The organism is Ensifer adhaerens (genome assembly GCF_001270265.1).
Classification (GTDB): domain Bacteria; phylum Pseudomonadota; class Alphaproteobacteria; order Rhizobiales; family Rhizobiaceae; genus Ensifer; species Ensifer adhaerens_B.
Map to the genome: position 1 here is coordinate 56,876 of NZ_LGAP01000016.1, position 81,010 is coordinate 137,885.

Here is an 81,010-nt window from a genome sequence, read left to right on the forward strand (position 1 = left end):
TGCTCGGAGGCACGGTCGGCCGAAATCCGCGACACGAAGGCGCGGTCGATCTTGACCTTGTCGAAGGAGAAGTCGCGAAGACGTCCAAGACTCGATTGGCCCGTGCCGAAATCGTCGAGCGAGACACGAACGCCCGCTGCCCGAAGCTCGGTCACGATCTTCTGGGCGGTCTCCGCGTCTGCCATCACGGCCGTCTCGGTGATCTCCAGTTCCAGCCGCCGCGGGTCCAGGCCGATCTGGTTGATAATCGTCAACAGCCGCTGGCTGGTGGCCGGATCCATCAACTGCGCCGACGACAGGTTGAACGACAGGAAGAGTTCCTTCGGCCAGGAAAGTGCCGCGTGCGCCGCCTTGCGCAACAGCGTCTCGGCCAAAGATTCGATGAAACCGCGCTCTTCCGCCAAAGGCACGAAGACGGCTGGCGAGACATAACCGAGGTCAGCGTCGCACCATCTGGCCAACGCCTCGAAGCCGACAACCGCGTCGTTGCGCAGGTCGACGATCGGCTGGAAATGCACATCCACCTCGTTGGCGATGATCGCATTGCGCAGCGCCTGCTCGAGCTGCGTCGCGCGCTTCATCTCCTGCGCAATTTCCTGGGAATAGACGGTGATCTGGCCGCGACCGCGGCGCTTGGAACGATAGAGCGCCGTGTCGGCGCTTTTCAGCAGGTCTTCGAACACTTCGCCGGCAAAGGGATAGACGGCAAAACCGAAAGAAGCCGAAAGACGGACGTTGCGGTCGCCGAGATCGAAGGGCGCCGACAGCACCTCTTTCAGCATCAGGCCGACCTTCTCTGCACCTTTGCGCTCGAAGACGAGCGGCAGGACGAAGGCGAATTCGTCGTTCTCGGAGCGGATGATCGTTGCGCCTTCAGGCGCGCAGGCCTGCAGCCGATGGGCAACCTGGCAGAGGATCTCGTCGCCGGCGCGTGGGCCGAAAAGGTCGTTGATCGGCTTGAAGCCATCGATATTGGCAAGGCCAATGGTAAAGGGAGCGGGATCGCTGGCGCGCTCTTCAGCCAGATCGCAAACGGTCTTGCGGAGCTGGCGCGCATTGCCGAGCCCGGTCAACGGATCGATCGAGCCGTCCACGACCAGAGGCTCCCTGCCGATGCGGTGATAGGGAGTTTCCCCCGACATCATCGGCCAAGTCCCCGGATCTGAAGTGAGCCCGCCCGTCCGCGCCGCGCTACCGACAAAGCAAGCCGACCCGCGGAGCGGCGGCGCGCTTCCGGCAAGGTTCCGACGTTGACGGCTGAGGGGTTGCGATGCATTCCTGCGGGACTCTACACTTTTTGGCAATACGCTGCAGAAGATCGCAATCGGGGGTTAACAATCCGATATCGCCCCGCTCCAAGATCTGCCATCGACATCCCCAATTCTAGCGAGTTGACACGGCTTTCGCTCAACCAGTCGTTCGCATGGCCTTTACCGGCATGAATTTTCGTAAGACGGCCTCGATCATGTCGGGGCTGACCGGCTTCATGATGTGATCATCCATACCCGATGCCTTGCACTGTTGCAGGTCGATGTCGAGGGCCTGAGCGGTCACGGCGATGATCGGTGTTCTCTCGCCTCTCACTTTTTCCGCGGTTCGAATGGCAATTGCCGCCTCGAAGCCGTTCATGACAGGCATGGACACGTCCATCAGCACCAGCGCCGGCTGAAGCTCATGCCAAAGTTCGACGGCTTCGCGGCCATTGGCGGCAATGCGGTGCGAGACACCGAGCCCTTCGAGGATCTGCGTAAAGACGAACTGGTTGATCTGGTTGTCCTCGGCAACGAGGACATCGACCTGCGAAACCGGAACGGCTGAAGCAGCTTCGTCCTCGAAGGAGAGCGACCAGTCCGATTGCAGGAGTGGCGAGGCTTGCGGGCGCTCGGCGCAAACACGGAAAACCTCCGCAAGCACAGCCGCAGCGTCCTGATCGGCTTTGACCGTAACGACGGGGCAGTTGCGCCAGGCCGTCCGGATATGCTCACAGTCCGGAAAGGCGCCGTCGAGGAGCAGAACGTCGAGCTTCAGGCCGGCGCTGTCGGACGCCATACCGAAGGCGGTCAATTCGTCGAGGTTGCGCACTGCGCAGGCCTCGAGACCCGAGCCGCGCAGGCGCGCCACCAGCCGTTCTTCCGTCAGCCGATCGGCAGTCGCAAGCAGAACGCGCAAGCCACGCGCCGGAAGCGTCTCGATCATCGATCCCGCTCCGACCAGTTGCTGCACGTTCAACGCGCGAAACGGATCGTAGAAATTCTGGGCCGGCGCAAAAATGCTGTAGTCGTTGATCTGGAGACCGCCGGAGGGGGCAGAGCCAAGCTCGGAGCCATTGTACCAGCCGGCGATATCAGTCACGTCGTTCATGCAACTGACGACGAAATGGCGGCCGGGCATGCCGACGCGATATTTGCGGGTGAGAACCCAGAGATCGCTGCCATCGGCACGCACGATATGTTCCGCTTCCGAATGCGGCTTGCCGGTTTCAAGCACGCGCCGATCGGACTGCTCGAAACGTTCGGCAAGATCGCTTTCGACCAAATCCCAGGCCGAACGCCCGAGGATCGCCTCCTGGGAAAGGTCGTGGATGAGGCAGAACGCCTTGTTGACGGCGATATAGTTGAGGTTGCGATCCTTGACGCAGATCGGATTGGGCTGAGCGTCGAGGATTTCCTCGGTCAACTCGACCCGTTCGAGATCCGTCTGCAGCTGCTCGTCGCGCTTCTTCTGGTCGGAAACGTCAGTGATCGACAGGATGCCGATACCGCTGGAGAGACGGCGCTTGCGCATCGACACCCATCGGGTTCGGCCGGAGCGCTCGACATTCTCGTAGCGCTCGCGCCAGTGCAGCGCCATATGCTCGGCAATCCAGTCTTCGCGGTTCGTCCGACGGCGGCTGTTTTCGGGAACGGTGCCCGGGCGAACGCCGGTGTCGTAGACGGCGCCGAGAAACTCGCGCAGGCGTGTGCCCGGCAGCAGCATCTCGGCAGGTACGGGGAAATATTGCAGCACCGTGCGGCTGGCAAAGAGAATGGTATCGTCCCGGCCGCAGACAAGCATCGCAAAGCCGAGCGCATCGCAGCTCGACTCGAGAATGATCCTGTTGATGTCCGCGCCGTTCGGCGCCCCATCGTTCATTGCGCTGTCCTCACTCGCCCCCTGCGGCGGTTTCATTTCGGGACATGCTGGGATGGCCTTGAAAGGCGTCTCTTCGAGCGGGGTGACGCGGCGTCCAGCAACGCCGCAGTGCTCCAAAGACAAAACCCGTGATCATTCAGGTTGTTGTGGAAAATCGCAGCAGAGTGTTAAGGGGCAATTAAATCCTCGTCTCATTTTTGGGCGCACCAATGGGTTGCACAACCAGAATCCGGCGATCGAAGATGCCAGACGGGGACAGACCCGTATTTCCGCTTCCGTTCCGTCGCCGAATCCGGGAAAATAGAGCATGGCCATCAAGCAGCTCTCCGAGACCCTCATCAATCAGATCGCCGCCGGCGAAGTCATCGAACGTCCCGCCAGTGCCGCCAAGGAACTGATCGAGAACGCGCTCGACGCCGGCGCGACCAGGATCGAAATCGCCACCGCCGGCGGTGGCAAGACGCTGCTGCGCGTAACCGACAACGGCGCCGGCATGCAGCCGGCCGACCTGGAACTGGCCGTGAAGCGGCACTGCACGTCAAAACTCGACGACAACCTGTTCGACATCCGCACGCTCGGTTTTCGCGGCGAGGCCCTGCCCTCGATCGGATCGGTTTCCCGGCTTTCGATCACCACCCGAACGGCTGGTGCGACCGAAGGCGCCGTCATCACCATTGCCGGCGGCAGGACGGACCCCATTCGCCCTTCGCCCGCCAATACCGGCACGGTCGTCGAAGTCCGCGACCTGTTTTTTGCGACCCCTGCCCGGCTCAAGTTCATGAAGTCGGAAAAGGCCGAGGCATCGGCGATATCGGATGTGGTGCGGCGCATGGCCATTGCCTTTCCGAAGGTGCGTTTCGTCCTGTCCGGGTCAGATCGCACGACGCTGGAGTTTCCGGCGACGGGCGACGACCGGCTCGCCCGCATGGCGCAGGTTCTCGGCAAGGAGTTTCGCGACAACGCCATCGAGATCGATGCCGAGCGCGAGGACATCCAGCTCACCGGCTTTGCCGGCGTGCCGACCTACAACCGCGGCAACTCGCTGCAGCAATATGTCTTCGTCAACGGTCGTCCGGTCCAGGACAAGCAGCTGTTGTCCGCCATTCGGGCAGCCTATTCCGAAACGATCCCGCATGGCCGCTATCCCGTGGCGGTGCTGTCGATCACGCTCGACCCGGCACTCGTCGACGTCAACGTGCATCCGGCGAAATCGGACGTTCGCTTCCGCGATCCGGGCCTCATTCGCGGGCTGATCATCGGCGCCATCCGCCAAGCTCTGGCACGGGAGGGTGACCGGGCGTCGACGACGGGCGCGAGCGGCATGATGCAGGCGTTCCGCTCCGGGCAATATCGGCCGCACCAGCCCTGGAGCGCGGAAAGCTCACCCTCCCGGCCGACGCATTTCGAGACGATGGGTCGCGGCCTGTCCGAAACGCCGCAGGCAAGCTTCGCGGCCTTCACCGCGCCGTCGGCCCGCACCGCCCCGCCGTCACCCGAACCTGACCGGACGATCGCAGACGCGCCGGCACCGCAATCCTTTCCGCTCGGTGCCGTGCGTGCGCAGCTTCACGAAAACTACATCGTCGCGCAGACGCAGGACGGCCTTGTCATCGTCGACCAGCATGCCGCCCATGAACGCCTCGTCTTCGAAACCATGCGAACGGCGCTGCATTCAAAGCCCGTCGCTGCCCAGGCGTTGCTGATCCCGGAAATCGTTGATCTCTCAGAAGACGATTGCGACCGGCTGATGACGCATGCAGACGAACTGGGTCGCCTCGGCCTGGGCATCGAGCGCTTCGGGCCCGGTGCCATCGCGGTGCGGGAAACGCCGGCCATGCTGGGCGAGATGGACGCCGCAGGGCTGGTGCGCCAGCTCGCCGACGAGATTGCCGAATGGGACACGGCCAACGGGCTTGCCAGCCGGCTTGAATATCTCGCCGCAACGATGGCCTGCCATGGATCGGTTCGCTCCGGCCGTCGGATGCGCACCGAGGAAATGAACGCGCTGTTGCGCCAGATGGAAGCAACGCCGGGCTCCGGCCAGTGCAATCACGGCCGGCCGACCTATATCGAGCTGAAGCTCTCCGACATCGAGCGACTGTTCGGCAGGAGCTGATCCCGTGAAGGCATGACACGGCGAAATGCGCTGGCATTTTACCGGGCGCCGGGCTAGATCAGAAAACAGACTAGGAAGACGGAACGGGCCAGACGATGATGAACCGGTTTGAAGGAAGCGCCTCGCGCGAAGCGAAGATCCGTTATCTCGACGGTGACTTTCAGATCGTTCTTGCCGGCTCGCACGTCATCTGCGCGATGACGGGCAAGACCATCCCGGTCGACGAACTGCGCTACTGGAGCGTGGCCCGCCAGGAGCCCTATGTCGACGCGGAAGCGTCGCTCGAAGCGGAAAAACGCGCGGGCGCCCTGCCCAACCAGCGCCGCTAAAGCTTTTCCAGGGAAAGCGCGAAGCGGTTTTCCGCCAGGAAATGCGTAAAACAAAGAGATAGTGCGTTTCCACGACGCCGTTTAAGACGGAAACGCTCTGCTGCATAATTCCTTAAATCGGGTTCGATTTAAGGAATTATGCAGCAAGTCTAAAGTGTTACAGCGTCCTTAGCGCGTCGTATTTAACGCGCGGCGCTGTAACGCGCCGATCGAACGTTATTTCTGCCCCGCTTCCCGCAGCTTGCGGGCGCGTGCCGCCGACAGGGCGGCGGTCACGATCTTCGCCGGCGCCGACGGATCGTCGAAGTGCACGTCGATTTCAATCACCCGGCTTGCCCCAGCCAACTCCGCTGCCCTCCCATGACCGGGCTCCAGGCGAACCATGTCCTTGGCCGTGGTCACGAGGACGCAGCCGAGCGCTGAGGCGCGGTCGAGAAGGTCCGATATCTCGTCCTCTGAAAAATGATGATGGTCGGGGAAGCTGCGGGTCTCCTCGATAAGCGCACCCGTCTCGCGCACGGTGCGATAGAATTTTTCCGGATCGGCGATACCGGCCCAGGCCAGCACCTTGACTCCGTTCAGCGAGCCGTCGTCGAGGCGCACGACTTCCGCCTCGTAGATCTGCTTGCCCGCCCGTGCGGCACGGCGGATCAGGGCGTCGGCCTCTAGTCCGTCACCGATCTTCAACAGCGCCGTTGCGTGGCGCAACTGATTTGAAAGCGGCGCACGCACGGGACCTGACGGCACAAGGTAACCGTTGCCGATACCACGGCGGGAATCGATGACGAGCAGCGCGAAGTCGAAGGCAAGTCGCGCGCTCTGGAAACCATCGTCCATGATGATGATATCCGCACCTTCGGCCACCAATCGGCGGGCTCCGTCGACGCGACGCCGACACACCACCGTCAGCGCCTCGCGCGCCAGCAACAGCGGCTCGTCGCCGACGTCGCGCGCCCTGTGGTGCTCCAGATCGACGATCGTCGTCACGTCGAGCGAACCACCATAGCCGCGGCTGAGGAACCCCGGCTTCAGACCTTTGGCCCTGACGGCACGCGCAAGCGCGATCGCCGTCGGCGTCTTGCCGGCACCGCCGACCGTGAAATTGCCGATGCAGATGATCGGGACCGCCACCGACGCCCGGCGGGCGCGATCCATGCGCAGGCCGGCAATACGCCCATAGATCCAGGAAAACGGCCACAAAACACGGGCACGCCAATCCGGCTTGGTCCACCAGAACGGCGGCGCTTCCGATACCATCTTTGTTTCCGCAGCCCCCGGCCGTCTTTGTCCTTCTCGGAAGGACGATGCACATCTTGCCTGCCGCTGCCCAAAAAACCGGCGGCGGCATGCCTGCCGACAAAAAACGTCAGAACGCGGAAAAAGGCAAGCGGCACAAGACAATGCGGGGTTCTGCACACTTCCCTGGAAGCTTAAGCGGCGCTTTCGACCGCAAGGCCGGCCGCCTTCCAATCCGGAAATCCGCTATCGAGCCGCCGGACGGAGAAGCCTTTGCCTTGCAGGACCGTGACCGCATCGAAAGACAAGGCGCAGTAAGGCCCGCGGCAATAGGCGACGATTTCCGTTTGCGCCGGCAGTTCGGCGAAGCGCCGTTCAAGCTCCTCGATCGGAATATTGATCGCGCCGGGCAGATGACCCGAGGTAAACTCGTCCTGCGGTCGCACGTCCAGCAGCGTGACGCCTCCTTCCCGCATCCGCAGCAGCAACTCCTCACGCGAAATGGCCTCAAGCCGGTCGGGTTGATCCCGACGGTCGGCGACGAGGTCGCGGATCTGGGCGCGATTGTACTCGGCATGTTGCCGCAGGGCGGAAAGCAGGCCGAGCACCGGGCCGGTGCCCAGCCGATAAAGCACGCGCTTGCCCTCCCGCCTTGTCTCGACAAAGCCAGCGCGCCTCAATTGCTGCAGGTGCTGTGACGCGTTGGCGACGCTGAGGCCGGAAAGCTCGGCGAGGCGCTCCACCGAACGCTCGCCCTGGGCGATGTGCTCGAGCAGCAGCAGCCGCTGGGCGCTGGCGAGTGTGCGGGCGAGCTCGGCAAACTCCTCGAAGATATGAAGTTGAAGGTCGCTCATTGACAGAAGCCTAGCATTTCTTCATCAGTCATTCAATTATTCAATTGAATATTATTTCGACTCGTCACATGTGACGGAATGAACGCCCGTATGGACGCAACCTGTCGACGCGGCGGCCAGGAAGATGATGTGAAAGGATACGAACATGGAAACGGATCTGGTGTTGCGGGCCATCGCGATCGGGATCGGTGCGACTGCGGTCATGGATCTCTGGGCGGTGGCACTGAAACGGTTACTCGCGATACCGTCCCTGGACTATGGCATGGTCGGCCGCTGGATCGGACATTTTCCGCACGGTCGTTTCCGGCACCAGCGTATCGCAGCAGCGGCACCTGTTGGTGACGAACGCCTGATCGGCTGGACCGCCCATTATGCCATCGGCATTGTCTTCGCCGGGCTTCTATTGCTGATCTGGGGGCATGACTGGGCGACGCGGCCGACGCTTGTCCCGGCGCTGACCGTCGGCCTCGTGACCGTTATCGCGCCGTTCTTTCTGATGCAGCCGTGCATGGGCGCCGGCATCGCGGCCTCGAAAACGCCGAGCCCCAACACCGCTCGCCTGCGCAGCCTGATTGCGCATGCGGTATTCGGCTTCGGGCTCTACCTGTCGGCGCTAGTTTTATCGATCCTCTGGTGATCATAGGACCACCTTCGCAACCCCTAGTGCGGCAACGACAGCGAAAAACCTAGAGGACGGCTTCGAGTTCGGTGATATCGGCCAGGCAATGGTCGGAGGCATCGGCCAGCGACTGGCGCGAGCCGGTGCCCGTGAGCACTGCGACGGTCATGCCGACGCCGGCGTTGCGGCCCATATGCATGTCGTGATTGTTGTCGCCGACGACCACGACCTGTTGCGGATCGAGCCCCGTGGCCGCACAGAAGCCGAGCACCATGCCAGGCTGCGGCTTGACACCGTAGCCGCTGTCGTAGCCGGCGATATAATGCAGATAGCCGTCGAAGCCGAAGCGCCTGGCGGTTTCGCGGATCGAGCGCTCGTTGTCGCTGGATGCCACACCGAGGCGATAACCCTTGGCATGCAGTCCGGCAAAGAACGAACCGAGGTCGGTGACCGGCACCGCATATTCGGCCGAACGGGCAAATAACCCGTCAAACAGCGTCGTCAACGCTTCCACGGTAAACGGCGCGCCGGCAGCGACGAAGCCGGTTGCGATCTCGACGGTGTTTCCGGCGGCAAGCAGGCTGTCGGGCAGCACATGGCCGGTGTCCGCATCCATGCCGCCGGCCTTGAGCAGCGTCCGAGCCAGGACTTCGTCGCCCTTGGCCGCAATCTTCGCCAGCTCGTAGTTCACCGGCACCCAGCTCTTGGCATAGTCGAGCAGCGTTCCGTCCTTGTCGAACAGGATACCGGCGATGGCTGTCGGTGCGCTCATGGTGATCTTACATCTCCCGGTGCGGTCAGACGTCGTTGCGCGGCTCGAGCCGCGCCTTGACGACGAGCGGATTGATATAGGGCTCGAGCCCCTTCATCGTTGCAGACAACGCTCCGCGCATCTCTTGCACGGTTTCAAGGCCGGCATCGATCATCGAACGACGCATGTCGTCGTTGGCGAGCAGATAGTTGACGCCCTTGGCCAGCATCTCGACGTCGCGGACGATCTTGGCGCTGCCGTTCTTGGCAAGCATCTGATAGGTCTCGCGAAAATTCTGGACGTTGCCGCCCGAAAGAACGGCGCAGCCAAGCATTGCCGGCTCCAGCGGGTTCTGGCCGCCTTCGGCAAACAGCGAGCGGCCGACAAAGGCGACTTCGGTCAGACGCAGATAGAGCCCCATCTCGCCGATCGTGTCGCCAAGGAAGACATCGACGTCTGATGTCAGCGGATCGCGACGGGTGCGGCGCGCCACCTTCAGGCCCTTGGCCGTCAGCGCCGCCTCGATCGCATCGCTGCGCTCGGGGTGGCGCGGGACGATGATGGTCAACAGGCCGGTGCGCTCCTTGAGGGCACGATGTACGACCCCGGCAGCACTTTCTTCGCCGTCGAAGGTCGAGATCGCCGCCCAGGTTTTGCGCGTGCCGATCTGCTGATGGTATTCCTTCAAGGCCTGCGGGTCGTGCGGCGGCGCGTCGGTATCGACCTTCAGGTTACCCGAGACCATCACCGGCAGAGCTCCGAGCGTGCGAAAGCGCTCGGCGTCGACATCCGATTGGGCGATGACGAGCGCGAGGTTCTCAAACAGCGCATCGGCGAGCGCCGGCCGCTTCTTCCAGCGCGCAAATGTGCGGTCGGAAAGGCGACCGTTGACCAGAACCTGCGGGATGTGGCGTCGCCCAAGTTCCAGGATGGTCATCGGCCAGATCTCGGATTCGGCGATGATGGCCAGATCCGGCTGCCAGTATTCGAGAAAACGATTGACCGCCGGCTTGAAATCGAGCGGCACATACTGGTGAATGACCGCCGAGCCCAAACGCCCGGCCGCGACCCGCGCCGAGGTCGTCGTGCCGGTGGTCAAGACGACATTGATGCCGCGACGATGGATTTCCTTGATCAGCGGGATGACCGCATTGGTCTCGCCGACGCTTGCGGCGTGGAACCAGACTAGCGGACCTTGCGGGCGCGGCACGCTGGCATAGCCGTAGCGCTCGCGGCGACGCGCCGGGTCCTCCTTGCCCTTCGCAGCGCGCAGGGCAAGATAGGACCACACGAAGGGATAGATCGCCGAACCGATCCAGCGGTAGCTGGAGAGCGCCAGCCGGGCACGAAAGCTGCTCATCGCTTCAGTCCCCCGCCCGATGGAACGATCGGGCGACGGTCAGATGCAGCGAGCGCGCAGGAACGCGCCACGCATGCCGACGGCATCGGCATCAATCGTTTTCCGGATCGAGCAGGCGATGCATATGAACGATGAAATAACGCATATGCGCATTGTCGACGGTCATCTGTGCCTTCGACTTCCAGGCGATGTGCGCGCTTTCGTAGTCAGGATAAATGCCGACGATATCGAGTTTGTCCAGGTCACGGAAATGAACATCGGTGAGTGTGGTCAGTTCACCACCAAAGACCAAATGCAGACGTTGTTTCTTCTCGGAGTCGTGAGCCATTGGAGTTCCATTTTCTTATAGGGTATGGGCGTTGGTTTGCGGCATTCAGCCCGAAAGGTCAATGGCCCTCAAGGGTCCTCGACGCAGCAAGCAATCCCGGCAACGCCGCCTTCGACGCCGCGCAAAGAAGGCCATGAACGACATTGGGGCGATTGTAGGACAGGGCTTGAGATTCAAGCGTCTTGAGCCCCCCGCCCGCCCTTTCGAGAATGAGATCGGCGGCGGCAAGATCCCAATCGTGAGAGTTCTTCTTGACCACCGTGCCATCGATCCGCCCGTCCGCAACCATTGCCAGCCGGTAGGCGAGCGAAGGCACATGCGGGACCCGCACGATGCCGTTGTGGTAGGACGGCGCCAAGCTCGCGACGACGTCTTCGGCAGCCGCCACATGCAGCGCCTCGTCGGCCCTAATGTCGCGCACGCGAATGCTCGCGCCGTTTTTCAGCGCCGGTCCGTCTGCCGTTGCCTGGAAGATCTCGTCGAGCGCCGGCGCGTAAAGCACGCCGGCGACAGGCAGACCGCGGTGAACGACGGCAACGCTCACGCACCAGAGATCCTTGCCCGCAATGAAGGCGCGGGTGCCGTCGATCGGATCGACGACGAAGACCGTTTCACAGGACAGGCGGCTCCGATCGTCGTCGGTCTCTTCCGAGAGCCAGCCGTAGTTCGGACGGGCGAGAAGCAGACGTTCCTTGAGAATGTCGTTGGCCGCGATATCGGCCGCACTCACCGGCGAACGCCCCTCGTTCTTCCAGCGCACGTCGGGCGCGTTGCGGAAATAGCCGAGCGCCGTTTCGCCGGCGGCGATCGCAGCGGCGAGGATCAGATCCAGATCCTCCTCCCACGTCGCGATCGATGTTGCTTTGTCTGACATTCAAATCCTTATGCGCCGGCGCATGGCCGAACGCTTTTGTCTTGGCGATTGACGTCCGCCGCTCAAAGGCCGGCGAGCGTCATGCCTTCGATCGCGAGCGTCGGTGCGGCAACGCCAAACTTTCGGTCAATGTCGTCGGCGGGCGTGATCGCCATGAACATCTGCTTGAGGTTCGACGCGATGGTGACTTCTGACACGGCGAAGGACAACTCGCCGTTTTCGATCCAGAAGCCGGAAGCGCCGCGGCTATATTCGCCAGTCACCATGTTGACGCCCTGGCCGATAAGCTCGGTCACGTAAAAGCCGGTTCCGACACTGCGGATCAGATCCTCGCGTGAAATCGAACCCGGTTCGAGCGCGAGATTGGTCGAGGCCGGATTGACCGTCGGGCCGCCGCGCACGCCGCGGCCGTTGGTCTCAAGGCCAAGTTCGCGCGCTGCCGAGGTCGACAGGAACCAGTGGTTCAGTACGCCATCCTCGACCATCGTCAGCTTGGACCCGCTGACGCCTTCGCCGTCAAACGGACGCGAAGACGAGCCCCGGACGATCAACGGGTCGTCGGTTACCGACAGCCCCGCCTTCATGATCTGCTTGCCCATCATATCGCGCAGAAAACTGGTCTTGCGGGCGACGGATGCGCCGTTGATGGCGCCGGCGAGATGTCCGACAAAACCACGCGCCATGCGCGGATCGAAAACGACCGTGACGTTCCTGGCAGTCGGCACCTGGCGGGGGTTGATCCGCGCCACGGCACGCTCGCCGGCCACCCGGCCGATGTCATCGGCGGCGCGCAGATCGTCGAAATAGATGCGGCTGTCGTAATCGTAGTCGCGCTCCATCTTCGTGCCTTCGCCGGCAATCGCGCTCACCGAGCGGCCGAAGCGGGTCGCCATGTAGGAGCCGGAGAAGCCATGCGAGGTCACGAGCACGAGCCCGCCCATGCCGGCGGAAGCACCGGCTCCGCTGGAATTGGTGACGCCAGATACCGCAAGCGCCGCTTCCTCGGCGGCGAGCGCCGCCTCAGTCAAGGCGTCGGTCGAAACTTCTCGATCGTCGAACAGTTCGAGATCCGGGTAGGATTTCGCCAGGCGATCCGGATCGGCTAGCGAAGCGAAAGGGTCCTCCGGCGAGGCCTTGGCCATCGCCACCGCCCGCTCGGCGAGCACCTTCAGGTCGAAGCCGGGATTGGCCGAAACACTGGCGACGCGGTTGCCGACGAAGACACGCAGCGAGAAATCGTCGCTTTCGGACGCCTCGGTGGCTTCAACCTTGCCGAGGCGAACCGAGACGGAACGGGAACGCCCGCGAACGACAACGGCGTCAGCCGCATCGGCGCCTGCCTTGCGGGCAAGGTCCACCAGTTCGGCGGCGCGCTTTTCGAGGGAGGCGGAATCGATCGTTTCTGACATGATGTGGCCTTTCATTCCTGCCCCATTTATTGTGCACTGAAGCATGCATCAAGGGCATTGGCATGATTCCCGCCCATACACCGCAATGATACTCCCGCCGAAACCTCCATCTGCCTGGGCAGGACGAGGCAATATCGAAAGCCGCACGCATGACGACGACCCCGATCATCTACTCCCAGGCACTGATGCTGCTCGGCGGCGCCGTGCTTGCGGCACCGTTGTTCAAGCGTCTCGGGCTCGGCACGATCCTCGGCTATCTCGCGGCTGGCATCCTGATCGGCCCGGTTGCCCAGAGGATCACCGAAGGCGAAGAGATCCTGCACGTTTCCGAACTCGGCGTCGTCTTCCTGCTCTTCATCATCGGGCTGGAACTGAAGCCTTCGCGGCTCTGGCAGATGCGGCGCGACATCTTTGGCCTCGGCACGGCGCAGGTCATGCTCACCGGGGTGATCCTCTCCTATGTGATTGCCTTCACCGGCCTGCTTGACCACGCCGGCAGCATCGTTGCCGGCTTCGGCCTGGCGCTGTCTTCCACGGCGTTTGCCATGCAGATCCTCGACGAAGGCAACGACCGCAACACGCGCTTCGGTCAGCGCGCCTTCTCGATCCTGTTGCTGCAGGATCTGGCGATCGTACCCCTGCTTGCCCTGATCCCGCTCTTGGCTGCGCAGATGCCGGAGGATACGACGACACCGCTCGAAGACTTCGCAATCGCGATCACGGCGGTCGCCATTCTTGTCGCCGCCGGCCGCTATCTGCTCAACCCGCTGTTCCAGATCATCGCCCGTACCGGCGCGCGCGACGTGATGATTGCAGCCGCTCTTCTGGTGGTCATGGGCGCGGCAACGCTGATGCAACTGGCTGGCCTTTCCATGGCCATGGGCGCCTTTCTCGCCGGCGTGCTTCTGGCCGAATCCTCCTACCGCCATGAACTCGAGGCCGATATCGAGCCGTTTCGCGGTATTCTTCAGGCGCTGTTCTTCATGGCGGTTGGCCTGTCGCTGCAGCTCGACGTCATCATCGACAAGTACCTGGTGATCCTCATTGCCGTGCCGCTGCTGATGCTGGTGAAAAGCTTCGTGCTCTACTGGCTCTGCCGGTTGGCGCGCTCGCATCACAACGACGCGGTGCGCATCAGCCTGCTCCTGCCGCAGGGCGGCGAATTCGGCTTCGTGCTGTTTACCGCCGCGGCGGCAGCCAGCGTTTTCTCGCAGGGCAGCGCCTCGCTGCTCGTTGCCATCGTTACGCTCTCGATGGCGCTGACCCCGATCGCCTCCATGCTCGCGCCGCGGCTGATGCGCGAACAGGACGAGATGGCCGACGAGATGGAGGAGGATTTCGAAGGTGCGGACGCCGACGTGCTGATGATCGGTTTTTCGCGCTTCGGCCAGATCGCCGCGCAGATCCTGCTTGCCGGCGGTCGCGACGTGACGATCATCGACCACTCGGCCGCCCGCGTTCGCCAGGCAGCGACCTTCGGCTTCCGGATCTACTTCGGCGACGGCAATCGGCTCGACGTGCTGCGCGCCGCCGGCATCGAGCGGGCAAAGCTCATCGCCATCTGCACACAGAAGAAGGAAACCACCGACCGGATCGTCGATCTGGTCCAGGCCGAGTATCCGGACGCCCGTATCTTCGCCCGCTCCTACGACCGGCTGCATACGCTCGAGCTGAGAGCAAAGGGCGTCGATTACGAACTGCGCGAAACCTTCGAGTCCGGCCTGCTGTTCGGCCGAAAGACGCTGGAGGCACTTGGGGTCGGCGACGACGAGGCGATTGCCATCATGGACGATATCCGCAAGCGCGACGAGGCGCGCCTGGTGCTGCAGGAGGCGGAGGGCATCACCGCCGGCCGCGACATGCTGCATTCGCAGCCCGTGCGTCCCGAGCCGCTGGTCAAGCCCAAGCGCGACGTCGACCATTCCTCGGAAACGGGCGAAAGCATCCTGCCGGGGTTGCCGGCCGATGTGCGGGAAAGTGCCTAAGGATCTCCGCGCCGGCCAATGACCTCATCTTGAGATGCTGGCCGCCCTCATTCGCTCTTCCAGCGTCCGCTTGAATTGATCCTTGATGACGGCGGTCGCCGCCAGGACTTCCTTTGCACGCAGGAAATCCATGACCCGGTAACGGCCGACGTCGGGCCGCAGCAGGATATCCGGCGCACCTTCCTTCAGTTTCATGGCGATGATCGACTGCATCATCAACTGGCTGGCGCCGAACAGGCTGTCGATGCGGCTGGGGATCGTCTTGCCGTCGCCGTCCGGGCCGCCGACAACGTCGACGGCGACAACGATCTCGGCAAGTCCGCGCAGATGATCGAAGGGAATGGGATTGTAGATGCCGCCATCGATCATCACCCGTCCTGCGATCTTCACCGGCACGAAGACCGCAGGCAGAGCCGCCGATGCGGCCAGCGCCTTTTGCAGATCGCCTGTCTCGCAGACATGTTCCGTCTGGCCGTAATAGTCGGTGACGACAACCTTGAGCGGGATATCCAGTTCTGAAAACGTCGCGGGGATGGCTTCGGGCAAAAACGCCTTCAACACGCGTTCGACATTGAACTGCCCGAAACGAAAGCCGTTGGTCACAGCCTCCGACCAGCTTGCCGGCCGCAACTGCCATAAGCGATTGACGACTTCGCGGCGATGACCGACCGTCGCAAGCGTGTGCTCTCGAATTTCCGCACCGCTGAGGCCCGCCGCCATGCCGGCACCCATGATGGCGCCGATCGACGAACCGGCGATCACGACCGGGCGAATGCCCAACTCGTCAAAGGCCTCGATGACATGGATATGGGCAAGCCCACGGGCGCCGCCGCCGCCGAGCGCCAGCGCGATAGACGGCCCGCTCGCACTTGGCGGCGACATATCCGCGGTGGAAACGCCCTGCTTCATCGACCTGCACCCCAGTTCAATCGGCAGTCTAGCTTTGCAAGCGAATCAAAAGTGTGACGTCAGACGCCGCGGAACCGGTAGAAATGCATGCGCGTGTCGCCGAATACCCGGACGTCCAGCCGCTCGAAAACGGCGGTCGGCGCCGGCTGAACGTCTGCACGCTCCTCCAGCACGACAAGCGCATTCGGAACCAGCCAATTGCCGAGAGCCGCCGATTCCAGCGCCTTCTCCCCCAATCCCTTTGCATAGGGTGGGTCGGCGAAGACCAGGTGGAACGGCTCCATCGTGCCGACGGAACCGAGGCTGGTGGCGTCCCGGCGGAAGACCTTGGCACGGCCCTGAAGACCGAATGCCTCGATATTGTTCTGCAGGAGGCCCCGCCCCTCGACGCCCTGCTCGACGAAGAGTGCCTGGCGGCACCCCCGCGACAGTGCCTCGAGGCCCACGGCCCCGGTGCCGGCAAAGAGATCCAGCACGCGGGTGCCATCGAGAGCCTCCGGATAGGAATGGCTCAGGATGTTGAACAGGCTTTCGCGCGTCCGATCGGTGGTCGGGCGGATATCATTCGACTTGGGCGTGGCCAGACTGCGGCCACGGAACTCTCCGCCGACGATGCGCACGGCCGCTTAGTTTCCTCTGCCGCGCGGCTTGCCGCCGGCCGGACGTCCGCCGCCACCAGGACGGCCGCCACCTCCGGGCTTTCCACCGCCGCCAGCTGGTTTTCCACCACCGGGCCTGCCGCCACGCGGAGCGCCTGAACGTTCACCAAACGATTTGCCGCCGGACGGCTTGCCGCCGAAGGACTTGCCGCGGGGCTTGTCGCCAAACGGGCGGTCACCGCCTTCGCGGCGTGGCGGACGATCGCCCTCGGCGCGTGGGGCTCTCGGCTTGTCGGAATAGCTGCGTGGACCGCCTTCGGCGCGGGCGGGCCGATCACCACGCGGGCGGTCGCCATCTTCGCGACGCGCAGGCCTATCGCCTTCGGCGCGCGGGAACCGCGGCTTGTCGGAATAACTGCGCGGGCCGCCCTCTGAGCGCGCCGACCGATCGCCACCTTCGCGGCGCGGGGGACGATCACCGTGGTCACGCGACCTGCGGTCGCCGGCATCGCCCGACTTGCGCCGGCCGAAGCCGCCATCACGGCCTTCATCCTTGCCGCGACGCGCGGGTTCGCTGGCGCTGATCCATTCGCCCTCTTCATCCCGACGCTTGACCGGTGCGGCTGAAGCCGGACGGTCGAAGTCCCTGGGTGCGCCGCCCTTGCGGTCCGGATCGAACTTGCCCGATGACTTCGTCGCAAAACCATCCTTGGTGCGGCCGTAACGCTTGGTCTTCGGAGCGCCTTCGGGGCGCTCGCGGCGCGCTGGCTTCGCCGTGGCATCGCCTTCAGCGGATTTCGACTTCTTCTCGGCCAGCGGACGGGCGCCCGGCGCCATCCAGACATTGGCCGTACGGGCGCGCTGCGCCGGCGTACGCTTCGGCCGGTCCTCGAACTTGGCGTCGCCGCGGTCTTCGCGCGGGCCGCCCTTGCCACGGGGACCTTCCTTGCCGCGGCCACTGTCGCGGCGATCGTCACGACGGGTGTCGAGGCGGGAAAGCGCACGCTCGCGCTTGTCTTCCGGCTTTTCCCAGCGGCTGGCGCGTTCGGGCTTGCGCGTGTCGGAGGCTTCGCCTTCCGGCGCTTCGTTTGCGACGGTTGCCGACTGATCGTTGTAGAGCGGCGCGTCGAAGTTCGCCTTGGCGTCTTCGATCAGACGCGGTCCAAGCTGGTCGCGCAGCGTCCGGCCGCGGATTTCCTGCACGTGGCCTTCCGGCAATTCGCCGAGCTGGAACGGGCCGTAGGAGATGCGGATGAGGCGGTTGACGTCGAGGCCGAGCGCGCCGAGCACGTTCTTGATCTCGCGGTTCTTGCCTTCGCGCAGACCCATCGTGATCCAGACGTTCGACCCCTGCACACGGTCGAGCGTCGCTTCGATGCCGCCGTAGAGCACGCCGTCAACGGCGATGCCTTCCTTCAGCTTGTCCAATTCGTCCTGGTCGATTTCGCCATGGGCACGCACGCGGTAACGGCGCAGCCAGCCCGTTGACGGGAGTTCGAGCACGCGGGCAAGGCCGCCGTCATTGGTCAGCAGCAGCAGGCCTTCGGTGTTGATGTCGAGGCGGCCGATCGAAAGAACGCGTGGCAGCTCGCCCGGCAAGTTGTCAAAAACCGTCGGGCGGCCTTCCGGGTCGGCATTGGTTGTCACCAGTCCGGCCGGCTTGTGATAGAGCCACAGGCGTGTGCGCTCGATGCCACGGATCGGGTTTCCGTCGACTTCGATGTCGTCGGCGAGCGTCGCGTTGACAACAGGCGTATCGAGGATGACACCGTTGAGCTTGACCCGGCCTTCCATGATCATGCGCTCGATATCGCGGCGTGAAGCAACGCCGGCGCGCGCCAGGATCTTGGAGATGCGCTGCGGTTCGTCGGCGCTTGCGGCGGCGGGCTTCGGGCCTGCCTTGGGCGGCCGCGAGGCACCGGCCTGAGGCGCTGTCGCCTTCTTGCCAGCGAAATGAGGTTTCTTGTCCCGGCCGGCGGGCTTGCCGCCAGGCCGCATGGGCTTGTCTTTGGATGTCATTTGTGTTGCCTGCCTTTTGCGGCTGTCCTATCAGGTCGGAGCCCGTGGGTTAAGAGAAATTATTGTTTGAGCGATGACTGATACGACACGCTTCATGGATGCGGCCCTCGAAGAGGCCAAAAAAGCGGGCCAACGCGGCGAAGTGCCGATCGGCGCCGTCATCGTTTTCGATGGCGAAATCATCGCGCGCGCCGGAAACCGTACCCGCGAACTCAACGATATCACCGCTCATGCCGAGGTCGTTGCAATCCGCGAAGCTTCCATGGTGCTCAACGACGAAAGGCTGACGGGCGCCGATCTCTATGTCACCCTGGAGCCATGCACCATGTGCGCGGCGGCAATCTCCTTTGCCCGCATCCGTCGCCTCTATTACGGCGCCGAAGACCCCAAGGGCGGCGCGGTCGACAGCGGCGTGCGCTTTTACGGTTCGCCGACATGCCACCACGTGCCCGATGTCTATTCCGGGCTTGCCGAGCGTGAAGCCGCGGACATTCTCAGGGATTTCTTTGCCGATAAGCGGTGAGACGCCGATTATGCCGTGGCTTCAGCCGGCGGCAAAGGTCTCCAGTGCCGCGCCCGCAAGCCGGTAGCGCGTCCACTCCGACATCGGCTCGGCGCCGACTGCCTCGTAAACGCGGATTGCCGGCTCGTTCCAATCGAGAACGCTCCACTCGAAACGGCCACAACCTTCCTCGACGGCGATCTTGGCGAGATGCTTCAGCAGCATCTTGCCGGCGCCGGAGCCGCGGCAATCCGGAGTGACATAGAGGTCTTCGAGATAAAGCCCCTTGCGCGCCTGCCAGGTGGAGTAGTTGTAGAACCACATGGCGAAACCGGCCGGCTTTCCGTCCTTCTCGCAGATCACCGCGCGGGTGAGCGCGCCCGGGCCAAAAAGCGAAGCCTGCAACTGCTCGACGGTCGCCTCGACTTCGTCGGGGGCCTTCTCGTAGATGGCAAGTTCAGTGATGAAGCGCAGGATGGTTTCCGCGTCTTCCGGTCGCGCGTCGCGAATGCTGATCGTCATGATTTAGAAGGGCCAGTACCACTTGCTGCCGGAATTCTTGACCTGCGCTTCCTTCTTGCGGCGGCGCTCCTTGACCTTCTCCGGTTCCCCCAGGTCAGCCTCGGAACCTTCCGGCAGGCGGCGGTATTCGAGCGGCGGGTCGCTCAGGAAGCGGCGCTTATCGGCGTAGGCGCCCATCTCGATCTTGCGCGCTTCGCGATAGGCTTGCTGCTGCTCCTTGGCCGAAAGCCGGCGACCATTGGCGCTGGCCTTTGCAAGCGGCGAGACGTAGTTCGGGTTGTTCTTGTTGGCGTCGGCTTCTTCGCGCAGGCGATTGCGTGCTTCTTCCGGGGACTCGACCCACTCCGGATTCGCTTCGCGGCTGGCGAGCGACTTCTGCGGCTCCACGAGGGCGGTCTGCTGGCCGGACGGCGGCAGCACCAGGCCGGGGCGCGGCTGGTACTTGACCGGATCACGCTTCTGCGGAGCAATGCTCACAGCGCTTCCGAGGTCGTCCATCAACTGTTCGCCGGCCGTTTTGTCGGTGCCGTAGGTCGGGCCGCCGATGCAGCCGGAAAGCACCAGGCCGCTCGTCAAAATGGCGGCAACGCTAGCAAACAGTCGCAACTCTCGCGTCATTTCCATGAGATTCCTTCTAGCCGGCCACCGTCACGTGCGCGGCCACTCAGCGCCCATGGCGGAGAAATCCGCCAAATTTCGGGCAGGTTTTACCGGATGAATGCGGTAAGCGCAATTCATCCGGTAAATGATCCCTTAAGCCTTGAAGCCAAGTTCCCGCAGTGCGGCGGCATCACGGGCAGACACCTCAGGGTAGAGAGCGTCCGAACCGACGTCGGTCGTGATCCGCCAGGAGCGGGCGCACTTGCGGCCAACAGCGCCCTTCGGCAAGACGCTGACCTTGGCGACCTCAGGCAGACGGAAGGCGTCGGCCGGGCCTTCGCCCGCCTCGACAGTGATCGACGAGGTGATGCAGATCTCGGCGAAGTCTTCGCCTTCGAGCGCCTTCAACAGCTCCGGATCGGCGATGTAGACAACAGGAGCCGCCTCCAGCGACGAACCGATACGCTTCTCGCGACGCTCGATTTCGAGCGCGCCGGTCACGACCGTGCGCACCGCGCGGATCTTTTCCCACTTCGCCTCAAGCGCGTCGTTCTTCCATTCCGCCGGGATTGCCGGGAACTGCTCGAGATGGACCGAGACCGCATCGGGCTTGCGCGACAGCCAGGCCTCTTCGCAGGTGAAGGGCAGCATCGGCGCAAGCCACAGCACCAGGCAATCGAACAGCTTGCGGATCACGGCAAGCGCCGACCGGCGACGAAGGCTCGACGGTGCGTCGCAATAGAGCGCATCCTTGCGCACGTCGAAATAGAAGGCGGAGAGTTCGACGTTCGAGAAATCGATCAGCGCGCGCGCGATCCTCTTGAAGTCGAACGCGTCATAGCCTTCGCGAACGACCTGATCGAGCTCGGCCAGGCGATGCAGCATCAGCTTTTCCAGCTCGGGCAGTTCGGCGTAGGCGACCTCCTCGCCCTTGTCGTGCGCCAGCGTGCCCAGCATCCAGCGGATGGTGTTGCGCAGCTTGCGATAGGCGTCGATGTTGGTCTGGATGATCGTCTTGCCGAGACGCTGATCTTCCCAATAGTCCGTGGTCATCACCCAGAGGCGCAGGATGTCGGCGCCGGCATCCTTCATCACTTCCTGCGGCGTGACGGTGTTGCCCTTGGACTTCGACATCTTCTCGCCCTTCTCATCCATGGTGAAGCCATGGGTGACAACGGCGTTGTAGGGCGCACGGCCGCGCGTCGCGCAGGATTCAAGCAGCGACGAGTGGAACCAGCCGCGATGCTGGTCGGAGCCTTCGAGGTAGACGTCGGCCGGCCACTTCAGGTCCGGACGGTCTTCGAGCGTGAAGGTATGGGTCGAGCCCGAATCGAACCAGACGTCGAGAATGTCCATGACCTGGTGCCACTTCTCGTGGTCGTGGTCGTTGCCGAGGAAGCGGTCCTTGGCACCGTCGGCAAACCAGGCATCGGCGCCTTCCTGCTCGAAGGCTTCGAGAATGCGGGCATTGACGGCTTCGTCGACGAGGATCTCGCCCTGGTCGTCGGCAAAGATCGCGATCGGCACGCCCCAGGCGCGCTGGCGCGAGAGCACCCAGTCCGGGCGTCCCTCGATCATCGCACGCAGGCGGTTCTGGCCGGCACCCGGCACGAAGCGGGTGTCGTCGATCGCCGACAGGGCGCGCGAGCGCAGCGTCGTGCCGTCGCCGAAGCCCTTGTCCATGTAGACGAACCATTGCGGCGTGTTGCGGAAGATCACCGGCTTCTTGGAACGCCAGGAATGCGGATAGGAGTGCTTCAGGCGGCCGCGCGCAAACAGCGCGTGGCGGCCGATGAGCGCCTTGATGACGCGATCGTTGGCGTCACCCTTCTTGCCCTTGTCGTCGAGCACGCGTCCTGCACCACCCTCGGCGTCCGGGCCGAAGCCATGGGCGTCGGCGGTGAAATAGCCGGCGTCGTCGACGGTGAATGGGATCGCCGACGAGATGCCACGAGCTTCAAGCGCGCGGGCATTGTCCATCCAGGCGTCAAAGTCCTCGCGGCCGTGGCTGGGCGCCGTGTGCACGAAGCCGGTGCCGGCGTCGTCGGTCACATGGTCGCCGTCGAGCAGCGGCACCTTGAAGGCGTAACCGCCACCAAGGCCGTGCAACGGATGGGCGCAGGTAAGGGCCGCCAGTTCAGCGCCTTCGATATCGCGGACGAAATTGAAGGTGAGCTTGGCCTTGGCGGCGGACTCGTCTGCAAGACGCTTGGCGAAGATCAGCTTTTCGCCCGGCTGCGGGCCGAAGTCGTTCTCAGCGGTTGCAACCTCATAGAGGCCATAGGCATAACGCGAGGAGAAGGCGATCGCGCGGTTGCCGGGGATGGTCCAGGGCGTCGTCGTCCAGATCACCACGAAGGTCCCGGCAAGGCTGTCCGGACCTTCGGTGACCGGGAACTTCACCCAGATCATGTCGCTTTCGACGTCGGCATATTCGACTTCGGCTTCGGCCAGCGCCGTGCGCTCGACGACCGACCACATCACCGGCTTGGAGCCGCGATAGAGCTGGCCCATCTTGGCGATCTTCATCAGCTCGCCGGCGATGCGGGCTTCGGCGTGGAAGTTCATCGTAGTGTAGGGATTGTCGAAGTCGCCCTCGATGCCGAGGCGCTTGAACTCTTCCGCCTGGATCTGGATCCAGTCGGAGGCGAAGTCACGGCATTCCTTGCGGAATTCGTTGACCGGAACCTCGTCCTTGTTCTGGCCCTTCTCGCGGTACTTCTCCTCGATCTTCCACTCGATCGGCAGACCGTGGCAATCCCAGCCCGGCACATAGTTAGCGTCGAAACCACGCATCTGGAACGAGCGGTTGATGACGTCCTTGAGGATCTTGTTCAGCGCATGACCGATATGGATGTTGCCGTTGGCATAGGGAGGGCCGTCATGCAGCACGAATTTTTCGCGGCCGGCGGCCGAGGCGCGCAGCTTCTTGTAGAGGCCCATCTTCTGCCAGCGGGCAACCGTTTCCGGCTCCTTCTGCGGCAGGCCGGCGCGCATCGGAAACTCCGTCTGCGGCAGGTAGAGGGTGGAGGAATAGTCGATCTTCTCAGCGGTATCTGTCATGGTCTTTGCAATCATCTTTTCCGCGCGGATCAACGCGCATGCGAAAGGGTGGTATCTGGCGCATAGCCCCGAAATCCGGATCGATTTTCGGAAAGGAATATGCGCAGCTTCAAAGTTTCAGAGCGACCTTGGCGCGTCCGGGACGCGCGGCGCTCTAGAGATGACTGGGGCGTTGGAAACGCCGAAATCCCGGACCTTCCGGCGGCCTAGTGCGCGCGGAAAGCCGGGCCGATAATTCGCTGATCGATGGTCAATCGACGGTGCCGGGTCATGGTGGCCGGTTGTTTAAGGCGTTTTCGGCCTTTTGAAAAGGTCCGCCGCTTCGACGCGACGGATTTCTTTAGGCAAAGTTGATCCGGCGATCGATGTCGCCCAAGGGCGTGACACCGGAAAGAAGCGCCCTCGCCTCATCTTCGTCCTGGCGGATTTGCGCGACCAGCGGGTCGAGCCCGTCGAACTTCAGCTCGTCGCGCAGATGACCGAAGAACGAAACCGAACAGACCTCGCCGTAAAGATCGCCGGAAAAATCGAAGACGAAAGTTTCGAGCAGCGCCTCGCCGTCACTGTCGACTGTCGGACGCCGCCCGAAGCTGGCAACGCCATCGTAGAGCGAGCCGTCCGCCCGGCGGAAGCGCACGGCATAAATGCCGGTTCTAAGCTCGACCTCGGCAGGCAGGCGCATATTCGCCGTGGGATAGCCGAGACTACGTCCGAGCTTCTTGCCGTCGATCACTTCGGCCTCGACCGTGTAGCGATAGCCGAGAAGACCGGCTGCATGGGAAACGTCACCCTGGGCAAGCAGCGAGCGGATGAAGCTTGAGGAGATCACCGAGGCGTTCTCGTCACGGAAGGCGTCGACCAGAGTAACGCCGAAACCGTTTTCACCACCCGCCGCCATCAGGAAGGCCGGACCGCCTTCGCGCCCCTTGCCGAAATGGAAATCGAAGCCGGTGACGACATGCGAGGCGTGCAGCCATTCCAACAGGACCCGATGGATGAAATCGGATGCGGAAAGTTCGGAGAAGGTGCGATCGAACGGATATTCGATAACGGCGCCAAACCCCATGCCTTCGAGGATGCGGGCTTTCAGCGGCGCGGGCGTCAGCCGGAACACCGGTGTATCAGGCCGAAAAACGGTGCGAGGGTGAGGCTCGAAAGTCAGCACCAGAGCGGGTACGCCCCGCGCCTTGGCTTCTTCCAGCGCTCGTTCGAGCACCGATTGGTGGCCGCGGTGCACACCGTCGAAATTGCCGATGGCGACTACGCCACCGCGCAGGCGCTCGGGCAGCGGGTCGCGGGTCTCGTTGCGATGAAAAACCGTCATCTCAGTCTTCCCGTCACGCGAGCCTGGGCATCCACCACTTCGGCGAGGCGCCCTCCTTTTTCAGGAAGGCTGTAAGCTTCGCTTCGTCGGTCCGGCTTTCGTTCATGTATTCCTGCGCGTGAATACCGGCGCTTATGTAGAGCAGATCGAAACCGGCATCCTGGGCACCCTTGACGTCGGTCGGCATGCCGTCGCCGACAGCGATGACACGCGACAGATCGAGTGGACCGCGAACAGCCTTGGCTTCCGTCAGCGCGGCGCGGTAGATCGAGATATAGGGTTTTCCGGCGATGCGGGCTTCGCCGCCGAGCTCCTCGTAGAGCTTGGCGATGGCGCCGGCGCAGGGGATCAGCCGGTGGCCGCGCTCGACCACCAGATCCGGATTGGCGCAGATAAACGGAATCTTGCGCTTGGCAAGACCGGTCAGTGTCGCGCGGTAATGCTCCGGCGTTTCGGTTTCATCGTCATAGAAGCCGGCGCAGACGACGGTCTCGGCATCCTCCGACGAAACGATCTCGGTGCCGAGCCCTTCGAGCAACGGCAGATCGCGTTCGGCGCCGATGAAGAAGATCTTCTTGTCGGCTGCAGCGATCAAAGTGCGGGTCACATCGCCCGACGTGACGATGCGATCATAGGCTTCATCGGGAACGCCAAGCCCGCGGATCTGTACCTTGACGCTCGGGCTCGGCCGGGGCGAGTTGGTGATGAGAACAACCGTCAGGCCTGCGGCACGCGCTTCCGCCAGGGCCTCGCAGGCCGACGCAAACGCCTGAACGCCGTTGTGGAGAACACCCCAGACGTCACAGAGCACGACGTCATAGCGCCCTGCGATTTCCCGAAAACTGTTGATCCTTGCGGCCATGCGGGCTTCCTGCAAACTCGGTTTCCGGCTTGCATCGCAAGGAAGGGGCAAGAATACAAGCCTCGGCCCCAGAAAAACGCCGCCGTTCCCAAGGATTCGACGACCGGCTGCCCCTTCCGCCCCGAGGGGACCGACGGACAACCGGACCTCGACAAGGTACCGCTTGCGCGGCGGAAACCTCGTCGGGCAACAGGACGAAACAAACATTCAAGACCAAGCTTCGCCCAAATTCCGACTGCTTCGTGCCACAAGGATGCGCGCGTGCCCACCCCGGCCCGGCAGCCGTTGGTCTCCAGTCATGCCCCGCCGATAACCATGTCGCCTGAAATTTTTTGATCGGCCAATCCTTGACTCGTCCAGGAGCCAGCCTTATCTCGGCCTCGCTAGCACTCGACAACAGGGAGTGCTAACACCCATCCATCGGGTCGATGAACGATCCGTAATGTCATTTGATCGAGGGATTAGACTAATGGCAAGCACCAATTTCCGCCCGCTGCACGACCGCGTTGTCGTCCGCCGCGTCGAGTCTGAGGAAAAGACCAAGGGCGGCATCATCATTCCGGACACCGCTAAGGAAAAGCCGCAGGAAGGCGAAATCGTCGCTGTTGGCTCGGGCGCCCGTGACGAAAGCGGCAAGGTTGTTGCTCTCGATGTCAAGGCTGGCGACCGCGTTCTGTTCGGCAAGTGGTCGGGCACCGAAGTCAAGATCAACGGCGAAGACCTTCTCATCATGAAGGAAGCCGACATCATGGGCATCATCGGCTGATCCGCCGTCGTCCACACCTTTCCATGACAACCAATGGGCAATGAGCCCGGGAGTTTTCTCAAATGGCTGCAAAAGAAATCAAGTTCGGCCGCACCGCGCGCGAAAAGATGCTGCGTGGCGTCGACATCCTCGCTGACGCGGTAAAGGTCACGCTCGGCCCGAAGGGTCGTAACGTTATCATCGACAAGTCCTTCGGCGCTCCGCGCATCACCAAGGACGGCGTATCGGTCGCCAAGGAAATCGAACTCGAAGACAAGTTCGAAAACATGGGCGCCCAGATGGTCCGCGAAGTTGCTTCGAAGACCAACGACATCGCTGGCGACGGCACCACGACTGCAACGGTTCTCGCCCAGGCGATCGTTCGCGAAGGCGCCAAGGCCGTTGCTGCCGGCATGAACCCGATGGACCTGAAGCGCGGTATCGACCTCGCTGTCACCGAAGTCGTCAAGGATCTCCAGGCCAAGGCCAAGAAGATCAACACCTCGGAAGAAGTCGCACAGGTCGGCACGATCTCGGCCAACGGCGAGCGTCAGATCGGCCTCGACATCGCAGAAGCGATGCAGAAGGTCGGCAACGAAGGCGTCATCACCGTTGAAGAAGCCAAGACCGCCGAAACCGAACTCGAAGTCGTCGAAGGCATGCAGTTCGACCGTGGCTACCTCAGCCCCTACTTCGTCACCAACCCGGAAAAGATGGTCGCTGACCTCGACGACGTCTTCGTTCTCCTCCACGAGAAGAAGCTCTCGAACCTCCAGGCCATGCTCCCGGTTCTCGAAGCCGTCGTTCAGACCGGCAAGCCGCTCCTCATCATCGCTGAAGACGTCGAAGGCGAAGCTCTTGCGACCCTCGTCGTCAACAAGCTGCGTGGCGGCCTGAAGATCGCTGCCGTCAAGGCTCCTGGCTTCGGCGATCGCCGCAAGGCCATGCTCGAAGACATCGCCATCCTGACCGGTGGTACCGTGATCTCCGAAGACCTCGGCATCAAGCTCGAAAACGTCACGCTCGACATGCTCGGCCGTGCGAAGAAGGTTTCGATCTCCAAGGAAAACACCACGATCGTCGACGGTGCCGGCCAGAAGAGCGACATCGAAGGCCGCGTTTCCCAGATCAAGGCCCAGATCGAAGAAACCACTTCCGACTACGACCGCGAAAAGCTGCAGGAACGTCTTGCCAAGCTCGCTGGCGGCGTTGCCGTGATCCGCGTTGGCGGTTCGACGGAAGTTGAAGTGAAGGAAAAGAAGGACCGCATCGACGACGCTCTCAACGCGACGCGCGCTGCTGTTCAGGAAGGCATCGTACCGGGCGGCGGCGTTGCCCTGCTGCGTTCTTCCGTCAAGATCACCGTCAAGGGTGTCAACGACGACCAGGAAGCCGGCATCAACATCGTTCGTCGCGCTCTGCAGGCTCCGGCCCGCCAGATCGCTGAGAACGCTGGTGACGAAGCTTCGATCGTTGTCGGCAAGATCCTCGACAAGGACCAGGACAACTTCGGCTACAACGCTCAGACCGGCGAATACGGCGACATGATTGCCATGGGCATCATCGACCCGGTCAAGGTCGTTCGCACCGCCCTTCAGGACGCAGCTTCGGTTGCTGGCCTCCTCGTCACGACGGAAGCCATGATCGCCGAACTGCCGAAGAAGGACGCTCCGGCAATGCCGGGCGGCATGGGCGGCATGGGCGGCATGGACATGATGTGATAGGGCGCTAGCCCAATCGCAGCATCGTCCATAAAGCTTCGCCCATGCACTTATAGTGGTTCAGCGCGCCAAGCGCGCTGAACGGGCGGCATGGACATGATGTGATAGGCGCTAGCCCAATCGCAGCATCGTCCAAAAAGCTTCGCCCATGCACTTATAGCGGTTCAGCGCGCCAAGCGCGCTGAACGGGCGGCATGGACATGATGTGATAGGGCGACAGCCTTATCGCGGACCTGTTCAAGCAGATCCACGGTGATCCATCCGGATCGGAAAGGGCGACCCTCGGGTCGCCCTTTCTTGTTTTTGCGGCAATCCGCCGGCTGCATCTCACGTGCACGTCAAAGCTGTCCGCAGGAAAAATTACCCGGCAGCTGCAGCAGCACTAAAAAGACGTTGAAGTCGAAAAAAAACGAACTATAACACCGCCCCAAGTGGACAGAGATTCACGAGAGACTGGATCACGGGCCCAAAGCGAGCGAAAAATCGCTCAAACTTTTCGTATTAACTGTGTGTCCAAGCTCTCTTTGAGAACATCACGCAAAGCATATAAGTATTTAATCGCAAAGTAAGCCAACTTTTCCTGCGAAATCATTTCGCTTGGCGGGCTGCATCACAGTTTCGCGACCTTTCAGTACAGAAAAATGCACACGACCTATCGTGCGCGTTCTTCTTTCTATCGGTCGATGGCAGGCGAAGGTTGTATATTGGGATGTGCTTGCCTGGTCGGACAACGACGTTCGCCAGGGGCCGCGCTGGGGTAGACCGTGTTTAAGATCACGAGAACAAATTCAGTTCCCCTTGGCGTCCCCGGGCAGATGCATGCCGGCCTTCCGCATCAGGAATTCCTGGAGCAGTTCTGCGTCTCCGAGGGATGGTCGGGCGATCTGTCGACGGGCCTGTTCCGGCTTGGCGAGAAGGCTTCGGCTATCCACGGCCTCAACGAGAGCGAATGCGGTCTGCTCAACTTCGTGCGCTGCTACGACCCTGCCGACCGCAACCACGTGCTCGAACTTTTCGAGCAGGCGGCAACCAGTTGCTCGTCCTTCTGCTTCTCGACGACGATCAGCCTCGAATCCGGCCACAAGCAGCCGGTGTTCTGCATCGGTGAATCCTCGGGCCTCGAGGAGCGCTATTCAGGCACGATTCACGGTATCTTCTTCTTCCCGCGCTTCCTTGTCGAAGGCGCCGGAAAGATGCTGCTGCGTCAGTAGGCGCATCCTCGACTTTGACTGATGTCTCCGGCCCCACCGGAGACATGGAGCAGGGGCGTAAAGGCGCGGCGCCCTCAGGCTGCCGCCACCTTCACCTTACCGGTAGCGAGAGTTGAGATCGGTGCCGGCCTGCCGAGCAGGTAACCCTGTGCCTCGTCACATCCTTCCGCCTGCAGGATCTCGAGCTGCTTCTGCGTCTCGACGCCTTCGGCCAGGACGGGAACGGAGAGGCTCTGCCCGAGGGCCAGGATGGCGCGGACGATCGCCTTGGCCTGCGGGCTTGCTTCCACCTCCCACATGAAGCTCTTGTCGAGCTTGATCTTGTCGAACGGGAAGGACCGCAGCGTCTCGAGCGACGAATAGCCGGTGCCGAAGTCGTCGATCGCGATGGTGACCCCAAGCTCCTTGATCTGGCGGAGGGTCAGAAGCGCGCGCTCCTTGTCGTCGATGATCGTCGATTCCGTGATTTCAAGTTCCAGCCGCTTCGGGTCGAGCCCGGTTTCGGAAAGCACCTCCTCGACCAGGCTGACGATGTCGCCATTGGCAAGCTGCACGGGCGAAAGATTGACGGCGATCTTGTGGGTGCTTTGCCAACCCGCGGCCTCGCGGCAGGCCTCGCGCAGAACCCATTCGCCGATCGGCAGGATCGCGCCGCATTCTTCTGCAAGCGGAATGAACTCGTTCGGGGGCACCATGCCGCGTTCGGGATGGTGCCAGCGCAGAAGCACTTCATAACCGATGACGTCGCCGGTCATCACCGACTTCTGAACCTGATAATGCAGCGCCAGCTGTTTCTTCTCGATCGCATCCCACAGGTCGTTGGCAAGGCTACGCCTTTGGCGCGCGGCCTCATCCATTGAAACTTCGTAGAAGCAGACGGTCTGGTTCAGCGCAGCCTTGGCGCGGTACATCGCAAGGTCGGCATTGTTGATCAGCGTGTCGGCCGTCTCGGCGTCCTGCGGATAGATGGCGACACCCATGCTGCCGCCGGACTTCAACTCGAAGTCGCCGAACCGCATTTCCTCATGCAGGCTCTTCTCGATGCGGCGGAGGAAGTCGTTAAGTTCGGACAGTTCCTCGAAGCACTTGACGGCTGCGAACTCATCGCCGCCGAAGCGTGCCACGAATTCGCCTTCCAGCAGCAGCGATTTCATCCGCTGGGCAATCGTCACCAGCACGAAATCGCCGGCGGCATGGCCATGCAGATCGTTGACTTCCTTGAACTTGTTGAGGTCGAGACCGATCACGGCAACCTTGCGCGAGAACCAGGCGGCCGCATCGAGCTCTTCTTCCAGATAGCTGCTGAACTGCAGCCGGTTCGGAAGGCCCGTCAGGCTGTCGTGGCGCGCGAGGAACGAAATCTGCTCCTCGCTGTCCAGGCGTTCGGTGATGTCCTCGTAGGTGCTGACCCAGCCACCATCGGCAAGGGTGCGATGCTTGGTCAGGATCGAGCGTCCATTCGGCAGCTTTTCGACGATGTCGCCACCGCCCTTGCCGACCATGTCGACGCGATGCTTCTGGTAGAGCTCGTCTGATTTCGCCCGGGCGATTGCCGGGTCGGAATAGGTGCGGGCAAAAACCTCGTCGAGGATCTGGCGGAACGTCAGGCCTTTTCCGGCCAGCGTCTCGGAGAAACCGAAGATCTCGCGGCAGCGCCGGTTCGAAAGCAGCAGACGGTCGCCGCTGTCGAAGAGGCAAATGCCCTGCGACATGTTCTCAAGCGCAATGTCGAGATTCTTGCTCACTTCGGCGATGCGATCCGCATCGACCTTTTCCTTGGTGATGTCCTTGACGATCTTGATGAAGCCCGCATGCGTGCCATCCTCGTGCAGGAAGGGATCGATCACCACATGCGCCCAGAAGCGCGTGCCATCCCTGCGGTAGCGCCAGCCTTCACACTCGAACTTGCCGTTGGTATAGGCTTCGTCGAGCGCCTGTTGCGGTACCCCTGCCCGCTGATCCTCGGGCGAATAGAAGCATGCGAAACTCTTGCCGACGATTTCGTCGGCTGTATACCCCTTGTTGGCTTCGGCGCCGGCATTCCAGCTCGCGACGTGGCCTTTCACGTCGAGCATGTAGATGGCGTAGTCCTTGACGCTTCGCACGAAGCGGGCGAATTCGCGCTCGGACGCGGCAGCGGAAAGCTCAGCATGGTGCGCAAAACCCGCGGCAAGCAAGACCATGGTCAACAGGAAGAAAGCGGTTCCGGCGATGACGAAGACCAGAAAATGCGGCTGCATCATTCCCTCGGGCGACGCCGACAGCAAATCGGCCTCGATCGTCACGGCGCCCATCGCAGTGAAGTGCAAGGCGACGATGCCAAGCGTCATGAAGAGCGTCGCGAGAATTTTCGCCTTCAGAGGTCGATCGATGTGCGTGACGGCCCGCAAGGCACCGATATCGAACAGGGAACCGGAGACGACGGAGACGACGACAAGCGTCCAGTCCCAGCGGATGCTGCCTGGAACATCGAGCGCCGCCATGCCGAGGAAATGCATGCAGGCGACACCGGAGCCGAGAACGATGCCGCCAGCAATCCAGGCGACAGCTCCCTGCGCATAGGTGGCAATCAGCAGGGCCATCGTCGTCAGAACGACCGCGGCGCCAAGCGACAGGGCCGTCAGATCGATCTGGTAGCCGAGTACGACGCCTGGATCGTAGGCAAGCATGGCGATGAAGTGGGTCGCCCAGATGCCGAAGCCGCTGGCGATGCCGGCAGCCACTGCCCATATCGCCTTCGCCTTGCCCGTGGAGGAGCGTCCTCGCTGAAGCAAGGTCACCGCGCCGTAGCTCGAAAGGAAGCAGATGAGGGCGGCGAGCACGACCAGCTTGGGATCATGCTCGACCACGAGGCATGTAAGAACCTTGAACATCGCCAAACGCCTAAATGAAACTTCTGGTCCGGAAAGGGATCTCCCACTTCCGGTTTATCGCTTCTGTTGGCGTCGTGCGGTTTAAGGAATGGTGAAAGTCAGCGCGCAACTGACGTTTCGAAACAGGACAATGCTTTCGTCCTTAACGAAGGCTGAAATGCCACCGCCTTGTAGTTGAACATTTCGAACCGGCGCAATGACACCGTGACGGTCGCGCCACTAAGCTTGAGCCAGAAGCGCTTTCAGGTCCGATTGCGGATCGGCAATTACCGCCCTGTCCGGGTGGATGCCCGTCTCCAGAAGCTTCTTGCCGGTGACATAGGCCTTGGCGTCGTTAATCGCGTCGACGGCCAAGAGCTTGCCCTCTCGGAAGTACCAGACGGAAACGCTGCCCTCGCGCGGGCCGGGGCGAACGATGGTTTCGTCGTGACCGAGGCCAAAGCCGGCAATCTGCAGTTTGACGTCGTACTGGTCCGACCAGAACCACGGCTTGGGAGCATAGGGCTCGACCCCGCCGCCAATGACGGCCGCCACCGCCTCGGCCTGATCCACGGCATTCTGAACGGATTCAAGGCGGATGCGCATGTTGTCCCACGGTTGGACGGCGCAATCGCCCATCGCGAAAATTGCCGGATCGGTGGTGCGGCCGTGGCTGTCGACAACGATGCCGCCGGCGGTTTCGAGGCCGGCGGCATGCGCCAGGTGATCGTTGGCCGTCACGCCGATGCCGACGATGACGAGGTCGACCGCAAGCACCGACCCGTCGGACAGCTCGACACCGGTCACGCGGCCATTCTCGCCGACCAGCCGGTTGAGCCCTGTTCCCTCGCGGATATCGACACCGCGCGACCGATGGATCTCGCGCACGATGCCCGACGTTGCCGAGGAGGCGACGCGCTGCAGGATGCGGTCGGCCATCTCGATCACTGTGACCTCAAGCCCAAGCGTGCGCGCAACCGCCGCGGCCTCGAGGCCGATATAGCCGCCGCCGACGACAAGCGCCCGCTTGCCCGGCTTCATCTCTTCGGCCAGCAGGTCGGCATCCCTGAAATCGCGGACGGTGAAAACGCCGTCGAGGTCGCCGCCGACCGAGGCCGGCAAACGACGTGGGGTGGCGCCGGTTGCAAATGCCAGGGTCTCGTAGTCGAGCGAAGTGCCGTCGCTCAACGTCACGCGCCTGGCGGCGCGGTCGAGCTCCGTCACCGTGGTCGAGAGCTGGATATCGACGTTGTGCTCGCCGTACCAGGCCTCCGGGCGATAGAGCAGCCGATCGAGGCTCATCTCGCGAAGCAGATACTTCTTGGAAAGCGGCGGGCGCTGATAGGGCAGGCTTGCCTCGGACGCGACCATGGTGATCGGCCTTTCGTCCTTCAGCGCCCGCAGTTTGGCGACCAACGCAAAGGCGGCCTGACCGCCACCGATAACAACAAGCCTTCCGGACACGCTCTCACCCGTCGTTTATTCGTTTGTACAACAAGGCGTAGCCTTTCCACCCGAGCCACGTCAACTCGCACGAATGGCCACACCGCCGGCGGCTCAGACCTTGGCCGGGATTTCCATCCCTTTTTGGGCTGCCGGGCGCGCCAGCCCGCGCTCGACCCAAGCCATCACATTCGGGAAACTCCTGTAGTCGTCCTCGAAACGAATGGCGGGAACGGCGTCCGCCGCTTGCGCGGCGTAGATAAGGTCATTCGCGGGCGTTTGTCAGCGGGTGAGGCAAAATTTACCGCGTTACGGTAATCGCAGCGCCCGGCGCCGAAGGACCAGGGCGTGCCCGCCGGCGAGACGGGCGGCTGGTGCACGTCTCGAAAAGCCAAGGGTCAGAGCGCGCCGCGCACGGCCGCGATGATCCGGTCGACGACCGGGTCGCCATCGTGCGCCGGCTTGCGTGCGCGCACCAGGCAGGCTTCCGACCGCAGGATGACGCCGTCGGCAAGGATCTTCAGGTGGTTGGCGTGCAGGGTCGAGCCGGTCGAGGTGATATCGACAATGATATCGGCGGAGCCGGAGGCCGGCGCGCCCTCGGTCGCCCCGAGGCTCTCGACGATCCGGTAGAGCTGGATACCGTGACTGCCCGAGAAATGGTTCTGCGTCAGCCGCCAGTATTTCGTGGCGATCGCCAGCCGCCGGCCGTGGCGGGCGCGAAAGTCGGCAGCAACGTCACCGAGGTCTGCCATGGTGTCGACGTCGTACCAGATCTCCGGAACCGCGACGACGACATCGGCATGACCGAAGCCGAGGCGAGCGCAGAACTCGACGCGGGCATCGGCATTGGCAAGGCCCTCGCGCACGAGATCCTCCCCCGTGACGCCGAAATCGATCGTGCCGTTGCCGAGTTCGCGCGAAATCTCCGAGGCCGACAGGAAGGCGATCTCGACATCGTCCCAGCCTTCGACCCGGCCGCGATAGGAGCGGTCATTGCCGACGGCAACGATCTTCATGCCGGCGCGCTCGAAGATCGCGGAGGCGTCGTCCTTCATCCGCCCCTTGGACGGCAGTGCGATGGTGATGGTCATGCGGCACCTCCGCTGGCGGCGATCGCCGCTTCGATCCGGTCGAGCCAGAGCGAGAAGCCGACGGCGGGAATATGTTCCCGCGCGCCAAGCAAGGTCAGGAGCCGATCGAAGCGTCCGCCACCGGCAAGCACGGCCGGTGTCCCCTCGACTTCGACTTCGAAAACGAGGCCGGTATAATAATCGAGCGGGCGGCCGAAGGCGGCGCGGTAGCGAATGACGCCGACATCGGCGCCGATATCGGCAAGCGCCGCCACACGCGCATCAAAGCGCGCCAGCGCTCCATCGAGCGTCAGGCCGGTCTTCTCGGCAAAGCGGAAGAGCGCTGCCGGCGCTTCGCCAAGCGGCATGTCGAGCGCCAGGAATTCACGCACGAGGTCCAGCGTGTCCGGATCAAGCCGGGTATTCGCCAGTTCCATCTTTTCCTTCAGGCGGCGGGCGATGTCCTGCGGAGAGCGGCTGGCATTGGTCGAGTAGCCCGTCGCCTCCATGGTTTCGCCGATATGGGCGACAAGCCGCGCCTCGTCATCGAGCATACCGCTGATCGCCAGCCGCTCGACCTCCGGGCCGAACACGCCGGCGGCCCTTGGATCGGCAAGCTCGGCAAGCAGCTTCTGCAGGTGCTTCTGGTCGCCGAAGGCATGGATCAGCCGCTTCTGCCACCCGCCCGGCAGGCCGCAGGCACCGACGACCGCCTCGAACACCGACTGGTCGCCGAGCGTTACCGCCAGACGCCGGCCAGGAAGGCGATTGGCGACAACCCGCATGGCATTGCCGACCGCGCGTGCGTCCGAGGCGGCGATATCGGTATCACCGAGATCCTCAATGCCGGCCTGATAGAATTCGTTGCCGCCTTCGCGGCGCTGGCGGAACACCTCGCCGAGATAGGCATAGCGCTTGGGGGTGCCGGTCGCGGTTTCGATGTGGCGAAGGCAGACGGGAATGGTGAACTCCGGCCGCAGGCAGAGGCTCTCGCCAGTCTCGCTCTCGGTCATGAAAATGCGGCGGCGAAGGTCCTCGCCGGCCATGGCGAGAAACGGCTCCGCCGGCTGGATCACCGGCGTGTCGACCCTGAGCGTTCCGAGGCTTTCGAACTCGGCAAGCAGATCTGCGGAAAAGGCGGGAAGGTTGATCAGAGGCATCGCCGTCAGCCAGCCCTCGCCCGATCCTCGGCCTGTGCCGCGAGCATTTCACGCACCTTTTCGACAAGGTTACCGGCAGGCACGGAGACCTGCGCGACCCGCGCCTCGCGCCATGCCGCGTTGTCCTCGATTTCGCCCGACAGTCGCTTGCCCTCAATCAGGTCCTTGATCTGCACCAGACCGGCCGCGCGCTCGTCACCGCCCTGGATGATCGCCAGCGGCGCCCCGCGACGGTCGGCATATTTCAGCTGGTCGCCGAAATTCTTCTTGTTGCCCTGGTACATCTCGGCGCGAACGCCGGCATGGCGAAGCTGCTGCACGAAGCGCTGATAGTGGCCCATGCTGTCGATGTCACGGTCCATGACGCAGACGACGACCGGCGCGATAACCTCTGACGAGCCGAGTTTGCCGAGGTTCTTCAGCGCGGTCATCAGGCGCGAGACACCAATCGAGAAACCGGTGGCCGGCACCGGCTGGCCCATGAAGCGCGAGACGAGGCCGTCATAACGACCGCCGCCGCCGACCGAACCGAAGACGACCTTTTCGCCCTTCTCGTTGGTTACGGCAAACTGCAACTCAGCCTCGAAAACCGGGCCTGTATAGTATTCGAGACCGCGAACGACCGAGGGGTCGATCTTGATGCGGTCGGCCTCATAGCCGGCGCTCAGTACCAGGCTGCGGATGGTGTTGAGCTCGTCGACACCCTCGCCGCCCTTGGTCGTGCCGGCAACGAGTGCTGCGAGTTCGGCAGCGCTTTCGGCGTAGTCCTGGATCCCGACGAAGAACAGAACCTTGTCGATCTGCTCGCCGCTCAAGCCGGCGCCCTTGGTGAAATCGCCGCTCTCGTCCTTGCGGCCTTCGCCGAGCAGCAGACGCACGCCTTCGGTGCCGAACTTGTCGAGCTTGTCGATGGCGCGCAGCACCGTCAGGCGCGCATTCGCCTTGTCGTCACCGCCCAGCCCGATCGCCTCCATGACACCGTCGAGAACCTTGCGGTTGTTGACCCGGATCACATAATCGCCGCGCTTGATGCCGAGCGCTTCCATCGTGTCGGCCATCATCATGCACATTTCCGCATCGGCCTGGACGCCGGCAGCACCAACCGTATCGGCATCGAACTGCATGAACTGGCGGAAGCGGCCCGGGCCCGGCTTTTCGTTGCGGAAGACGTAGCCGGCGCGATAGGTGCGGAAGGGAAGCTGGATCTCGTTGAAGTTCTCGGCGACGTGACGGGCAAGCGGCGCCGTCAGATCGTAACGCAGCGACATCCACTGGTCGTCGTCATCCGTCAGCGAAAACACGCCCTCGTTCGGGCGATCGCTGTCGGGCAGGAACTTTCCAAGCGCGTCGGTGTATTCGAACAGCGGCGTTTCGACCGGATCGAAACCATAGCGCTCGTAAACTTCGCGGATCTTGACCATCATCTCGTCGGTTGCGCGAATATCGGCAGCCGCGCGATCGACAAAGCCGCGCGGCAGGCGCGCCTTGAGCTTCTGCGGTTTCTTTTGTTTCTCGGTCATGGGAAGCATTCCGGGCTATCAGCGGGTTTGGAGCTTTCCCTATCGGATCGAGGCATGGGCGGCAAGGGTTTGCGCAGCGCAAAGCATGCTCTTGCGGCCAGCACCGGCTTTGGCAGCCTCTCCCCAGGGGTCGCGTTGGCGGAGGCCGAACTCGAACACGGGAAGGAGATGACGCGATCCGCAAAGTTGCGCAGGAACGACGGGTGACCCGCCGCCGTCCTCCCGGCGCCTCCGCGGCTGGCGCCGCCAAGCAGCCGATTTCAGGATCTCAGGCCACTTGAGGCATGGGTCGCGAGAGGCTCTGCCTCAACCCCTCGACCGCGCTCCTGCAATGGCACCCCTCGATATGATCGTTGACGAGGCCCATGGCCTGCATGAAGGCGTAGATCGTCGTCGGGCCGACGAAGGTCCAGCCGCGCTTCTTCAGGTCCTTGGAGATCCGCGTCGAGGTCGGCGTCGTCGGATTGGCGGCGATCACCTCGTAGCTGACAAATGTCGGCCGCTCGTCCGGGCCGGGTTCGTGCGACCAGAAATAGGCGGCAAGCGAACCGAACTCGGCTTTAAGCTCCTGGGCCCGCTTGGCGTTGTTGATGGTCGAGACGATCTTGCCGCGGTGGCGCACGATGCCTGTATCGGCAAGGCAGCGCTCGATGTCGGCATCGCCGAACGTCGCGACCTTGTCGAAATCGAAGCCGGCGAAAGCGGCGCGAAAGGCCTCGCGCTTTCTCAAGATCGTCAGCCAGGAGAGGCCGGATTGAAACCCTTCCAGACAGATCTTCTCGAAGAGGCGCCGGTCATCGGTGACCGGCCGTCCCCACTCCTCGTCGTGATAGCGCCTGTAGTCGTCGAGATTGCTCTGCCAGGCGCAGCGCCCAAGGCCGTCATCACCGATCATTATGCCTTTGGTCGTCATCGTCCGCCCCGTTTCATCCTGTTCTTGCCCATTTACCATTCACAAACCAGATTCCTAAAGCGACGGATAACCCTACCCAAAGCTTTATCGACGCTTCGGGCCTTTCACGGGCTGTCGTTTACCATTCCGTGGCGCCACGATGACACGATCGCGCCGTTGCCAAGGCGCATGCCGACCGTCCGAGCGTCCCGTTCTCCGGCTGGCCGCGCCCCTTTTTGATACGTTTCGGCGAAAGGTAGCGAGTCCGTCCGATGTTGAAAAAATCCCTTCTTGTAGCCGCATCCATTCTCACCCTCGTCGCAGGCCAGGTGGAGGCCCAGGACCGGTATCAGAACCGACCGCCGGTGATCGTCAGCCCCGACCTGACCGCCCCATGGGTGATGCAGCTCGGCGGCGAGCCGCAGCAGGCGCGCCGGGTCATCTACCGTCAGCAGATTCCGACCACCACCCGAAAACAGTATTATCAGGGCCAGACCGTACGCCCACAGGCAAAACGCCGTATCGGCGCGCCGCTGGTGCAACCGGTCAATGCCACGCGCGCCCAGCGCCCGGTCAAGTCGAAATTCGACCCGCAGTACCTGCCGCAGACCGTCGTCTACGACGGCAAGGAAAAGCCGGGCACGATCGTCATCGATACCAACAACCGCTTCCTCTATCTCGTCACCGGCAACGGCCAGGCACGGCGTTACGGCGTCGGCGTCGGCAAGCCGGGGTTCGAGTGGGCAGGCGCGCACAAGGTCACACGCAAGGCGGAGTGGCCGAGCTGGACACCGCCGAAGGAAATGATTTCGCGCGAAGCCGCCAAGGGGCACTACCTGCCGGCACGCATGGACGGCGGTCCTGAAAATCCGCTTGGCGCGCGCGCCATGTATCTCGGCTCGACGCTTTATCGCATCCACGGCACCAATGCGCCCTGGACGATCGGCTACGCGGTCTCCTCAGGCTGCATCCGCATGCGCAACGAGGACGTCGTCGATCTCTACGAACGGGTGAATGTCGGCACCAAGGTTATCGTCATATAATTGGCGCTTTGCATAGAATATTCCCCTCCGCCCATACGTCTTGCTGTTGCCTGTTCGTGATCTTCAGGCAACAGGCGGGTCTCAAGATACAAAATCCGTCTCACGTTTGATCAATCGGATGTATCCCGGACTTGAACTTCGGGCCGTTTTGCATAGCCTTGATGTAACGAGGGCTGAGAGGGAATCGTATATGAAACGTCATGCCAGCAATTTGGTCGCGATCGCCATCGCGACCAGCACTATTCTTGCCGCCGCCAGTGCCCAGGCTTTCACGCCCGCGCCGACATCCGGAACCACTGCCAAGAACAGCGATGTCGTTCTTGTCGCAACACAGAAAAAGCCGCCGAAACAATTCTGGCGTACCAAGGTTCGCTTCAGCACCGACGAAGCCCCCGGCACGATCATTGTCGATACCAACAACAAGTTTCTTTATTACATCGACGGCCCGAACCGCGCGACCCGATACGGTATCGGCGTCGGCCGCGAAGGCTTCGGCTGGTCCGGCGTGGTGAAGGTGGGACGCAAGGCGGAATGGCCGACCTGGACGCCGCCGGCAGAAATGCGCCGCCGCGAAGCCGCCAAGGGCCGCATCCTGCCGGTCACGCAGGAAGGCGGCATCGACAACCCGCTCGGCGCGCGCGCCATGTATCTCTACAAGGGCGGCCGCGACACGATCTTCCGCATCCATGGCACCAACCAGCCGTGGACGATCGGCCAGAACATGTCATCCGGCTGCATCCGCATGATGAACAACGATGTCGAGCATCTCTACGACCGGGCCGACGTCGGCACCAAGGTGATCGTCATCGGCCCCGGCAGCAAGACCGGCGACACCTACTTCAACGATCGCGGCGTCGATATCTTCCGCCAGATCTTCGGCGGCTGATATTCCAGCCAGAGACAAGAAGGCCGGCGCCATGGCGCCGGCACTTTTCGTTTCACAGTCCGGCGGGCTTTGCTCCGCCATAGGCCCAGTCAAGCAATTCGACGGTATGGACAATCGGGATCGCCGTGCCGGTGGCGATCTGGGTAATGCAGCCGATATTGCCGGTGGCGATCACATCGGGCTTCGTCGCCGCGAGGTTCTTGACCTTGCGGGCTTTAAGCGTTTGCGAGATCTCCGGCTGCAGGATGTTGTAGGTGCCGGCCGACCCGCAACAGAGGTGGCCTTCGGCCGGTTCGCGCACGACGAAACCCGCCTGCTTCAACAATTGCTTCGGCGCCATGGTGATCTTCTGGCCATGCTGCATCGAACAGGCGGAGTGGTATGTCACCGTCATGCCGCGCGGATCCTGCACCGGAAGATCGAGCGTGGACAGATACTCGGTGATGTCCTTCGCCATGGCCGAGACCCGTGCTGCCTTTTCCGCATAGGCGGGGTCGAGGCGCAGCATGTGGCCATAATCCTTGATCGTCGTACCGCAACCGGATGCGGTGATGATGATCGCATCGAGAGCCCCCTCATCCGCCACGCTCAACCAGGCATCGACACTGCGCCGGGCAGCCTCGAGCGCCTGGTCCTCCCGCCCCATGTGATGCACCAGCGCGCCGCAGCAGCCCTCCCCGGCTGAGACGACCACCTCTATGCCGAGACGGGTGAGAAGGCGGATCGTCGCCTCGTTGATTTCCGGCTTCAGCACCGGCTGCGCGCAGCCGTTCAAAAGCGCGACGCGGCCGACGCGCTTGCCGCTGGCGGCATGGGTGCCCGGTACCGCTGTCGCCGAGGGCTCCGGCACCGCCTTCGGCGCCAGGTCGAGCATCACGCCGAGGGTCTTGAGGGCCGCCACCCGTTTCAGGACCTTGGCAAAGGGCCGCCCGAGAGCGGCCGCTTTCAGGGCAAGGCGAAAACGCGAGGGATAGGGCAACACTTGCGCGAGCACCGCGCGGGTCAGCCTGTCTTTCAACGGCCGTTTGTAGGTCTTCTCGATATGGACACGGGCGTGATCGACCAGATGCATATAATCGACGCCCGAGGGACACGTCGTCACGCAGGCGAGACAGGACAGACAGCGATCGATATGCGTCACAGTTTCCGTGTCGGCTGCCCGGCCGTTCTCCAGCATGTCCTTGATGAGATAGATGCGGCCACGCGGGCTGTCGAGCTCGTCGCCGAGCGTCACATAGGTGGGACAGGTGGCGGTGCAAAAACCGCAATGCACGCATTTGCGCAGGATGGCTTCGGATTCGGCCACATGCGGATCGGCAAGCTGCGCGGGCGTAAAATTGGTCTGCAAACGCTTACTCCAATATCGGGGCTCTGCCCCTGAAGCGCGCCGCGATCTTCAGGGATCGCATGTTGCACTTCAAGCTCTTGTTTTTGCATGTCGTCATCGCAAAGCCGCTCTACACTTTTGCGCGACGTGCTCTAGATCATCCAGCTTTCCGGATTGCTGATCGGCTCCTCGCGGGCGGCGCGCTGCAGGCCGACGACACAGCGTACGACGATCCAGACGGCGGTGGCGATAAAGCCCAGAAACCCGATCAGTAGCACCATCAGCAGCGCCGAGATGGCGCTGAACAACAGCGCGATCCAGAACGTGCGGATCGCCCAGGTATAGTGCGTCTGGAGCCAAGGCGCACCCTTACCGCGGTTGAGATAGGCGAGCACGACGCCAACGATAGCCGTGATCCCGACGGCGAAAGCGACGAGATAGAGCACATAGATGACCTGGACGTTGACCTTGCCAGGTTCCAGCCAGCGATCAGTCTCTCTGGGAAATGGAGCCCGCGGGCCATTGTCACTCATCGATACCTCCCTCTCTCGTCATTTCCCCGCACCTCAGGAAACGGCCTGCATCCGGCCAGGATTGAAGATCCGCTGCGGATCGAACTTTTCCCGGACGCGTTCGCTCAATAGCGCCACCGGCGCCGGCTGCGGTTCGAACGATGGAATGGTCGCACGGAAGCCGTCGCTTGCTCGAACGAGCGTCGCATGGCCACTGCCAAGCGCCTTGATGTAGCGGCGCACCAGCGCTGCCTCGGGATCGGCTTCCATTCTCAGCCACACAAGCCCGCCCTGCCAATCATAGAAGGCATCGACACCCGTTTGCAGCCGCAACGCGGCAACCAGTTGATGACCGGCCGAAGGCGCAACCGAAACCCGCCAGAGCGGTCGATCCGAGCCGTCGGCATAGGGCTTCACATCGCGGATTTCGGACCAGAGCGTCGCCGTCTGTTCCGCATCGAGCCGCGATACAGCACCGAACCTTTCGAGCGCCTTCGACAGTTTTTCCGCACGGATCGACACCGAAGCCTGCAGGCCTTCGAGCCGCAGCACCGTTGCCGCGCCATCCGGCAAACCACCGCCGATGAACCGGCCGCGCACGCTCTCGGCCAGATGCGCTGCGCCGGAAACCTCGACCGTTTGCGCCATGGCTTCCGCCATCACCGCCGCCGCTTCGGCATCGTTCAACCCGGATACCACGACCGTCTCGCTGGCCGGCGGCTTCGGCAGCACGCGGAATGTCACCTCGGTCAGAATTCCGAGCGTTCCGTGGGAGCCCGCCAGCAACTTTACCAGATCGAGACCGGTGACGTTCTTCATCACCCGGCCGCCGGCCTTGATCGCGTCGCCCCTGCCATTGACGAAACGCACGCCAAGCAGGCTGTCGCGCGCGGCACCGGCGACGATGCGCCTGGGTCCCGAGACATTCGCTGCGAAGACGCCGCCGATCGTCGGCTCGCCGGTCGTTGCAAAGATCGGGCGGTGGTCCATCGGCTCGAAGGAAAGCATCTGCCGGTTTTCGGCAAGTGCCGCCTCGACCTCGGCAAGCGGCGTGCCGGCGAGCGCGCTGACGGTCATTTCCGCCGGATTGTAGCTGACGATACCGGAGAGGCGACGGGTGGACAGCACCCGGTCGGCGCGCACGGGATTGCCGAGGCCGGATCGCGTGCCGCCGCCGATGACGGCAAGCGACGCCCGCTCAGTGGCCATCGCCCGGACGACGGTCGCGATCCCCTCTTCACTCGCGGGCTCGAAATGAACGATCATGCTGCGGGACGTCCTTCGAGCGGAAAGACCTTGGACGGGTTCAGGATCCATTGCGGATCGAAGGCGGCGCGCGCCGCCATCTGCTGGTCCAGGTCGGTCTGGGTGAATTGATGCAGCATGAGATCGCGCTTCTCGATACCGACGCCATGTTCGCCGGTCAGGCACCCGCCGGCATCGACGCAGAGCTTGAGAATGTCGTTGCCGGCGCTTTCGGCGCGCGCCGCGTCGTCCGGGTCGTTGATGTTGTAGAGGATCAGCGGATGCATGTTGCCGTCGCCGGCATGAAACACATTGGCGACGCGAAGGCCGTAGGCAGCGACGATCTCGCCGGTTCGGCGCAAAACGTGGGAAAGCTGGCTGAGCGGCACGGTGCCGTCCATGCAGATATAGTCGGCGATGCGGCCGGTCGCGCCGAATGCCGACTTGCGCCCCTTCCAGATCAGTGCCGCCTCGAGCGCCGATTGGCTTTCCTTGATGGTGGTGACGCCGTGGCGACGGGCAACGTCGATGATGCTCGCAAGCATCGCGTCCATCTCGGCTTCCGAGCCCTCCACCTCGACGATCAACAGGGCCTCCACATCCAGGGGGTAGCCGGCATGGGCGAAGGCTTCGCAGATCTCGATTGCCGGCTTGTCCATGAATTCGATGGCGACCGGAATGATGCCCGAACCGATGACGTCGGCAACGCAGGCGCCAGCGGCCTCGGACGAAGCGAAGCCGAACAGCACCGGGCGCGCGCCTTCCGGCTTGGCGATCAGCCGCACGGTCGCCTCGGTGACGATGCCGAGCTGCCCCTCGGAACCGCAGACGAGGCCGAGAAGATCATAACCGGCGGCATCGAGCGCCTTGCCGCCGAGATCGATGATCGTGCCGTCGAACAGCACCATCTTCACCCCCAGCAGATTGTTGGTGGTGACGCCGTATTTCAGGCAATGGGCGCCGCCGGAATTCATGCCGATGTTGCCGCCGATGGTGCAGGCAAGCTGCGAACTCGGATCCGGCGCATAGAAGAAGCCATCGGCGGAGACGGCCTCGGAAATATTGAGATTGGTCACACCCGCCTGGACCGTCGCGGTGCGGTTGAATAAATCGATGTCGAGGATGCGCGACATCTTCGAAAGGCCGATTACAACAGCATCTTCCTGCGGGATGGCGCCGCCGGAAAGAGAAGTGCCAGCACCACGCGGCACGACGGGAATGCCGTAGCGGCTGCAATATTTGAGCACTGCTGCCACCTGTTCGGTCGTCTCGGGCAGGGCGACGGCGAGCGGCATGCGGCGATAGGCGATGAAGGCATCGGTCTCGAACGGCTTCAATCCGCGCTCGTCGCTGATGAGACACTCGGCCGGCAACAGATCTGCCAGATCCGCGGCGATCTCGCGGCGGCGGGCCATGACGGCTGGCCTTGGTTGCAGAAAGCCGATCGTTTCCGCCATCAAATCCTCCGCCCACATGTCAATTGGTTCATTTTCTTTACCACTAGGATAGCCCCCTCGCAAATGCTATTGAGCTTTTCCATTTCGGAAACAATGGCAACGATTGATGACGAATTTAGGCGATCTTGAGATTTTTGCACGCGTCGTTTCCTCCGGCAGCATGTCGGCCGCCGGGCGGGCGCTCGGATTTTCGCCGGCGGTCATCTCCAAGCGCATCAAGCGGCTGGAGGATCGGCTCGGCACCCGCCTCTTGCAGCGCACCACCCGGCAGATCTCGCTGACCGAGGCCGGCCAGGGCTTCTACGACCGTGTGCTCGGCATTCTGACGGGCATCGAGGAGGCAGAGGCCTATGCTTCGGGACGGTCGTCGCAGGCGCAGGGCGTGCTTCGCATTTCGGCGCCGACCTCCTTCGGTCGCATGCACATCGCGCCGCATCTGACCGGCTTCATGAAGGACCATTTGGACCTCAAGCTGCACATCGTGCTCACCGACGACTTTACCGATATCGTCGCCGAGGGCTTCGACATGGCGGTGCGCATCGGCGAGCTGACCGATTCGAGCCTGGTGGCGCGCAAGCTCGCGCCCGTTCGTCGGCTGCTCTGCGCCTCGCCAGACTACATTGCCCGCAACGGCGCGCCGAACGAGATCGGCGACCTCGCCCGGCATTTCTGCCTGCCCGCCCACAACAACGACAATTGGAAGCTCGAAGGGCCGGAGGGATCGCTCGTCTGGCACCCCGAAGGACCGCTTGTGACCAACTCCTCGGAAATCGTCCGGGCGGCGGTGATCGCCGGCGCCGGCATCGCGCTCCGCTCCACCTGGGATATCGGTCCGGAACTGCGCAGCGGCCAGTTGGTGCAGGTGCTGCCGCAATGGGAAGGCTCGAAGAACCTGACGCTTTCGGCCGTCTATCCGAGCCGCCAGTTTCTGCCGGCCAAGGTGCGCCTGTTCATCGATTATCTCGCCGCACTTTACGGGCCCGTCCCCTATTGGGAGCAATAGGCGCTATTTATGCTCGCCGTCGCCGTGATGGTGGCGGATGCGGCGCACGATCAGCCAGACGCCGACGACGGCGAAGGGCACCGCAAGTCCGGTCAAAAGGCCGGGATCGATCGGCAGCTCATGGCTGACCGCCTTGGCGAGATAGCCGAACAGCCCGACGACATAATAGGAGATCGCGGCGACCGACAGGCCCTCGACGGTCTGCTGCAGGCGCAGCTGCAACTTTGCGCGCCGATCCATCGAGTTCAAGAGCGCGCTGTTCTGTCGTTCCAGCTCGACATCGACCCAGCTGCGCAAAAGCGCGGTGGCGCGGGCCAGCTTGCGCGACAGGTTCGCCTGCCGCTCTTCCACCGACTGGCAGGTGCGCATGGCCGGTGCCAGCCGGCGCTCGAGAAAGGTACCGATGGTCTCGTAGCCGGGGGCCGCCGTTTCGGCCAAGGTCCGGATGCGTTCCTGGACGATGCCGTAATAGGCGCGGCTGGCGCCGAAGCGATAGAGGCTGAGTGCAGCACCTGCCTCCAGGTCGGCCGCGAGCCGGGTGATCTCCGCCAGCATGTCGTCCGCCTCTTCGCGAACGTTCTCCTTCATGCGCTGGGTGATCGCCGTCAATCCGTCTTCGGTGCGACGGATCTCCGGCGACAGCGACTGCGCCAGCGGCAGGCCGATCATAGCCAGCGTGCGATAGGTTTCGATATCGAGCAGGCGCTGGATCAGCGCGCCGGTGCCGGCCTCGGTCATGCCGCGGTCGATCACCAGGATCTGCGTCAGGCCGTCGCCGTTCTGGCGGAAATCGGTGACAAGGATCGCCTGGCCGTTTTTCGTCTCGCTGTAACAAAGGCTGGTCGGGTCGAAGGCCTTGATCGCTTCGCGGGTCTCCGGCGAATCGGCGCGGATCTCGAGGCGAATGCCCGAGATGAGCGAGCCGGGCGGCGAAAAGCCGTCGCCGAAGGGATGGATGGCCACCTCGCCACCGAAATGCTCCGGCGCCGGGCCATCCCAGAAATAGGTGGAGAACTCGGTATGCCGCTCCCAGCGCAGCGTGCCCTGCCCCCAGGCCATGGCGTGGTGGTTGGCGTCGCGCCCGGGCGGCGCGATGCCGCGCGAACGGGACAATTCCGACAGAACCGCATGGTCGACGATCGAGCCGCCCTCGGTCATGAAGGCGAGCTGAAAGATCACGCGCGGCGTCGCCACCAGGGCGTAAGGCCGCGAATGGACCTCGCCCAGTGCCTGCGCTCGCATCGGCGCGACCGGAAATGCAAAACTTCCCTTTGCCATGAAGCGCTTTGTCCCCCTCACGCGTTCATCATGACTTTCTTATCAACCGAACGAGCAAAAGCAAAAGGACGCATTGCCGCAGTTTGACTTTTGTCAGGACGGCAGAAGTGGACAAGGAAATTGACCAGTTGGTCGCACATGCCTAGATTGCCCCGCATGGGAGACCCAAGCGTGACCGAAGACCAGATCGACCTCTATGCCCGCATCAGCCACAGCCGCACCGCGGACGAGGTGGTCCAGCAGATCGAGCTTCTCGTCCTCGAAGGCATCCTGCGCGACGGCGACCGGCTGCCGGGCGAAAGGGAGCTGTCGAAGCGCTTCGACGTGTCGCGACCGATCCTGCGCGAAGCGTTGAAGGAACTGGAGACGCGCGGTCTCGTCGAGAGCCGCCATGGCGGCGGCACCTTCGTTGCCGATGTCGTCGGCGAAGTCTTTTCCAAGCCGTTGATCGAGCTGATCGGCCGCCACCACAAGGCGACGCAGGATTATCTCGAATATCGCCGTGAACTCGAAGGGTTGACCGCGGAACTGGCAGCGACCCGCGCCACGGATTTCGACCGCGATATCCTCACGCGCATCATCGAGCGCATGCGAACCGCCCACCGCAGCGGCGATTTCAACGACGAGCTCGCCTCCGACGTCGAACTGCATCAGGCGATCGGCGAAAGCGCCCACAACATCATCCTGATGCACACGCTGCGTGCCTGCTACCGGCTGCTGACGCAGGGGATCTTCTTTCACCGCAATTCGGTGTTCGATGCGCCGGGCGCACGCGACCGGCTGCTGGCGCAGCACGAGGCGATCTACGACGCGATCATGGCCGGCGACCCGAAAGCGGCCAAGGCGGCCGCCCAAAGCCATATCGATTTTGTCGCCGCCTCCACCCGCGAGGCGGAGCGCACCGGCGAGTGGGCGCGCATCGCCCGGCTGCGGCTGCAGCAACGCGACCAGGCGGGCTGAAGCCGGGCCAACGCCCGGTTAGCACCTCGCTGGCAAAGCCGACGCGAAGACACCATATTCTGTCGCATAGGGACCACAGTTTGCAGCGAAGCTGACCGCATATCCGGCAGCCGATGAGGCGCGACATTTACACGCAACGCGACGCTGGCATACTGGCTGGAACGTCAAACGAATACTGATTCGCTAAGAGGAGAGCAAACGACCTTGAACTTCCTGAACCGGCTCGCATCCGATGTGCAGCTTATGCTGCGGCGACCGGCGCGCATGCAATATGCTGCGCTGTGTTTCCGGGTTCGCAAGAAGTCCAAGGCGCTTGAGATTCTCCTGATCACCAGCCGCGATACCGGCCGCTGGGTCATTCCCAAGGGATGGCCGATGCAAGGCAAACGCGCCCACGAGGTGGCCGAACGCGAAGCCTATGAAGAGGCGGGCGTCAAGGGCCGGGTGCAGAAGGCTCCCGCCGGGTTCTATCTCTACAAGAAACGCATGGATCACGACCTGAAGATTTCGGTCAAGGTCCAGGTCCACGCCCTGGAGGTCGACGATCTCTGCAAGCACTTCCCGGAGGAAGGCACGCGCAAGCTCGAATGGGTCAGTTACCAGGAAGCGGCGAGCCGCGTCGCCGAGCCGACACTGAAGGAGCTTATCCTCGCCTTCGGCAGCCGCATGTCGGCACCGCCTTCGCCAGTGCCCAAAACCGTGAACGGCTAGCCACCACGGGCGATATCTGTCGTTGCCGCTTGCACAGGTTTGCAGACATCATCAATTCCGCTTGAAAGCGTTTCGCGGTGGCAGTAGTGGCCATGGTGAAAAGGGAGATCGCCATTGGTAAAGCCGCGCATGCGCCTTGAAAAGCAGACGCTCGACAAGGACCTCGACAAGTTCAGCCTTGCCGAGGCGGCATCGCAACAGGTGATGCGTAGTCTGGCAGCGCCTGGCCTGGCCCTGCTCTTCCTGCTGCTCAGCATGGCATTTGCCGCAAGCTTCGTCACGAACTCTGCAGCGGCACCAATCATCATCGCCGCTGCCGCGATCGCCGGCTACATGGCGATGAACATCGGCGCCAACGACGTGACCAACAACGTCGGCGCGGCCGTCGGCGCCAAGGCGATGTCGATGGTGACGGCATTGACGATCGCCGCCATCTTCGAAATCGCCGGCGCGATGCTGGCCGGCCGTGAGGTGACACTGACCGTCGAGGCCGGCATCATCTATGGCGAGCATATTCTCGGCCCTGAGACGATCGTCTGGGTGATGATGGCGGCTCTCGCCTCATCGGCCGTCTGGATCAACATCGCCACCTATTCCGGCGCACCGGTTTCGACCACGCATTCGATCATCGGCGGCATCGTCGGCGCAGGCATCGCCGCGGCCGGCATTTCCAGCGTGCAATGGTGGTCGCTTGCCGGCATCACCGCCAGTTGGTCTGTTTCTCCGGTTCTCGGCGGTACAATCGCTGCCGCCTTCCTGGCGTTCCTCAAGGAATTCATCATCTACCGCGAGGACAAGATCGCATCGGCAAGACGCTGGATGCCGATCATCCTGGGCGTGACGGCGGGCAGCTTCACGGCCTATCTGGCCGTCATCGCGCTTGTCCAGGTTGCGGCGATCTCGCTGTCAACCGGGCTGGGCCTCGGTCTCGTTGCCGGAATTGCCACCTATTTTCTCACCAAGCCGTGGATCCATCGCCAGTCCATCGGGCTCGACAATCGCAACCAGTCGCTGCGCAAGCTGTTTCGCGCGCCGCTGATCCTTTCTGCCGCGCTGCTCTCCTTCGCCCACGGCGCCAACGACGTTTCCAACGCCATCGGCCCGCTCGCGGCGATCGTCTCTGCCCTCGACGGTGTCATCACCACAGAGACGTCGCCAACGCCGCTTTGGGAACTTGCGATCGGCGCGCTCGGCATTTCGATCGGCCTGCTGCTCTATGGTCCGCGCCTGATCCGCGTCGTCGGCCAGGAAATTACACGGCTGAACCCGATGCGCGCCTTCTGCGTCGCGCTCGCAACGGCAGTAACGGTGTTGCTCGCTTCCGCCTTCGGGCTGCCGATCAGCTCGACCCATACGGCTGTCGGCGCCGTCTTCGGCGTCGGCTTCTTCCGCGAATGGTATACCCGTCACTCGAAACGGCGGCTTGAATATGTCCGTCAGAAAACCGGCCACGCAGACTTCATGGAGCCGACCGAAACCAACTTTTCTGAGGTTCGACGCCGGCGCCTGGTGCGCCGCTCGCATTTCCTGACGATCGTCGCCGCCTGGGTCATCACCGTTCCGGTTTCGGCGCTGCTTTCCGCCGTCGTCTATCTCGTTCTTTCCGCCATTTTCATGTGAAGGTATTCCCCATGCGCGCCAATTTTCGCATGCAGCGACTGTTCGTCGAGCACGCACTCCATGCCGGAGCGGCCCAAGAAGCGACCAAGGAACAGTTCAACTACCTGATCAATGTGCTTCGCTACGAGGACGGCGGCTCCATCCTCGTCTTCAACGGCCGCGACGGCGAATGGCGCGCCGAGCTTTCGCTTGCGAGCAAGAAGCGCCTGATCATGACCGCGGTCGAGCAGACCCGCCCGCAACCGGCTCCTTGCGATCTCGTCTACCTCTTCGCGCCGCTGAAAGTCGGCCGCCTCGATTATCTCGTGCAGAAGGCGGTCGAGATGGGTGCCGGCGTGCTGCAACCGGTGATGACCCAGCACGTGCAGGGCAAGATCGGCAGCCTCGATCGCGTGCGCGCCAATGTCATCGAGGCCGCTGAACAGTGCGGCGTGCTCGGCATTCCTGGCGTGGCGGAGCCCCGCCGGCTTGAAGATCTGCTTCAAGACTGGCCCGTGGACCGTCGCATCATCTTCTGCGACGAAGGCAGCGACAGCCAGAACCCGCTGCCGATTCTGAACGGCATTGGGGAGAAGAAGCTGGCGCTGCTGATCGGGCCTGAAGGCGGCTTTTCCGACAGCGAACGGGCCCTGTTGCGCAGCCTCGATTTCATCACTGCCATTCCGCTTGGCCCCCGCATTCTCAGGGCCGATACCGCAGCGGTTGCTGCGATGGCGGTGATACAGGCAGCGGTCGGTGATTGGCACTAACCGGTCGCTTGCGCGCAAGCACGGCTCATACTTTTTTTGAACAGATCTTGAAAGAAATTGACTTGCACCGCACCTGATTACGGTTCAAGCAGCCACCATCCACTTCCGCTGACCGGCGGGAACCGCTCAAGCAAAAGAAGACGCTCATGGCCCGAGATACCACCGATCAGACGCCGGTAACCTCTGTCGCTGACCTGACCGATTATCTCGCGGCGGGCTCGAAACCGGAGGAGCGGTTCCGGATCGGAACGGAGCACGAAAAGTTTGCCTTCTTTAAGGCCGACAACAGCCCTGTCCCCTATTTCGGAGACGCCAGCATCCAGGCGCTGCTCAACGGCATGGCCGCAAAGAGCGGCTGGGACCCGATCGTCGATGAGGGCAATATCATCGGTCTTGCCGAGCATTCCGGCAACGGGGCAATCTCGCTGGAGCCGGGCGGCCAGTTCGAGCTTTCCGGAGCGCCGCTCGAAAACCTGCACCAGACCTGCAAGGAATCGAACCAGCACCTCGCCGTTCTGCGCGAAGTGGCCGAGCCGCTCGGCATTCGCTTCCTCGGCATCGGCGGCAGCCCGAAATGGACGTTTGACGAAACGCCGCGCATGCCGAAATCACGCTACGGCATCATGAGCCGCTACATGCCCAAGGTCGGCACCAAGGGCCTCGACATGATGTATCGCACCTGCACGATCCAGGTGAACCTCGATTTCTCCTCGGAAGAGGACATGCGCCGCAAGATGCAGGTGTCCTTGAAGCTGCAGCCGCTGGCGACCGCGCTGTTTGCAAGCTCGCCCTTTACCGACGGCAAGCCGAACGAACTCCTGTCCTGGCGCGGCGATATCTGGCGCGACACCGACAACCAGCGTTCCGGCCTGCTGCCCACCGCCTTCAGGCCCGACTTCGGCTTTGCCGACTATGTCCAATGGGCCCTCGACGTGCCGATGTATTTCGTCGTGCGCGACGGTCACTACCACGACTGTACCCACGTTACCTTCCGCCAGTTCATGAACGGAGCGCTCAAGGGCGAGATCGCCGAATGGCAGCCGAATATGGGCGACTGGACCAATCACCTTTCGACCCTGTTCCCCGACGTGCGCCTCAAGCGCTTCCTGGAAATGCGCGGCGCCGATGGCGGCCCTTGGCGCCGGATCTGTGCCTTGCCTGCCTTCTGGGTCGGCCTGCTTTACGACGGCGAGGCGCTCGACGCTGCCGAAGCGCTTACCCGCGACTGGACGTTCGAGGAGGTCGGGACCTTACGTGACGCGGTGCCCGCCCAGGCGCTCAACGCAAAATTCCGCGCCGGCAGCCTCTACGACATCGCCCGCGAAGTCGTTTCGATCTCACGCGGCGGCCTGAAGCGACGCAACCGGCTGAACGGTGACGGCATCGACGAAAGCCAGTTCCTGGCACCGCTCGACGAAGTGCTGGCCAAGAAGGCGACGCTCGCCGAGGATCTGCTGTCGCTCTATAACGGGCGCTGGAGCGGTTCGGTCGAACCGGTCTTTGCAGAATACCAATACTGAGCCGGTAAGCCTGCGATTACAGCGCCGCGCGTCAGACATGACGCGCTAAGGACGCTGTAACAGCTGAAACTTGCTGCTTAATTTTCTCCCTAAATCGATTCCGATTTAAGGAACTATGCAGTAAAAAGCGGTTTCCAGCCCCCGATTTCCCGTTATAGTGCAACGACATACGTTGCTTGCAGCGCCGCACGTCAGCCTGACGCGCAAACGGCGCTGCCGCGCTTTACACTTGCTGCATAATTTTCCCCTTAAATCGTTCCGATCTAAGGAATTAGGCAGTAGCCGAAGGGAACCGGGGATGGCACCGCTTTTTGACATGTTCATGCAGGCGCAGAACGGACAGGCCACCGAGTTGATGGCCAAACAATTCGGGCTTGCCCAGGAGCAGATGGCAAAGGCCACGGCAGCGCTGCTTCCGGCCTTCTCCGCGGCCTTCAAGCGCAACACGACAAACCCTTACGATTTCGGCGCGCTGCTGACGGCCATGTCCAGCGGCAACTACGCCAAATACTTCGAGGACGTGAGCCAGGCGTTCACGCCGCAAGGCATGGCCGACGGCAACGGTATCCTCGGCCAGCTCTTCGGCTCCAAGGAAATGTCGCGCGCGATCGCAGCCCAGGCAGCCCAGGTCACCGGCATCAGCCAGGAGATCTACAAGCAGATGCTGCCGGCGATGGCCGATACGCTGATGGGTGGACTGTTCAAGCAGGCGACAGGCCAGTTCTCAGGGGCGAACAGTGCCTTTGCCAACAATCCGATGGCGACGATGATGCAGCAGTGGATGGAGGCAACCGGCCTTTCCAAGAAGCCGGAGCCGCAGGCCAATCCCTTCGACAATCCCTTTACGCAGGCGATGCAGGGCTTCTTCGGCGCCGGCAAGAAGGAAGAAAAGGCCAAGGCGCCCGACTTCTTTGCCGACAATCCCTTCATGAAGGCGTTCCAGGACATGATGCAGACAGGCGCGGGCACGACGGCCAAACCGGCTGCGGACAACCCTGCCGTCGCCCAGTTCTCGCAGTTGATGAACAGCATGTTCGACAGCGGGCTGGAGATGCAGAAGGAATATCAGAAGAACATCGAGGCGCTGTTCGACAGCTATAAGACCGGTACCGGCGACAAGACCTGAGCTGGTCTGCGGCCGCCCCCGCCAAGCCGACGCCTGCTGAAAAGAAAAAGGCCCGGTACATGTCTTGGTTCATGTACCGGGCCAAGCGGCAGGGTCTATTGGCTCTACCCTGCGGGGAACGTTTGGGCGCGCGATATAGGCGGCAGCACCGAAACTTCGAAATTCGTAGCATGACCCGCGTTGGCGGCAGCTTGCGCGGATCATGCTCGACTGGCGCATCTCGAGCGGCGGGATGCGCCATGGGGACGTTAGAGCGTTTCCGTTTTTAAGCGGAGCTACAGAAATGCTCTATCTGTTTGTTTTTACACATTTCCTGACGGAAAGCGGCTGTGCACTTTTCCTGGAAATGCTCTAGTCGTGACGGATCCCCTTGTAGAAGAGGCTCGCGCGGTTTCGCGACGCACGCGTCAGATAGCTGCCGGGATTGTCGAAGAAGGGCGAGGTGATCGCCTCGCGAACATCTTCGCGCCGTAGCCCCATATCGAGGAGATGGCGGTCGTCCATCTCATTCAGACGCGCGATTTCGCGTCGGTTTCTGAACAGGCGCCATGCGGCCGTCATCACGCCGACAACGCCAGCGGCGCGGGAGGCATAGGCCTGCTTTCCTGCAACGAGGTCGAGATCGAGGACGTGGTCGGTCGTGCGCATGACGGTACTCCTTTTTTTCAGGCACGAAGAGGCCCATCCCCTGCGCGAGGTCATACGCAGGGGCGGGCCAGGGAAGTTGGGATTCGCCGACACCAGTGCCGGCCGGGGATCAATGAAATTTGCCCCTGATAGATCGCAAATCCTTATTGATCAGTCCAACGAATGTTTTTAATGATATTCATCAAACAATTTTATGGGTGTATCTCGGCCATGTCCGCACCGCTTGACATTGATCAGCTGCAAACCTTTGTCGCGATCGCCGACACGGGCAGCTTCACCAAGGCCGCCGACCGGGTTTTCAAGACGCAGTCGGCCGTATCCATGCAGATGCGGCGCCTGGAAGAGCGCATCGGCAAACCGTTGTTCATGAAGGATGGCCGCGGCAACCGCCTGACCGTCGAGGGCGACCGGCTGCTCAATTTCGCCCGCCGGATGATCCGTCTCAACAACGAGGCGATGGCCTCCTTCGACGACAATCGGCTGGAAGGCACACTGCGCATCGGCACGCCCGACGACTACGCCGACCGCTACATGCCGGAGATCATCGTGCGGTTTGCCAAGACGCATCCGAACGTCGAACTCTACATCATCTGCGAACCTTCAGTGGACCTTGCCGAGAAGATGGCCAAAGGCGATCTCGACATCGCGCTGGTCACGCACAATCCGCGCGCCCGCGCCTCGGACGTGGTGCGCACCGAGCCGCTCTGTTGGGTAAGCTCGATCAACCATCCGCTGCCGGAAAACGCTCCGATCCCGCTTGCTGTCGGCCGCCGCGATTGCCAGTGGCGGCAGGCGGCCTGTGCGGCGCTCGATGCGACCGGCAAGGAATACCAGATCCTGTTCACCAGCTGGTCGTCGACCGTGGTCGCCGCGGCCGTGCTTGCCGGCATGGCGGTTTCGGTCCTGCCGGAATCGGCACTGCGCCCAGGCATGAAGGTGCTGACGCTGGCCGACGGCTTCCCGGCGCTGGCTCCGGTGCAGATCGGCATCATGAAGCGCCCGGGTCTTTCGCCGTCGCTGTCGAATGCGATCACCAACCACATCACGGCCTGCCTGGACAACATCACCCCAATCACCGTCAACGACGACATCGATGGCGATATCAAGGGCTTCCCGCGCTATCCGCGCCTGCGGCAAAGCCACATGCTTCCGGGCTGGTGAACATATCCAACGCTCAACAACAAGGCCGCGCATCCAAAGGGAGGCGCGGCCTTTTTTCATACGGCACGGGACGAGGAAGAAGCGGACCCCATGAGCCCGCCCTTCTTGCGGCTTACTCGGCAGCCGTGCTGATCGTGTCGGCTTCGCAGCCCCAAATCGGCCCCATCTGGCGGCGAAGCAACCCGCGCCCGCATGACATGGAGGCGCTTGCCGGCGCGATCACCGGCTGCGCCCAGGCGATATGCGGAACGGCCGAAGCCGCCTGATACGGCTCCGGTCAAGCGTGGCTCCGCTCAGGCGAGCTTGGCCTTCAGAAACTCCACGGTGCGGCTCCAGGCGAGGTCGGCTGCGGCCTTGTCGTAACGAGCGGCCGACGTATCGTTGTTGAAGGCGTGGTTGACGCCGTCATAAACATAGATCGTCGCGTCCTTGCCATTGTCCGTGAGCGCCTTGCGATAGGCTTCGATGCCCGCATTGATGCGTTCGTCGAGGCCGGCGTAGTGAAGCAGAAGCGCTGCCTTGATCTTCGGCACGTCCTCGGCCTTGGCCTGCGCGCCATAGTAGGCGACACCCGCCTTGAGGTCGGGCGCATTGACCGCGAGCCGATTGACCAGTCCGCCGCCCCAGCAGAAACCGATGGCGCCGACCTTGCCGGTCGACTGTGCATGCTGCTCGAGAAACGCCACCGTCGCCACAGCATCGGCATTGGTTTCGCCGGCATCGAGCGCGCCGATCATTTCCCGTGCCTTGTCCTCGTCGGTCGGCGTGCCGCCCGATGGCGACAGGAAGTCCGGCGCAAGCGCGATAAAACCTTCGAGCGCCATGCGGCGGGCAACATCGCGAATATGCGGATTGAGCCCGCGATTCTCGTGAATAACGATAACGGCCGGCAGCTTTCCGGTCATATCTGCCGGGCGAACGAGATAGCCCTTCATGTCGCCATCGGCACCGGGATAGGAAATGTCCTCGCCGGCGATGCGATTGTCAGTCTCTGCGACCGTTTCCGCCCTGGCGGTGCTGGCGGCAAGCAGGGGAACGATAGTGGCTGCGGCAGCCGCCGAACCGGCAAGTGCTGTCAGCGTTTCCATGAAACGACGGCGATCGAGACTAAGATGGGTATACTCGTCGTAGGCATTGATCATCGCCTGCGTGATGACGGGTTTGTTCATGTCGGCCTCCTTCGGGCTTTCCTCTCCGCTGGCGGCAGACAGAAACCGCCCGCGACAGAATAGGTCAGCGGGCGGCATCGGGCATACAAACTTGCGTTACCGCGCGTGAGCGGTACCAGCCACGACGCGAGCGACATCAACTGTTGAGATCGAGGACGATGCGACCATCGATCTTGCCCTCTTCCATGCGCTGGAAAATGGCGTTGATGTTCTCGATCTTGTCCCAGGTGAAGTGCGAGGCGACCTTGCCCTCACCGGCAAACTCCAGCGACTCCTCGAGATCCTGGCGGGTGCCGACGATCGAGCCGCGGATGGTGATGCGCTTCAGGACCGTATCGAAGATCGGCACGCACATCTGGCCCGGCGGCAGGCCGACCAGCGCCATTGTCCCCTTCGAGCGCAGCATGTTGAAGGCCTGTTCCATCGCCTTGGGTGCTACGGCCGTCACCAGGGCGCCATGCACGCCGCCGGTCGCCTTCTGCATCTGCTCGACCGCATCCTTGTCACGCGCATCGACGACGAGGTCGGCGCCAAGCTTTCTGGCCAGTGCCAGTTTGTCGGGGAAGATATCGACCGCGGCCACATGCATGCCCATGGCCTTGGCATATTGAACCGCCATATGGCCGAGGCCACCGATACCGGAGATCAGCGCCCATTCACCGGGGCGGACTTCCGTTTCCTTCAGACCCTTGTAGACCGTGACGCCGGCGCAAAGAATGGGCGCCGCGGAGCCGAACTCGAGCTTATCCGGCAGGCGGCCGACGAAGTCCGGATCGGCGAGGCCGTATTCGGCAAAGGTGCCATTGACGGAGTAGCCGGTGTTCTGCTGGCTACCGCACAGGGTTTCCCAGCCGGTCCGGCACGGCGTGCAACCGCCGCAGGCGGTGTGCAGCCACGGCACGCCGACGCGGTCGCCTTCCTTCAGCCGCTTCACGCCCGCGCCGAGCTTGGCGACATAACCGACGCCCTCGTGGCCCGGGATGAACGGCGGATTGGGTTTTACCGGCCAGTCGCCGTTCACCGCATGCAGGTCGGTATGGCAGACGCCGGTGGCTTGAAACTTGATCAGCACCTGGCCGGGACCGGGCTCCGGTATCGGCATTTCCTCGATCACGAGCGGCTTGCGGAATTCGCGCACCACGGCGGCTTTCATCGTTGCGGTCATATCGATCTCCGATGCTGTCTGTTCGACGTCGACGCAAAGGCCCATTGCCGGACGCGCAAGACGCCAGCGACAAGGGCTACGCTAACAACAGCCAGACTATCCGCAAAGTAGTGATGAGTACTTGATACGCATCAAGGCGCGAAGTTCATATCGGAAAGTGTCGCAAATTTGCGCCAATTGTGCCGGAGCGGCGCGAGACCTACAGCGACCTTTGAATTGCTGCATGTTTTGTCCTGAAATCGGCTAGGATTAAAGGACGCATGCAGTCGTCAGCTCATCGCCATCCAGACGGAAAGCCAGATCCACATCCCGCCAAGCGTCGCCACGCCAGCCATGAACAACGGCCGGCGGTAGCGGATGCGGTTGCTGGTGACATGGACGAAGGCATGCAGATGGCGCGAGGCGACGAACAGCCAGGCGAGCGCCAGCGAGACGATGTTATCCGCCTCGGTGATATAGAGAAGCACGCAGCAGACGTGGAAAAGCACCGGCAGTTCGAACTGGTTGGCGATGCTGTTGCGAACGACCAGGCTTTCGCCCGGCTCGTCGCGGTTCTCGCGAAACTGCGAGACCTGCACCTTGCCGGCGCGCACCAGGCCGACGCGGCGGATCGAAAGCAGAGCATAGAGGACGAAAACGAGCAGCACATGCGCCACCATCGGCCAGAAGATCTCGAAGCCCGTCATCGCCTTTACTCCACGCGAACATCACATCGGAAAATCGGGGGCGCCGGACGGCCCCCCCCGATAGAAAGCCTCAGTGCGAGCCCGGATAGTTCGGGCTTTCGCGGGTGATGGTGACATCATGCGCATGGCTTTCGCGAAGGCCGGCGCCGGAGATGCGCACGAAGGTGGCGCGCTCCTGATAGTCCTTGATCGTCGCGCCACCGACATAACCCATCGACGCCTTGAGACCGCCGGCGAGCTGATGCAGGACGCCGGAGACGGGACCCTTGTAAGGCACCTGGCCTTCGATACCTTCCGGAACGAGCTTCAGCGTGTCGCGGACTTCGGCCTGGAAGTAACGGTCGGCCGAGCCCCGCGCCATCGCGCCGACGGAACCCATGCCGCGATAGGCCTTGAACGAGCGGCCCTGGTAGAGGAACACTTCGCCCGGGCTTTCGTCGGTACCGGCAAGCAGCGAACCGACCATGACGGCGGAAGCGCCGGCGGCGATCGCCTTGGCAAGGTCGCCGGAGAACTTGATGCCGCCGTCGGCGATAACGGGAATGCCCGACGCCTGAGCTGCATCGACAGCGGCCATGATCGCGGCCAGTTGCGGAACGCCGACGCCGGCCACGATGCGCGTCGTGCAGATCGAGCCTGGGCCGATGCCGACCTTGACCGCATCGGCGCCGGCGTCGATCAACGCCCTGGTGCCGTCAGCGGTAGCGACGTTGCCGGCCATGATGCGTACCGAGTTCGACAGCGTCTTGACGCGGGTGACCGCGTCGAGAACACGCTGCGAATGGCCGTGCGCGGTATCGACGACGATGAGGTCGACGCCGGCGTCGATCAGCCGTTCGGCGCGCTCGAAGCCGTCATCGCCGACGGAGATCGCGGCGGCGGCGCGAAGCCGGCCCTGCGCATCCTTGGAAGCGTTGGGGTTCAACTGCGACTTCTCGATGTCCTTGACGGTGATGAGGCCGACGCAACGACCGTCGCCGTCGACAACCAGCAGCTTTTCGATGCGGTGCATGTGCAGCAGGCGCTTTGCTTCCTGCTGGTCGACGCTTTCCTTGACCGTGATGAGGTTTTCACGCGTCATCAGCTCGTAGATCTTCTGGGTCGGATCCGAGGCGAAGCGCACGTCGCGGTTCGTCAGGATACCAACGAGACGACCCTGCTTCTGGCCGCCACTGCCGCCGTTTTCGACAACAGGAATGCCTGAGATGCCGTGGGTCTTCATGAGGCCGAGGGCGTCTGCCAGTGTGGCATCGGGGCCGATGGTCACCGGATTGACGACCATGCCGCTTTCGAACTTCTTGACCTGACGGACCTCTTCGGCCTGTTCGACCGGCGTCAGATTGCGGTGGATGACGCCGATGCCGCCGGCCTGCGCCATGGCGATCGCCAGGCGTCCTTCGGTCACGGTATCCATGGCCGAGGAAAGGATCGGTAGGTTGAGGTCGATATCCTGCGCGATGCGGGTCGAGATGTTGGTCTGTCCCGGCATGACTTCGGAATGCCCGGGCTGGAGCAGAACGTCGTCGAAGGTCAGAGCCTCCAGACCGGTTGCCGTTTCGATGATACGCGCCATGGCCAATTCCCTTCAATAAACGAAAATCCCCGGGAAACGGGCTGCGATTTGCCCACCGGGTGACTTCAAAGCTTGTCTTGGAAGTTGGCGAGGGCTCGTAACACGGATATGTCAGGATGAAAATAGCAAAGCCCGGGAAATGTCCCGGGCTCGGCCAATTGTTGTTGCAGAGCAACATTTTCCCTGCCGCAAAGCTCAGATATCGAGCTGATAGCTTGCCGGAACGAAGCGATAGCCCTGATCCTGTGCTTCGACGAAACCGACGGCGGGGAACGGCATGTGATAACCGATGAAAGGCAATCTTTCGCTCGCAATCATGCCGAAAACCTTGCGGCGCGACGCGGCGGCAGCAGCCTTGTCCATGTCGAAACGAACCTCCCAGTCCGGCCGCTGCAGCGACAGGACATAATGATTGGCAGTGTCGGCCGTCAGCATCATCGCCTTGCCGTCCGATTCGAGACGGAACACCATGTGGCCGGGGGAGTGGCCGAAGGCGGCCATCGCCGAGATGCCCGGCGCAACGTCGGCGCCGTCACCGATGAACGTGGCTTTCTCGGCAAGTGGCACCACCTTTTCCAGCACGCCCTTGTGGCCACCTTCCGCCGGCGTTCCGACCCGGGCCGGATCCTTCCAGAAGGCATATTCGGTCTCGCCAATGACGTAGCGAGCATTGGCGAACGCTGGCTTGCCGCCTTCCATCAGGCCGCCGATATGGTCGCCGTGCATATGCGTAAGCACCACCATGGAAACCCGCTCAGGTGCATAGCCGGCCGCACGGATACCGTCGATGAGACGGCCAGACCCCGATTCGCGTCCGGCCTCGCCCAAGCCGGTGTCGAACAGGATCACCTCGGTGCCGGTATCGACCAGAACCGGCGAATAACTGTTGACCAGCGCATCCGTAGGCAGAAAATTCTGGGCCAGCAGCTCGGACACGGCCTGTTCCGACTGGTTCGTGCCGTAAGTCTCGTGCGGCTTTGCCATGACACGCGTGCCGTCGCTGATCACCACGACCTTGAACGCGCCGAGTTTGAGAGCCCGGATGGGCGGCTGTGCTGATTGCATGTCCTGACTGTCCGTCTTTTCCTGGGCTGCGGCAAACCCGGTCATGATTGAGGGTGCCGCCAATACACTCATTGTCCCCGCCGTCATCAAGGTCCGGCGCTTCATCGACATTTCACTCGCCATTATTTTCTCCCGCTATCACTACCTCTTGTCATCACCCGGCCAGAACTAGCGTCTTGACAGCAATGGACAGGCGGGATCACAGGCTTTTGATCCACAATCGTTGGTTTGGTCCCGACAAAGCCATCGGAAGCGCTAGCTTGGAGCCAAGCTGACGCCGACCGCGCCCAAGGCAAATTCGCATGAACCGTATCGTCCCGATGATCCTTGCCGTCGCGCTCTTCATGGAGCAGATGGATTCAACCGTCATTTCCACTTCGCTGCCGGCCATCGCCCGCGACATCGGCGTTGGGCCGATCACGCTCAAGCTGGCACTTACCTCCTACATGGTGGCGCTGGCGATCTTCATTCCCCTGAGCGGCTGGATGGCCGATCGTTTCGGCGCCAAGAAGATTTTTCGCGCGGCGATCCTCGTTTTCATCGCCGGTTCGATCCTCTGCGCCATCTCCAACAGCCTGCTCGCCTTCGTGCTGTCGCGGTTCCTGCAGGGCATGGGCGGCGCGATGATGACACCTGTCGCCCGCCTCGTGCTGGTGCGCAGCGCGCCGCGCAGCGAGCTCGTCTCAGCCATGGCGCTCCTGACGATCCCGGCACTGGTCGGGCCGCTCGCCGGTCCGCCGCTTGGCGGCTTCATCACCACCTATTTCTCCTGGCACTGGATCTTCCTGATCAACGTGCCCGTCGGCATCGCCGGCTATATCCTGTCCGGCATCTACCTGCCGGAAATGGAACGGCGCAATCCGCCGCCGGTCGACATTCTCGGCTTCCTGCTCGGCGGCATTGCTGCATCCGGCGTCGTCTTCGGCCTGTCGGTCATCAGCCTGCCGGCGCTGCCGCCGATCATCGGCATCGGTTCGGTCATAACGGGTTTGATCGCCGCCGTGCTCTACATCGTCCATGCCCGGCGCCATCCCCACCCGGTGCTTGATCTCAAACTGTTTCAGGACAGCGCGTTTCGCGCCGCCTCGATCGGCGGCACGGTTTTCCGCATTTCGGTCGGCGCTGTGCCCTTCCTGATGCCGCTGATGCTGCAGGTTGGCTTCGGCCTCAACCCGTTCCAATCCGGCATGATCACCTTCATCGGCGCGGTCGGCGCGATCACCACGAAGTTCTATGCGCGCCGCGTGCTCGCCTTTGCCGGCTTCCGCACGACGCTGATCATCGCCGCCATCATTGCTGCGGTCACCACCTTCGCCAACGGCTCCTTCACGCCGGCAACGCCCTATCTCGTCATGATCACCATTCTGCTGATCGCCGGTTTCGCCCGCTCGTTCTTCTTCACCAGCGTCAATGCACTGTCCTTCGCCGATATCGACGATGCCGATGCCAGCAAGGCGACGTCGATGAGCGCCGTCCTGCAGCAGATCAGCCTGGCGCTCGGCGTTGCCGTTGCCGGCGCGATCCTCGAAATCGAGACGTCACTCAGTGGCGGGCCGCTGCAGCTCGACAACTTCCACACCGCCTTCATGATCATCGCGATCGCCAACCTGTTGGCGGCAATCCCGTTCCTGACGATGGCGAAGAATGCCGGCGCGTCGGTCTCCGGGCACAGGCTGCCCGTGCGCGAGATCGAAACGACGGCAGGAAAGTAAGGATTACTCCGGTCGCTCGCAGACGGCCGACAGCTTGTTGCCGTCCCGGTCACGCACGAAGGCCGCATAGAAATGCGCGTGAAACGGCCTGAGGCCGGGCGCGCCCTCGTCGGTGCCGCCATTGGCAAGCGCCGCCGCGTGGAAGGCATCGACCGCCGCGCGCGTTTCGGCTTCAAGCGCCATGGTCACGCCGTTGCCAAAGGTTGCGGGCTTCCCGTTGAACGGCGTCACCACCCAGAACCGGCACCGCACGTCGCCATCGGCGCTGTAGCCGATTTCGGTATCGTCCTGCCGCTGACGGCGATACCCCAGAGTGGCCAGAACCGGGTCGTAGAATGCACCCGCACCGTCGAGGTCGTTGGTGCCGACCGTTACATAAAGCAGCATGGTTTAATCCGCCGCCTCGTCTTCAGCCGGTTCGTCCGTGTCGGCGGCGCGGCGTCCCTTGAAGCCCTTGGCGAGCAGGAACATTTCCACCGATTCGGCGCGCGAGGAGGCCGGCTTGATGTGAATGACCTGGCGGAAATTCTGCTTGAGCATGTTGAGCAGATCGCGCTCGGTGCCGCCCTGGAAGGTTTTTGCCAGGAAATGCCCGCCCTCGGCCAGAACGTCGACGGCGAAATGCGCCGCGACTTCGCAGAGATGCATGGTGCGGAAATGGTCCGTCTGGCGGTGCCCCGTCGTCGGCGCCGCCATGTCGGAGATGACCAGATCCGGCGTGCCGCCGATCGCCTCCATCAGCTTTTCGGGTGCCTGCGGGTCGAGGAAATCCATCTGCAGGATGCGCACGCCGGGCAGCGGATCCATCTCCAGGAAGTCGATCGCCGCAACGCGCGGATCGGCATCCGTCGAATTGGTCACCTTGGCGGCGATCTGCGACCAGCTGCCGGGAGCTGCACCCAGGTCGATGATGCGACGGGCGCCGTTGAGGATCTTGTGCTTCTCGTCGATCTCGAGCAGCTTGAAGGCGGCACGCGCCCGATACCCTTCGAGCTGCGCTCGCTGGACATAGGGGTCGTTGATATGGCGCTCGATCCAGCGGCGGGAGGAAGCCTTGAGCTTGCCCTTCTTGACCTTCTGGCCGAGCTTTCGGCCGCTGCGGTTGCTGCCAACAGGAGGTTTCGTCATGTCTTGTTTCCTTCGTGGCGGCGACTGCCGCGCATCCCTTCGGACGCGCTGGGCCTGCCGTATCTGCAGATGTTATCGCACAATTGCCTAAATCGATTTCCGAGAGAAGGAATTATGTGGTCGAGCTGCGCTGGTGCCTGCGCGGCCGCGAGCGCCGCCAGGCGCCATCGTCGGCCATCATGTCGGTGAGCAAGCCTTCCCGCAGCCCGCGATCGGCAACACGCATGCGCGTCGAGGGCCAGCGGCGACGGATCGCTTCGAGGATTGCGCAGCCTGCCAAAACCAGATCGGCGCGATCGGGGCCGATGCAGGGGTTTGCCGCCCGCGCATCGAAATCCCATGAAAGCAGCCGCGCCTGCATGGCGGACACCTCGTCATCGGAAAGCCAGAGCCCGTCGACGCGGCGGCGGTCATAGCGCGGCAGATCCAGGTGGACGCCGGCAAGCGTGGTCACCGTGCCAGAGGTGCCGATCAGGTGGAAGCCGCTGCCGGCAATACCCGTTGCAAGCGCCTCGACCGGCGGGCTGTCGAAACGCGCCAGCATGCCCTCGACTTCCTGAACCATGGCCTCGAAGCTTGCCGGGGTGACATGCTGGCCGCCGTGGCGTTCGGAAAGGGTCACGACGCCGACCGGCAGCGAGGTCCAGTGGGTGATGTGATTGGCGAGGCGGTTGGACCTGTTGTCGCCGATGCGGATGACGGCGATCTCCGAGGATCCCCCGCCGATATCGAACAGCACGACCGACCTCGTCTCGCGATCGACCAGCGACGAGCAGCCCGATACGGCCAGCCGCGCCTCGGTCTCGCGGTTGATGATCTCAAGCTCAAGCCCGGTTTCCTTGGCCACGCGCTCAAGGAAGCTCTCGCCGTTCTCCGCCGCACGGGCGGCTTCCGTGGCGATCAGCCGGCTGCGGCGAATCATACGCCCACCCAACTTGGTGGCGCAGACCTTCAGCGCCTCGACGGCACGGTCCATCGCATCGTCGGACAAGCGGCCGCTGGCACCCAGCCCCTCGCCGAGCCTGACGATGCGCGAAAAGGCGTCGACCACCCGGAACTGGCCGGGACGGGTCGGCTGCGCGATCAGCAGACGGCAATTGTTGGTGCCGAGATCCAATGCCGCATAAAGCGGTGCCGGCGGCTCGCTGGCGGCAACGAAGGGCGCGCGAGGCTGGTCAGCACGCGGGGCAGATTGCCCACCGGACTGAGGCGCTCCGGGCCGGGACGCGGTTGCGCCGTCGTTCGGGCGCGATTGCGTCTGCTGCCGCTCGCCCGAGGTGAGTGGCCGTCCCTGAATGCCACGGCGATGCCGCGCCTTCTTGTTGCGCTTGTGCCCCTTCCTGTCGCCCATTGCCGGGTCGACAAGCTGCACGTCGCGACCACCCGCGGATGCGGGTGCGGCCTGAGCCTGCTGTTTTGCGGATTTCGAACGACGACGCCGTTTGCGCTTGCGCGCCGGTTCCGCATCGTCTGGTCCTGCGGGACGCCCTGCCGTGCCGGCACCGCCGGGTTGGCTGGCAATTGCAGACGACAAAGCGGACGACTTGCGCCGTTTCCGCTTGCCCTTGCCGTTGCGCGGACCCACTTTGTGTCCGTCACTACGGCCTGCTGCCGACGCCCCGGATTCGGACGGCATTTCGCCGTGATCGGGGTCTTTCACTTGTCTCAACCATCGCGCCGCGCAAAGCCTTATCAGCCGCTCAAGGCGCTTTCTCGATTTTTCGTTGGGGCGACTGTACCAGCGCAACCCCCATTCGCCAAACTTTTTTTGAGAACCGGATTGTGCACAGCAAAGTGGCAAGGCGACTTCCCCCTGCCCGGCGCCCGCAGACAGAACGGGTTTCGAGTTCGCCGGCCGGTTGACATCGCCGCCGGGGACACCCTCGTCACCGCATATGTAATTTTTTTTGCAAAAGGTATTTGCATCGTCCGTCGTTTTGTTTATAAGCCCGCCAACCAACCCGACGGGCTTCGCCCCGACGGCGGCTTTGGGGAATAGGTTAACGGTAGACCCACGGACTCTGACTCCGTTAGTCCTGGTTCGAATCCAGGTTCCCCAGCCAAACTCGTGTTTCTCATAAAAATCAAATGCTTAGAAGGCGAGCGGAATACGCAACCGGAACAGTGTTCCGTCTCAAGCGTCCGGAACACGCGACCGTGGCCCGGCGTCAATCTTAGTCGGCGAGGAAGTGATCACTCGAAGGTCAGGAGAGATACAGGCGCACCGTTCCAACGATCCGAGTGAATCGCCAACGCTGACGATATCCTTGTGCCTGGGAAACTTGCGCACACCCGAAGCCCCCCGCCAGCCGTTGAGCTATTCGAAGGTTCGAAAAGCCCGATGGGGTGGGCGTGATTACTGCTCTATTATCCGGCCTTTGATATCTAACTTTGGAACAAGCTTTAATAACTCTTCACTCTCTTTCTTTTTTATTTCTGCCTGAACGGCCTTGTTTTTGGCCTTAATGATGGATTTGGCTTTCCTCTCCGCCTTTAACTGAGCTTTGGTTTTTAAACGACCTGGACCTTTTGCTGATTTATACTGGCCAAATGGAGACCTCGGCGGGGAAGCCACAGGCGATACTTTTTCATCGGGTGTCGTATTCCTGTCAGGTCCATATGGTGCATGAATAGTCTTACCTTGTGCCATACATTGCCCCCGTTTTGACATTGCCGGTTATCCTATGTGCGAAGCATTGATTTGAGCAAGCCTTCGGCACGCCCCAGGAGGGCGCCCCTTTGATCCACAGCCAGCGTCGAACCAGCAGGAACACGGTAATGGCGCTATTCGATCGCGGCCCGATTCAGACATGCTATCTGCGCGCAGGTCGGCTCACTGATCGAAGGGTCCGAGAACAGCATTTCGCCCGCAGTTGTTGCCTGCGGTAAGGCAATGTCTGCGTTCCGCATTCGGTTGCATCAATGCCGCGCGAAAACCAGCTCGGGAAGAACAACCTCCCATACCTCGTGTCGAAGGGTGCCGTGGAACTCCTCTGCGTTGTCGCTCTTGCGCCAACGGATGATTGCACTTGCTTCGCCCCTGAAGCACCGCAATCCAGCGGGCGGCCGATAGCTCTGTGCCATCCGCCCGATGGTCACCCCGGCACAGTTACGAACTAGCCAGCGTCCATTGATCTCGGCGATTTCGACGGGATCACCGATTTGCATTTCCGCAAGCGCTTGGTGGGCTGGATGGCTCGCCGCCTGCCTCCCCAGCCAGGACAGATCCACCATGTGCGGTTCTACGGTCTGATAGCGCAGACCGAATTCCTGGGTCGTCTCAGTTGGAGTGATCCGCCTCTCCAGCAAGGTCGACGCGACGTCCCGCAAGATCGGGTGCTGGCTCTGCATTGAGACGATCGCGAGGCTGCGCCTTGCCCGCGTCATGGCAACGTAAAACAGTCGCCGCGGGGCATCCCGGTCCTCCCCGTTCGAGGACCGGTCCCAGCCACCATCAAGGATGACGACATCATCGAATTCCAGCCCCTTGGCACGATGAGCAGTCAAAAGGAGCAAGCCAAGCTGCTCCTGACGGCTGTCGTGCATCCATTCTGCCAGCCATTCGATAATATCTGGGACCGGAGCGGGTTTCTCGTCGAGTTCGACGCCGAGTACCGCGATGCCGTCTGAGATCAGAGCCCACCAACGGTTCGTAGGCTGCTCGGAGATGAAGGCCTGCATGGTTTCGACGGTCAGCATCTTCGTGGGCTCCGCCTTGAGGAAGGTGAGGAACGTCTGGACTTCCCGCAAACGCCAGAACGGAGGCATGGCCTCGCTTGCAAGTTGCACCGGGATGCCGCGAGCCTCACAATAGCTGCGCACTGGTTCCAGGAGGCGCCATTCCCGCGCGATAATCGCGGCCTTTGACCAGGACCAGCCCGGCACCAGTTGCGACAGCCGAACCAGTTCATCAACGGCAGCGTTGGCTTGCGCCGCGGGGCTTGGCGCGGTGCGCAAGAGTTGAACCCGACCCCGCGCGACCGGATCGTGCGACGCAGGTGTGCCACCTTCGGGGGCTTTGGCGCGGGCCCGATTGATGGTGATGTCATGGCCCGTCTTCATCCGGTCCACGGCCGGTGCAATCACGCGGTTTGCCGCATCGATAATCGCCGCTGTCGAACGATAGTTCTCGATCAGATAGGTGGGCTTGGCCGAGTAATCCTCCTCGAAACGCCGGATGAACTCGATCGAGGCACCTGCGAACGCATAGATGTTCTGGTCGTCGTCGCCCACGGCAAAAAGGCTGAGCCGCTGGTCCGCGTCGCCGAGCGAACGGCCTGCCACGGCGGCGATCAGGGCATATTCCTCAGGGCCAATGTCCTGATATTCGTCGACGAGGATCCAGCGATAACCCTGAATCAGGGTTTCGCGGAGGGCCTCGGCTTCGACCTTCGACAGGCCTCCACCTTTTAGCAGGGTGACCGCCTCCATCACTATTTTGTCGAAGTCATAGGGGGTATCGCCTTCGATCTGACCTGCAAAGCTTGCCCCCACCAGTCGCATCGCCAACGCGTGACAGGTCGAGACCGTTACGCTACTGGCATCTTCGCCGACCAGCCCCTTCAGCCGCTTGCGAATCTCGACCGCGGCATGGCGATTGTAGGTCAGCACGAGAATACCACGCGGATCTTCGCGCCTCACCCGGATCAGGTAAGCGACGCGATGCACCAGCACCCGCGTCTTGCCTGAGCCGGGTCCTGCCAGGACCAGCACATTCGTGTGTTCGCGATCATCGGCGACGATCTTCGACTGCACCGGATTGCCGAGGCTCTCGACGATCTGTCGCCAGCTTTCCGGTGTGGTTTGCCGGCGCAACTCACCCGCTCGATCTGGCAACCAACGCTTCAGGAAGGCTTCTTTGTCGAGCTGGAAATAGTCCTGCGAGAGCCGCTCGGCCTCCTTAATGGAGGCCAGACCGCGCTCGGCATAAGCCGCCATGATATGGGTCTGGACGGTCTGTTCGCTGTAATGATCCTCGAGAGGCAGGAAATCCTTCTGGGTGAACTGTCCGCCGCCGGGGCGCAGGTGAACGGTGATTGCAGGGCGGAAGATCGTCAGGCCTCGGCCAAGGGTGATCACGCCCTGTTCATGCAGCCACATAAGCGCCCGACCGAGCAGCTTGGTCACATCCCGGACGGAGTCCTTCAGGAAGACATCCCCCGTGATGGCCGCCTGCATCTTGCCCATCGTGGTCTCGACCCGGACATCTTTGCCGCGCGTGCCTTTTGCCACGATCCCTTCGAGATGCTGGAGCAAAAGCTCCGCCCCGCGACGCCGGACCTCCGCCGTCCTGCTCACCATGTCCCAGGACCGCTGCAATCGCACGAGGCACGTATTCCGGTTCACCTTACGCAGATGGATGTTGCCGCGCCCGCCATCCTCGTCGCGCCCATCCTGCGCGAAGCTGCGCAGATGCGCTTCAATCAGATCCGGGCGCACCCCGAGATGGCCCTGATCGCGCAGGGCCTGACAGGTTGCGGCGAGATGCAGAGGCTGCGCTTCGCCGCCCTCGGCATCGGGCGAGGCCTCGCGCATAGCTGCGATCAGCGCGGTCTCCAGTGCCGTAGCGACCTGGAACCGCTGTTTCGACGCCCCCTCGACCCCGACATGAACGAAGATCGTGATAGCTGTGTCGTTGGTCGCGATGCCAAGGGCCTCGAGATCGGACAACGCCTTTCGAAGTGCCCCGCCGGTCAAGCCGCTGGCGCCGGAGAGTTCGTCGGTCGACACCCCTGCATCGGGGGAGGCCGTCATCAGATGCCGCACCAGATCCAAAAGCTGCTTGCGCCGGGTTCCGGTGATCTCAGTCTTGGACAGGATCGCCGCGGCCTCCTCCATGGTGCGGATACGCAGGGAGGAAGGGAAGACCTGCACCCGGTTCTCTTCCCGGGTCAGCAGAGTGGATTCTTCCAACCAGGCGACGGCGGTCTTAACCCGCGTGTCGTCGGTGGCGTTATCGCGCTCGAATTCCTGCGCCGTCTCTTCCCGCACTATCTCGCCCGGGGTTGCGACGACCTCGCCGCTTTGCTTCCCGCGAGTATCCAGACGGCGGAGCGCTTTCAGGATCGCGCTGATCTCATGGCGCGCCAGACGCGAGCGGGCGCTGAGAGTGAATTGCCGCTCGACATCCTCGACATTGAACAGAAGCACGCAGACCGCCGGATCGCGATCGCGTCCAGCCCGGCCCGCCTCCTGCAGGTAGTTTTCAAGCGAGCCCGGAATGTCGCCATGCACCACCAACCTGATATCGGGTTTGTCGATCCCCATGCCGAAGGCGTTGGTGGCGGCAATGACCCGCAGCTCACCGACACGGAAACGCTCCTGCACCTCGTGCTTGCGTTCGGGCGTCAGCCCGGCATGGAAAAAGTCCGCTGCTAACCCCTGTTGTTGCAGGAAGCCCGCGACACGTTCAGTCGCAGCACGCGTGGCGCAATAGACCACCGCGCCTGACGCATCATCGCACGGCAGGGCGCGTTCGATCGTATCGAGAATGTCGGCGAGCTTGCGGTTGCGGTGGGTCTCATGCACCTCGAAGGCGAGGTTCTGGCGGGTCGCACCGCCATCGAGCAGTATCAGTTCCACCCCTAGGCGGGACTGGAAGTGATCGCGGATATCGCGCACCACCTCCGGCTTTGCCGTAGCGGTCAAGCAGACCACCGGCGCGGGCTCTTGATCCCCGGAATGCTCACGGATGAAGCGCGAGACGTAGCGATAATCGGGCCGGAAATCGTGCCCCCATTTTGAGATGCAATGGGCCTCATCCAGGATCCAGTAGCCGATCTCGCGTTGCGCGAGGACTGAGCGCACTGACGGGCTGCGAAGCTGCTCGGGTGAGATCAGCAAGATGGCCGCGTCGCCCAACCGCAACTGGTCCAGCGCGGCATGGCGTTCTGGCATCGAGAGAAGCCCGTTGATCGTGACGCAGCCGCTGATGCCATGTCGCGCGAGGCCCTGCACCTGATCGGCCATCAGTGCGACCAGCGGTGAGATGACGACAGAAAGCGCGCCGATCTTGTCGAACCGCGCCAGCGCCGGGATCTGGTAGCAGACAGATTTCCCGGTGCCGGTGGGTAGGATACCGAGGACGGATTTTCCCTCCATTGCTTCGGCGACGATGCGTTCCTGCAGCGGGCGGCCGGCATTGTCCTTTGGCTCGGGCCGGAAGCTGTCGAAGCCGAACCAGCGCGAGAGTGCCTTTTTCGGGTCGTTCTTCTCGCGGCACCAATGGCAACCTGGATCGTCGCACGCGCGGTCGCGCAAATGCCGAACGATCAGCGAGGCCTCGCGGAACTGCGCTCGCACCCAGGGCGGCATAACGGAATCCCCGCCTGCGACCGAGATCCACGAAAGTGCGTAGGCCATAGGCCAGCCAAGTTGTGGTGAGGACAGGCGGTTCAGTGTTTGCCGGATACGCCGAGCGCAGGCCTGTCCGTTGAGCAGCTCCATCATCGCCTTCTCGGCCTGCGCCGCGCTGGGTCGAGGCGCTCTGCGTAGGTCGGTGAACAGCGCATCAAACCCGTCGCTCCCCGGCATGCAGGTGGTCAGGTGGTGGTGGGCGACAAGAGCGGCAGGAGTCTCGTTAGCAAGTTTTGCAAAGGCCGCGATCTGGTTGGCCAGCACCTCGAGCACCAAACGTGCGTCGAGCTCTGGGTCGTTGACGTGTCCGACTTGCAGACGCCCGTCGTGATGGTGTTTGACCAGATGGTGGTAGGGATTGCGCGGAAAAGCGAGCGGGTTGAGCCAGAGTGTATCTATTGGCTTTGTCGCCAGCCCCGCAAGGCGCGGCCTCACTGCTATGAGGTGCGGAAGATCGAACCGGATGATGTTGTGACCAAGCAGGAAATCGGCCTCGGAGGCAAGGGCCTCGAGCTGGTCAAGGGCGACTTCTCGGTTCCCATTTCGAAAGACCACCTTCTTCTGATCCCCGCGGCGAACGGCGGCAAAACTAAAGATCCGCGCCTTCCCTGGATCAACCTCAAGGTCGATCGATAGGCAGCGGTCGACGAGAGAATCATCAGTGCGATGGGTCGCGGCTCCATCCATATTGTCGGTTTTCTGCTCGCAAGATCAGGTCTCTGGCTTTTGCAAGATAAGCACGGCCTATGAGCGCACGCCAGAGATGAGAACGTTGCTCCGGCGGTTAACGTAGGGAGATCGGTGTGAAACTGTATGACCAAGAATCACACTAGGGACACTTTGGGCAATCTCGACCGAGCTCGCTCTAGGCACCTTAGCGCCGCATCAAAATGCAAACCCAAATGACAGCCTACTAGCTTCGCGCCGGACATGCGGATGGCAGAGTGGTTGAATGCAGCGCACTCGAAATGCGGCGTACTCGCGAGGTGTTGGAGGCTCGAGCCCCCTTCTCCAGAAAAAGCCGTGTAGGGTTCTCGCCCTTTGGCCACGGCTTTTTCATGTTCACTTGGCAGCGGGCACGGGAAAAGCGTCTCTCTTGATTTACTTGAATTACTATTTTATATATTCTGTTCAGTAGGCAGGGAGTGAAGAGATGTCCGAGGTACAAACGATCGATATTGATTTCGACGTCCACAAGCGAATTGAAGCTGAACGCCAGAGCTTTGCAGAGACGCCGAACGCAGTCCTTCGGCGGCTCCTCGGAATAGACGGCAGAACGACAATGGTTGACACCGCTCCCTCAAGCGGTCGCCCGTGGGCAGGCAAAGGAGTGACGCTGCCGCATGGCACCAAGCTGCGCATGGAATACAACGGGCGAGTTCATTCCGGCGTCATTCAGAACGGAGCTTGGAACATCGAAGGAGGCATGTATCAAAGCCCTTCAGCCGCCGCTGGTGGAGTTGCCCGCACCAAGGATGGGAAGAAGACCAACCTTGATGGATGGATTTACTGGCAGGTGAAACGACCGGAAGATGCGCACTGGATCGCTCTCGGCTCCCTTCGAAAACCTCGCGAACCCGAGATACCGTTGGCGGAGATGTTTTGATGCTGAGGCGGGCCAACCTGATTACGGCTTTCTACGCTCGATGCAGAACGACACATGCGTCAAGCGCCGATAGGTGCCATGCTATCCGAAACACGAATCGGCAGGTGCCTCCGGATGAGCGACACGGCTGTAACTCTGATGTCAAAGGCCTCGGCTCGAAGACCTCGCGCTTGACCGCATCTTCCTAACCGAGTCCATCGCGGCATCCAGAGGCGCGGCATGGCGACGAGAACATAACGCCGACTATCGTCAAGTCTCGAAGGAATGGGCGGAACGCGTTCGCCAAAGCGGAATTAGGTTGGATGCCTTCATGGAAGCGGTGGCGAGAGTTACACTGGACACCTGTAGCATCCTCAAGGCACCGTAATTCGCCTCACTTTTCCGGATCACTGGTGAGTGTGCGACGAAGTGCATCGACTGCGTTTCCGCTGACGGCATCCGTTGATTATTTCCTTGCTTGGAATGCACCAGAAGCACACGCGCAGGGATCGCAAAAGATACCTTAGCCTTGCACATTGCCTAGCGACTCAATCATTCCGAGACTACTAGTTCTTTTCTCGCTACAGCGTTGAGCGAGTGCTAAAGCCAGCTCGGCTGGAATGTTGGCTAGTCAGCAAGGTCTCGGGGGCGACGCTTGACGGTAAATATTGCAGACCTGACACTGGACGAGGTTGTCCAGCATTTGTCCTTCGGCAATGCACTTCACGTAACCGGCGGCAATGAATTCTCATTGCCGCTGCAAGACAGCCGTACCTTGCTGGCGTTCTACGATCAAAATCGGCAGGCCTATTGGAACCCCGACAAGGACACCAACATCTTAGATGGCGAGATTGATCGCCTGCTGGACGCGCTGGACAAACCCTCCAAGATGACGACTCCGGCGACACGGCCGGCAACCCAGCAACAACGTTGGCAACTGGTTGGGATCACGGCGCACCGTTTCCGCGGACTTCATCGCCATTGCGACGAAAAAGGGGCCGATCCGAAGCCCTTCATGCTTGATCTTTCCCGGCATGCCACACTCTTTCGTGGCTTCAACGGCGCAGGAAAGACTTCCCTGATCAGCGCGGTTTGCTGGTGCTTAACGGGCTATGGCCATCGATCTCAAGGCCTTCCTTCCCCCTTGCACATACCCATCACGGTTCAGATTGCCGGTGACGAGAACGTCCCCAATGCCACTTTCGAGCTGCCATCGATTGTGCCGATCCCGACGGAAAAGGAGCTTCTGGCTGTGGACGGACAGCCGCAGGTCGATACCTGGGTGCGCCTGAAATTCCGCTCGTTGGTCGATGGAACCGAAGTCGAGGTAGAACGCCGTCTTGAGCGAGACGGCAAAATGGCCTTCAAGGCGACCGCTATTGGACTCGACAAACTTGGATTGTCGGATCTGGCATTACAGGTTGGCACTTTGATGCCTGGGATAGCCGCGGCGACCCGCTTCGATGACAAGACGACTCTGTCACAGGCGGTATCGGCGCTGACCGGCTTGCGGCCATTGGCTCACTTTGGCACCCGAAGCGGCCGCCTCTACGAGCGCCTGACCGGGAAATATCCGAAGCAAGCCACCGAGGACAGAGAACGGTGTGAGGGGGACGCCGCCAAACAAGTGACTACGCTTAAGGATCTTCTCAAGGACGGCGAAGGACTACCGGACCTGAGCTGCGTCGCCGTGCCCAGAGAGACCGCCCCGGATGACTGGAAGGACGGCCTCAAGCGGGCCGAGGAAATTCTGAAGGCGGCCGAGGATCAAGCTGCGGCAGATGCCCGATTGGTTCTCGGGAACCTGCCGCAGCTCACGAACGACAACGAGATCAAACGCTTCGACGGAGCGATTAAGGTAGCCGAGAATTGTTTCAGCAACGCCGCACTCAAGGGCCTGCCGTCCATGCAGATCGCGCAGAGGCTGGGCGAGCTGGGCGAGGAGGACCTGACGAATGCCGAGACAGTACTAGGGGACGTCGAACGCGAGGCGGCGGCTCTCGTGTCGCAGCTTTCATATGCCGAGCGCGCCGATCGGGTTCGCCTTTATGGTCTGGTGGCGAAATGGCACGACGCGGCTCACCCGGACCATCCGTTCACCGCCTGCCCGGTTTGCGCGCGCGACCTCTTGCAACCCGGTGCGATTCCTACCGACGCCCTGCTAGACAAGTCAGTGGCGCAGGCCCTTGAGGATGCTCGCAAGGCCGACGCGGCAATATTGAAGACGGCGGCAGAGTGGGAGCGTGACACCAAGAAGGGGCTACGCGATAGACTACCTGAAAAGTTGCGTCGGTTTATCGATGACGACGTACCTGACGATCTGGCATCCGTATACGGCGCAGCTCTGTCGAAAGAAGTTTTCCAGCTCACCGACTTTCCGCAATCTCTCAAGCCAATGGCCAAAGGTATCGCCTCCCTTTGCGCTGCGGCCTGGAAGGATGCCCCTGCTCGCGAGCCGCTGCCCAGCGTCAATCTGCCGGCTGAGATTCCCGACAATGAGAGGCTGCGCGCAATAATGCGCGGCGTGCGTCGAGCAATGGCGCTGTCTCGCTATCGTGCCGCTCATGCCGAGCTCGCCCGAGAAGCAGTCCTCAAAGTCATACGAACCGAGGCGGATGAAACGGCGCTTGCTGCCAACGAGCGGACCATCGAAGGGCAAATGAACGTCCTTAGGGCTTACCTCGATGCGGCTACTATTTTTTCCGGCATTCGCCGCCAGTTAGGCCAGATTAAGGATACCTGCGAGAGGTGGGCCAAGGCTCGCGCGCGAACCGAGAGGCTTGCGCGAGCGGCCAAAGCCGTCGAGCCGTTCAAGAGTTTCCCGGAACTCGTACATAATCAAGTAGCCGGGCTGATCACGGATTTGCAGGAGCAGGCGACGTCCTGGTCCCAGCGTATGTACAAAGCCCACTTCGTCCAGGCACCGGAATATGCGGGACTGGACCCCGCGAAGAGCGACGGTTTCACGTTCCTCGCAGCCCATGGCAAGCACCTGGTCGAGGCTCATCATGTGATGAATGCCTCTGCGCTGCGGGCCTTCCTCTCCGCCTTCGTCCTAGCGCTCTGGCAGCAGGTCTGGACGCGGTCGGGCGGCATATCGACTTTCCTTATGGACGACCCGCAAGACTTGCTCGATCCCGGCAATGTGGCCAACCTTGCCGCAACAGTGCCATTGTTAATCGCCGAGGGCATCAATCCGATCATTGTCAGCAACGACTTCGGGTTCATTCCGACAGTTGAGGCATTTGTCGCGTCCGACAAGCGCACAACCGGGCAGGTGCGGACTGAAACGTGGGAGTTTTCCGCCATCTCGACCTCGAAATGCACGGTGAGCCTTGCCCCAGTCGCCGACGAGGTCCGCGTTCGTTGCCAGCACTGGCAAAAAAAAGACCCGAATGACGCCGGACTGTCCCGCGAATTCGTCCATCCAGTCCGAGTACGTATCGAGATCAAGCTATGGGATCTGCTCGCATCGGATCCAGCAGTCCTGCATGACCCGACAATGGGCGACCTGCTCGGCAAGATCGCCAACGCCCGCAACCGCGGCGAACAACCGTTCACCGAACAACCATTTCAACGATTGCTTGAGCTGCCAGCACTAAAGACCGGTGCCGCTTTTCGGGAAATTATCAACAAGGCGCACCACGGGCGGGCGGATCAAATCACACCGGTCGAGGCCGAAGTCGTCAGGCAGGGCTACGAGGATGTTTTCTCGGCGATCGACGCGTGCTGGCTTGCCTACGCAAGGTTCATGGGGAGGTTGCCACCAGAGGAGGCTGTGGCAGAAGCAAAAAAGTCCACTTCGGATCTAAAGCTCGTTGAGCTTCGTAGCACGCCTATTTCCATCGTGGGCAGATTGGCCGCACGCGCCGCCGGAGCCCCGCTCACGACCGTCGACCAAGCAACGGATCGACTAGACCTTTCGTCACTCGGAGACGTGTCGCTCTTCACTCTGCGGGCGCCGACACTGGGCCTGGTCGCATTCCCCGGCCAGACCCTCATCGTATCTGCGACGGCAGAGGTAGAGAATGGTGATCTCGCCATCGTTCGGACATCTAGCAAGACTTATGCTAGAAAGATCGGGCTCGATAGATCAGATCACTCGCGGATCGCATTGGAGACGATGCCGTCGACAAACCCGCGCGCCCCGCGGACCTACTTCGTTCAACGCAGCAGTGTGCAATTGAGCAAGGTGATCGGGGTGCTGTTCGACGAAACAACGCCCTCGAAGTCGCAGGACGAAGCTGTCGAGACCGATCGCTCGCTGGTTCTCGAGCAGGTTGTCGCCGCGGCAGAGGTCGTGGGCGACAGCGCCTTCCCCGTTGCGCTGGACGCAGGGCATGTGCTCCTAGGAGCCGCTCCGGACCTGGCGCTACTCGACCGGCGCATCCTGGCAGTAGTTGCGAGAGCCGACGAGTTTTCGACCGAGCACTTCGCCTATCTCAAGCGGTTAGGAAAGGCGATGCCGGGCTCACAAACCGTCTATTATCTCGAGAATGTTGGCCAGACTGGCGAAGGTGAATTTGTGCAGTTTGCTGTGAATGGCGTTGCGCCGACCGCAGGCATTCCGATCGTCGAACAAACATGGAAGGTTCTCGGAACGTTATTCTAACTAGCAAGCATCCTAACTCTACGCTTGGATGAGGGCCAACCAAGAAGCATCCTGCGTTCCCAGCCCATCGAGGGGCCTGCCTGGATCGGGGATGGGGAACGGCAGCAATCCTAGGGATCGACCGCCGAAGGTGTGCTTATCCCGACATCGGATAGAGCACTCAACTGGTTTGTTTCAATGGCCGAAGCACTGCAGCCTATGCCATGACCTGATTAATGGTCATGGCGAGCGCGCTGTGTTCTTTACCGCTGCGCCAATCTGTGATTGATTTTCGGACGTTATCCCAGCATCTGGAGGTTTACGTGGGAAAAGGCGGCTACCTGGGTGGGAGCACTGTAATCTACCCAGGAGGACGATGGTCGTCCGATCCGCTGAATTTCCCAGATCGAGCCAATAGCCACAAAGCCGCTCCCTCCCGTCCTAAGAAGGCCGGGCCAAGAAAAAATGGATTGACTGACGAGGCAAAAGCTCTCGCCGTAGTCTTCGAGGCACAACGTCTCTCCTACCTCCATAGTATAGTCGATGCTTTTATCAGGAGGGCCTCGTCATTTCCGGCAGCCCCCAAAAAAGCGCGGAACGTGTTGGCGGCGCAGGTTGCGAAGGCTGGCGGCGAAATGAGTTGGGCGCGCATGCAACCGGAGTTTCTCAAGCTCGCTGAAAAAAAACGTAAGCGGCACGAGAAGAAGACCCTCATGGCCGTGGCTAACGGAACGCCCGGCGCCGCCGCAAAGAACGCCGTACTGAGTGGCGCGGGCGCCCATATGCGCGCCGAATATCACGCACTGCTGGCCAAGAAGGCAAAGCTTGAACAGGATCTCAAGGAGACCAATCGGAAACTCCTTGAGATCAAAGGCCATTTTGACAGGATTGGCGCGAAGGTATGACGGTTGGTTCTGCATAGATCGTCGCCGGAGAAACGGCAGCGTTCCTAGGGATTGGCCGCCCATTCCCGCAAAGGCCTCTCAGAGACTATTCCGAGCCGTTTGGCTTAGCCAATGCCCGGACGAGACGCTTAGCCATCCCGCTCGGCGCGGAAACAGGACCGTCGACTGCCGACCGAATTTCATGAAGCCATTTCTGCTCCTCGTCCGTCACGGGCGATCCAAGCATCCGCTCAAAGAGAGAAATCGCCTTGTCATCGTAGAACTGGCGCATCGCCATGCGAAAAAGCTGGTGCTTGTCGCATCCCATGAGTTCAGCGACCTCTTCCACGAGATCCAGCGGAAGCTTTGCATCCCCCGACAGGACCATCTGAAAAAGCCGACTTTCCAGAAAGGACTCCTTGCTCGCCGTCGGCGTAACCTCAAGACGCCGTTCGTTGAGAAATTCCCAGATTGAAAGGTTGGTCATGTCTTCGTTCCTGCGTGCGTTTCGATACGTAATTTATAGCGTTCGCAGCTTGGGGTCGTTGAAATCCCAAGAGATTCAGACTCCCTCAGATGACGGTGCGGGGGTACGACGCCGTCGTGGTCCGATGTGACGCCGAAACACGTCCATGCACCAATCGTTATGGTCCTGCTCAAGGCACATCAGCAGTAGTCGCCGTTCATCCAGTTGCAGTGCTTTTGCGACAAGCGGAACCTGCCAGAGATGCAGCTTAGAAAAGCCGGCTAGGTATGAACCGAATGAGGACTCTGTCGTGAAACCAGTCAGCTTCATCAGGTCGGCGCGGGCAATGCCCAACTCCCTCATCCGATCAGCCACCAACGTGGCAAGAGCAATGCGCGCCACCGGGTTAGACATTGTTTGCCTCCCTCGACTTCTTCCGCGTCGCTGACCTGGGTTTCCTTCTCCAGCTTTTGAGCATCGCATTGACCCGTGGCTGCACACGCCGCATTGCCTCAACACGGTCGATACCGTGGAGAAGGAGGGTATCGTAGTCGGTCATCTCGTGACGCAGAAACGTCTGCATGGTGATGCCGACAGCCTTGCCGACCCGAGCGTGTTTCCAGTCTCTGCTGGCTATTTCCTTGGCGAAAAAGACGACAGCAAAATCGGGGCAGCCCGGATGATGATGTCGGATGTGCTGCTCGATGGCAGCCAAAGGTAATTTCGCCATGTTGCCCTCCAGTAAAGAGGACATCTATATATTATGATGCGCGGGCGATTGATACGAAAGTAAGTACTTACTTAAGTAGTTTATCCACAGATTTCGCCACAACAGCGCCATTACTTGGGAAGATAGCTTTCGGGCTTTAGACCAGCGCCAACATACCGAGCACGAAGTCCTAGATAAAGTCCCTTTGCGCGACGGGGATGCCTTCCGTATCGGCGAGCTTCGGGCGCCCTATCCTCCTCAGCCGGCGAGCGAGCCTCTCCTTTTGATTGCATAGATACCTTTACATACAACCTAATTGACCTTTACATAGGTAAAGGTATGGCGCGCGATTTCCGTAAAAATAGCTATTCATGGGCTGCAAATGTAAAGGTGCGCATAGTGAGGAACCCTGCTTTTCCAGGCGCAACCTTGACAGAACTTTCCGCAAACTTGACGAAAATGACGTTTTTCGCAGTTTTCGGAAAAACGTAAAGGTCACTGTGCTTCAACGCCTTGATGACCGGCATGCATTCGTCGTCAAAACGGGACTGCTTCAACCGATAGCTTTGAGGGATGGAACGCTGACCCGTCCAGAGCGGGCTACACGCTCATGGAAGGCCTTACCAGGCCAAGCCGAAAACATATCCGCGAGCAGAAACGATCCGGCTTCGGCAGTGAGTCAAAAGAGCGAAAAAGCACTGGTCGCTAGCATTGACGCAGCGACCGTGGCCTTGGTGTTGAGATCGGCCACGATATGTCCGCCGGTATTCAGAGGAGCATCGCTGGAGAAAACCGTCTCTGTCTTGGCACGATGTGCCACGCAGGCCCTCCTGCCGTTGCTGGCCGGTTCGGAAACCGGCCAGCCGAGGGTCAGTTAGAGTGAAATTTCAGCAAGTGCACGCCGGACCCGGGTAACGTCGTCAATGGTGTCGTAATGGTAGTCAGCGTTCTCCAGTTCATACCGGATGCGATCTACAGCATCCATTGCTGCGTTCACGTTGCCGCGGTGGATCTTCTGACTATCGGTGAGCTCATCCCAGTCATCAAAGTCGGCAACAATGTTCCCACTGCTATCCCGGTTGATGATCTCTCCCCTATCCACGTCAGGATAATAGCTGGCGATTTCCCGCAAGGCAGCGGCCTCCTTCGGATCGTTGTCGTCTGCCTGGCGGGCAAGGAGCAGATAGAGCTCCCGAATGGAGAAGACCATTCCTGATGAACCCGTCTTTTTCGCGATTTCTTCCGGATAAGGAAGGACGAAGTTGGCGCAGTTCATGTTGGGAACGAGAGGCTCAGACATGTTTAAAATCCTTGTTGAACACTAAGGTCCGGCACCATGCCGGAAACCTCGTCTGTTCAACCCATTCTGCGGCAACTCGCGGAAGCAGTTTCCTTCAGGGCTTATTGCGGTCTGCGGCTTCATGATTGTCCAGTCTCCGTTCTGTGTTTGAAGTTATAGCGGCTTGCTTCACCGAGCGCATCGATTTCTGTGTCTTTTTGGCAACACCGGTGACTTCCGACGAACGGCGCCGAATGAGCCTAGCAGCCTGTCGGACTTAACATCTACAGCTTTTCGTCAGGGATGTAGGGGATAAGGCCGTTATCGAATGCGAGCTGCTGGACTTGTCTGGGAGCATTGCGGACGTCGATGATGAACCCGTTGAT

At 62.0% G+C, this 81,010-nt stretch carries 66 protein-coding genes, 1 tRNA gene and 1 pseudogene (1 of these 68 only partly in view); 23 read left to right on the plus strand and 45 right to left on the minus strand.

Annotated elements, in window-relative coordinates; translation table 11 throughout:
• Positions 1-1,142: the 5' portion of a putative bifunctional diguanylate cyclase/phosphodiesterase gene (locus AC244_RS21380; protein WP_234716998.1), read on the minus strand. It extends 205 nt beyond the left edge of the window; only the first 1,142 of its 1,347 coding nucleotides appear in the window; it begins with the start codon at positions 1,140-1,142; the stop codon falls past the left edge of the window.
• Positions 1,143-1,407: 265 nt separating this feature from the next.
• Positions 1,408-3,132, minus strand: a complete 1,725-nt coding sequence (locus tag AC244_RS21385; RefSeq protein WP_053250843.1) for a response regulator — start codon at positions 3,130-3,132, stop codon at positions 1,408-1,410.
• 307 nt (positions 3,133-3,439) lie between these two features.
• On the opposite strand from AC244_RS21385, the gene mutL reads away from it, so the two are divergent.
• Positions 3,440-5,248, plus strand: coding sequence for a DNA mismatch repair endonuclease MutL (gene mutL / locus AC244_RS21390; RefSeq protein ID WP_053250844.1), 1,809 nt, complete (start codon positions 3,440-3,442; stop codon positions 5,246-5,248).
• Positions 5,249-5,343: 95 nt separating this feature from the next.
• Positions 5,344-5,577: a DUF2093 domain-containing protein gene (locus AC244_RS21395; protein WP_053250845.1), complete on the plus strand. Its 234-nt coding sequence runs from the start codon at positions 5,344-5,346 to the stop codon at positions 5,575-5,577.
• 216 nt (positions 5,578-5,793) lie between these two features.
• On the opposite strand, the gene lpxK is transcribed toward AC244_RS21395, so the two are convergent.
• Both lpxK and AC244_RS21405 read right to left on the minus strand, forming a co-directional pair.
• A complete protein-coding gene (lpxK, locus tag AC244_RS21400) occupies positions 5,794-6,834 on the minus strand; it encodes a tetraacyldisaccharide 4'-kinase (protein ID WP_053250846.1) in 1,041 nt (346 codons plus the stop codon).
• A 173-nt stretch (positions 6,835-7,007) separates the two neighbouring features.
• Positions 7,008-7,667 carry an ArsR/SmtB family transcription factor gene (locus tag AC244_RS21405; RefSeq protein ID WP_053250847.1) on the minus strand — a complete coding sequence of 220 codons (660 nt, stop codon included), beginning with the start codon at positions 7,665-7,667 and terminating at the stop codon, positions 7,008-7,010.
• A 145-nt stretch (positions 7,668-7,812) separates the two neighbouring features.
• On the opposite strand from AC244_RS21405, the gene AC244_RS21410 reads away from it, so the two are divergent.
• On the plus strand, positions 7,813-8,304 hold the full coding sequence (locus AC244_RS21410; protein ID WP_053250848.1) for a DUF2938 domain-containing protein: 492 nt from the start codon (positions 7,813-7,815) through the stop codon (positions 8,302-8,304).
• Positions 8,305-8,353: 49 nt separating this feature from the next.
• On the opposite strand, the gene AC244_RS21415 is transcribed toward AC244_RS21410, so the two are convergent.
• The 5 genes from AC244_RS21415 to AC244_RS21435 form a co-directional block, all read right to left on the minus strand.
• Positions 8,354-9,058 (minus strand): HAD family hydrolase, encoded by a 705-nt coding sequence (locus AC244_RS21415; RefSeq protein ID WP_053250849.1) that lies wholly within the window; start codon positions 9,056-9,058, stop codon positions 8,354-8,356.
• Positions 9,059-9,083: 25 nt separating this feature from the next.
• Positions 9,084-10,397, minus strand: coding sequence for a lipid IV(A) 3-deoxy-D-manno-octulosonic acid transferase (gene waaA / locus AC244_RS21420; protein WP_053250850.1), 1,314 nt, complete (start codon positions 10,395-10,397; stop codon positions 9,084-9,086).
• Positions 10,398-10,488: 91 nt separating this feature from the next.
• Positions 10,489-10,725, minus strand: coding sequence for a DUF4170 domain-containing protein (locus AC244_RS21425; protein WP_053250851.1), 237 nt, complete (start codon positions 10,723-10,725; stop codon positions 10,489-10,491).
• A gap of 58 nt (positions 10,726-10,783) precedes the next feature.
• Positions 10,784-11,599 carry a 3'(2'),5'-bisphosphate nucleotidase CysQ gene (locus tag AC244_RS21430; RefSeq protein WP_053250852.1) on the minus strand — a complete coding sequence of 272 codons (816 nt, stop codon included), beginning with the start codon at positions 11,597-11,599 and terminating at the stop codon, positions 10,784-10,786.
• Between the two features lie 62 nt (positions 11,600-11,661).
• On the minus strand, positions 11,662-13,008 hold the full coding sequence (locus AC244_RS21435; RefSeq protein WP_053250853.1) for a TldD/PmbA family protein: 1,347 nt from the start codon (positions 13,006-13,008) through the stop codon (positions 11,662-11,664).
• A gap of 149 nt (positions 13,009-13,157) precedes the next feature.
• Between AC244_RS21435 and AC244_RS21440 the strand changes: the two genes are divergently transcribed.
• The gene (locus AC244_RS21440) at positions 13,158-14,993 is read left to right on the plus strand and encodes a monovalent cation:proton antiporter-2 (CPA2) family protein (RefSeq protein ID WP_053250854.1); all 1,836 of its coding nucleotides are present in this window, start codon (positions 13,158-13,160) and stop codon (positions 14,991-14,993) included.
• Between the two features lie 24 nt (positions 14,994-15,017).
• On the opposite strand, the gene AC244_RS21445 is transcribed toward AC244_RS21440, so the two are convergent.
• From AC244_RS21445 to AC244_RS21455, 3 genes are read right to left on the minus strand one after another with little or no spacing between them, the layout of a single operon-like run.
• The gene (locus AC244_RS21445) at positions 15,018-15,902 is read right to left on the minus strand and encodes a patatin-like phospholipase family protein (protein WP_053250855.1); all 885 of its coding nucleotides are present in this window, start codon (positions 15,900-15,902) and stop codon (positions 15,018-15,020) included.
• A 59-nt stretch (positions 15,903-15,961) separates the two neighbouring features.
• Positions 15,962-16,522, minus strand: a complete 561-nt coding sequence (gene rsmD, locus AC244_RS21450) for a 16S rRNA (guanine(966)-N(2))-methyltransferase RsmD (RefSeq protein ID WP_053250856.1) — start codon at positions 16,520-16,522, stop codon at positions 15,962-15,964.
• A gap of 6 nt (positions 16,523-16,528) precedes the next feature.
• Entirely contained in the window at positions 16,529-18,520 is a 1,992-nt protein-coding gene (locus tag AC244_RS21455) for a pseudouridine synthase (protein WP_053250857.1), read from the minus strand.
• A gap of 73 nt (positions 18,521-18,593) precedes the next feature.
• Between AC244_RS21455 and AC244_RS21460 the strand changes: the two genes are divergently transcribed.
• Entirely contained in the window at positions 18,594-19,043 is a 450-nt protein-coding gene (locus AC244_RS21460) for a nucleoside deaminase (protein ID WP_053250858.1), read from the plus strand.
• Between the two features lie 21 nt (positions 19,044-19,064).
• Here AC244_RS21460 and AC244_RS21465 read toward each other — a convergent pair whose 3' ends face one another.
• The 5 genes from AC244_RS21465 to AC244_RS21485 all read right to left on the minus strand — a co-directional run bounded on the left by AC244_RS21465 (position 19,065) and on the right by AC244_RS21485 (position 25,393).
• Positions 19,065-19,544: a GNAT family N-acetyltransferase gene (locus AC244_RS21465; protein ID WP_053250859.1), complete on the minus strand. Its 480-nt coding sequence runs from the start codon at positions 19,542-19,544 to the stop codon at positions 19,065-19,067.
• A 3-nt stretch (positions 19,545-19,547) separates the two neighbouring features.
• Positions 19,548-20,168, minus strand: coding sequence for a hypothetical protein (locus AC244_RS21470; RefSeq protein ID WP_053250860.1), 621 nt, complete (start codon positions 20,166-20,168; stop codon positions 19,548-19,550).
• Positions 20,169-20,297: 129 nt separating this feature from the next.
• The gene (ileS, locus tag AC244_RS21475) at positions 20,298-23,207 is read right to left on the minus strand and encodes an isoleucine--tRNA ligase (RefSeq protein WP_053250905.1); all 2,910 of its coding nucleotides are present in this window, start codon (positions 23,205-23,207) and stop codon (positions 20,298-20,300) included.
• A 340-nt stretch (positions 23,208-23,547) separates the two neighbouring features.
• Entirely contained in the window at positions 23,548-24,531 is a 984-nt protein-coding gene (locus tag AC244_RS21480; protein WP_053250861.1) for a bifunctional riboflavin kinase/FAD synthetase, read from the minus strand.
• 13 nt (positions 24,532-24,544) lie between these two features.
• The gene (locus tag AC244_RS21485) at positions 24,545-25,393 is read right to left on the minus strand and encodes a TIGR01459 family HAD-type hydrolase (protein ID WP_053250906.1); all 849 of its coding nucleotides are present in this window, start codon (positions 25,391-25,393) and stop codon (positions 24,545-24,547) included.
• A 469-nt stretch (positions 25,394-25,862) separates the two neighbouring features.
• Between AC244_RS21485 and groES the strand changes: the two genes are divergently transcribed.
• The 3 genes from groES (at position 25,863) to AC244_RS21500 (ending at position 29,070) form a co-directional block, all read left to right on the plus strand.
• A complete protein-coding gene (gene groES, locus AC244_RS21490) occupies positions 25,863-26,159 on the plus strand; it encodes a co-chaperone GroES (protein WP_004675403.1) in 297 nt (98 codons plus the stop codon).
• 62 nt (positions 26,160-26,221) lie between these two features.
• Positions 26,222-27,859, plus strand: a complete 1,638-nt coding sequence (groL, locus tag AC244_RS21495) for a chaperonin GroEL (RefSeq protein ID WP_053250862.1) — start codon at positions 26,222-26,224, stop codon at positions 27,857-27,859.
• 764 nt (positions 27,860-28,623) lie between these two features.
• A complete protein-coding gene (locus tag AC244_RS21500; RefSeq protein ID WP_053250863.1) occupies positions 28,624-29,070 on the plus strand; it encodes a hypothetical protein in 447 nt (148 codons plus the stop codon).
• A gap of 74 nt (positions 29,071-29,144) precedes the next feature.
• Here the strand turns inward: AC244_RS21500 and AC244_RS21505 are convergent, their stop codons facing one another.
• From AC244_RS21505 to AC244_RS21530, 7 genes and pseudogenes are all read right to left on the minus strand, one after another.
• Positions 29,145-31,943: an EAL domain-containing protein gene (locus AC244_RS21505; protein ID WP_053250907.1), complete on the minus strand. Its 2,799-nt coding sequence runs from the start codon at positions 31,941-31,943 to the stop codon at positions 29,145-29,147.
• 219 nt (positions 31,944-32,162) lie between these two features.
• On the minus strand, positions 32,163-33,386 hold the full coding sequence (locus AC244_RS21510) for an NAD(P)/FAD-dependent oxidoreductase (protein ID WP_053250864.1): 1,224 nt from the start codon (positions 33,384-33,386) through the stop codon (positions 32,163-32,165).
• A 93-nt stretch (positions 33,387-33,479) separates the two neighbouring features.
• A pseudogene (locus tag AC244_RS36615) lies at positions 33,480-33,575 on the minus strand (glutathione S-transferase); the annotation flags it as partial.
• Between the two features lie 188 nt (positions 33,576-33,763).
• Positions 33,764-34,459: an ATP phosphoribosyltransferase gene (hisG, locus tag AC244_RS21515; protein WP_053250865.1), complete on the minus strand. Its 696-nt coding sequence runs from the start codon at positions 34,457-34,459 to the stop codon at positions 33,764-33,766.
• Positions 34,456-35,598, minus strand: a complete 1,143-nt coding sequence (locus AC244_RS21520; RefSeq protein WP_053250866.1) for an ATP phosphoribosyltransferase regulatory subunit — start codon at positions 35,596-35,598, stop codon at positions 34,456-34,458. The genes hisG and AC244_RS21520 overlap by 4 nt, the downstream gene beginning before the upstream one ends.
• Positions 35,599-35,603: 5 nt before the next feature.
• A complete protein-coding gene (hisS, locus tag AC244_RS21525) occupies positions 35,604-37,118 on the minus strand; it encodes a histidine--tRNA ligase (protein ID WP_063934134.1) in 1,515 nt (504 codons plus the stop codon).
• A 268-nt stretch (positions 37,119-37,386) separates the two neighbouring features.
• The gene (locus AC244_RS21530) at positions 37,387-38,031 is read right to left on the minus strand and encodes a DNA-3-methyladenine glycosylase I (RefSeq protein WP_053250868.1); all 645 of its coding nucleotides are present in this window, start codon (positions 38,029-38,031) and stop codon (positions 37,387-37,389) included.
• Between the two features lie 251 nt (positions 38,032-38,282).
• On the opposite strand from AC244_RS21530, the gene AC244_RS21535 reads away from it, so the two are divergent.
• Together AC244_RS21535 and AC244_RS21540 are read left to right on the plus strand one after the other, a co-directional pair.
• Positions 38,283-39,053: a L,D-transpeptidase gene (locus AC244_RS21535; protein ID WP_053250869.1), complete on the plus strand. Its 771-nt coding sequence runs from the start codon at positions 38,283-38,285 to the stop codon at positions 39,051-39,053.
• A 190-nt stretch (positions 39,054-39,243) separates the two neighbouring features.
• The gene (locus tag AC244_RS21540) at positions 39,244-39,939 is read left to right on the plus strand and encodes a L,D-transpeptidase (protein WP_053250870.1); all 696 of its coding nucleotides are present in this window, start codon (positions 39,244-39,246) and stop codon (positions 39,937-39,939) included.
• A 52-nt stretch (positions 39,940-39,991) separates the two neighbouring features.
• Here AC244_RS21540 and glcF read toward each other — a convergent pair whose 3' ends face one another.
• From glcF to AC244_RS21560, 4 genes are all read right to left on the minus strand, one after another.
• Entirely contained in the window at positions 39,992-41,287 is a 1,296-nt protein-coding gene (gene glcF, locus AC244_RS21545; protein WP_053250871.1) for a glycolate oxidase subunit GlcF, read from the minus strand.
• Between the two features lie 131 nt (positions 41,288-41,418).
• Positions 41,419-41,799, minus strand: a complete 381-nt coding sequence (locus AC244_RS21550) for a DUF4870 family protein (protein ID WP_053250872.1) — start codon at positions 41,797-41,799, stop codon at positions 41,419-41,421.
• Positions 41,800-41,832: 33 nt separating this feature from the next.
• Complete coding sequence (gene glcE / locus AC244_RS21555) at positions 41,833-43,044, minus strand: glycolate oxidase subunit GlcE (protein ID WP_053250873.1); 1,212 nt, start codon at positions 43,042-43,044, stop codon at positions 41,833-41,835.
• Complete coding sequence (locus AC244_RS21560) at positions 43,041-44,480, minus strand: FAD-linked oxidase C-terminal domain-containing protein (RefSeq protein WP_053250874.1); 1,440 nt, start codon at positions 44,478-44,480, stop codon at positions 43,041-43,043. The genes glcE and AC244_RS21560 overlap by 4 nt, the downstream gene beginning before the upstream one ends.
• Before the next feature lie 106 nt (positions 44,481-44,586).
• Between AC244_RS21560 and AC244_RS21565 the strand changes: the two genes are divergently transcribed.
• On the plus strand, positions 44,587-45,483 hold the full coding sequence (locus AC244_RS21565; RefSeq protein WP_053250875.1) for a LysR family transcriptional regulator: 897 nt from the start codon (positions 44,587-44,589) through the stop codon (positions 45,481-45,483).
• A 3-nt stretch (positions 45,484-45,486) separates the two neighbouring features.
• Here AC244_RS21565 and AC244_RS21570 read toward each other — a convergent pair whose 3' ends face one another.
• Positions 45,487-46,761 carry a DUF3422 family protein gene (locus AC244_RS21570; protein ID WP_053250876.1) on the minus strand — a complete coding sequence of 425 codons (1,275 nt, stop codon included), beginning with the start codon at positions 46,759-46,761 and terminating at the stop codon, positions 45,487-45,489.
• Between the two features lie 171 nt (positions 46,762-46,932).
• Here AC244_RS21570 and AC244_RS21575 point away from each other — a divergent pair, with 171 nt between their 5' ends.
• From AC244_RS21575 to AC244_RS21600, 6 genes are all read left to right on the plus strand, one after another.
• Positions 46,933-47,721 (plus strand): FadR/GntR family transcriptional regulator, encoded by a 789-nt coding sequence (locus tag AC244_RS21575; protein ID WP_234716997.1) that lies wholly within the window; start codon positions 46,933-46,935, stop codon positions 47,719-47,721.
• Between the two features lie 204 nt (positions 47,722-47,925).
• Positions 47,926-48,432, plus strand: coding sequence for an NUDIX hydrolase (locus AC244_RS21580; protein WP_053250878.1), 507 nt, complete (start codon positions 47,926-47,928; stop codon positions 48,430-48,432).
• Between the two features lie 114 nt (positions 48,433-48,546).
• Positions 48,547-50,052 (plus strand): inorganic phosphate transporter, encoded by a 1,506-nt coding sequence (locus AC244_RS21585; protein ID WP_053250879.1) that lies wholly within the window; start codon positions 48,547-48,549, stop codon positions 50,050-50,052.
• An 11-nt stretch (positions 50,053-50,063) separates the two neighbouring features.
• Positions 50,064-50,801, plus strand: coding sequence for a 16S rRNA (uracil(1498)-N(3))-methyltransferase (locus AC244_RS21590; protein WP_053250880.1), 738 nt, complete (start codon positions 50,064-50,066; stop codon positions 50,799-50,801).
• Positions 50,802-50,947: 146 nt separating this feature from the next.
• Positions 50,948-52,321 carry a glutamate--cysteine ligase gene (locus tag AC244_RS21595; RefSeq protein WP_053250881.1) on the plus strand — a complete coding sequence of 458 codons (1,374 nt, stop codon included), beginning with the start codon at positions 50,948-50,950 and terminating at the stop codon, positions 52,319-52,321.
• A 298-nt stretch (positions 52,322-52,619) separates the two neighbouring features.
• Positions 52,620-53,447, plus strand: a complete 828-nt coding sequence (locus tag AC244_RS21600; protein WP_053250882.1) for a DUF937 domain-containing protein — start codon at positions 52,620-52,622, stop codon at positions 53,445-53,447.
• 351 nt (positions 53,448-53,798) lie between these two features.
• On the opposite strand, the gene AC244_RS21605 is transcribed toward AC244_RS21600, so the two are convergent.
• Positions 53,799-54,095: a DUF1127 domain-containing protein gene (locus tag AC244_RS21605; protein WP_053250883.1), complete on the minus strand. Its 297-nt coding sequence runs from the start codon at positions 54,093-54,095 to the stop codon at positions 53,799-53,801.
• Between the two features lie 210 nt (positions 54,096-54,305).
• On the opposite strand from AC244_RS21605, the gene AC244_RS21610 reads away from it, so the two are divergent.
• Entirely contained in the window at positions 54,306-55,256 is a 951-nt protein-coding gene (locus AC244_RS21610; protein WP_025426032.1) for a LysR substrate-binding domain-containing protein, read from the plus strand.
• A 293-nt stretch (positions 55,257-55,549) separates the two neighbouring features.
• On the opposite strand, the gene AC244_RS21615 is transcribed toward AC244_RS21610, so the two are convergent.
• The 5 genes from AC244_RS21615 to AC244_RS21635 form a co-directional block, all read right to left on the minus strand.
• On the minus strand, positions 55,550-56,425 hold the full coding sequence (locus AC244_RS21615; RefSeq protein ID WP_053250884.1) for a dienelactone hydrolase family protein: 876 nt from the start codon (positions 56,423-56,425) through the stop codon (positions 55,550-55,552).
• Between the two features lie 136 nt (positions 56,426-56,561).
• On the minus strand, positions 56,562-57,590 hold the full coding sequence (adhP, locus tag AC244_RS21620) for an alcohol dehydrogenase AdhP (protein ID WP_053250908.1): 1,029 nt from the start codon (positions 57,588-57,590) through the stop codon (positions 56,562-56,564).
• Between the two features lie 269 nt (positions 57,591-57,859).
• The gene (locus tag AC244_RS21625; protein WP_053250885.1) at positions 57,860-58,276 is read right to left on the minus strand and encodes an MAPEG family protein; all 417 of its coding nucleotides are present in this window, start codon (positions 58,274-58,276) and stop codon (positions 57,860-57,862) included.
• A 70-nt stretch (positions 58,277-58,346) separates the two neighbouring features.
• Positions 58,347-59,849 (minus strand): IMP dehydrogenase, encoded by a 1,503-nt coding sequence (gene guaB / locus AC244_RS21630; protein WP_053250886.1) that lies wholly within the window; start codon positions 59,847-59,849, stop codon positions 58,347-58,349.
• A gap of 195 nt (positions 59,850-60,044) precedes the next feature.
• Positions 60,045-61,037, minus strand: coding sequence for an MBL fold metallo-hydrolase (locus tag AC244_RS21635; RefSeq protein WP_053250887.1), 993 nt, complete (start codon positions 61,035-61,037; stop codon positions 60,045-60,047).
• Between the two features lie 179 nt (positions 61,038-61,216).
• Between AC244_RS21635 and AC244_RS21640 the strand changes: the two genes are divergently transcribed.
• Positions 61,217-62,626, plus strand: a complete 1,410-nt coding sequence (locus tag AC244_RS21640) for a DHA2 family efflux MFS transporter permease subunit (RefSeq protein ID WP_053250888.1) — start codon at positions 61,217-61,219, stop codon at positions 62,624-62,626.
• Positions 62,627-62,629: 3 nt separating this feature from the next.
• On the opposite strand, the gene AC244_RS21645 is transcribed toward AC244_RS21640, so the two are convergent.
• From AC244_RS21645 to AC244_RS21655, 3 genes are all read right to left on the minus strand, one after another.
• Positions 62,630-63,013, minus strand: a complete 384-nt coding sequence (locus AC244_RS21645; RefSeq protein WP_053250889.1) for a VOC family protein — start codon at positions 63,011-63,013, stop codon at positions 62,630-62,632.
• 3 nt (positions 63,014-63,016) lie between these two features.
• On the minus strand, positions 63,017-63,754 hold the full coding sequence (locus AC244_RS21650; RefSeq protein WP_053250890.1) for an RlmE family RNA methyltransferase: 738 nt from the start codon (positions 63,752-63,754) through the stop codon (positions 63,017-63,019).
• 112 nt (positions 63,755-63,866) lie between these two features.
• Positions 63,867-65,414, minus strand: coding sequence for a Ppx/GppA phosphatase family protein (locus AC244_RS21655; protein WP_053250891.1), 1,548 nt, complete (start codon positions 65,412-65,414; stop codon positions 63,867-63,869).
• A gap of 329 nt (positions 65,415-65,743) precedes the next feature.
• On the opposite strand from AC244_RS21655, the gene AC244_RS21660 reads away from it, so the two are divergent.
• Positions 65,744-65,817: transfer RNA gene (locus tag AC244_RS21660), tRNA-Gln, on the plus strand.
• Positions 65,818-66,110: 293 nt separating this feature from the next.
• On the opposite strand, the gene AC244_RS36620 is transcribed toward AC244_RS21660, so the two are convergent.
• Together AC244_RS36620 and AC244_RS21665 are read right to left on the minus strand one after the other, a co-directional pair.
• Positions 66,111-66,404, minus strand: coding sequence for a hypothetical protein (locus AC244_RS36620; RefSeq protein WP_152976046.1), 294 nt, complete (start codon positions 66,402-66,404; stop codon positions 66,111-66,113).
• Positions 66,405-66,673: 269 nt separating this feature from the next.
• Complete coding sequence (locus AC244_RS21665; RefSeq protein ID WP_053250892.1) at positions 66,674-71,797, minus strand: RecQ family ATP-dependent DNA helicase; 5,124 nt, start codon at positions 71,795-71,797, stop codon at positions 66,674-66,676.
• 466 nt (positions 71,798-72,263) lie between these two features.
• On the opposite strand from AC244_RS21665, the gene AC244_RS21675 reads away from it, so the two are divergent.
• The 3 genes from AC244_RS21675 (at position 72,264) to AC244_RS21685 (ending at position 78,191) form a co-directional block, all read left to right on the plus strand.
• Positions 72,264-72,716 (plus strand): hypothetical protein, encoded by a 453-nt coding sequence (locus tag AC244_RS21675; protein ID WP_053250893.1) that lies wholly within the window; start codon positions 72,264-72,266, stop codon positions 72,714-72,716.
• Positions 72,717-73,350: 634 nt separating this feature from the next.
• Positions 73,351-77,307, plus strand: a complete 3,957-nt coding sequence (locus tag AC244_RS21680) for an ATP-binding protein (protein ID WP_053250894.1) — start codon at positions 73,351-73,353, stop codon at positions 77,305-77,307.
• 221 nt (positions 77,308-77,528) lie between these two features.
• Complete coding sequence (locus AC244_RS21685; RefSeq protein ID WP_152976047.1) at positions 77,529-78,191, plus strand: hypothetical protein; 663 nt, start codon at positions 77,529-77,531, stop codon at positions 78,189-78,191.
• Between the two features lie 85 nt (positions 78,192-78,276).
• On the opposite strand, the gene AC244_RS21690 is transcribed toward AC244_RS21685, so the two are convergent.
• From AC244_RS21690 to AC244_RS21705, 5 genes are all read right to left on the minus strand, one after another.
• Positions 78,277-78,657 carry a hypothetical protein gene (locus tag AC244_RS21690; RefSeq protein WP_053250896.1) on the minus strand — a complete coding sequence of 127 codons (381 nt, stop codon included), beginning with the start codon at positions 78,655-78,657 and terminating at the stop codon, positions 78,277-78,279.
• A gap of 75 nt (positions 78,658-78,732) precedes the next feature.
• Positions 78,733-79,050 carry a hypothetical protein gene (locus AC244_RS21695; protein ID WP_053250897.1) on the minus strand — a complete coding sequence of 106 codons (318 nt, stop codon included), beginning with the start codon at positions 79,048-79,050 and terminating at the stop codon, positions 78,733-78,735.
• Positions 79,043-79,366 carry a DUF2293 domain-containing protein gene (locus AC244_RS21700; RefSeq protein ID WP_053250898.1) on the minus strand — a complete coding sequence of 108 codons (324 nt, stop codon included), beginning with the start codon at positions 79,364-79,366 and terminating at the stop codon, positions 79,043-79,045. Before AC244_RS21700 ends, AC244_RS21695 begins: the two co-directional genes overlap by 8 nt.
• A 658-nt stretch (positions 79,367-80,024) precedes the next feature.
• Positions 80,025-80,165, minus strand: coding sequence for a hypothetical protein (locus AC244_RS37210; protein WP_161807888.1), 141 nt, complete (start codon positions 80,163-80,165; stop codon positions 80,025-80,027).
• 54 nt (positions 80,166-80,219) lie between these two features.
• The gene (locus AC244_RS21705; protein WP_152976048.1) at positions 80,220-80,645 is read right to left on the minus strand and encodes a hypothetical protein; all 426 of its coding nucleotides are present in this window, start codon (positions 80,643-80,645) and stop codon (positions 80,220-80,222) included.
• Positions 80,646-81,010: the final 365 nt, after the last annotated feature.

What these genes read in the sequence shown, in the direction of transcription:
- AC244_RS21480 (WP_053250861.1), bottom strand. Translation starts at nt 24,531, where the DNA reads ATGACGGTTTTTCATCGCAACGAGACCCGCGACCCGCTGCCCGAGCGC.
- AC244_RS21690 (WP_053250896.1), bottom strand. Translation starts at nt 78,657, where the DNA reads ATGACCAACCTTTCAATCTGGGAATTTCTCAACGAACGGCGTCTTGAG.
- AC244_RS21685 (WP_152976047.1), top strand. Translation starts at nt 77,529, where the DNA reads ATGGCGAGCGCGCTGTGTTCTTTACCGCTGCGCCAATCTGTGATTGAT.
- AC244_RS21665 (WP_053250892.1), bottom strand. Translation starts at nt 71,797, where the DNA reads ATGGATGGAGCCGCGACCCATCGCACTGATGATTCTCTCGTCGACCGC.
- AC244_RS21505 (WP_053250907.1), bottom strand. Translation starts at nt 31,943, where the DNA reads ATGTTCAAGGTTCTTACATGCCTCGTGGTCGAGCATGATCCCAAGCTG.
- AC244_RS21460 (WP_053250858.1), top strand. Translation starts at nt 18,594, where the DNA reads ATGACTGATACGACACGCTTCATGGATGCGGCCCTCGAAGAGGCCAAA.
- groL (WP_053250862.1), top strand. Translation starts at nt 26,222, where the DNA reads ATGGCTGCAAAAGAAATCAAGTTCGGCCGCACCGCGCGCGAAAAGATG.
- waaA (WP_053250850.1), bottom strand. Translation starts at nt 10,397, where the DNA reads ATGAGCAGCTTTCGTGCCCGGCTGGCGCTCTCCAGCTACCGCTGGATC.
- AC244_RS21600 (WP_053250882.1), top strand. Translation starts at nt 52,620, where the DNA reads ATGGCACCGCTTTTTGACATGTTCATGCAGGCGCAGAACGGACAGGCC.
- AC244_RS21590 (WP_053250880.1), top strand. Translation starts at nt 50,064, where the DNA reads ATGCGCGCCAATTTTCGCATGCAGCGACTGTTCGTCGAGCACGCACTC.
- guaB (WP_053250886.1), bottom strand. Translation starts at nt 59,849, where the DNA reads ATGGCGCGTATCATCGAAACGGCAACCGGTCTGGAGGCTCTGACCTTC.
- hisG (WP_053250865.1), bottom strand. Translation starts at nt 34,459, where the DNA reads ATGACCATCACCATCGCACTGCCGTCCAAGGGGCGGATGAAGGACGAC.
- AC244_RS21395 (WP_053250845.1), top strand. Translation starts at nt 5,344, where the DNA reads ATGATGAACCGGTTTGAAGGAAGCGCCTCGCGCGAAGCGAAGATCCGT.
- AC244_RS21470 (WP_053250860.1), bottom strand. Translation starts at nt 20,168, where the DNA reads ATGGAAATGACGCGAGAGTTGCGACTGTTTGCTAGCGTTGCCGCCATT.
- AC244_RS21405 (WP_053250847.1), bottom strand. Translation starts at nt 7,667, where the DNA reads ATGAGCGACCTTCAACTTCATATCTTCGAGGAGTTTGCCGAGCTCGCC.
- AC244_RS21700 (WP_053250898.1), bottom strand. Translation starts at nt 79,366, where the DNA reads ATGGCGAAATTACCTTTGGCTGCCATCGAGCAGCACATCCGACATCAT.
- AC244_RS21695 (WP_053250897.1), bottom strand. Translation starts at nt 79,050, where the DNA reads ATGTCTAACCCGGTGGCGCGCATTGCTCTTGCCACGTTGGTGGCTGAT.
- glcE (WP_053250873.1), bottom strand. Translation starts at nt 43,044, where the DNA reads ATGATCGTTCATTTCGAGCCCGCGAGTGAAGAGGGGATCGCGACCGTC.
- groES (WP_004675403.1), top strand. Translation starts at nt 25,863, where the DNA reads ATGGCAAGCACCAATTTCCGCCCGCTGCACGACCGCGTTGTCGTCCGC.
- AC244_RS21440 (WP_053250854.1), top strand. Translation starts at nt 13,158, where the DNA reads ATGACGACGACCCCGATCATCTACTCCCAGGCACTGATGCTGCTCGGC.
- lpxK (WP_053250846.1), bottom strand. Translation starts at nt 6,834, where the DNA reads ATGGTATCGGAAGCGCCGCCGTTCTGGTGGACCAAGCCGGATTGGCGT.
- AC244_RS21640 (WP_053250888.1), top strand. Translation starts at nt 61,217, where the DNA reads ATGAACCGTATCGTCCCGATGATCCTTGCCGTCGCGCTCTTCATGGAG.
- AC244_RS21635 (WP_053250887.1), bottom strand. Translation starts at nt 61,037, where the DNA reads ATGGCGAGTGAAATGTCGATGAAGCGCCGGACCTTGATGACGGCGGGG.
- AC244_RS21435 (WP_053250853.1), bottom strand. Translation starts at nt 13,008, where the DNA reads ATGTCAGAAACGATCGATTCCGCCTCCCTCGAAAAGCGCGCCGCCGAA.
- AC244_RS21410 (WP_053250848.1), top strand. Translation starts at nt 7,813, where the DNA reads ATGGAAACGGATCTGGTGTTGCGGGCCATCGCGATCGGGATCGGTGCG.
- AC244_RS21415 (WP_053250849.1), bottom strand. Translation starts at nt 9,058, where the DNA reads ATGAGCGCACCGACAGCCATCGCCGGTATCCTGTTCGACAAGGACGGA.
- AC244_RS21645 (WP_053250889.1), bottom strand. Translation starts at nt 63,013, where the DNA reads ATGCTGCTTTATGTAACGGTCGGCACCAACGACCTCGACGGTGCGGGT.
- AC244_RS21465 (WP_053250859.1), bottom strand. Translation starts at nt 19,544, where the DNA reads ATGACGATCAGCATTCGCGACGCGCGACCGGAAGACGCGGAAACCATC.
- AC244_RS21530 (WP_053250868.1), bottom strand. Translation starts at nt 38,031, where the DNA reads ATGACGACCAAAGGCATAATGATCGGTGATGACGGCCTTGGGCGCTGC.
- AC244_RS21385 (WP_053250843.1), bottom strand. Translation starts at nt 3,132, where the DNA reads ATGAACGATGGGGCGCCGAACGGCGCGGACATCAACAGGATCATTCTC.
- mutL (WP_053250844.1), top strand. Translation starts at nt 3,440, where the DNA reads ATGGCCATCAAGCAGCTCTCCGAGACCCTCATCAATCAGATCGCCGCC.
- AC244_RS21430 (WP_053250852.1), bottom strand. Translation starts at nt 11,599, where the DNA reads ATGTCAGACAAAGCAACATCGATCGCGACGTGGGAGGAGGATCTGGAT.
- AC244_RS21540 (WP_053250870.1), top strand. Translation starts at nt 39,244, where the DNA reads ATGAAACGTCATGCCAGCAATTTGGTCGCGATCGCCATCGCGACCAGC.
- AC244_RS36620 (WP_152976046.1), bottom strand. Translation starts at nt 66,404, where the DNA reads ATGGCACAAGGTAAGACTATTCATGCACCATATGGACCTGACAGGAAT.
- AC244_RS21550 (WP_053250872.1), bottom strand. Translation starts at nt 41,799, where the DNA reads ATGAGTGACAATGGCCCGCGGGCTCCATTTCCCAGAGAGACTGATCGC.
- AC244_RS21650 (WP_053250890.1), bottom strand. Translation starts at nt 63,754, where the DNA reads ATGACGAAACCTCCTGTTGGCAGCAACCGCAGCGGCCGAAAGCTCGGC.
- AC244_RS21615 (WP_053250884.1), bottom strand. Translation starts at nt 56,425, where the DNA reads ATGAACAAACCCGTCATCACGCAGGCGATGATCAATGCCTACGACGAG.
- AC244_RS21595 (WP_053250881.1), top strand. Translation starts at nt 50,948, where the DNA reads ATGGCCCGAGATACCACCGATCAGACGCCGGTAACCTCTGTCGCTGAC.
- AC244_RS21520 (WP_053250866.1), bottom strand. Translation starts at nt 35,598, where the DNA reads ATGCCTCTGATCAACCTTCCCGCCTTTTCCGCAGATCTGCTTGCCGAG.
- AC244_RS21675 (WP_053250893.1), top strand. Translation starts at nt 72,264, where the DNA reads ATGTCCGAGGTACAAACGATCGATATTGATTTCGACGTCCACAAGCGA.
- AC244_RS21565 (WP_053250875.1), top strand. Translation starts at nt 44,587, where the DNA reads ATGACGAATTTAGGCGATCTTGAGATTTTTGCACGCGTCGTTTCCTCC.
- AC244_RS21560 (WP_053250874.1), bottom strand. Translation starts at nt 44,480, where the DNA reads ATGGCGGAAACGATCGGCTTTCTGCAACCAAGGCCAGCCGTCATGGCC.
- AC244_RS21445 (WP_053250855.1), bottom strand. Translation starts at nt 15,902, where the DNA reads ATGAAGCAGGGCGTTTCCACCGCGGATATGTCGCCGCCAAGTGCGAGC.
- AC244_RS21485 (WP_053250906.1), bottom strand. Translation starts at nt 25,393, where the DNA reads ATGGCCGCAAGGATCAACAGTTTTCGGGAAATCGCAGGGCGCTATGAC.
- ileS (WP_053250905.1), bottom strand. Translation starts at nt 23,207, where the DNA reads ATGACAGATACCGCTGAGAAGATCGACTATTCCTCCACCCTCTACCTG.
- AC244_RS21625 (WP_053250885.1), bottom strand. Translation starts at nt 58,276, where the DNA reads ATGACGGGCTTCGAGATCTTCTGGCCGATGGTGGCGCATGTGCTGCTC.
- AC244_RS21610 (WP_025426032.1), top strand. Translation starts at nt 54,306, where the DNA reads ATGTCCGCACCGCTTGACATTGATCAGCTGCAAACCTTTGTCGCGATC.
- adhP (WP_053250908.1), bottom strand. Translation starts at nt 57,590, where the DNA reads ATGACCGCAACGATGAAAGCCGCCGTGGTGCGCGAATTCCGCAAGCCG.
- AC244_RS21455 (WP_053250857.1), bottom strand. Translation starts at nt 18,520, where the DNA reads ATGACATCCAAAGACAAGCCCATGCGGCCTGGCGGCAAGCCCGCCGGC.
- AC244_RS21705 (WP_152976048.1), bottom strand. Translation starts at nt 80,645, where the DNA reads ATGTCTGAGCCTCTCGTTCCCAACATGAACTGCGCCAACTTCGTCCTT.
- AC244_RS21570 (WP_053250876.1), bottom strand. Translation starts at nt 46,761, where the DNA reads ATGGCAAAGGGAAGTTTTGCATTTCCGGTCGCGCCGATGCGAGCGCAG.
- AC244_RS21535 (WP_053250869.1), top strand. Translation starts at nt 38,283, where the DNA reads ATGTTGAAAAAATCCCTTCTTGTAGCCGCATCCATTCTCACCCTCGTC.
- AC244_RS21425 (WP_053250851.1), bottom strand. Translation starts at nt 10,725, where the DNA reads ATGGCTCACGACTCCGAGAAGAAACAACGTCTGCATTTGGTCTTTGGT.
- AC244_RS21605 (WP_053250883.1), bottom strand. Translation starts at nt 54,095, where the DNA reads ATGCGCACGACCGACCACGTCCTCGATCTCGACCTCGTTGCAGGAAAG.
- hisS (WP_063934134.1), bottom strand. Translation starts at nt 37,118, where the DNA reads ATGACCGAGAAACAAAAGAAACCGCAGAAGCTCAAGGCGCGCCTGCCG.